Here is an 83,593-nt window from a genome sequence, read left to right on the forward strand (position 1 = left end):
AACCGCGGTACGCATCATACGAAATGCGTCAAGACTTTCCGGCGTAGTCAGGTCAGACTCAACATACGTATGACCGTCGAGACAGTTATCAACCGACGAAAACAGTGCGCATTTTCCGTCTGAATACGCGTTCAGTACGGCTTGCGTAAAGTAGGCAGTCGTGGTCTTACCTTTGGTACCAGTGATGCCGATTACGGTGAGGTTATCCTGCGGGCGGCCGAAAAACTCAGCAGACAGTAAACTCATCGCTTTACGCACGTCGTTGACGATCAAACCAGGAGCTTTCGTTGCAGACGAAAAGTCAGTTTCAGCAACGTATGCAGCAAGTCCGTGCGTATCAATGCCGTCAAGATACTCAGCTTTAAACCTGCCCTTGCAGCACAGTAGCGAGCCAGTATTCACCGTACGCGTGTCGTATGTAATATCAGCGAACGGTTTGTCAGCGTCGTCTACTTGACTCGCATCGAGCGTCCACAAGTCACCGGCGATAATCTCGCGCAACAGATGATGCTCGTCGAGCAGTCGTGCGGCTGATTGCAGCGTCAAAGACATATATTCTCCCTTGGTTCTGTTCAACCGAATATTCTACCGTGCGGCATGTGCACGTTCGGTGTCGGCCGATTCACACTATTGAACGTCTCGCCGAACAAGCGTGTCTTATGAGTCGACGTGGTCGTCTCGCTACAATGGTGAGTCGTGACGAACGAGCGGAACGAAGCGCGGAACGACGCGCGTGACGGCGAGGATGTGCGCGTGCCGGATCAGTTGACGCCGGCGCAGCGGATGGCGCACAAACGTGAGCAGTTTGAACGGCTTGCTATGCCAGCTGTGGATGCGTTGTATCGGCAGGCGATGAAACTGACGAATAATGCTGAAGATGCGCAAGATCTCGTACAAGACACGTTCGAGCGTGGGTTTAAAGCATTCGATTCATTCCAAGAAGGGTCGAATTTTGAAGCATGGATGACTACGATCGAACGCAACGCTTACTTCAATCAGTATGCAAAAGCGAAACGTCGCCCGCAGCGCGCCAATGATTCAACCGGTGAATACGATGACTGGGATATTTACTCAGCATCCGAGCATTCGTCTGAAGGGCTGAAATCGGCAGAAGATGAGTATCTCGACACGTTCGCACCAGCAGAGATTATGGCTGCTTTGAATCGGTTGTCGCCTGAGCGACGGCAAGTATTTATCGACACCGTAATTGACGGTAAAACATATCAGCAGGTGGCCGACGAGCAAGGCGTTAAAATCGGCACGGTAATGAGCCGACTCAACCGAGCGCGCACGCAACTCAAACGAGATCTCGCCTCATATGCGCGAGAGCGTGGATATGGCAAGAGCAAAACCGGTTATGGGTCCAATGACAAGCAAAATTCACTATCCGCGAATCGCAATGAATCCGGCGATAATGGAGACAGTGCGAGAAGCAGTGAAGGAAAGGAGCGGTCATGACCAGTTCGATTGAACGACATAGTCACCTTGTTGTGACTCGTCAGACCGAGGATGGTGCAATCGTGCACACTGACGTGCATGTGACCTCATCCATAACCACTACTATGTCTGCTGCTGTTCTACCGGTACATCCTGATCCAGCGCTTCAACCCGGGGTGCAGCCGGATGCGCTTGCTGGCGCGGCGTTACGAGCAGTGAGCGATGGTAACGAGGGTGTTCGTGGTAACGAAGACGCTGACGATAGTGCAGCAGATGTAACTGGCACATGTTTTGACCTAGACACATGCTGCGATGCACGCGAGCGCGCACTCATCATGGCGATGCGTGCGTATCTTCGCCCGGATGTAGCTCCAGCATGTCTGATGAAACGATTGCGAGCAACGCTGGATCATTGCTGCTGTGACCCCGACTTCTCTGATGCTGACGCGGACAAGTAAGTGAATGTAATGCTACATAGCGAGAACCCCGTTATCTCTATGTTGAGATAACGGGGTTCTCTAGCGTTATTCACGCAGCCTGAATCAGGCTAGATCAGGCGTTCGGGCGCTTGCCGTGATTGGCAGCCTTCTTACGACGATCCCTGCGCTTACGTCCGCGCATACCCATGATGGACTCCTTTGCTTGCAAGATTAATAAGCCTACGGGATTATCGCACATCCCGCAGACGTTTGCAACTTGCGGTGACCTATATGCTGCAACCTACGATCAATGTGAGCTGGTCAGAATCGTTGGCTCTCAGAGTTGCTCGGCTTTGATGAACAGCTTGGTTGTGCTTGTTTCACCGGGCTTGATCACGATCAGCTCGTTGCCAGTGTTGAACGCATTCGCATAAGCGGTCTGCGGTTCAACTGCCGTGCCGGCCGGATGCTGGAATGCGGGGAAACCGGTACCAGTGCACACTTGGAACGACGTAATCGTCTCATCGCCGCCGACCTTGATTTGCAAACCGTCCGGACGGGTGAACGTAGCGGTTGCAGTGCCGTCTGCATCATGATGCACGTCGGTCCATGCATCGTCGAACGGCTGACCGGTCAGCAACGGATTATCGCGCAGATCGTACTTTGTGCCATCCACAGGCTCAGTGCCGGTCGGAATCAGATTCTCATCCACGGTTACATGCGTGTCAGCAGGAACAGTGAGATGGCACTGCGCGTTGTGACCATCAATTTCGTCACCATAACCGTTGAAGCCGTTATCAAGCCACGGGTGAATAGCCAGTGCCCACGGAGCATTCGTGTCTCCATTGTTGTAGGCGCTTACGGTCACGTGCATGCCATCGGCGTCCAGCTCATGCTTGGCGGTTACGATAAGATCAAACGGGTAACCGAGCATATGCGGCACGCGCCACGATTGAGTGACGGAAGTCTCAGTCAACTCTTCGAGCGTCCAATATGAGCGATAGCCGTAGCCGTGAATAGCAGTGTTGCGATCATGCTCGTCAATCGGCAGCGTGTAGGTTTTGCCTTCAAACGTGTACGTGCCGGCCTCGATACGATTCGGGAACGGGATGAGCAGTTGACCGTGGCAGCAGGTGACCGGATCGTCGGGGCCAAGTGGAACGATGACGTTCTTACCTTGGTAGGTGATCTTGCGCATCGTCGCGCCAAGTTCAGTGATTACGGCCGCGTAATCGCCGTAATGAATTGAGTATTGCTGGCCGGTGCGTGGCGGGAAATGCTTTGTCATAAGTATCACTCCATAGTGAATTGAATAGTTGAGTGTTCGTTATGTTCAGTAACGGTATGTTACCGCTAACACAACAGTCTACCGCGTCAGTTGCGCTCTGCGTGGGTATGTCGTGTCTGATTACAGCTTTTTGTGTGTGTCGCGGGGCCTATGCGCGCATACTTACAGCTTTTTGTGCTCACTTACGGCCTGTTTGAAGTGGGAAAACGACCGTAATGTGTGGCTAAGGCAGCGAGTGTGCGTTGGCATTGTGGAGTGTGACCTCAGGTGCGTCCATTATCGGCAGGGAAACGGTAAGGTATGGACGGGTGATACGAGATGAAAGGCGGACTGATGACGACGGCAAAGCGAATCGTGTTGGCTGACCCGCGAGGCTTCTGCGCTGGTGTGGACCGGGCGATCCTGACAGTGCAGACGATTCTGAAAGCTGCGAAAACCACGCGCGACGATGGTTTGCCGCCGGTGTATGTGCGCCGTCAGATCGTACACAATCGGCATGTTGTCGAGGACTTGTCTGAGCAGGGTGCTGTGTTTGTGCAGGAACTCGCTGAAATCCCGGATGCTGCGGCTGAGGCTGGTATTCCGATCGTATTTTCTGCGCATGGCGTGTCGCCATCGGTGAAGGCTGAAGCGGCTGCGCGCGGTATGCATGTTGTGGACGCTACTTGCCCGCTAGTGAGCAAGGTTCACCGTGAAGTACTTCGTTTTGTGCGTGAAGGATATGAGATCGTCTACATCGGGCACCGTGGACACGATGAAGCAGTTGGTGTGGTGGGGGAGAGCCCCGAGCATGTGCATTTGATTGAGCATGCTGATGATGTGGAGTCGCTTGATTTTACGTCGCAGACAAAGCTTGTGTTGCTCAGTCAGACGACGTTGAGTATTGATGAGACGGCTGGCACGATCGCTGCGCTTAAAGCTCGTTTTCCGTGGATTCAAGAGCCGCCGAGCTCAGATATTTGTTATGCGACCTCGAACCGGCAAGCTGCTGTCAAGTTGATTGCTGAACAGTCTGATTGTGTGGTGATTGTTGGGTCCGCAAATTCCTCAAATTCGGTGCGACTAATGGAAGTTGCACAGGATGCGCTGGGTGGACGCGGTGATGCGCATCGCGTTGATGATGCGGAGGAGATGGACTCGACGTGGTTTGACGGGGTGACGGCGGTTGGTGTCTCGTCGGGTGCGTCTGTGCCTGACGAGCTTGTTGCCGGGGTGATCGAACGACTGCGTGATTTAGGATTTACTGATGTATCGACAGTAGAGACGATTAAGGAGAATATGCATTTTGTGCTGCCGTCTGAGCTTCGCAGCCGGCAGCCTTCGCGGGCGCAGTAGGCGCCCGCTCACTTCGCCTATGAAAAGCACACTGTGCTTTTCATTACGGCTCAGTCGTCTGAAATCCGCCGGCAGCCTTCGCAAGCGCGGTAGCGCTTGCTCACTTCGCCTATGAAAAGCACACTGTGCTTTTATTACGGCTCAGTCGTCTGAGCTTCGCAGCCGGCAGCCTTCGCGGGCGTAGTAGGCGTCGGCTTGGCGTACTACCACGTGCCGATGGGAGCGGCAACGGCATTGAGTACCTTAAGAAGGTCAGCTGGTGCAATGCCGATCGAGAAACCGCGCTTGCCACCAGAGAGTAGGATGCGATCATACTGCATTGCTGACTCGTCGAGTACGGTTTTGTGATGTACTTTCTGCCCGAGCGGAGAAATACCACCAACCACATAACCGGATTCACGCATAGCAACCTTTGGATCAGCCATCGCAGCCTTCTTTGCACCGACTGCCGCCGCCAAGGCTTTCAAATCCATATGTCCGCTCACCGGCACCACACCTACTACGCGTTCAGTACCAGTGTCAGCCATAAGTGTCTTAAACACTTGATGTTCGTCAAACCCGAGTTTAGTAGCTGCTTCTACGCCATAACCGTCATCCATATGGTCGTTGGAATGCTCATATTCGTACGTTTCAAACGGCACACCAGCCTGCTCAAGCTGCACCGTCGCCGGCGTCGAGCCTTTACCCTTGTCGTGCTTTGCTTTCTTACTCATAACGCCCCATCATAATAAGTCGCTATACAAAAAGTCTCCTTCCGCATTCAATGCGAAAGGAGACTTTTTGTTACTCACTGACGACTCGTCATGAATCTAGGCGGGCGAACCCGCGTGGATTCACTCGGAGATCTCGGCGAAGTACTCCAGCGTGCGAACCATGTTGGAGGTGAAGCCGTACTCGTTGTCGTAGAAGGACACGGTACGAGCCATCGTGATGCCGTCAACAGTGTTCACATCGGTCTGGGTCGGATCGAACACGCCACCGTGGGTGTCGCCGAGGATATCAGACGAAGTGATGCCATCCTCGTTGTAGCCGTAGTACGGGGTGTCAGAGAAGGCTTCCTTGAACGCCTCGTTGATCTCCTCAACGGTGGCTGGCTTCTCGAGCACGGAGGTCAGCTCGGTGATGGAGCCATCCGGGACCTGAACGCGCTGAGCGTGGCCCTGCAGCTTGCCGTTGACTTCCGGCACAACTTTGCCGATAGCCTTAGCAGCACCAGTGGTGTGAGGAATGGTGTTCAGGGTAGCAGCACGCAGAGCGCGGCCATCCTTCTTGCCACGCGGGCCATCGAGCAGCATCTCGGTGCCGGTGAACGCGTGAACGGTGGTCATGAAGCCAACCTTGATGCCGAACTTGTCGTTCAGCAGCTTGACCATAGCGGCCAGCGAGTTGGTGGTGCAGGAACCAGCGGAGACGATGTTGTCTTCCGGCTTGAGGATGGTGTGGTTCACACCGAACACAACGGTCGGAGTGGTGTCATCCTTGGCCGGAGCGGAGATCAGAACCTTCTTGGCGCCAGCGTTCAGGTGAGCCTGAGACTTGGCAGCGGAGGTGTAGAAGCCAGTGCACTCGAGCACGAACTCGACACCGTCGTTCTTAACCCACGGGATGTTGTTTGCATCCGGCTCAGCGTACACCGGGTACTCCTTGCCGTCCACAACGATGGCGGAGTCGGTGGCCTTGACGTCAACCGGGGTGCCGTCAGCGTGCTTGAAGGTGCCGTGAGTGGAGTCGTACTTCAGCAGGTAGGCGAGAGCGGACGGGGAAGTCAGATCGTTGATGGCGGTGACCTCGATGTCGGCAACTTCGCCACCCTTCTGCTGCAGATCGAAGATGCGGCGGAAAGCAAGACGACCGATACGACCGAAGCCGTTGATACCAATCTTAACTGTCATGTAATTCTCCCTTGTAGGGTGACCTCGCGCATGCCATTGCTTATGCCGTGGCACACACGCGGCCATTGTTTACCAACATGACCCACTGTAATGCGCCGTCTGTACTATTGGCAACGATATCCGGGCGTGTTTTTCGCTTATCGAGCAAACTTTACGTGAACGCTCACATCGTTGATTAGCTGTACGTTGACGTCAGTGCTGCGCACGTTCGTTTATTGAACAAGTAGAGACGACACATGCGTGTCAAGAGCGCCGAGATCGCCATGCAATGAACGGTATCGCGTTACTGTTGGCATTGGTACTTCGGCTGGGAAGGTGACGATAAGCGTGCCATCATGCACGTTGATTTCTGCAGGTGTATCAGGGCGAAACTCGTTACTTAATCCCAGCACAGTGTCATCGGTCAGGGTTCCGTCAAGCAACTCGTATTTCAATCCGGGTTCGTTGACTCCTTGCGCAGTACCGGAATGTGCGAATACAGAGACCATCCGTCCTGGCTTCGCATCGTGTGCAGCAAACGACAGTGCGCCGTCGCAGATTGCCGTGACGATAGTACCGTCGCCGTATAGAAAACCAATGCCACCGTGATGCGCAAGCAGCGTCATGAGTTGGATGCCGGAAATCGTGTGGTCAATACGACCGCCCAACGCACCATAAATATGAAATTCGCGACAACCGCGCGTCCAACCAACCTTGAGTGCTGAGAGCATATCGGGATCATCTTTTTCACTGGGCAGTGTGATCGTATGCGCTGTATCGGCAGGACGCGCTCCGTGCAATGAATCAAAATCGCCGATAACGATATCGGCATGAATACCGAATGCGCGGCTGTGGTCAAGTCCGCCGTCTGCGGCAATTACTAGCGCGCCATCTGGTACGACTGGCGGTTGTGCATAGTATTCACCGGCACCGAAAATCACACAGGTCTGGTTTGTCATGATGTTCACTGTACGCTTGCAGGTGCGCAAAACTGCGACATGATTACAAACTCACTTGTCTCATTAGTGTGTTCGATATATGGACGTGCGGTGCGATTACTGTTGCAAGCGAGGCTAGCGTAGCCAGCATGGTGCAATGGGATTCCGTACAATATCTACGATTCAAACGCGAGCGCACGCAGCCAGCGCGCGATCTGGCGATGCAACTGGCGGCTGACGATGGGACAGTCACACGTGTGCTGGATATCGGTTGTGGACCGGGCAACAGTACTGCTGTACTACGTGAGCGTTACCCGCATGCGACAATCTTGGGTGTTGACAATTCTCCTGAGATGATTACGGCTGCGCGCGATGCGCATGCTGATATTGATTTTGCGTTATGCGACGTTTCTCGCGAGCTTGACACACTTCCTAACGATTTCGATATCGTATTTTCGAACGCCTGCATTCAATGGGTGCCTGATCATGCAAAACTCATTCCGGCTCTGCTCGGACGGCTTAAGCCCGGCGGTACACTTGCTGTGCAAACGCCGATGAACTATGAGGAGCCGATTCATCGTATTATCGCGCAAGTAGTACGTTCTCCACGTTTTGCTGATCGGTTGTCACAGCGGCGTGAATTTTTCAATCTCACGCCGCCTGAATACTGGGAATTACTCCACGAGCACACGCAGCAATTTCGTATGTGGAAGACGACATATATGCATACGTTGCCTTCGCACGAGGCGATTATGGATTGGTATCGTGGCACTGGTATGCGGCCTTACTTACAAGCGCTTGACGATGCTGATCGTGCGGCGTTTGAAGCTGAAGTATTTGCTCGGGTATGCGAAGCATATCCCACACAATCTGACGGTAGTATTATCTTCCCGTTCCCGCGTTTCTTCTTTACTGCTGTTGCTGGTTCTCACTCTCAAGAGTGAGCGTGACACATACTTCAAAGCGAGAACCGACAACCGTCACAGTGCAGATAGTCCGGTGAACAGTCGTTTGAGTCCTTCGTGCATTTGTGCGCGTGGACAAGCCACGTTGATACGTAGGAACGTGCGACCGTTACCGCCGAACTGAGCGCCGGGGGAGAAGAGCACCTTGTATTCGCGGCGTAGCCAGTCGCACAGTTCGTCAGTATTCGAAAAACGTGGATTGACTGACGTGCTGGATACTGCCGTATCGTCAAACACTGGTTGCTGCGTTGTATTATTGCTGTCGTCAGTCACGCGAACAAATGCTGAGCAGTCCAACCACAGCAGATATGTAGCTGGCCCTTCAACCAACGTAACGTGACGATCAGCCAGTGCGGTGGCATTATAGTCGTCAACCATGTGTGCTGCTTCGTGCTTGTTCTTCGCCAAATATTCGCGCAACGCATCCAGCCAGTCACCGCCGTGTGTAAACGCGGCAATCGCAGCGTCAATGGCAAACGCATTCGGTTCAGCTACTTCATCAGTGTTCAGTCCCCGCCACACTTTGTGCCGCAACACTGGGTCAGGAACCATCACGGCTGCCGTATGCAATCCTGCGATATTAAACGCTTTCGTCGGTGCAAGACATGTTGCGGAAATTCGTGCGCAATCCTCGTTCACTGATGCGAACGGCACATACTTATACCCTGGGTCAGTCAAATCGCAATGAATCTCGTCACTAATTACCGTAACGTGATAGCGAACACACAGTGCACCAATACGAGCTAACGTATCGCGATCCCAGATCATGCCGGTTGGATTATGCGGGTTGCATAGAATCATCAGCGTGGTTTGTGGATCAGTGAGCTTCGCTTCGAGATCAGACCAGTTGATCGTATAACGTCCGGCCGCATGATCATAAGCAAGCGGCGACTGTAGCGCGTTGCGGCCGTTATTCAGAATCGAATTGAAGAAAATGTTGTACACCGGGGTCATAATGACAACGTTTTCAGCTGGCGTCGTTAACTTGCGCACCATGCTCGAAATAGCAGGAATCACACCGGTCGTAAAAATCAAAGACGATGGGTCAATCGCAAGGCCATGCCGCGAACTCCACCAATCAACGTACGCGCGATTCCACGCATCCGGCACAATTGAATATCCAAACACACCATGCTCAAGACGTCGCTGCAACGCATCCCGTACCGCAGGAACAGTTGGAAACTCCATATCCGCCACCCACATGGGCAGTGCGTCACCAGCCTCTTCCCACTTCAACGACCATGTGCCGGAACGGTCGACCGGCGTATCAAAATCAAACGTGTCGTTGCCGTCCGCACTGCTCACGTTACTCGCGCTGTTCGCACTGCTCACTTCGCACGCTCCCCGGTAATAATTGTCGTCTTCGATGGATCCACGCGATCTGCTTCCAACGTAAGCGTACCGATCGCGTCAGCGCGAATCACACCAGCTGAAGGATTCACGATACTATCAATCATGCCGTGTACATCTACATCCACCGTCGAATATTCAAACGCGCGCGTCGTATTGATCAGACGACAGTTTTTCATCACCAGATTGTCGATATAACACAAACCTTGCAGACTCTCGATCGTACAATTCACGAACGTAAGATTACGCGAATTCCAACCGAGATATTCGCCAGAAATATACGAGTCTTCAACTGTCACATTCTGCGTATTCCAGAACGCATCCTTCGAGATAAGACGCGAATTGCGCACAATAATGTCATGCGCGCCGTCGAACGGATAGTTACCAATCAAACGAAACTGATTTGCGGTCACGTTCGCGCAATTCATGCCAAAATAGTCACCGCGCGCAACAACATTATCGAGTGTTACCTCTGTACAATCCCAGAACGTTTCTTCAGCGTTCGTCAAATCAACACTGTGCAAGGTGATAGCATTCGCTCGACGGAAATTCTTCGGTGCTTCAATTGTCGAGTCTTCCACCAGCATTTGATTCGTATACCATACGCCAGCGCGACCCATTTCAAACCACGTTGAATTACGTACCGTGACATCGTTGGCATACCACAGCGGATACTTCCACTGAAATGAGCAATTATCGAGCGTAATATTGCGCGCATGCTTAAGCGGCGACTCACCATCCGCAAAAATCGTGTCAACATAAGTCATGTCGTGCGCGAAAAACTCCGCACGTTCGCCTGTTAAACGTGCCTGTTGGATGATTCGGACATCCTGATGAGTTGGACGCGTTTCGTTGGATGAGACTGCCATGTCTGCCACGTCGTTTGCTATGTCTGATGCGCCTAGTGGATCTGTCGTATATTGTGTTGCGTTCGTTGCACGCTCTGTGGATTCGCTCACGGCTCTTCTTACTCCCTCATCCCTATGGTAGTGCCGCTATCTGATTGTGGTGTCTTCAAGTGCTCGAAGTCAACTTTCGCTCGCAGAGCGAACACAGTAGCAAGCCGCAGCCTGACCAACGATAGTTGCTATAGGCTGACGTAACTCAATTGGACATACGTCGATATATATCGCGGTGAAGCTCATCATCTATCTGAGCAGGTGAGAGGTATCGATATACATTGGGAAGAGTCGTGTATCCAGCGTCTTGAAGATGAGCCACGATATTCGTTGTTGTTTCTGACTCGTATTCTTCTGGTGTTTTGACAACACGTGAGAACATGGTGATTAACGCTGTTTCATCAGCAGTTTGGCGAGCTATCTGCGATGCATTATCGTTCTCTTGCTTGGAGATTTGACTCCAATCCAATCTCCACCCAGCATCATGAGCGATAAGATCCCAAAACAAACGCTGTGCACGTCCATTGCCCTCGCGGAACGGATGCAAGATATTAAAGTTGTCATAGTTAGCACTAAGACGATGAATGAACGTGGTGCGGTCCATATTTTGTAGCAAGTGGTCTTCTGCAAGGGTCCGCTCACAATATTGGACGCCCATGTCGAATACTGCGAGCGGTTGAAAGACTTGGCTGTTTCCTTTGGCGATATCTACAGTACGGATATGTCCAGCCCAATCGTAAATATCCTGAAACAACTGGTGATGAATCCACTGTAATTGTTCAAGCGTTCCCTGTGCTTTTGGCGGAGCTGATTGCAGCTCTAAGATTCTAATAGACACGAAGTCGTTTTCGGCTGCTTCAAGTTCCTTCGCAGTTGTAGCGCCTACCAGATTGCGCAGAATATGAGTTCCTGGGATGAGATACGTGTCGAACGCGTTAGGAAGCTCGATCATACCGTACTCAGTCCATAACGTACGCGAGTGCGATTCAACAATTCATGAATGCTGATTTTCTCCTCGATATAGTCACGCGCATCAGTCAAAAATGCTGTAGTGACATCGCCTCCTTCAAGATGCGCAGAATGAATAGCTTCAGCCACGCTGATCGCACGTGATTCGCGCTCTGTCATGTGCACCTCCTCCTTACTCATGTAGCATCATGATATCTACTATGATATGAAAGATCGGTTGCAGTGGGAAATGGAAAAGTCCACACAGAAGACGCTGTGTGAACTCGTATAATATGGCTGCATCTGCTGCTAGCGCTCGGCTGGCGGCTTGTATTGATCGTTAGCGGTGAAGCAGGTGCGGTAGACCATTGCCATGATGAGACTGTCGGCCACGAGCGTGAGTGCGGCAATCGCTGCGAATACGACGAACTGGTATTTGGCAGCTTCCAACGGGTCACCGCCGGCGATAACCTGACCTGCCATCATACCGGGGATCGTCACAATGCCGCAGGATGCGAGCGTTGCGGTCGTCGGTAGCAACCCGAGCCGAATTGACGAGACAATTGACGGGCGCGCTGCCTCCCACGCGGTTGCGCCAAGCGCGAGCATCGTATCAATTTCATCACGTCTTTCGTCCATACTCTCGTAAAATCGGCTCAAGCCAACGGCTAATGCAGAAACCGTATTACCGAGGAGCATGCCAGTCAACGGCACCACGAGCTGTGGCGCATACCACGGGTGCGGGCGTACCACCAGTTCGGTGACGAGTGAAATCATCAGCAGCATGGTGATCGTCAGACTGAGCAGCACTGGCCCGGCCAATCCTTTCGGGACTCCTTTGGCGCGGGACAACGTAATCTGTACGGCAGCAATCAGCATGACGGCGATAACCGTGAACACAAGGAATACATTGTTCGCGCGGATCACAAATCCAACGATGTAACCCATCACGCATAACTGTATGAGCGCGCGGCAAGCCGACCATAGCAGTGTCTTACCGATGTTGATACGCATCAACTCGCTGATACCGGCTGCAACCGCCACCATCGTGAGCGCAACAACAAGCCCCCAGATATCAATATCGTATGCATTGCCGCTCATGCTCGGTCACCGTCCTTCCATGTAAGCTGACCATCCGACAACGTTGCGATACGTGAAGCACGGCCATCTGGCGGACGGTGTCGAATACGTACAATAGCCATACCTTGCGCAGCCGCACTCTCCATAATCGTCGCAACCTTATCCGCGTTCTCATCATCCAAGCCAGCATCCACCTCATCAGCGAGTAGTACGCGCGGGTTCGTCAGCAACGTGCGCGCCAACGATACACGGGCCGCCTGTCCGCCAGACAAATCATGCGGCGGCCGAGTCAGATCAATATCTTCGCAACCCATCGCATCCAGCGTCGCTCGAATACGATCATCCGGCAACAGATCTCGAGCCATCGCCTCGTTACTGCGAAACAGACGCGACAAACGAAACAAACCACGCCGCCGCGCACCAGTTACAGACCGAGTTTCGTTGTTCCCAAACGACGACGAAGCAGCGTCGCCAGCGTCACCGTCGTCATCGCTACGTACGGTCAGCATGAACGGCAGTCGAATCGCATCCGCCACCGTGGCGCCCGGCAGAATCGGCTTTTGCGGCAAATATGCGACTTCGCGACGCCATTGTTGCGGCGTAAACCCATTCGCGTCCCGGCCGTCCAATATCAGCACACCATTCGCGTGCGGATTGAGCTGTGCAAACGCAGTCAGCAAACTACTTTTGCCCGAACCAGACGGGCCAACGAGATCAACGATCTCACCGGCGGCTATCGAAAATGACAACCCCGTAAAAATCGTGCGCTCGCCATCCGGCGACGGCACCGTGCACCGCACATCGCGAGCTTCAAACAGCATCGGATTATCTCTCATAATCGCGTACGTTACCGCCACCGATAGCTTCGACCAATTTCCTAGCGTTTCTTAGCGTTCTCTTAGTGCGAGCGCCATCTGATATAACAAAAGAACACTAGTGAGCCACGAATAAGGATGATCGGTGATGGATAGTATACGCACGCACAGCGGCGAGCAAAATGGCAACGCAGGGGAGCGGTCTGCACAAGTGACACAGACAGTAACAGCACAGCAGTCCAGTCTCTCAGCGCAAACACGCCAGCTGTCGTTCGACCCGTCCCGCCTACTTTTGCCGGCGATCCTACTCATTGAAGATGATACTAATCTTGGCTCGATGCTTACCGAAATGTTAGGCGCGGATTACCGAATAACGTGGGCGCGTTCGCTGAGTGAAGCTCGCCGCACATTATCAAACGGCGGATACGATGCGCTCATTGTTGATCGACGACTACCAGACGGCGACGGCCTATCCTTAATTCGTCAGCTGCGCGGCAGTGGCGTGACAACGCCGACGCTCGTATTGACTGCGCTCGCTGACGTTGACGATATTGTTGGAGGATTGGACGCGGGTGCGAACGATTATGTGACCAAGCCCTTCCATATTGCTGAACTTGAGGCACGTTTGCGGGCGCTGTTGCGAGGATTCGTGGCACAAACTACGAGCGTGATAATTGGCGATTGGCTGCTTAAACCGCAGTCCAATAGTATTGAAGATCCTGATGGGCACACGGTAACGCTTACGGAAGCCGAGACAAAACTACTGGCAACGCTTGCCGCAGCGCCTGATCATGTATTTACTCGCGACGAACTACTCGCGAGCGTGTTTTCTACCGGCAGTGATATCGGTGCGGTTGACGTGTACGTGTCGTATGTGCGGGGCAAAACTACGCGCACGATCATCGACACGGTGCGCGGACGTGGCTATCGTATCGGCAATCCACAGGAATGAGAGTAGTCATGAACCGTATTGTTCGTTTCTTGTCGCGTATTGCTGGCCGTCGTGCGACTCGTGGAGATGAAAGTCGCAGCGTTGCTGGACTGATTAGTTTGCGTATGACGATCGCAATGGCCGCAGTTACTGTGATTGGTGGCGTGCTGTTTGCAGCTGGAGTTCTGCTTGGATCGCGTCATGAGTTTACCGAGCGAGGTTTTGACCCGAACAGTATGTCGGTTACGCAACAGTTCGGTTCGGGAATGATGGTGATTGATACGCGTAAAGCGATTGCGTTTACTGTGTTGTTTGTGGTTGGCGTGGTAGTCGCAGTTGCGTTGATTGGGCGATACTATTCGCACAAAGAAGTTGCACCGTTGGAGCATGCGTTCGCGTTGCAGAAACATTTCGTCGCCGACGCAAGCCACGAGTTAAAAACACCGCTCGCGGTGATTTCCACGCGTATTGACTTAATTGATTTCCGCCGCGCGCACGGCCAGCCGATCGACAGTGCGATTGCTGACTTGCGAGGCGATGTTGACCGCATGAACGCAATTCTCACCGATTTACTGGTTGCGGCGCGAGGCGCGGTCAATACGGAGCCGGTTGCGCTCGCGACGACTCTTCACCAGTCAGTTGATGCGGTTGCCCTGCTTGCTGATGAACGTGGCGTGACGATTACGACTCGTATTGACGGTGATCCGAAGCATTTCATTGTTGCTGGTAACGCGGTTGGTTTATCTCGATGCGTGGTTGCTGTATTGGATAATGCGATCGCGCATGCGCCGGATAGTTCCAACGTGACGGTGTCGCTTGGCTACTTACATCACGGTGATGCTGCGGCCATTCGCGTGAGCGATCATGGCAGTGGCATCGGTGACAATCCAGAACGGCTGTTCCGCCGTTTCGCGCGCGACGACGATGGAACTGCACATCAAGGCTATGGACTTGGGCTGGCGCTCGCACGCGATGTGGCGAACCGATACGGTGGCACGCTTGACGTTGAATCAACATCATCATCGGGCACGACCATGCTTATCACGTTGCCATTGGTGGATGCTGCGCACTAAAAACGCAATTGCTGTTGCCTTAGCTTCGCCTAAGCGAGTGTTTCGTATCGTAGCGGTATGATCACTACTGAATCATTTATCGTAATGACCGCCGCTTCCGCAGCTGCAACGAACATCGCAACTCCAACCGTTCTGGCGCAGCCATCTACACTTTCAACGATCACCTCGTGCCCAGTATCTACCGGTGGTTTCATCGGTACGATAACCGACTGGCTGGTCGGCCTTATGTCTGCTCTCGGCTGGCTTGGCACCGGTGCGGCAGTGTTTCTTGAAAACCTGTTCCCGCCGATTCCTAGCGAAGTGATTCTTCCTCTAGCGGGTTTCACCGCTGCGCAAGGCCGTATGACATTATTTGAAGCGATTGGCGGTGCGACTATTGGTTCGGTTGTCGGTGCACTGGTACTGTACGGTGTCGCTTACGCGATCGGTACTGAGCGTATGCGTCGACTGTTTGATGCGATGCCGTTGACTGACGCCAGTGATATTGACAAAGCGAACGATTGGTTCGCGCGTTACGGATACCTTTCCGTACTGATTGGTCGTGTTATTCCGATCGTGCGCAGCCTGATTTCCATTCCGGCCGGTATTGCACGGACGAATCTGCTGCGATTCACGCTGCTTACCGCGTTCGGCTCTCTGGTATGGAATGCCATTCTCGTAATGGCGGGTTTCCTGCTCGGCTCGCAATGGTGCGTGATTCTAGGATTCCTTGACCGATTCCAGTATGCAGTAGCTGCGGTGATTATTGCGCTGGCTGCGTGGTATGTGGTTGCTAAGATTCGCGCGCGCGTAGCGCGTCCGTAATTGCTGGTGCGTTGCCGCAAAGCTTTTTTATCGCGGCTCCCCTTGTCAGGGGAGCTGTCGACGAAGTCGACTGAGAGGTAGTAAGACCTCTAGAACGTTCCGAAAGTGTAACTACCCCTCAGTCAGCTACGCTGACAGCTCCCCTGACAAGGGGAGCTGTATACACGCTACTGACGCCAAGTGCGGCGACGGCGGTTGATGATACGCTTGCCGCCAACTCCGGCCTTGCCGCCTGGACCCCACGGACCGCGAGCTTCGGCCTTGAGCTGGGTGAGATGATGCTTCATAGCAAGCAGCATAATATGCGAATCTTCTAGACCAAGATGGCGTTCGGCATCATCCTCATGCAGCGCACCTTGCCGCTTTGCATACGCGTCAAGCGTATTATCACCGTCCGGGTGACCTTCGCATGGAATCGAACCTTCATCCCACAGTCGACTCATCGGTAGTGTATCAATAATCGTCACATGACCGTTGCGATACGCTTCCGCATAACCGGCCACGTTGAGCATGAAGAAGCTATGCTCGAACGTCGCCATATGCGCAACAAACGGCTGCGATGTCAAACGCTTGAGCAGATCAGCCTGTGCCGCTGGGTCCTCGTCAAACAACGGGTAATCCGCGCCCGTACGCTGGCTAATATCAATGCCGGTCAACTGAATAATAAACGCGTTGCCATGCCGTGCAGCTTCAGGAGTCACCCCGAACGAGTAGCGGTGCTGGTCATATGCATCGCCAGACTCGTAATAATCCTTGTCATACGAATAGTCAGCGCCAGTGTTTGTCGGACGCGGCGACTTCATATTCATATATTCAAAGCCGACATCAATAATGTACGCGCGGTATGGTTCGGTACCGTTCGTTTCCAAGTCAATGCCCATGACGTTGTCCACGTCGCGACCGGGCAGGTAGACTTCACGCCAGTAGTCTTTCGGGGCGGCTGCTTGACGTGCCGCTACGTGCTCGGCTGCTGCGTGACGGAATTGCTCGTACCGTTCTTCTGACACAGCAGTCTCGTTTTGATTGACCTGAGTAATATCCGGTACCGCTGGATTGTCGTCGTTAATAATCGGCTGCGCTTCAATAAGATAGTCAGGGCTTCCCGCATCCGAACTGGAATCAGACGGTGCGGACTCGTCCGGTCCTGCCTCCACAGAACCATACTGCTTCTCGTCGGCCTCAAACAATGCCATCTGCCGTTCGTGACGAGCCGCTTCGCGTTTTTCGCGATCGGCCTTACGTTGCTCAGCGCGAGCGTTCACGATCTCAGCTGTATGATCCTGCACGTCGTCAAGATCGGCGTCAGTCAATCCGCTGCCCTCTGCAGCATGCAGAACCGGCACTGTGACCCGCTGACGATCCTCATCGGTAACGGTCCACAATCCTTCCGCCACACCGCGATCGCGCAACAGTGCAATCTGATCAGTCAAACGACGATCAGCATACGCGAGCGCACGCGGCAGCTCGTACGTTTTAATATGACGGTCGAAATCGCGCATGAACGTCATGCTCATCTTCGCGAGAATTGCTTCGAGCTGGTCACGAATCGCAAGATCGGCCTTGAGTAAATCGTGCACGCTACTTGCTGCGCCCGCTTCAAGATCGGCCGGATGGGCTACGCCGATGCCATGTTCGAGATCGAGTGAATTTACCCAATCCCAGTCAATATCATGATCGTCAGCGTCTTTAAGCATAATGTACGACCACTGGCTGATCGTCTGCTTGGCGGCGGTGAGCCATGAGCGGTCAACGGTGGATGCGGTGTTTGTATTGGTCATATCATTCATATTGTTATCATTCGTTTCGTCATACTGTATGTCGTTATCGTTACTCATCATCATCTCATCATCATTCATATTCATTCATACGTATGGAATCAAACCCCACGGTGTCTATGGTAACGCTCGCAGCAGATGACCGGCGTTTATGCTCATACAGTTTCGTTCGCTGGGAACTGCTGATTCAGCATGGCAATGCGTTCAGCGAATGCGGCGACCTGCGCAACGGGGGAGCGCGGGTACATTAAGCCATACCACATGCCGACCGGTTCAGGCCAGTCAACTGGCACATTGACAAGTTGCGGATGTACGTCGCGCCACATTGGTTTGGAGATAAGCAAGTCACCGGTTTCAGAGCAGTCATTAAAGACATCGAGACTGTACTGCTCAATATTGACTAACGTTATAGATGGGTTGCGTTCGAGTAGATCGCGCGCGATGTCGTCGGTGCCATTACCGCGTGGCAAAATGCGAATGCGTGTACCTGCAAGATCGTCGATAGTCAGTGTCGCGCGGTGCGAGAGCGGATTGCTGCGTGGCACGGCCAGACATAACGGTTCGTATGACAGCGACAGCGTGTTGCATATGCCTTGCCAGTGGCCGGGAACGAATGCGGTGGCGATTACGTCAACGGATTCGCCGAGATGTGCGATGATATCGTCAATCGATGTACTGTCGTCCGGTAGTTGCACGAGTTCGAGCCGTATGGAGGGTTGACTACGGCATTGACTGCCATGCTGCCATAAATCGAGGATACGCTTGGCCGGGCGCAACATAGAAATGCCGAGTCGTACGGGAATTGATTCGGGATGGGAACGTTGCCGTGCCCTGCGTATGATTTCGTTCGACTGTCTAATTATTGATTGCGCATCGTCAACGAATTGTGATCCGGCTGCTGTGAGCGTAACGCCTGCGCGTGAACGATCGAAGAGAGTCAGCCCGTATTCGTGCTCAAATGTGGTGATTTGTTGGGCGATCGCTGGCGTAGATAGATGGAGTCTGCGTCCCGCTTGCGTAAAACTGCCAGTATTTGCTGTTTCGATGATTGCATCAAGTCGTCTGTCATACATAATCGGTATCGCTCTCGTGCCTATGTATAAACTTTTTATTTATATAGTATGAACTATAAACATTCATGATTCGCTGTTTTCAAGTACTGAGATGCCCTATTATATCTCACGTAGTAACTTAGTGACACATGTGAAACCAGCATCTTATGTGAAAATTCGTTTGCTATGTCTTACTTAGCTCTCCTTGCGCTCCCTTGTTGGAGAAGTTAGCTGATAGGTAGTGAATGTATAAACGAATTATTAATACTGGATGCCGGTCATATCGTGCATGGAAAAGGAAAGTCATCTTCGTGTCTGCATCATCGACAACTCAACATCAGGCGAATCAGAGTACGACATTGCATGACCAGCGTCATCAGTATTCCGCTTCGCTAACCACGGCTGCTGCGGCTATTGCATCGTTTCTCGTCGGCATGGACGTGCTCATTGTCAACGTTGCGCTGCCAGCCATCGCTGCTGATCTCGGTGGCGATATGGCCTCGCGACAATGGATGGTTGACGGTTACAGTCTGCTCTTCGCCGTATTGCTGCTTTTCGCTGGAAATCTTGCCGATCGGTGGGGTGCCAAACGTGTTTTTATTGCCGGTGCAATGTTGTTTGGTGCTGCGTCTGTATTCAGTACGTTTGCATGGTCAATGGCTGTGCTGATCGTCGGTCGCTGTCTGCTTGGCGTGGCTTCTGCACTCATTTTGCCAGCGTCAATGTCGCTGATTAACGAGTCAAATCCGGACCCACGTCGGCGTGCGTGGGCGCTTGCCATGTGGGGTGCGGGTGGTGCATCTGCCTCGGCAGTCGGCCCATTACTCGGCGGTTTGCTGACGCCAATCCATTGGAGTCTCGTTTTCGCAATCAACATACCGTTCTGTCTACTGATACTCGCGTTCGCCGCGCGCATTGCACCTTCGCCGCGCCGTGTGACACGGTTCGACGGTCTTGGTCAGACATTGGCATTGCTTGGCTTGACGATGTTCGTTGCTGGAGTTATCGAAGTTGGTTCGCTTGGTTTCTCGTCGCCGATAACAGTTGGGCTGCTAGTTGGCGGCGTTATCGTACTGGGATTATTTGTCTATTCGCAATCGCGCGTATCGGTGCCGATGATGCCGCTTGAACTGTTTCGCGTACGCGGTATGCAGGTCGCGTTGATGATCGGTTTCGTAATGATTTTCAACTGGTATGGCATGGTGTTTATTGCAACCATGTTCCTGCAGGATGGACTCGGCATGAGCGCGTTTACGGCTGGACTCGTATTTGTACCATCCGCGTTTGTCACAATGTTCGGCAACATGTATGGCGGCCGTCTCATTGCTGCGCGAGGTTCGAAATGGTCGATTACGCTGGGATTGTCGATTATGATCGTCGGATTTATGCTCGAGCTGCTTTGCCCTGCACCTATTCCGGTATGGGTGCTTGCCTGCGGGCTGAGCATCGTCGGATTCGGTGCAGCCATCACCACGCCTGCAGCCGCCGGTGTAGTACTGGCTAGTGTGGATGCGACGCAAGCTGGTATCGCATCCGCTATGTTCAACACGTTCCGTCAGGTTGGTGGCGCGCTTGGCGTAGCTGTTTTCGGTGTTATTGCCGCCTTCGTGCCTTCGCTCACGCTCGCCCTAAGCGTCGTGTTTTTGGCCTCTGCCGTACTGCTTGTATTGGTACTCGTTTACGAGCTCGTTCGATGGCGAGGATGATATTGCTTGGAATATGACATATGGGGCTTGCGGTATGCGTTGTGCACGCCGCAAGCCCCATTGTTCATACGAGTTTCACATGTCAGTTATGCGATTGTGCCATGTGATGTCATGACACGAGAACTACTGAGCGAGCAGCTCTTGATACTGCTTTGCTGCTTCAGCCAGTGCATCATCGCTGATGCCAAATGCGCCGAACGTGACGAACGGCTTGACCCACGTTGCGCTGATGTAGTTAGCCGTGCCTTGGAACGGGACCAGCACCTGATCGATGGTGAACTTGTTTGTGCCGTCGGGCTGGTAGTTCGCCTCAGGGGAACCGGTGGAAACGGCAACCGCGAACTCCTTGCCTTCGAACGCATGGCCTTCTGAACCATATGCCCAGCCGTGCTCGAGCACCGCATCCTCCCACGACTTGAGCAGTGCGGGGGAGGAGAACCACCACAGCGGGAACTGGAAGACCACGCGGTCGGCGGCTTCGATGGCCTCCTGCTCGGCCTTCACATCGATGTTGCCATCCGGGTAGAGCGCGTACTCGTCGCGTACGGTCACGTTGTCCAGTTCGCCAGCGGCCTTGGCCAATGCGGCGTTGACGTGCGACTGCTCGTTGAGGCTCGGGTGGAATACGAGTACCAGCGTTTTCTTTGCCATAGTAAGGGTCTCCTTAGGGTATGGGTATGTGTTGATTAATGGAATATACACTAGGTTACGTTGCGCGAATATCTTGGCCTATTCAGGTTCGCATATCGCGAAATGAGCGGTCATGTGACAGTCATTGTTTCGCGCTGCCAACGAAGTTTCCACTCGGCTGTACTAGTGAGTAAGTATGAAAAACGTCGTTCGCGGCGAACGATAGCATGATGCACATGAGCGAAATCGAAAAACGCGATGCCCGCGACGGCGTTCGAAAGAGAGGGAATATGGCCATTACATGGCTGTTGCTGTTCGTAACTATTGGCTGCGAGGTTGTCGCAACATTGTCGCTACGCGCATCCGAAGGCTTCTCTAAACCATTGTGGGCAATTCCCGTTATCGCTGGATACGTGGTGTGCTTCTGGTTACTGTCAATCGTGCTGGAACGTGGCATGCCGACAGCACTCGCATACGGCGTATGGTCGTGCGTGGGTATCATCTTGACGGCATTCGCCGCGCGCTTACTATTTCATGATCCGCTCAATGCGAAGATGCTGGCCGGCATGGCAATCATGATCATCGGCATCATCGTTATGCAATCAGGCGCGCACACTGTTGCCTGATTGCATAACTGACGCACGTTTCGTGTGATTTCAGTGGACTTGGGCAAAGCGTTACTTGACGACCTTGAAACCGCCGGTCCACGGGGTCTGCTCGGTCACGCCGAGAATGATCTGCAGCGCGCCGTAGCCTTCCAGATACTGTGCGCGCTTAAGAGCGCCAGCATCCACGGTCTTGAGTCCAGCACCTTCGATGAACGATGCGACGGCCTTCTTGGCGTTCTCGTCATCACCTGCCAGCTGCACGACGGTCGGAGCACCGTCGTTGACTCCGGTGGCTAGCGTTGCGGCAAAGGTGGTGTTGAACGCCTTGACTACAGCACTGTTCGGCAGTTTGCTGGCCACATATTCGGCTGCCGACGCGGCACCCTGCGGCAGGGCGAGATCGAAGGTGGTGAAGTCGATCGGGTTGGAAACATCGACAATGGTCTTTCCTGCGAGCTGGTCAGCATAGGCAGCGATTGCCTCATCGTAGGCGGGGAATGGCAACGCGAGTACGACGATGTCGCCGCTGATGGTCGCTTCGCCGAACTGTGCGCCGGTAACGCCCTCAGCTGCTGCAGCGGCCTTATCGGGGTTGCGATCGATGACCTGTACGCTTGCACCGGACCTAACAGCAATGCCTGCCACTGCAGAGCCGATGTTGCCTGCGCCGAAGATAGTGATGGTGCTCATGATGATGTCCTTTCGGTAGGGCGCGCGCTTTTGGGATTGCGCCTGTTTAGTTGTGGTTGTTTGCTTGTGCGATCTGGCGGAAGGTTTGTGGCCTCCTGCGTGATTGCGTTGATGCCAGTATGCATCTCATTGCGATATATTTCAAATCGAGATATATCAAAAAGATTTATGGAGGTTGCAAAATCTTTGCAATGACGCCGATTGTGTGGGGTTGTTGGTTCTCTGTGACTGGCGTGTCGTTCTGAGATATCTCAAATTGAGCTATCATGATGGATATGATGAATACGATTGAACTGATGACACTGGGCTTTTTGTCCGAAGAGCCATTGTGTGGCTACCGGCTGCGCAAAAAAATGGAGCAGCTGCAGGGTTACATGCAAGCCGTTTCCGATGGCACGTTGCATACGGTGACCAGCAGGTTTGTGAAAGCCGGATACATCGGCGAAACCTTCAACGTCGTCAACGGTCGGCGACTGCGTGAATTCCATCTCGAACCGGCCGGTCGTGCAGCACTCATTGACGAGCTCAAAAACACCAGCGGCTACATGCTCACCAACATCACCAAATGGGCGGTCGTCATGTCATTCCTGTCAGTCATTCCAGACGAGGAAGATCGACGTGTCGTATTGCGCCGACGTCTCGACCTGCTCGAATCCGACGTGCGGCGTCTCTACAGCGACGGCGAAGGCCCCATCGATAACGATGACGTCACCGACAAATATCGACGTGCCATCATCATGGTTCACGACGCTGAAATCGACGCCGAACGCTCGTGGCTCAAGCAGGAGCTTGGTATTGACAAGTGAGTTTGCTGCCCGTCGTGGTTCTCGATTGACTGTGCGTCGCCATCGTGTGCAACCCGAATCTGTGCCCTCGCCAGACGATATTGTGCGTCTCTACCGCACGATGATGGCAACGCCAAGGCCGGCTCTTTCCTCGCAGGCTGGCAACGGTAGTGGTTTCCTGGCATGTCACGCTGTAGGTGGGCGTCGGGCGACGGCTGTGTGGAGGCGTATCTTGCAGTTGTAGGGTGTCAGTGCGTTGGTGGTGCATTGGTTCGGGATTTGCATGACCGGGCGCGCTCCGATGGAATGGCTGTTTTCCGCCGTTTTCGGTAGTGCGACAGGTGGTGCCATAGTGCGGGCCGGGCGGTGTATGGCGTGGTCATGCCCTACGACTGCAAGATACCGGCCAGTGAACCGTTCGGCATTACTGAAGTGCGACCAAATCCGGGGTTGCCTGTTCGATCACGCCGTCCGCCAGCAGACGATAGCATCGCTTTGATGGGTGAAAATCATCACTCGCCCAAAACTGAGCATCCGTCAGGCCAGTGTCATAGTGCGTCATATCCACAAAACGCACCTGCTTGTCGGCACAGATTGCCTTGCTCATCGCGGTCTGTGCGTCGGTCATATCCAAAATCGCCTTACGCAAAGTCCGGCCGAGCGCCGGCGAACGATACACCTGACCGGAACTGAGCACCACAACATGCGGGCACAGTGCCTTGGCCTCATCGATAGCAGCGGTCAGATCAGCGCGCCATTCCTTCGCACTGCGACGAGCCATCACATCATTCGAACCGGCACACAGCACCAGCAAATCTGGCTGTTCCTTAACCTGCGGCAGTAAACGAAATCGTACGCGGCGCATCGTAGCCCCCAGTTTGCCATACGCCGCCCATCGCACTGGGCGATTAACGACATTGGTAAGTGTGCGAGCCATGTCGGGCACTAAACCATCTCTCTGATTGTCGACGCCGCATCCAACGGTCAGCGAATCACCAACGACAACCAACGTGAACGGTTTGTTCGACGACGGCGCATGATCGGCCGGTACTGGCACTAGTCCACGGCGCTCGCCGTCCGGCTCAGGCGCAAGTTGTACGGTATGCTGTGCCACCAACGCTTCGGTTAGCGCGATCGGTCGTTCCCACCACGACAATGCCATAGTTGTTCCCCTCCGTGTACGAGCATATCGACGTCAAATTGTAGCGGTGACGCGTGAAGATGAGACGAATATGTGATGTTGCTGATACGGATGTCTATTCACCGTGCTTTTTATGCCGAAGCTCTTCCGTTTTCGAGCGTAACTGCGCGCATTAGCGACGGCTGCGCGCACTTACGCTCGAAAATCAGGCTAAAAACAAGCATAACTGCGCGCAGGCTTCGTGAGTGCGCGCAGTTACGCTCGTTCTGTGATACGAATGTCTACTTTGTCGGGTTTCGTTAGGTACGGGGGAATTTTTGTCGTAAAGTGCGATTATGGTGAGCACCATGTGTTCAATGCGTTGCATGATGAGCGAGTTTTTCGCCAAGCCTGCCATTTAGCGGGATAGTGGGCTCGGCCCGGGCGGTCCGGGCGAGGTTGCCGTTATAGGCGGGCATACATTCAGGTATATGTTCTTCCGCTATATTTCGTTACGTGGCGACCTTACATCAATCCAATTGAACGTTCGCGTGCGAAATGAATCGTGCGTTTCACTGGAAAGTTATGAACACATATGTCGCAGAATACACATACTGCTCAATCAACTGTTGAATCGGCCCCTGAATCAACCGTGACCGAATCGGCTGCAATCGAATCAACCGTAGCTAGGTCCGCTGATTCGATTAAGTCTGATCAGAGTACTCCTGATCCGCGCGATGCTGGCTGGATGTCACGCGTTGCGTTGCTGCTCACTGGGCAAGCATTCTCCCTACTTGGCTCCAGCATCGTCCAATACGCCCTGTGGTGGTGGATTGTGCTGGAATCCAAAACCGGCATGGCTATGTTGTTAGCCACGCTTTTCGGCGTTGTACCGCAGGCTATTGTCTCCATGTTCGGCGGTCCGATGGCTGATCGTTACAACCGCAAACTGCTTATCATGCTGCCGGATCTCATCATTGCGGCCGTAACCGTGGCGCTGTCGTTCAGTTTTGCAATGGGATGGGCCAGCCTGTCGGTGATTTTCGTGGTACTGCTCATTCGCTCATCTGGCGGTGGCGTACAAATGCCTGCCGTGCAGTCGTTCATTCCCGATGTGACGCCGACGGGCAAGCTGCTGCGCGTGAACTCGATCTTCGGCGTGATCAACTCGGCGAATATGATCGTGGCTCCCGCCATCGCAGCCGTGCTCGTGAACATGGTGCCGTTGTGGTCGATTCTGCTTGTCGACGTGACGACCGCGGTAATCGGTGTCGGATTCGTTTCCATGATTCGAGTGCCGAAAAAGTCGAGCGCGACGGATACCGGTACGGCTCAGACAATCAGTATGCAGAACGCAACGGCTGACGAAGCCGTGAAAGCCGCGACCGATGGTACGCATCTGTTCGCTGCTACTCTTCGTCGTACGTTTGTCGATCTCAAGGATGGATTCAGGTATGCAATGGGCCATCCCCATCTCAAAGGGGTCATTCTAGGTGATGCACTCACTTGTTTTGTGGCCGTCGCGCCGATGAATCTGACTCTGCTGCTCATGACCCGCGAATACGAGGGAATCGACCTGAACCTTGGATTCGTGAACCTTACCACTGCCTCCGATAAGCTCGCGGCCAACGAACTCGGATGGAGCATTGGCATGTTGCTTGGCGGCGCGTTCATGTCGACAATCGGCGCGAAAATACTGCGCGACGGACGCGCTCAAATGCGTATGGTGGTGGTTGGCATTGCACTGGTCGGCATTACGGTCATCGGTCTTGGCGTGGCGCCGAATTTGTTGGCGTACCTGATTATCGATGTACTCAATGGTATTGCGTCGGCCGTATGCGTCGGCCCGATGCGCACGATCATGCAATCCGAGTCCGATGAATCGATGACCGGCCGTGTGTTTGGCCTTGAAACCACCATGGCGACGTTTGGTATGCCGTTGGGCATGCTGATATTCGCTCCGCTCGCCGACGTCATACCGATTTCGTGGGTGTTCATCGCTGGAGGAGTGCTCACGTTGCCGGTCGCATGGTATGTGCGATTGCTGTTTCGACGTGGTGTGTCAGACGCTGCGTGAGAGTTGCCGCACTCCCGTACTTTCAGCTAATTGACTTCGAGCGCTTGAAGCCTTTATCGTCGAGGGTATCGGCTGTTTGATAATGATCATATGACTAACCGAACAGCCGACGATTCCCATATGTCGTGGCAAGGAGCGAATCATGGATAATCCAAGTGCATTCCCAATGGGTGAACCGAATGATGCGTACGCCCAGTATTTCGAAGGACAAAGTTATCTGTCTGCTTTGGCTGGCGACGATACGGTAAGTGTTGCCAACGTCACCTTCGAGCCGGGCTGCACGAACCACTGGCATATTCATCACGGCATATGCCAGATTCTGCTGGCTGTGGGCGGCCGCGGATACTACCAGATCGATGGACATGACCCGGTTGAGCTCAAGCCCGGTGATGTGGCGTACATTCCGCCGGACACTAAGCATTGGCATGGTGCGGCTCCTACCAAGTCCTTCGCGCATGTGGCTGTCATGCCCAAGGCGGACGGCGCATCGACCGAATGGCTTGAGCCTGTCGATGAGGCTGCATATCACGCGCTCTCATAGCGTGGCGTCGCGTGCAGGGTGGTCTGAAGGCGACTGCAACCAGCACACTCGTACTGTTGATCATGTGTAGGTACGTGTAGGTGATGCGCGTCCATATGTATTGCGTGTTGCATCGCGCACGCAGCTTATGCCAACCGTCAATACCGAGCGCCGTCAATACCGAGAGTAAGTGCGCGCAATAACATGACCTGCGCGCACTTACGCTCGTTTTTTCGCCTAATTTCAAGCGTAACTGCGCGCGGGCCTCGATATTGCGCGCACTTACGCTTGAAATCGGCATATGATCAGTCATGCTAACCCTGTCATTCACCGTTCTCGGCCGCGAATATCAAGACAACGTTCATATTGCGGATTAGCGACCGTCATCGGCACGTCCGCATCGAGCAGTTTACGTTTCAACGGCGTACGCTGCACGACCTCGTCGTATGTCGTACGAATAATATCCGTTACTTTGGCTCGACGTAACGCATCCTCACGATCGCGCTCATCGCGGATCACATCCTGTATGCCACGTCGATGTGTCATTTTGGGATCTACATATTTACGTGTGCCATCATATTCGAGTACGATCACGCGACCATCATGCGTGTGCCAAACAAAATCGGCGCGATGCCGAACCCAGGGATTATCCGGGTCAATGAACACATGCTGCAGCTGCGGTACTGCGAATCCCTCGTCAATAATTGTGCCATAACACAGTGATTCGCCGCCGTTCTCGTTGAGTGGATTCGCATAATGCAGCAAGCGCAGTACACAACTGCAATCAATATGCACTTCATTGCATAGGTCAAGCACTTGCCCGCGTGTAACAAGATTATTGCGAAATGCGGAATCAAACATCGGTAATGCCTGCACGAATGGGTAACGTAATCCACAGTCGATGAGTGTTCGGGCTGGCGTTGTGATACGCACGATGTTAACGGTATCGGCAACATTGCTACCAGATGCAGCTGCAGATGCAAGTGTTTCGGGAATCACACTAGTAGCGAATTGTCCGTTACCGAAATGATCGACTAACGTGCAGGTTGGAGCTGTGCGCATGACAATATGATGTAAACGCGAGTACGTGCCGGTTGAACGGCCTCTCGGTGAGGCGATGAATACTGATTCGTCATGATGTAGTTTCCACGGATATTCAAGGTGCAACATTGCGGCTGCGCTAAGTCCGGCGAATACGCGGTTTGGATACTGATGCGACATTGCTCGGATGATGTGACGCGCCTGTTCTGGAGGAGGTAAGGCATGCCAATATTCTGAGCGTGCATACATATTCCGGTAAGGGCGGATGAATTGTCCGCCGTGTAGTCGGGCAGCGAGTGCTTGCTGCTGTAGGTGGTTATTCGGGTAGAAGCAGCGTCGGCCGCGCTCGCCTTCGATGCGGAGCTGCTCAATGTCATTGCGTAGTTTCATATGCCAATGGTGGCGGTGTGAGCGTGACAATGCAAGCTGAACAGGGGTATGTGGTCGAACGGTCGGGTGTTCGGCGTGTCTGTGGATAACTTAGGGATTGTGCTTGTGGCTTGTGCTGGCTGGGTTATGCGGTGCTCAGATCGAGCGTAACTGCGCGCATTAATGAGGCCTGCGCGCAGTTACGCTCGAAATTGGGCGAAAAAACGAGCGTAAGTGCGCGCAGGTCCTGTTATTGCGCGCAATTACGCTCGGTTCTGGGTGCAAAAAGGCGACGGCACACAATGGAAAACGCTTACCATCGAGAATGGTATCGAGTACAGTATCGATCAGTCAATGCCACTACAAGGAGGTATGAACCATGCTGGTTCAGCATAACAATCCAACTCGCGAAAACATGCTCGCGCACATGGGTAGCTTGCAGCAGGCCGCATATACGCGCCCGATCGAATATCAGGAGGGTCGCGCCCACGGACTTAAGGCCATCGAGGTCAAGAATGGTCCGCTGCGGTTTATGTCTATGGCTGATCGTGCGCTCGATATTGCCCAGATCGAATATCGCGGCGAGAACCTCACATTCCTCTCAAAGCCTGGCCTGAACGGCCGCAATCAGTTCGATACGAACGGTCTTGAAGCCCAACGTTCGATCATGGGCGGCCTGTTCTTCACCTGTGGCTTCGAGAACATCTGCGCGCCGTATGTCACGCCTAAAGGTTCGCAATATCCAGCCGGCAGTTATCCGATGCACGGTCGTATTCGTACCACTCCGGCCGAACACGTCAGCTCCGACGCATACTGGAATGAGAACGGTGATTACGTACTCGAAGTGTCTGGCGAAATGCGCGAAGCAGAACTGTTCGGCGAGAACATGGTGTTGCGTCGACGTATTACGAGCGTATATGGCACTGCGACGATCACTGTTGAGGACGAAGTGACGAACGAGTCTTTCCGCGAAGAACCGCTGATGTGGATGTATCACTGCAATGTTGGCTGGCCGCTGCTTGACTCGGGCGCTGAAGTCGTGATCCCAAGTCGCAAGGTCACACCGCGCGACGAGACGACTGCTGCCGACGATACCCCGTGGAGTCAGATCGGCGAGCCGGTTGCGAATAAGCCGGAAAGTGTGTATCTGCACGATCTTGCAGCCGATGAGCACGGCCGCAGTTTTGCAGGCGTGGTGAACCGCAAGCTTGGTCTTGGTCTTACGATCGAGTTTGATGCTGCTGACTTCCCGTATTTTATGGAGTGGAAGTCGATGGGTGCTGGCGACTATGTGGTCGGTCTTGAACCGTCTAATTCGAGCGTACTTGGTCGCGGCTGGCATGAGCAGCGTGGCGATTTGCATACGTTGGCACCGCAGGCTAGCGAACGTAAGACGATCACGTTCACGGTGATCGAAGGGAACGAGGCGATTGACGCATTCGTTGCCCGTCGTGATGCGCTGGTAAACATCTGAGGTGATCTAACTGTAGCGTGTGTAGCTTGATGTAGGAAGGCGGCATTGTCGGATGACGGTTGGTGTGATGGCCGTGGTGGCGATCGCCGCAGTGCTGTACGGATTGGATAAATCATTGGCACCGGGTGCGGGTATTCTCGCCGTGGCTACGCTCACCGCCGTCATGCCCGCCAAGGAGGCCACCGGCATCACTCTCATCATGGCGATCGTGGCTGACTGGAGTGCCATCTGGGCGTATCGGGGCAATGTGTCGCGTCGCACGCTGCTGCGACTGTTTCCGTTTGTTGCCATTGGCATCGTGGCGGGCGCTGGATTCCTGTTTGTGGCGGACAACACCGTCACCCGTCTGACCATCGGCGTGATCCTGGCGGTGTTCGTGGGCATGTACTTCCTCTCATTGGCGCGCAAAAGGATTGCCGAGCGTAGGACGGTCGGACGTTCTGGACAGGCCGAGGCGAAACCGTCGAAGACCGATGCATCGAATGCCATGATGACGGATGATACGACGACGGCGGATGATTCGGATGCACGGTCGTCTGCCGTGCCTCACGCCGTTGGTACGAAAACATTCGCACTGGTCAAGCGCGTGGTGTGCGGCGCGCTCGCCGGCTTCACCACGATGGTTGCCAACGCGGGCGGGCCGATTACCTCGATCTACTTCCTGTCCGAAAACCTGAGTGTTGTACGTTTCCTCGGTACTACCGCCTGGTTTTATCTGATCATCAACATGGTCAAACTGCCGTTTGCCATCGGCCTCAACATGATTACTTGGACGAACTTCACGGCGATGGCATGGACTATTCCGCTGGTTGTCATCGCTGTGTTGTGTGGCCGGTGGGTGGCTCGCCGTGTCAGCCAGTCCGCGTTCAGCGTGCTCGTCTATGCGCTATCCGTAGTGGCGGTCATTCGCCTGTTCCTGTGACGCCGAGCTATTGAAGCATCGTGCGGTGGAGGCGCCGAAATGTCGCGCGCCGATACGCCACGTCCGTTGCCTACTGTCCGTCGGAGATGGCGCGCAGTACGTTAATCATCTCAATGGCACCGAGCGCGCAGTCGAATCCCCTGTTGCCGGCCTTGGTGCCGGCGCGTTCGATGGCCTGTTCGATGTTCTCGGTGGTGATCACGCCGAAGAGCACCGGTACGTCGGAGCTCAGCGACACCTGTGCGATGCCCTTCGCGGTTTCGTTGCACACGAGGTCGTAGTGGGAGGTGGATCCACGGATGATTGCACCGAGGCAGATCACCGCGTCGTAGCGTCCGGTCGTCACCATGCACTTGGCGGCGATCGGAATCTCGAACGAGCCGGGCACCCACGCCACGTCGACGTTTTCGTCGGCCACGCCGTGCCGGCGCAGACCGTCCTGAGCGCCGGACAGCAGCTTCGAGGTGATGAACTCGTTGAAGCGGGCCGCAACGATGCCGATACGGATCGGTGCGTTCGCTTCGTTTCCGGTGCTAGTGGTGTTCGCGACCAGCTGGCCTTCGAATACGGTCATGTCAGTTCTCCTTGGTGATGGTGGTGGTTGTTGCGGTTGCAAGGACACCCAGCAGATGCCCCATGCGATGTTGCTTGGTGGACAGGTAGTTCGCGTCGTACATGTTCGGCGGGATGACGATTGGCACGCGGGATGCGACGGTGACGCCGGCATGTTCCAGCTGATCGATCTTGTCCGGATTGTTCGTCATCAGGTCGACGGAGGCGATTCCAAGATCGCGCAGCATGGCGGCAGCGGTGTTGTACTCGCGTGCGTCTGCGGGGAAACCGAGTTTGAGGTTCGCGTCGAGCGTGTCGAAGCCCTGCTCCTGCAGCTCGTAGGTACGTAGCTTGTTGAGAAGACCTATGCCGCGACCCTCCTGGCTGAGGTAGAGGATTACGCCGCGGCCGGCTGCCGCCACGCGACGTATCGCCTCATGCAGCTGCGGACCACAGTCACAGCGTTGCGAGCCGAACACGTCACCGGTCATGCACTGCGAATGGATACGGCATAGCACGGGCGGAAGCGCCGCCGTATCGGATACGCCGGAGACGTCTGTGCTGGCCTTCGCGGCGGGAATGTCATCGCCCATCACCAGCGTCACATGCTCGCTGCCGTTCTCGGATTCGTAGCCGATCATAATGAACCGGCCGTAGTTGGTGGGCAGCTCCACCTGCGCGACGCGTCGCACCCTGTGTGGGAAAGCGTGCGTGCGGCGGTACTCCTGCAGCTGGGCAATGGTGATGTACGTGAGCTCATGCTCAGCGGCGAACCGTTCGAGATCACCGCATCGCATCATCATGCCATCCTCTTTCATCATCTCGCAGCACAGGCCGCAAGGCTCCAGCCCGGCCAGTCTCGACAGGTCGACGGTTGCCTCGGTATGTCCGTTGCGCTCCAACACGCCGCCCGGTCTCGCCACCAACGGGAACATGTGGCCGGGGCGGCGGAAGTCCTCTGGACGCGACTTAGGATCGATGCAGGCCAGCGCGGTCAGCGAACGGTCGCGCGCGCTGATGCCGGTGGATGTGGCCACGTGGTCGATGGAAACGGTGAATGCCGTGTGATGGTTGTCCGTGTTCGTTGTGGCCATAGGCGCAAAGTCGAGTCGCTCCGCCAGTTCGACGCTTATCGGCATGCAGATGAGACCCCGGCCATGCGAGGCCATGAAGGCGATGTTGGTCGGGGAGGCGTGACGCGTGGCGCAGATGAGGTCGCCCTCATTCTCTCGTCCCTCGTCGTCCGCCACGACGACGATGCGACCCGCCTGGATGTCGCGTATCGCGCGTGCCACCACTGCGTCGGCGGTGCGACCGGTGTTCGGTGAAGTCATATGATGTCCTTCGATTGTGTATCTTTTTTATCCTTCGTGTGCATGTCAGAAGCCGTGTTCGATGAGGAATCGCTCGGTGATCGCCTCGGATGCGCGGCTGTCACTGTCGCCGCCGTGCGACGGCAGCGCGAGCAGCCGGTCTACGTATTTCGCAATCGGATCGGTTTCGATGTTGACGATGCTGCCGATCCCGCGCTCGGCAAGCACCGTATGCGACGCGGTGTGCGGGATGATGGATACGCCAAACGTGTCGTCAGTTACGGATGTCACCGTCAGGCTGATACCCTCGATGGTGATCGACCCCTTCTGCGCAATGAATCGCATGAGCTCATACGGCGCACGGATCGTATAGACCTTCGCGATGCCATCTGGTGTGATCGACTCGACCAGTCCCGTGCCATCGATGTGTCCGGAGACGATGTGTCCGGAGAACCGTCCGGCGGCAGGCATTGCGCGCTCCACATCGACATGGTCGCCGCGTCTGAGGAATCCGAGGGAGGAGCAGCGCAGCGTCTCGTGCATCATATCTGCGGTGAACGCCGTGCCTTGTACGGCTGTCACGGTCAGACATACGCCGTTGACGGCGATGCTCTCGCCGATGACCGTCCGATTGGTCACTGCCACTGGGGAGTCGACCGTCAGGCGCGCGAAATCAGTGCCGCGATCCAATCGCACGACCGTGCCCAGATCCTCAACGATTCCCGTGAACATACGCGACACCTCCCTCGATGACGATGTCGTCGCCTACCGTGATGACATTGCGATTGACGATGCGGAAGGCATCATCGGGAGTCGTGATGCCTTCTCCGCCCACCGGTCCGGGAGCGTTCCTTCCGCCGAACAGCTTAGGTGCGACGTAGGCGCTTACTTTGGACACCGCACGATCATGCAGAGCCGACCATGCCAGTGCGCCACCGCCCTCGATCATCACGCTATCCAATCCTCGATTGCCAAGCGCCTTTACGATTTCACCGACATGCACGCGGCCATTGCCATCGATATTCGCTTGGAGGATTTCACAGCCTGCCTTGCGGTAGGGGAGTGTACATTGCCCATCTTCGACCGCTGTGGCGATGATTGTCGGCGTCGTGCGTGCCGTGGTGACGAGGGCTGCGTCGATCGGAGTGCGCAGCCGGGTGTCGCATACCACGCGGACCGGATCGTGTCCGCCCGGGATACGGCAGGTGAGCTGTGGATCATCAGCCAGCACAGTGCCCACACCCACCATGACTGAAGCGAACCTACCGCGATCTTCATGTACGCGACGGCGCGCAGCTTCGCCGGTGATCCAACGGGAGAGCCCCGTGGAGGTGGCTATGCGTCCATCCAAGGTCATCGCGTATTTGAGCATGACGAACGGCGTATGCGTGGTGATGGCATGCAGGAAGATTTCGTTGAGCTGATTGCATTCGTTCCGCAGCACACCTTCGACGACCTCAATACCCGCTGCGCGCAGCTGACGCACACCTTTGCCGGCGACCAAAGGATTAGGGTCGGGAGAGCCGACCACCACGCGGGCCAGCCCCGCATCGATAAGCGCCTGCGAGCACGGTGGTTGCTTCCCGGTGTGGCAACATGGCTCCAACGTGACGTAGATGGTGGCGCCCCGCACGTCGACGCCTGCCTGTTTTGCGTCCTCGAGTGCAGCGCGTTCGGCGTGCCAGCCGCCGAAACGATCATGATGGCCGGTGGCGATGATTATTCCGTCGCGTACGATTACCGCGCCCACCACCGGATTCGGGTTGACCTTGCCCGCTCCGAGTCGTGCGTGACGCAGCGCCACGGACATGAAGTCCCTATCGTCCATGAAAAACTCCTTTCCTGCGATAGGGCATGTCCAGGGGATTCATGGAAAGGCATGCGAAAGCCATCCGCGATTCCACCGACCGAGAGCATCGTGTCGGTGACGAATACGGTTTCGACGCTATGCAGCCCGGAAAACGCAAAACCCTGGATTCCGAAAGGATTCCAGGGTACGTTCATTCGGGGCATGCAAGGCCGTCCGATCCGTATTCGCGCCAGAGACAAATGCATCGCCATACGGTCGGATAGACCGCATGGGACACCTCGCCCGGCTTGCATACGGAGGCATTCTCACCGCCGCAACTTCTTCCATCCAGACTATGACTGTCGGTACCGGAATCGCACCGGTTCAGCTCCTCGATTGCTCGTGGGGCTCGCGGACTGTACCGCCGATCGGGAATTTCACCCTGCCCTGAAGATGCTTGTTTAATTAGCGTATCCACAATGTACAGTGCCTGTAAGACATGAACACGTGACAATCTCGGGATGCTTGGAGTACTTGTGTGTAGGGTGCTTCAGGATACGGACTGTAACAATCGGTGGTTGTTTCCTGCTGGCGGCCGTGTGTCCGCAGACCGGTGGCGGTCGCACAAGACCCACGTGAGCACGGCTGGATGAGTGCGATCATGCAGTCCGAATCCGACGAGTCTATGACCGGACGCGATTAAGCTGAAAACCGATGAGTCGCCGATGCCAGGCATCGTGCGCAATCATGATGTCTGACATTTCCTACCGGCCACGGGAGGTCGGTAGACGACGGAACGAAGACATGCCGCCGATGTGGGCGGCACTTAATTGGAGGCCAAGGCATGGAAGCTGGATCGAATATGGATACGGGAACGCAGGAAAAGAATACTGCAGTGGGCGTCGACGATATCAGGACTGTCGCCAACGTGGGCACGGGCACAATGGGTCACGCCATCGCGCTGCAGTTCGCGCTCGCCGGGTATGCGACGCACCTCGTCGGGCGCAGCGAAGCCTCACTGGACCGCGCGATGACGAACATCCGCGCGGACGCCGGGACATTCGCGGACGCCGGCCTGCTACGTGACGGCGAGAGCGTGGACGACGTGCTCGCGCGCATCACGCCGGTCATCGGCTACGAACAGGGTGTCGCCGACGCCGACTTCGTCATCGAGGCGATTGCCGAGAACCTCGACGTCAAGCGTGAGGCTTGGCTCGAGATCGAGCAGTTCGCGCCCAAGGACGCGATTTTTGCCACGAGCACGTCCGGACTGAGCCCGACCGCCATCGCTTCCGTGCTTGAACGCCCGGAACGGTTCGTGGTCGCGTATTTCTGGAATCCTGCCCACCTCATGCCGCTGGTCGAAGTCGTGCCGGGTGAACGCACCGACCTGCAGGTACTCGACACGATCGTCGAGCTGATGCGCCGCATCGGCAAGAAACCGGCGAAGCTCAACAAGGAGGCGCTCGGCTTTATCGGCAACCGATTGCAGATGGCCGTGCTGCGCGAGGAGTTCCACATCATCCAGGAGGGCATCGCCGACGCCGCCACCGTCGATGACGTGATGAAGTACAGCCTCGGACGGCGTTGGAACCTCGTGGGACCGGTCGCCAGCATCGATCTGGGTGGCCTTGACGTGTTCTACAACATCAGTATCTACCTGTTCGACGTATGGACAACGGTACCGGCCCGAGCCCACTGCTCGCCGAGAAGGTCAAGGCCGGCGACCTTGACGCGAAAACCGGCCGAGGCTTCTTCTCCTGGCAGGGCGAGGCCGGCAAGCGCATTATCGAGCAGCGTGACGCGGCCTTGCTCCAGGCCTTGAAGGACGACACCGCTGTAGAGGAGTAAGCATGGGATTGGATGCGGTTGACAGAGTCTTTCCTCCACGTTCGGAGCTGAAGGGGAATCGTTCCTCCACCACTGGTTCATGCGGGTGAAGCCCACTGTGGATGGGCTCCGTGCCATTGATCGCGAATACGCCAATGCCTGAGATTTTCAGCTTCGCTGGCTATTTTCGCAAGCTCTAAATGATATTGCTGGATGGGATTCATCGCAGGAACCAACGCCATGCGGGAATCACCTCGATGGTTCCCGCCGGCACGGCGATCTCGCCTTCCTCGTCCAATGAGATGAGTGTGCCGTGATTTAGCCCCGTGTTGCCCATCGCTGCTGAAAGATTGCCGATTTCACTGCGGAACTTGTCGCTGAGGGACCGGTCGCCGAAATCGGTGACCACGGTGCGATCGATGCCGGTCTGCGCGGCGACCTGAATCAGCTGATACGGCTCTCTGGTCGCTTCATCCCCGACGATGAAATCTACTTCCGGACAATTAGCGGCTGAATACGAGGCGATGGTATTGGTTCTGTTGTCGCCGTAGCGTCGTTTGAGTTCGACGAACACGGCCGTCTCCAGTCGCTGTCCGAGGTCGAGATGATTGGCTGGGGCCACCGCGAGGGAGAGTCCGGGGTCCACGGAATACACCTTGTACGGGGTCTTGGGATTGTCCCGTATGGAAAGGGTGAAGTCGCCTACCTTAAACAGCAGGTGCGCATCTTCGAAATCATCCATCAAATCATACAGTTTGCCGCCGGAGACGGGTACCTGTATGCTTCGCATCGCCTTGACCTGCGCGTTGACGGAGAATTTGAGTCCGGTGGACCGTAACGCATTGCGGGAAAACCGCGTGGCGACCCTCAGGGATGTGGTGCCGAATCGTTCCAGAATATCCTTGGTGACGATCTCATCCGCGTACCCTTGCAGCATGCGCATGCGATCGAGCGTGCCCATGCGCTGTACTGCAGGGAATCCTCCGGTGTTGAGATAGCTGTTGCATGCGGACTGCAACGGCCTCCGCATGTTCGCTGGGTATTCGCCGGCGACGCTCGTTGTGGAAATGTCATGGAATAGGCAGTATTCCCTGAAGCTCAAAGGCCACATTTCCCTTGACAGTGAGCGCCCCCGAAGATTCGTGGGGATGTCCGAGGACAGCAGCTTCGATGAGGAGCCGGTGAGCACGATGGTGACGTTATGCTGTTCGGCTACGCGTCGGATGAAGTTCGTCCAATATGGAGCCTCTTGAATCTCGTCGAAAAGAAGATAGCAGCCATCCAAAGCGTCAGGCACCATACGGTAGTAGGTATTGAGAAGGTCGGCGAGCGTATGGTCAGTGAACGGCATGATGCGTTCGTCGTCGAATGAAAAGTGGAACAGCTTTGTACGCGGAACTCCAGCGGCGATAAGCCGGTCCATGAGCTGGTACATGGCGTAGGTTTTGCCGCACCGACGTACGCCCGTAATGGTGTAGATTACATTGTTGCGTGCCGGTTCGGGAACCTCGATGACCGCGCTGTCGCGTGCAATGTATTCGGGGACGCGAAAGTCGAGATACTCGGCGATAAGCGATGACAACGACATAATGCTCTCCATCTTCACTTGCTGACAGTAAAGATTATATCCTATCTTCACTCGCCAGAGATGAAGATTGATGCAAATCTTCTCTTGTGGAAAGTGAAGATTAGGTCTGGTCTTTTCGCTCCGGTTATGCGCGGGTGCTTTCGGCGCGCTCGTTGGGCTTGGATGTCTGGCTTTCGCCAGCGCCAGTACCGGCGCCAGTATCAGTGCTCGCGTCCTGCGGCACGATGCGGGGGAGAAGCTCCTCGGACATGAACCGGCCAATTTCGGTGGGATTGATGAGGTCGGGATTGTTGAGCGCCGCGCGGAACAGGCCGAGGATGCCTGAGAGGTAGAAACGCTTGAGCAGTTCCAGCCGCCGGCGCTCCTGCGGGTCGCTTATGTCATCGATGTCCGGTGTATCCGGGAAGAGGATCGGCTGGATGTACGGCCAGACGCTCTCCTCGGCGCGCTCCACGAACTTCGGGTCGCCATGCGGGCCGAGCAGCACCTTGCCGTAGCGGAACAACGTCATGGGCACATCCGTCAGTTCGGGGGTGATGGCAAGTTTGCCGTCGCGCATCGATTCGTTGAGCATCGCGTCGCGCTGGGCGATGAGGTCGTCCACGATCTGGTCGCGCACGTCGCGCACCGAGGAGAAGTACAGGTAGAACGTGGCCCGGTTGTAGCCTGCCAGGTCGGTGATCTGCTTAACGCTGATCTTCTCGATGGGCTTCTCCTCATAGAGCTTCCAGAACGCCTCCTTGATATTGCGGATGGTTTGCCCAGTCTGTTCCGGATTTTTCTTGGCCATGATTGAACTCCTTGGTGAACGCTGATTGGCGGTGCTCGCTGTATTCGTTGCGAATCACTCGATAGGTTCGCCGAAATTGTTGATTGATGATTGATGTTGGATTCATTATCTTGTTATCCGACGACATAGTGTCGAGTGATTAACGAGAGGAACCAATCACCATGTCATTCCTAGAATTCCATGACGTCGTGCGCCAATACGGCAGCGGAGAATCGGCCGTGCTGGCGCTCAACCACGCCACCTTCGACATCGAACAAGGCGAGCTCGCCGTCATCCTCGGCGCATCCGGCGCCGGCAAATCCACCACACTCAACATTCTCGGCGGGATGGACCGCGCGACTTCGGGCACCGTTACCATCGACGGCAAGGACATCGTTAAGGCCAGTGAGGCGGAACTCACCGACTACCGCCGATTCGACGTCGGGTTCGTCTTCCAGTTCTACAATCTCGTGCCCAACCTCACTGCCTTAGAAAACGTCGAACTTGCCTCGCAGATCTGCCCCGACGCGCTCGATGCCCGCGAGACCTTGGAGAAAGTCGGCCTTGGCGATCGACTCGGTAATTTCCCGGCGCAATTGTCCGGCGGCGAGCAGCAGCGCGTCGCCATCGCCCGCGCCTTGGCTAAAAACCCAAAGCTGCTGTTGTGCGATGAGCCGACCGGCGCGCTCGATTACAATACCGGCAAACAAATCCTCCAGCTTCTGCAGGATGCGTGCCGTGATCGTGGCATCACTGTGGCCCTCGTCACGCACAACTCCGCGCTTGCGCCGATGGGTGACCGTCTGATTCGCTTCCGCTCCGGCAAAGTCACCGAAATCACGACGAACGCTAACCCCACGCCCATCGCGGACATCGAATGGTAAAGGGGTGAACGCTATGGCACATGCACAACAGCGCCGCACCGTGCGTCAAACGCGAGTGAAACGCACCGCGCTCTACAAGGACGCCTGGCGGGCCGTCGCCTCCAACGGCAAGCGATTTGCGGCAATAGCAGTCATTGTCGCGGTCGGTGTGATGATGATGGGTGCGCTTTCGTCTATCAGCAACGATTTGCGCGGTGGCCTCGACGGTTTCTTTGACAAGACCGACATGCACGACTTGAGCATCGTCTCCACGTTCGGTTTCGATGATGACGATATCAAGGCCCTGTCTAGCGTGAATGGCGTGGGGGCGGTCGCCGGTCAGTGGTCGGCCAGTGCATACACCCGAATCGATGGCAAGCAGGCGTCCGCCACGGTGACCGCGCTGAACGATCAGGGTCTCGACCAGCCGTATCTGACCGATGGCCGTCTGCCGGAGAAGGCGCATGAGATCGCCGTCACCGAGCAGTATTTGACCGACAGCGGCAAGGCGTTGGGTGATACTCTCACGTTCACGCTGGACGACTCCACGTCCGTGACGCAATTGATTGCCAACGCAGGCGGTTCGTCCGACGATTCTGGCACGTTTGCGACCGGCGAGTACACCATAGTCGGCACCGTCATCGATCCGAACGATATCGTCAACCCGTCCGGTCCGATGGCATTGATCTCCGGCTCGAAAACCGTCTATCCATTGTTCGTCGCGCCTGAGGCTGTGGACAAGACGGACGCGCCGTACACGTCTGCGCTGATCAGCGTGGATGGTGCAGCGGAACTCAACACGTACGGTAATGATTATCTGACGAACGTAACGCAGACACAGTCGAATATCGAGAAAATCCAGTCGTCCCGTGAACAAGCTCGCACCGACGCTATCAAGGACGCCATTCGTGAACCGATCGAAAGCAAACTTAACGAGCAGAAGCAAGCTATTGTGGCCCTGCCTGACGGCAATCCGATGAAAACCGCTGCCGAACAGAAAATTGCCGACGCGCAATCGCAGCTGGAATCAAAGCTTGACGCGCTGCCGGACGCCACATGGATCATTCGCGACCGCAGTGCCCTGACTAGTTATGAGGACGTCAAGACCGAAGGCGAGATGATCTCCCGCCTCGGCAAGCTGTTCCCGATTCTGTTCCTCGTCATCGCGATTCTCGTCAGTTTGACCGCTGTGGCCCGCATGGTGGAAGAGGATCGCCAGCTTATCGGCACATACAAGGCACTCGGCTACACGCGCGGCGAAACGATGCTCAAGTATCTCATCTACTCGGCTTCGGCAGTGCTCGCAGGTGGTGTGATCGGCGATCTGATCGGACTGGCTGGTCTGCCGTTTGTGTTCACCAAACGCATGTTGCATATTCTGTACGTGATTCCCACGTACCCGCTCATCATTGACTGGCGTATCGGCATCGGTGGCATCCTGCTGTTCCTTGTGCTCATCTGCGGCAGTGCGATGGCTGTGTGTGCTGGTTCTTTGCGGCTTCAGCCGGCCGAATTGCTCCGTCCGAAAGCGCCGAAAGCTGGCAAAACCATCGTTCTGCAGCGCATCGGGTTTGTCTGGAATCATCTGAGCTTCCTCGGCAAGGTGACTGCGCGCAACCTGTTCCGATACAAGTCCCGTGCACTCATGGTGATTATCGGCGTGCTCGGATGTACTGCGCTGATGACCGCCGGTTTCGGTATGGCATCCTCCGCAATGACGATGATGCCACGACAGTTCAGTGAAATCGCCACTTACGATGTGATGGCCGTGACCAAGCCGACTGATCATGACGCGGCTCAGCAATCGTTGGATAACGATGATGCAGTGGAATCCTCGCTGCCGTTGTATGTGCAGAGCGCGACGTTGTCTGCGGATACTGGGAATAACACTGGGAATAGCGCGAATGATGATGCTGGTGATGGCGAATCCACTGAAGATGGCAAGCTGACCGTGCAGTTCATGGTCATTCCGAACGGTGAATCGCTTGACAGCTATCTTGATCTGCATACTGCGGACGGTCAAGCCATTGCGTTGGATGACAGTAGCAGTGAGGCGGCGGCAATCGTCACAGCCAACGCCGCCAAAACTTTTGGTCTGACTGCCGGCAGTACCGTTAAGCTCGCCGATGCGATGATGGACACCGCTACGGTGAAAGTCACCGGCGTGGCTCAGTATTACACGGGCAATATCGTGGTCATGTCCGAGGCAGCCTACCGTGCGGCGTTTGACGTGAGTGATGATACGGATCTGACGCTCAACGCCGACCTCATCAAGGTGAAGGGCGACGATGATGCGCAGATCGCGTTCGCTGACAGTCTGGCTGAACAGGACGAATACCTGACGGTGATGAGCACCGCCAAGCAGACGCGTGATTTCGGCAAGAGCTTCCTCATCTTCTTCGTGATGATCGGCTTCATCGTGGTCATGGCGGCGATTCTCGCGGTGGTAGTGCTCTATACGCTCGCATCCACGAACATTTCGGAACGGGAGCGCGAGCTGGCTACGATCAAGGTGCTGGGCTTCCGGCGTGGTGAAGTGCACGGTTACGTGAACAAGGAGATGCTACTGCTGGCCGGTATTGGCATTGTCATCGGCCTGCCGTGCGGTCGCGGCTTGCTCGGGTTCCTGTTGAGCCAGTTGAATCTGCCCGGTATGAGCATCGTGCCGCATGTGGCGTGGTACTGCTATGTACTTGCTGCATTGCTGGCATTCGGATTCACGGTGATTGTGGAACAGTCGACGAACAAGTCGCTCGATCGTATCGACATGGTTGGTGCGCTGAAGAGCCCCGAGTGATGTTGGGCGTGGGTTGGCGGTGACGGATGGATGGTGTGATGACGACACAATTGCAGTGACGCCGTCACTGTAACGCTACTGCTATTGTCAAGGCTCCCTACGGGGAGCCTTCGTCGCGTTGTTGGAAGATCGTATCCGTAGTTACTTGGGCTGTATTTGCAGCGAGTGAACGAGTTGGGATACTGTTCGTGGCACGGGAGATTGAGTAATCCAATCCGGGTTGAACTCCGTGTGCTCGAGCATGCCTTGTGTCACATTGAACATGCCGAGAATGCCGCTGGCGGCAAATTCTGCGGTGATGCGTTGCTCTGGAGAGAGTGATTCCCGTTTGACATTGATCGAGGACAGCCAGATGTCGATGACGAAATCCTTGAGCTGTCGCACTAACGCTGCTGAACCGTGTGAGCCTGCGATCAGCATGATTTTGCGAATACACGAGCGATACACGGGGTCGTCGATGCGTTTTCCGTAGTCGCTGATGGCTTCTGTGTCGTTCGGCTGCTGGATGAGATGGACGATGAAAGAGGCGACATTTGACTGCGCATACAGTGCGGCGATGGCATCGTCGGCCAGTTCTGGAATGGATGTGTAGTGATAGTAAAATGCGCTGCGATTGAGCCCGCTCGCGCGCGTGATATCGCTGATGGTGATTTGCGCATATGGCTTGGCTTCGAGCAGCATCCAGAATGCGCGTTGCATTTTTTCGGGTGCACTTTGCTCGTCTGCTTTTGGTCGTCCCATGTTTGGTCCTCCTTGCTGTGCTTGCCGTGTGGGATGCCCCGTATCGGCTGTCGTCACGGTACGCCTCTAACTCAACAGCATATCGAATTATGGGGATTTATATTCCACAATGTGTTGGGTATTCTCATCGTTTGGGCGGATTCGATATGAATTCGCAAATGAGAGGAACCCATGATGAATATGTTGAATATATTGAGAAAACATGCGAAATATGCTCTGCCATTAGTGGTAATTATCGCCATCTCCTGCTTGATGGCGCTCATATTCTACCCGATGATGAATGCGCAGGTTCGCCAGCTGCCTGTCGCAATCCTGTCGTTAGACGAAGGCGCATCCACCGCTCAAGGGGACGTCAATGTCGGTGACACAATGGTCAAGAAACTAACCGGAGCGTCGTCGGATGTTTCGTCTGATAATTCGTCGTCTGACAGTGCCGACGAACAACCGATGGTCTGGACCGAGGTCGCTTCGCAGGGCGATCTTGACAAGGGCTTCGCCGACCATGAGTATTATGCGGCAATCACCATCTCTAAGGACTTCACCGCCAAGCAGATGGCTGTAAAACAGGCGGCTGCCAAGGCTCAGATCGAGTCCGCCACAGCGCTTGCACAGACCTTAGCCAAGGCGCAGGCTGAAGCGGCAGCGCAGGGGCTTACCGGGGCAGTGGCGCAGCAGTATGTGCAGACTGCTATGCAGAAGGCTATCGCCGCACAGTCTGGCGATGCGGCCGGCGTTTCAGGCTCCACGTCTGCTTCGTCCGACGACGAGAACGCCCCGGTCATCACCCTCACTATCGACAACTCGAAGAGCCCACTTGTCGCCAGCCTGCTCAAGCAGAGCGTGCCGGCCATGCTTTCCCAGAGCGGTGCGAAGGTGGATGTCAAGACGATCAACGCCGGTGATGTCAAGTCCAACAGCAGTCTGCCCACAGCGGCGATGATGGGGCAGAACGTGCTCATCATGCCTACGTACATGATGTCCATGATCGTATCCGTGCTCATCGTGTCGCAGTTGGGTCGCAAGCAGTACGATTCCAAGTCGCAGCGTTGGGGGGCATTCGGTGCACAACTGGTTGCTGCACTGGGCTGGTCGCTATGTGTTGCACTTGGTGCATGCTGCATTTTCGCCATGCTTGGCTCCGGCTGGCCGCCGGTGGCGATGATTGGATTCCTGTGGCTTGCCAGCTTCTCTATCATGGCGGTGCTGTTGTCCCTGATGAACATTGCGCTGCCTTTTGGTGTGCTGTGCGGTGTTCTTGGATTGGGACTTGGCATGACCAGCGGCTTGTTCCCCTACGAGCTGTTGCCCGGATTCTGGCGCGATTGGGTGTATGGCTGGGTGCCGCAACGCTACATCGGCGATGGCGTGCGCGCGGTATTGTACAGCGGCGACGGATGGTGGAACGTTGCATCGGAGCCATTGATGGTGGTCATATGCGTCGGCCTGTTGGTCTTTGTTCTCGAAGGTGTTGCGCCGCTCGGCAAACGCAACAGCCGCTAGTATCGGTTGATTGAGTAACCTCTGATCGCTGCTTGCGAAGAAGCGATCAGAGGTTACTGGAGGTTATGGGAGCTTTATGCTGCTCCGACGGTTGATGCGTGGCGGATATTGCTCGCTGAGCGGTGTCTCAGCGAGCAATATCCGCCACGCACATGGGGTTGGCCCAGATTAATGGCCGGTCTTTATGTGAGATGGGAGTCTGCGCGTTCTGCTCGGCTGTTTTCAGGCGTCACTCCCACACGTCAAGTTTGCGCTGCTTGAAGTAGTACTCGCGATCCTTATCTCCGATGGGTCGGACCACTTGACAGGGCGCGCCGTATGCCACTGTATTCGCTGGAATATCGTGGGTGACAACCGATCCTGCGCCGATCACGCAGTTATCGCCGATCGTAACTCCCGGCAGAATCGTTACGTTTGCGCCAACCCACACGTTGCGGCCGATCGTTACTGGAATACAGTACACATAATGATGTTCGCGCAGTACTGGTAGCACAGGATGCCCGGCCGTCGCGATGACCACGTTCGGCCCGAACATGCACCAGTCACCGATGGTGATGTCTGCGTCATCTACGCATGTGAAGTTTACGTTGCAATAGACTCCTTTGCCCATGTGCACATGATGGAATCCCCAGTTTGCATGGGCTGGAGTTTCAACATGGCAACCGTCGCCGATCTCGGCGAACATCTCCTTGAGGAGTTTTTGCTTGCCGTCTGCGTCGGTGGGATGTGTGCGGTTGAACTCCCACAGTTTTTCTTGATATTCGAGCTGGCCGCCCATGATGGATGGGTCGTCATAATGATAGGGCAGTTGTTCAGTACGCCGCTTCGCGTTATCCATGATGGTCTCCTTTAGCGCCGAATGCTAGTGTTTGCAACTATGTTTGCGTTACCATCAAGTATAGCGGTATGTTTTGTATTCTGTGTCAATAATTCGTTAGTGAATTAATGACCTCCTAGTTAGAAAATGGCTCCCGTTGCCGGGATGTTACCGTGGAACAAACAGCAGAGCTGTTTGTGGGCAATATGTGAGCCGGCAGGCGAACCAATAAGCTGCGCGTGAAGCGCGTCTGTAATTGCAGGATGAGTTGTCAGCGTAGCTGACTGAGGGGTAGTCATGTCTTTGGAGCGTTCACAAGAGTGTCGACTACCCCTCAGTCGTTTTCGCTCGACAGCTCCCCTGACAAGGGGAGCTGCTATAAGATGCTGTTTGCTTAACGGCAACAAGCCAGTCGGCTTGAGCTAATTGCAGCGTTTACTCGCCGAAATCGAGTGGCTCGCCCTTGATCATGTGAGTGAGCTCATTGACCACGTTCTCGCCCATGCCTTGCAACTCGGTGCCTTCAGAGCCAGCGATATGCGGGGTAAGAATCACGTTTGGCATATCCCATAGTGGCGAATCAGCAGACAGCGGCTCATCTGGATCAGTTACGTCGAGAATCGCATTGATGCGGCCGGTCTTGAGCTCTGCGATCATCGCATCAGCATCTACAACAGCGCCGCGAGCAGAGTTGATGAACCACGCGCCATCCTTCATCATCTTGAAGTACTTTTCACCGATCATGCCCTGCGTGGCTGGCAAGCTTGGCGTGTGTACAGAAATCACATCAGACTCACGGAATAGCGTGTCTAGATTAACCTTGGTTGCACCATAAGATGCTGTTTCCTCGGCGTCCATCGAACGTGATTCAGCAAGTACGCGCATACGGTATGATTTGAGCAGTCCCAGCAAATGACGACCAATACGTGCAGATGCAGTCACCAAGCCAACAGTCTTGTGATAGTTGCCGGCGGTCGGGAATTCAACTTCACGGTTAATGTATTCGCGGCGTTCGCGATAGATGCGTTCGGCGCGGAAGAAGTCTTTGTTGGCCATGAGAATCATCGCCATGCAGTATTCGGCAACCGGAATACCGTTAACATAGCCAGAGTTAGACATGAGAATGCCGCGTGTTTTAACAGCGTCCAGAGCTTCAGGTGTGAGCAGACGCCATGTGTTGCCAGCGGCCGCTGCGATGCCCTTAATATTCGGCATCTTGGCAAGTGCATCAGCGTCAATGCGCGCGTCTGGACCCCAACCGGAGAAGATGTAGTCAGCTTGTGCAATCTGCTCGTCAACGCCATCTGCGTGGAAGTCGGTGATAACGTTGCGATCAACATTGGCGATGGTGTTGAGTCGTTCCCACTGTTCGGCGTTCATTAGTTTGTCCACGAGTTCCGGTGGACGCATAGTGAGAATGACGTGTTTGGTTTGGATGCAGTCATGACGGTGGTATTCCTTCTTTGGAAAACGGTTTCCATACGGCGAATACTATATTATGATTTCGTAGAAAATATTTATTTGTATAATAAGCTAGATGAACATTCGCGTGTTATGGTAAACCCTTACCGATCGACTCTTACGCATTGCACTGTGTTCTTCGCGGCTATCGTTACTAGCGAACGCCAATATCTACAGATTACACTTGAGCAATGCGTCGAATACCGTCGCGAACAACCGCCAGATCACTAGGCACGCCGCCAAGCGCGCGATGTAAAGTAACACCCTCGATCATTGCGTCGAGCAGCATCGCCGTTCTCGCATCGAAATACCGCTCAATTTGCGCGCGACTAGCCGCCATCCACCGCTCGGAGATGTCACGATAATCATGGTTACGTGCGGCAAGCGTATAAAATTCGAGATTAATATTGAGATCACGTTGTGAACTGAGTAAATCGTTTCCCGTGATGTGTTCGACGATCGCATCGCATGCCTCATCCGCAGTTGTCGCGTGGGCCATACGCTCGGCAAAACGGTCAATACATTGTTGTGCGTATTGGTCGAATGCTTGATGAAGTAAATCGCCTAATCCGGTGAAATAATAGGTCATCGAACCGAGCGGAACATCGGCTGCGGCTGCAATCACGCGATGGGATGCACCAGCCACGCCGCGTTCGGCGATCACGTCAAGACAAGCGTCAATAATGCGTTGTCTGCGGTTGGGATCAATGCGGCGTGGCTGTCTGATGATATCGTCCATGACATTGACCATACATGTCGAAGTGTACGATCGTACCATCGCGGTTACTGGTTACTGGTTACTGGTTACTGGTTGCTGGTTACTGGTTGCTGGTTACTGGTTGCTGGTTGCTGGTTACTTTGGCAAACTGGTAGCTCGCATCCTACTCAATGCGCAATCGTTCAGCATCCTTCGGGCGAATGTGTGCTGCTCACGCCATGTCATTCACGGACGTCGGATACCACATGGCGAACCATCCAGCATCGTTGTCTGCATGCGATAGCTGTTCGGCCATCCAATTGCGACATATGGTGAAATATTGGTCGAGCACGTTGTTCAATACGGCGGCTGCTCGTATTGCGATATTGTAGAAACTCAGCATGATCGTTCCTCCTTGAACTTACGTATCTGATGATGAAATCATTCAGACGTTATTGCATTAATTATCGTATGTTCTGTTCTGAGTTTTCGACTGGAACTTCTAATAAATCATATGATTATATGCTCCTGAAATAGCCGCTATCGATAGCAGGTATGATCGCGATAATATCAATATCGTACAGAATGACATTGTAACCAGTTATACGGTTTAGCGTCAGAAAGGTCGTCTGCTTATGTCAGAACGGGCTGTCAAACGTCCTATTGTGCTATCTGATCTTTCGGAGCGTGTGCCATACAATATCCCCGAACTGCCGATTTATGCGTTTCGTGATCCGTTGAGTTCGTACGCTGATTATCGTTGCGCCTGCCACTGGCATCGTGACTTGGAGTTTGTACACGTGATCAGTGGTGCAATGCAGTACTTCGTCAACGGCGTGGTGCATGAACTTCATGTTGGCGAAGGATTAGTAGTCAACTCAAGTCGATTGCATTATGGTTTCTCACCGCAGCGGCACGAATGCTGGTTTACTTGTGCAGTAATTAGTCCGGCGCTGATTGAGCGGCTCACATCTGATATTGCAGCGCGCTGTGATCGTGCGTTTGACCAGCATATGGATGATTGTCTGAGACTGTCTCCTGATGTTTTGTGGCAGCAAGAGATTCTGAAGAGCATTGATCAGTTGGTGATACAACTGCATGGCGAACGACTCGATCGAGTTTCGCAATCATCATCTGCTCAAGTCATCAATCCACTTCCGGCAGTTGCTACAGCGGTTAGTCTGCTCAATGCGGTGCTGGGTCGGTTCCAGTTGTCCACGGCGGCTGATGCAGATGTGTCCATTGAACAGCATCATCGTATCGACGTGTTGAATATGACTGGACTTATTCAACAGCGGTTTGCTGAGCCGCTCAGTGTAGAAGATATTGCGGTGGCTGGCAATGTCAGTCGTACGCAATGCTGCTTGTTGTTCCGGCAATATGTTGGACACACGCCGAATGAATATTTGACTGAGCGTCGGATTGAAGAAGCGAAACGATTGCTGAGTCAAACAGATGGGGCAATTGCGCAGATCGCACGTGCATGCGGATTTGCATCGGCAAGTTACTTTATTAGTGTGTTTCGTGCGCGGATGGGTGTCACGCCGGGTATGTATCGAGAACGGCAGCGCAATAACGGACTATAAGAGCGTGGCAGAAATCGCTCGCTGAGGCGCCGTTCAGCGAGCGATTTCTGCCACGCGTTTCTGTGAGTGGCGGTTTTCTCTCACTGACGACAGTCTAAGCGAGCGAAAACCGCCACTCACATCAATGGCGGCGGTTTTCTCACTGATACTGCGAATGATTATCGATGCGGCAGCGATTCGCGCAGGACGATATCAGGTGTGCTTTGCACGAAAATGAGCCGGTTAGCTGATTGCTGTGCGCTGACTGTCGTGCCGTTCGTACCAGCATCGTCCCGTTCGGTGAGCACACAGTCAACTGCCGCCTGTCCCATTTCGGTGAGCGGCAAATGAACGGTTGTCAGCGAAGGATGCACGTCAACTGAGTAAGGGATATCACCGAAGCCAGTTACGCCAATTTGTGTCCCGGGTTCAATGTCATTGGCGCGCAAAGCGGTCATTGCTCCAATTGCCATCACATCGTTCAGCGCAATAATCGAATCCACGCCAGCTCCGTCGTAGGCGGCACCAGCGCCAGCTATCAGCAGTCCGGATCGTGCCATTTGCATTACCGCCGCATATCCTTCTGTCCGACTGAACCGACCATTGACAATCGCACGCGGGTCAACGGCAATGCCTGCCTTGTTCAGCGCATCCGTCACTCCACCTAAACGTTCGCGCGACGAACGATGATTGTCATCCCCCTTGAGAATCGCAGGACGCCGGTATCCTGAATCCACTACCAACTTGGCGATCGCGCGAGCACCAACTTCATTAGCAACGTCTACGGCAGGAAATGGCAGGTTGCGGTTGAGAATAAACACTGCTCGCCCGCCCGCAGCTTCGTATTGACGCAACTCCGCTTCAAGAGCGGTTCGTTCCGGCGCGTCAATATATTCACTTTCTGAAATGATGATGCCGCGTGGTCGAGTGGCAGTTGCCTTGCATACGGCTTCGAGTTCTTCTTTGGGCCCCGCCGCAACTCCGATAGTTACTGCAATGCCGTGTTCCCCGGCTGCTTTTACCACGCCTTGCGAGACGGACGCGAAGTACGGGTCGGAAATGTCGGAGACAAGCAACACAATGCTTGGTGCTGCGCCTTTGGCTACCGCTTGAGCATACGCGTTCGGTCGGTAGTTGAGTTTTTTGGCGGCTTCCATGACCTTGACGTATGAATCGTTGCGTACTTTGCGTGCGCTACCGTTGAGCGCGCGAGACGCAGTGGCAATGGATACGCCGGCTTTTTTGGCAACGTCCATTAAAGTTGCGGGGGAGACTGACTTGTCGTTCTGCTCTGCCACGTTTTCTACTTATCCTGCACTTCTTGGAAAAACTATCTTAAGCGTTTTCCAGTATAGCGTGTTGCGATGAAGTACTTGCGGGTGCTTCGTACATAGGTGAGATTAACGAATTATGTGGGTTGCCAGTTGGCATTGGTGATTTGCGTGAAAATTAAAACGGTGCATGTGAATTTTTGTCGCAGTGTAGTGGGACTCATTCCATGGGCTCATTTCAGTGAATGATATGCAAATGCTGAGCGAAGCTTCGCGTAATTTACCTCTTTTCTCTCACTCTCTATCTCAGACGGTAAGCGCTTTCCATTTCGGCGTGTCGTGCGGTAGGCTGGTAGACATGACGCGATATGTATGCGCCCCTGACTCCTTTAAGGAGAGCCTGACCGCCATGCAAGCGGCACAGGCGATGGCGCGGGGGATACGACAGGCTCAGCCGGATGCTGAGATTCGATTGCTACCGATGGCTGACGGCGGTGAAGGTACCGCGCAAGCATTGGCTGATGCAACAGGCGGCACGATGCACACGGTCACAGCACATGATCCGCTCGGCCGATCAATCACGACTTGTTATGCTATGCTCGGCGACGGCGTGACTGCTGTTGTAGAGACTGCTGCAGCAAGTGGACTGGGCTTGCTGAGTCGCGAGGAACGCAATCCGCGCATTACCAGTTCATACGGCACTGGCGAGCTTATCGAAGCTGCTCTTGATGCTGGAGCCACGACGATTATCGTCGGTCTTGGCGGCAGCGCAACCAATGATGCAGGCGCTGGTATTCTTGAAGCTCTCGGTGTGCGACTACTTGACGCAAATAACCGTGAATTAGCTCATGGCGGCGCGGCCTTGACTGATTTGGCTCACATTGACACGAATAATCTCGACCCGAGACTTGCCGCAGTGACCATCATCGCCGCTTGCGATGTGACCAATCCTCTGACTGGTCCAAGTGGTGCAAGCGCCGTATTCGGCCCGCAGAAAGGCGCGTGCGCCGAAGATGTTGCCGTACTCGACCATGCGCTCGCTCATTTCGCTGCTGTTGCCGAACGTCAGCTCGGCATAACGCTCGCGAATCGTCAAGGTGGAGGCGCTGCCGGCGGTATTGGTGCAACATTACTTGCATTCCTACACGCCGAGTTCAAGCCCGGCATTGATTTAGTCATCGAACGATCAGGACTGAACGAAGCGACGCAATGGGCAGATGTAGTCTTCACGGGTGAAGGATCAATTGACTTCCAAACCAAGTTTGGCAAGACTCCAGCCGGCGTTGCTAAAACTGCCAAACACTACGGCAAACCAGTCGTAGCAATTGCTGGACATATCGGCGAAGGCATCGGCGAACTGTATGACTGCGGCATCGATGCAGTATTCGGCATCGCTCCCGGTGCAGCTAGCTTGCCCGACCTACTGCGCAACGCATCTGCCAACGTCGAACGTACCGCAGAGCAAGTCACACGCTTGCTGAACGTGTGTTGCTGAATTGGTCGAATTGCTGTTCATCCAATTCAGCAGATAGGTAGTCCGACTTCTCAGTCCGTGTCATTGTGGAATCATTCGATAAAGGATATTGATCATGCGCCCTGCACAAGTAGTAGCCGATTGCAGTGGCGTGGTGACAGTTCATTGCTGTAAAAGTGAGTTCGGCTCAGCAATTGGCTGCTGTTCACATATTGCGATCAAGTTAACGAGTCAACTCTTCTGATAGCGCAAACATCGTCGGCATTGTCTGCGGCATCATCGGCATCATCGACCATCACAAAGGAGCAGTAATGACCACGATGATCACTAACCCAATCCTGCCGGGCTTCCATCCCGACTCGAGTGCGCTACGTGTCGGTGACGACTACTACATCGCCGTATCCACATTCGAATGGTGGCCAGGCATCGACATCTACCATTCGCGCGATCTCGTCAACTGGGAGTGGATCGTCGCACCCGTCAACCGCGAATCACAGGTCGATTTGCGCGGCAACTACGATTCCGGCTCACTGTGGGCACCGCACTTAAGCTATGCAGACGGCAAATTCTGGCTCGTCTACACTGATGTGAAAACCTACGCGCCGTTCAAAGACACGCTCAACTACGTCATCACCGCGCCGACCATTACCGGTCCGTGGAGCGAGCCGAGCTTCCTGACTGCATCCGGTTTCGACCCAGCCATCTTCCACGATGACGACGGTCGCAAATGGTTCCTTAACATGCTCTACGACTACCGTCCGGGCCATCAGAGGTTCGCTGGCACAGTCATTCAGGAATTCGATCCCGTGACCATGCGACTGATCGGTGAACGCAAGCATTTCTACAAAGGCACCAAACTCGGCGTATGCGAAGGTCCACAAATCCTCAAGAAAGACGGCTGGTACTACCTGCTGTGCGCGGCCGGCGGCACAGGCTACATGCACGCCGCAACCGTCGCACGCGCCCGCACACTCGAAGGACCATTCGAAGATTCGCCGTACACGCCACTCATGACCACGAGTGATGAGCCAAGCAATCCGTTACAAAAATCTGGACACTGTTGCTTCCTGCAAATCGGTGACGAATGGTACGTCACGCAAATTTGCGGTCGTCCCCTGACTGAACGCGGCAATTGCACGCTCGGCCGCGAAACCGCCATCCAGAAAATCTATTGGACTGAAGATGGTTGGCCAAGACTGATCAACAACACGATCAGCCCTGATCTGCGCGTACCTGCGCCAGCTGTTTCACAAGGTATTGCGCAGGAAACTGACCATTCTGAACGCATCGAATTTGAGTATGATTCCGCTGCACAAGCTGCCGCTCCGCTCAACTCCGCAACCGACCCGGCCATTCCGTCGAGCTTTAAGACTCTGCGTGGAGCTTTGCGTGCAGAGCGTGATTACTCGCTTACCGCACGTCCGGGCTGGCTGAGACTGTATGGAGACCAGTCGTTGCGCTCGCAGCACCATCAGACGTTGTTTGCTCGACGTTGGGAATCGTACGATTTCGACGCTGAGACTGTGCTCGATTTTGAGCCGGAAAACTATCAGCAAGTGGCTGGTCTAATCCTGTATTACGATACGCAAAACTGGGTTTACGCGTATGTATCGTTTGATTCAGAAGGCACTGATCGGCGCATTATTCAAGTGTTGCGCTGCGATCATGGTGCACTCGACTATGGTTCCGACGCGCTTGCTTTGGACGAGGAGCCGGTGCGGTTGAAAGTTGAAGTGAGGCATGACACTGCTCACTTCCGATTCGCGCAAGGCCCGAACATGCGCGGTGACAACGCTCTGTGGAAGGCAATCGGCGGCGCGCAACCGGCGGACCATATTAGCGATGACTACGTGGAACGCACGATTCAAGGCTGCGCGTTTACTGGTGGCATGGTTGGCATCTGCTCGCAAGATATGGATGCCAAGCGTTCGCATGCAGACTTCCAGTATTTCGACTATCGCGAACAGCACTGATATGGGCTGATTGCCTAGCATTTTTCGGTTTTCTAACTTCCAAGTATGCACTTCCAAATATGCAACGAAAGGAATAAATTATGACATGGGAACTAGCAGCGTCCACTTTGGGCGCACCGTACGATTCAATGGATGAGCTTGCTCGTACGTTCAAGGCGACAGGTGTTCATCAGATCGAAGTCGCCGTCGGCGATGAGATGAAGTTCACGATGACCTCCACCGACGACGAACTCAAAGCGATGCGCGATGAGCTGGCCGAGAAGGCCGGTGTGTCCATCTTCTCCGTCGACTCGCGTGTGCAGGTGTGCAACACCGCCCGCGAAGAGGATGAGCTGGTTGAAAGTCTTGAGCACTGCCTGCATATGGCGTCCGTGCTCGGTGCACGTTATGTGCGCGTATTCCCCTCTGCACCGCTTGAGCCCTCCTGTGACCCGGACCGTCTGCCGGGCATGGTGCTGCCGAAGGGTATGAATCTCGCTGGAGTGTCCAAACGCGGTGCCCAGATCATCGCCCGAGCGCTGCCGACTGCCGACAAGCTCGGCGTCCAACCGTTGATTGAAACGCACGACAGCCACACCAATGGCGAGCGTAACGCGATCATCCACTACTATCTCGATAAGCTCGCCCCGGGCAATCAGGTCGGTTCCATCTGGGATCTGGCCCATCCGTGGCGTGTCGGCGAAGCACCAGCGGTGACCTTCGATTACCTGAAGCCGTATCTGGTTGGCGGTCGTGGCGTCGTGCAGATCAAGGATTGTGCGTTCCCCGGCGACCAGACCCCGGTATTGCAAGGCACTGGTCGTGTGCCGCTGGCCGAATGCTGCAAGCTGCTCAAGGACGGTGGCTACACGGGTCCGCTCTCCCTCGAATGGGAGCGTCGCTGGTATCCGCATGCTGAGCCGCTTGAGGAAGCGTTGATCGCCGCCCGCAAGGCCATTGAAGCACTGCCTGCCGAATCGCAGCTGTGATGAACTGGCGTCGGCCATTGTGATCGTCGTCCGTTCAATCAGACGGCCGTAACTCAGCAGGATCGGCATCCTTTCCTTGAGTTACGGCCTTCTCAGACCCCTTTGGAGGCCGTAACTCAGCAGTATCGCAATCTTCTCCTTGAGTTACGGCCGTCTGAAGGGCTTTTGGAGGCCGTAACTCAAGGTGAGGGTGGAGATACTGCTCAGTCACGGCCTGTATGGCGAATCCGATCTCACGGACGAGTCGGTGTACCCTCGACGAGCGACTCCGCAGGCAGTAGATCGTACGGCATCTGCTTTTTCACCCAGTAGAAGATGAGCAGTGCGAATGTGAATATGCTGGCCCTAGGAATCAGCTGCGCGAACACGACAATCATGAATACCGCCGTCCGCAATGCATAGAACAGCGCGCGACGCCAGCCGGAACGTGGTCGCGTCTCGCACGTCATATGCGTGAACCCGCCACCGAGCGTTTGTCCGTTGCGCAGCAACGGCACCAACAGTTCGAAGATGAGCAGCGAGATCAACATCGTCACATCGTAGATCGTGACATCATTGCCGAATATGTGACCGACAGCCGGAATCGTCTGCCATGTTGCGATGTCACGCACCACCGTCATGTCGTAGACGATCGTGATCAGCATGGCCGCCGGCATTGCAACGACCGTGACGACTGTCAGATCGATCACATACGCGATGCAGCGTCGCAAGAATCCCGGCCGAGTCACCGTTGTCAGATCGTGCGTGCGTGGCGGCACAAGCCGGTCGAACAATTTGGCTGCGACGTAACCGAGTACCGCTCCCAGCGTGTTTGTGATCAGATCATCCACGTCGAACAGTCGGTACGAGCACGGGTAGAGTCCAAGGAATCCGGTCAACTGCAATGTTTCGATCATCAGACTCGTCGCGAAGCCGAACGGCAGTGCCGCGGCGATCGGCCAGCGGAATACGCGACCCATGATGAAGCCGAGTGGTAGGAAGAATAGGACGTTCAAAGCGAGCTGCATAATCGCTGACAGACCGTCGGCGCGGATGTCGCCGATGAACTGCAGTGGGTTGAGTTGCGGGGTGAGATGATGCGCGGCACAGTATGCGGCTGGATCTGCTGGCATCGGATACAGCGTGAAGCAGAGTAGTCCGATGGCGTACAGTACCGTGCCATACGCAACGAGAGCCTGCGCGAAGCGGATGCGATTATAACGGTGGTACAGCAGCGCGAGCACCGGCACCGTAAGCACCGCTGACATGAACGGCCACAGTGCGACCGCCAGCATGAACGGACGGCTGAAATATGCGATGTATCCCATGATGTTCCTCTCTCTGCATGCCTGCTGTGGGTACGGATACCGAACTCACTCCGGCCCTGTCATGCGCCGACAATCGTATGCCACTGTAGCGGCCGATCCCGTCGTTTGGCATCGGCTGATGGGATGATGTGTGCGATTGACCGTCATCTTTGTGGCTATGACCGTAACTGAGCGGTATCGTGTTCCTCTCCTTGAGTTACGGCCGTCTGGAAGGCTTTTGGAGGCCGTAACTGAGCGCTAACCTCACTCCTTCATTGAGTTACGGCCTTTTGACGGCTCCACAGAGGCCGTAACTCAATGAAAAGGTATGGATAATGCTCAGTTACGGCCTTGAAACGGCATGAGAACGGCCGTAAGCCGTGGAAGACTTGCGGTAGTGCACGTCCTCGCAGACTGATCCTATCGTTCGTCATCGGAAAGCGTAGAAGCCTGCGTCAAGACTGGATTTGCCCGCATGCAAAAGTTATCCACATACTGTTGGCGGCATGCACTACCCGCATATTACAAGGCGACACGCCGTATGAACCACCGTTCGACCACATACCTCGTTTTTGCTTGCGCAGACGGCAGTCACTCGGCATGATCGGTTCATGGATACGCATAAGGATATTGAACGACTCTCAACGCAGGCAGAACGTTATCGGCGCTGCTTTTTCCCTACGACTAACGCGGAGCGCAAGGCTACGTATGTCAGGTTGAAACATGGTGAATTGGTGCGGCCTCACCGCAATGTCTACGCGCGTTCGGACTATTGGACCGCTTTGGATGTCGTGGAACAGGCCCGTCATGTCATTCGCACGCTTGCGGAGCAGTTTCCGCATCGAATTTTCGCTGGTCTGAGCGCCGCGTCCATGCTGCATTTGGATCACGGCTGGCATTTGCATGCTGGGGACCCGGTGTTTATCACCACGACCGGTTCTGCGCATCTGCGCAATGCCTATCATAAGTTGCATCGGATATACATGTATGATCCCGATGTTCGTGAGATCAGGTCTATATTGCGCGACGATGGCACGATCAGTATGCGCTTGACTGATGTTGATGCCGTGCTGGATTCGGGATTGATCGGTATGGTGCGTATTACCTCGCCGGCTCGAACGCTGGTCGATTGCGCATTGCGGTACTCGTTCGTGGATGTGTTACCGATGTTCGACGCGGCATTGCGTCGTGGCTTGACGCGGTTAGAGGATGTTCTCGATATCTGCGATGGATTGCGTGTGGATTGTGGTCCGGTGATGAGAGCGTTGCATTATGCAGATTCTGCGAGCGAGAACGGCGGTGAATCGGCGTGTCGAGCGGTGATCCTTGATGGCGGGTTCGTCAAACCGAAATTGCAGCAGGTGTTTGTTGATCCGCGGAACGAGATGGTCCAGTATCGTGTGGATTTCCTATGGCAGCTGGCTGATGGCAAGAGCGTCGTGCTGGAATATGACGGTATGCGCAAGTATGTCGATCTGTCGATGACCAAGGGAAGAGACATACGTCAGGTGGTGCAGGATGAGCGCGCTCGTGAGAGTGTTCTACGTGACGCTGGCGTGACGACGATACTGCGTACCGATTATGAAGAGGTGAAACAGCGGCATCCGTTGTATTGCAAGCTGGAGGAGGCTGGTGTGCTGAAAACCGGTATGCGACTGCTGGTGTGATTCGGTAGTCAACGTCGTATGCCGAGGCACAGATGGAGCGCATGCTGTTGACGGTAATCCGAGGATGTTGTTCTGTGGGCGTCCCATTGCAGACCGTAACTGAGCGCTATCGTAATGCTGTTATTGACTTACGGCCTTCGCAACCCCTAAAGAAGGCCGTAAGTCAATGGGAGGATGAGGTTCCTGCTCAGTTACGGTCGTCCTGATGCCTTTTGGAGGCCGTAAGTCAGCACTAACGGTATTCTTTCGTTGGCTTACGGTCGTTTGGAGGGACTGAGGAGGCCGTAACTCAATGAGAAGGTGCGGTGTGAGGTGAGACGGATGGATGAGACGGATGGACATTCACCGACCAAAGACCGAATAATCTCCCAACGTTACGGATGGTTTCAGCATTACGATATTGTCATAGTCTACGCACTCTTTCATGTATGCCTTATGCTTGTCGTCAATCGTATGCGCACTGTGTTTGAATTGCTTCTGTTGGACTTCCACGTCATCTACGATCGTGTACGTATACATCCATAGCCCTTCCGGTTCCTCGCTTAGGAACCATGTCTCGATATACACACCTTCGTCCGGCAATGTGGCGTTGCCTTCCTCCAGATGATCGGCTAGGAAGTGCATCCATTCGTGGGCCAATGCTTCTTTACCTGGCTTGATGCGACATTTCGTCAATATGGTTTGCATTATCGTCCTTTTCTGGAATGCCTTGATTGTTGTTTGCCTTTACTGTACAACTTGTGCTGTGTGCGCTCCGATAATATTCTCGCTCGTGGCTTGTTCTGGTGGAGGGTAGTGAGGGGATTACCCGAGTCTGCGAGCGTCTGACCGATAGCGCCAGCAACGGTACACGAGATGGACTCCTGCTGAAAGTCGCCAAGCGCGGATGGTACCGGCAAATTCGCATCTTCCGCTAGATCGTGCTACCGCTGTTGCCTACCTCCGACCGCTACCATCTTTCACCTTTGTCACAATAACTTCTACCTGCCGATTACAATGTTGCGTGGCTCACGATCGCTCGCACCGGGCTGTCTGGACATCATCCCGCTCGCCGCGTCGGAAGAGGAGGTTGCTGGGCAATCGGCGATGCTCGACAATCTCAGGCGGGACGCTTACGCCAGCATCGAATGGTTTCCCTTGACAAGGGGAGCCACTATTGGCGAAGCTGACTTGAGAAGCAATGAATTCGTTAACGTATTTATGACGCAGGATACTAGGGAAACCATGCACATCGTAACCGAGCTTCTCATGCAGTACCTATTGCGTATGCATGCGTGTCGCGGGATTCTGGACCTACCGGTACACTAGTTGCACTTGGCCGACGTTCATATATCACCGGTCGTCGGCTTTGCAATGACAAAAAGACATACGGGAGGCGGAACTGTACGATGACCGATGCCCATGATGTAGCTGGCACGATCAATGCCAACAACAATTCCACGAATAATGTACAGGGGCAGAAGCCTCGCTCTACTCAGCCGGCAACGTTGCTTGCCATTGCGCTAGTCACCCTACTGTTCTTCACGTGGGGTCTCACCATGAATATGGTGAATGCGCTGAATACTCCGTTCGGTAACTATCTGCAACTCAACAGTGCGCAGTCGTCACTGCTGCAGGTGGCGTATTACAGCGCTTACTTCATCATGGCTATTCCTGCTGGTCTGATCGCACGTCGATTCGGCTATAAGGGCGGCATTATTTGCGGTTTGTTGCTGTTTGTGATCGGCTCGTTTACGGTTGCGCCGGCTACTGGCATGGCAAGCTACCCGCTGTTTTTGCTCGCTATGTTTGTGATCGCGCTTGGTGCGGCATCGTTGGAAGCGAACTGCAACCCCTATATCACTAAGCTAGGTGATGAGCAAGGTGAATCGTTCCGTTTGAATCTTGTGCAGAGTTTTAACGGTGTTGGCACAGTGGTTGGTCCGTTGATTCTCGGTCAGATTGTGTCGCAGACGGTTGCTCCTGGCCAGCCTGGATTTGAAGCAGCGAAAACGAAGTTCCTCTCGGACACGCGTGGCGTGTACATGGCGATTGGCATTGCTCTGGCAGTGCTGCTTGTGATATTCGTTCTTGTAAAGCTGCCTACTCCGCCTGACGATGATGCTGAGGTTGTTTCGGATGCTGCGCAAAGTAACGTATTCCGCGATCTGCTGCATCGCCCGTATTTTGTTCTCGGTGTGTTCGCACAGTTCTTGTTCCTTGGCATTCAAACCGGTGGTATGGCTATGTTCCCGGCTTATGCGCTAAAGCATTGGGGTGAGGGCACTACGGCTGGTTTTGCGACGGCGTTGTTATCAGTGATGGCCTTACTGTTTACGCTCGGTCGATTTTTGACGACGCCTCTGATGGCGCGGTTAGATCCGGCGAAGATTCTCGGCTGGTACATGTTGATCGGTGCGGCACTGATGGTCGTAGTTTTCCTTGGGCTGGGCCGTGTATCTGTGATTGCGTTGCTCGTGTCGTTCTTGTTTGTTTCGATTGGTTATCCGACGATTTTCTCGTTGTCGTTGCGTGGCTTGAGTGGCGTGCAAGCTAAGACTGGTTCGTCAATTATCGTGATGAGCATTGTCGGCGGTGCGGTGATTATGTTCATCCTTGGCGTGATTCAGGATGCGGCTGGTATTGAAGTGGCAATGCTTGCGATGGTGCCGTTGTTCTTGTTTGACGCGTGGTATGCGTTCTTCGGTTCGCGTATCGGTCGCTAGTTAGCTTTGTTCAATACATGAGTTTCCAGCATCGAACAATGAGCATATAACACGGCGGGAAATGGGACTGCATTGTCCTGTTTCCCGCCGTTGACGTGTATAAGTATCATGCCATCGTCTAACGGATGACATGACAGGGGGCAGTCCGGTTGGTAGCGCAACAAGTGCCTACGCTAGCCGAACTATAACGATTCAGCGGGCAGTCTTGCCGTTAGCAAGATTGACGAGATCGGAGAGCACCTTGGTGTTAGAGAAGCTGCTCTGAGCCATCGAGCTCATGCCGTACATGGCCAGACCACGCAGCATGGAATCCTTGAATGACATGATATGTTCCTTTCCTTGGACGCCGTCGGTTTGACTGACGTTGCTGTGTCTGAAACCGGTTTCTTTTTGAAACCGGTTTCATAATACAGCACACACACGATGCTGGCAAGAGCAATATCGTCGCATCGGCGTTTCGCAATAGGTACAATGGTTTTCGCGATGTCGTACACAGTCTTTACTGGCCTATGCAACGATAACGCAACCGAACCGTAACGCAGTCAATTTCAGAAGGGGCGCGCAACACATGGCAAGAAGTACAGGGCATACGAGGCCAGTAATTACAGATGTCGCTAAACTCGCCGGCGTATCTGCCCCCACGGTGTCACGCTATCTCAACGGTACTGCTAACGTTACGGAAGACAAGCGTGTCCGTATTGCCGCCGCGATTAAACAACTCGGATATGAGCCGAGCATTGTCGCCCGTGCACTGTCAAACCGTGAAATGGATTCTGTAGTGGTGTTTGCTGCCAATCCATCAGCGTTTTCGACTTCCGCTACAAATCATGGTGCGGAAGCTGCCGCTCGCCGTCTCGGTTTTCTACTTACGATCGTCTCACTTGATGAATCTGATATGTCCTCAGTTGAGGCGCGCGTACGCATGGGGTTGTCTGTTCGTCCGGCTGGAGCGATCGTCTATGAATATGATCGATCGGGACTTGAGGCATTGCAATACATGCCAAAAGATTTGCCAGTTGTTGTAGTGGGCGGCAGTTTTGGCGACGGAGACTACCAAATCATTAATGCTGAACGTGACGGTGGTCGTTGGATGACCCTGCACTTGCTTGATCTTGGGCATCACACTGTTATGTATGTGGGTGGAGGCGAAGGTCCGAGCGATAACACTCGGCTCAATGGCTGGCGTGACGCACTTGAAGAGCGTGGCATAGAGGTGCCTGAGCCAATTATTATCAATGATGATCGCAATGAATTAGTACGTGTTGGTCGTGAGCTTGGCCCGCTTAAAGATGTGACTGCGATTTTTGCTGGCAGTGATGAGACTGCGATTGCTGTGATGAAAGGGCTACGTGAAGCAGGTCGCCATGTTCCAGATGATGTGAGTGTTGTTGGTTTTGACGATCGTGGATTTGCTGCGATGTGGGAGCCTGCATTGACGAGCTATACGCAGAATTTCCATGAGATGGGGGAGAGGGCATTTCGTATGCTGCATGAACAAGTGTATGCGCGCCGCACAGGAACGGCGATGCCACAGCCTCGTGTTGAAGTGGTACAGGGGCGTCCGTGTTTGCGTGATTCGGAAGCATGTGTTGCTTGGTAAGTAAACTGTCATCGTGACAGTCGGTAAACGCTTACTGTTATTTGCATCACAATATATAAAAATAACGAATTCTCTAATGTAGATATATGGTAACCGCTTTCCGTACTATGGTATAGTAATCAACGGCTGTATGGATTACGTGTAAGCCGCATACTTCTCGTGATTATTCAATAAAACAGTCACAAGAAGAAGATTGCTATTGAGATACGTAAGGACGGATAAAAATGCCATATATTGTCAAGAGAATCATCTGTTTTCTTGCCGGCATTGCCATTGAATCATTCGGTATCGCGCTTATCACGAAAAGCAATCTTGGTACTTCACCGATTTCCAGTCTTGCATGGGTGACTACGCTACGATTCCCACAAATCAGTTTCGGTGTAACCACGTTTGTGATGAATGTCCTATTCGTTGTTGTTGAACTGATGTTATTGCGTCGTGATTTTCAACCCATTCAGTATCTTCAACTTGCTGTCACCTTTTGGTTTGCTTCCACGCTCGATGTCAGTATGAATCTACTTGTCTGGTTCTCTCCTGATACATGGTGGGAGCAAGGTATTGGTCTGTTGCTCGGCTGTACGATTCTCGCACTCGGTATCTGCATGGAAGTTGCTCCGGGGCTCATCATGGTGCCCGGTGAAGGCGTAGTGAACGCACTCGTCATCGTGACGAAGGCACGTTTTGGAACGCTTAAAGTATGTTTCGATGTATTGTTGATCATCATCGCTGGCATACTGTCGTTTGTATTCTTCGGTGGTATTCGCGGACTCGGTATCGGTACGATCGTCGCCGCAATTATCACGGGGCAAATCGTCAATGTCATCAATCGGTATTGTCGTTTCGTTCCTGCGAAAGAACCAGTCGCGGCATGTGCCTGATCATGTGATTATATGGTCATGTGGAATCGTGTGCCATTAATAACGAATCCACTGCCACTCGCCCCGTCTACGACGACAGCTGAGGGGGCAAGAATGTTGTCAACAAACTTCTGATTCAAGCTGCTTATCTGCTCTGGCAACGTATGGCAACCTGTGGCCGTGACTATAGGCGGTGCGTAAGATCGATTATGTGTGCCCGTTTTGGGTAATTTCGATTGAAGGAGCATCGCATGTCACAGCAGACCGCACCATCCGCGAAGTCATTTGTCATATTCTCGTTCCGCCCGACTGATCTCGTCGACAAAATTATGGGAGATGATGCGTGGCGCACTCTTGAACATGTTGCTGACTGGGACCGTGATGAGAACGGTAATCCGATTGTCGTGGAGAATTTCCATGACTCAGCGAACGCAGAACGTATCGCAAAAGCTGACTACATCATCACCGGTTGGGGAGCGGAGCACCTTATCGATACAACTGTGCTAGATGCGATGCCGAACTTGAAAGGTATCGTTGCTGCCAGTGGTGCCGCTGACCGTATTTTTGCCGATGCTGACGCCAAATCAGCTGCACAATCGCGAGGTATTGCGTTATCGAACTCTGGCTATCTCAACGGTTTGCCAGTTGCTGAGTACTGCTTTGCGAACATTTTGCTTGCGAACAAGCAGTTCTTCCGTGCTGAACGCATGTATCACGAGCAGCGAGGCTGGGGCGCATGGGTGGATGTGCAGAGCATTTTCGCGAACGTTGGTAACTATGAGAAAACGGTTGGCTTAGTATGCGCATCGTCGCGTATTGGCCGCAGGCTCATGACGATGCTGCAAATGACCAGACTTGATGTGCTGGCGTATGCGATTGATATGTCTGCTGATGAAACTGCTTCGTACGGTGCAATCAAGGCTGATCTTGACACAGTGATGAGTCAGTCGGACATTGTGTCGCTTCATGCTCCTGACATTCCGCCGCTGCGTGGCATGATTGGTGCACATGAGTTATCTGAAATGAAAGATGGGGCGACGTTACTCAATTCTGCGCGCGGTCGCGTGGTTGACCATAACGCGCTGATTGCTGAATTGAAGACTGGCCGTATTAACGCGATTCTCGATGTGACGTGGCCGGAGCCGTTGCCGTCTGATTCACCGCTGTGGGATATGCCTAATGTGATACTAACGCCGCATATTGCGGGTTCGACTGGTACCGAGTTGCATGCAATGGGACTCAATGTGGCGCAAGAAGTGGCTCGTCATGCCGCAGGTAAGCCGTTACGTTTCCGTGAGGAGTACTAAAAAGTATTAGAGGGGTATCTACTATTCTGCATCAGAAGTTCGCTTACGATGCTTGTAACTCCCCTTGTCAGGGGAGGTGCCAGGGTAACTGACTGAGGGGTAGCACACCTTTGGAACGTTCAGTCCGTGTGATTACCCCTCAGGCCGCTTCGCGACCAGTTCACCCTGCAATGGGCCGGTGTGCGCGGTACAGTATCACTCAGTGTTATATCTGTCATAGCAGAGGAGTTATTCATGGCGAATCGTGCGGAACGTCGTAAGGCCGCTAAAGACCAGCGTAGGGGAATCCCGTCTCAGTACGATCAAACGCAAGGCCGCGGCCGCGCGAACATGATCGACGAATACGCGTTGCAAGAGAAGTCCCGCCGTATTCAAGAAGGCACTGACGGCCCGTGGAAGCCCACCGCGCATTTTGACGTTGATGACGTGGAATCCGCGTTTGTCGCTGATCCGAACTATCGCGATCCGAAGGCACTCAAGGCACCGCATTCGCTCCATCAATGGTTCCGCGTAGTCAGCTGGACACTGATTATTCTCGCTGCAATCGCGTTCTGCGTGGTCATGTGGTTGCCACAGCATCCCATGTGGTTGATCGCGACGGTTGCAATAGTATTTATCATCGGCGTGCTCAGCCTATTCTTCACTGCCGGCAACTCCAAAGACAATCCTAATCTTGATGCCAACGGTACTGCTGTGTGAATCTGTTCTTACATGTTCAGTAGTTCAGTGCTGACTGAACCACGGACTGAACGCAACGCACAATCATCGCAACACAACACGCGATGGTTGTGCGTTTTTTGTTACCAGATGGCCTAGAGTGGACTGTGATGGCAATAGGCTATCTACACAGATTGGAGCGTTGAACCGATGAAGGTCGATCTACTTACCCGCGAATACCCGCCGCATGTCTACGGTGGAGCTGGCGTACATGCTGAAGAATTGTCTAAGGTCTTAGCCGAGCGTATTGACGTAACCGTACGAGCGTTCGACGGTCCACGTACGGCAGCAGATGTGCCTACGATCCCGAACGCGGCAGAAGCTAAGGGCAGTCTCAATGTTGTCGGCTATGGTGTGCCGTCTGAACTAGCACAAGCGAATCCGGCGCTTAAGACATTCGGCGTTGACTTGCAGATTGCCAGCGATGTGGACGCGGATATTGTTCACGCGCATACGTGGTACTCCTGCCTTGCTGGTTACTTGGCCAAGATGTTGCATGGCACGCCGCTGGTGATTACCGCGCACAGCCTTGAACCGTTCCGTCCGTGGAAGCGCGAACAGCTCGGTGGCGGATACAATCTGAGCTCGTGGGCAGAAAAAGATGCGTATGAGCATGCCGACCGTATTATCGCTGTTTCTGGCGGCATGCGCAAGGATATTCTTGCCGCATACCCGAATCTTGATCCGGATAAGGTTGTTGTTGTTTACAACGGCATCACTATGTCTGAGTTCGCTACCCCGGCTGCAGACGACCCAGCGTGGGGTGTATTTGACCGATACCACATCGATCGCAGCAAGCCGACACTGCTTTTCGTGGGACGCATCACCCGTCAGAAGGGTCTGCCGTATCTGCTCAAGGCGTTGCACTTCGTCAATAAGGATGTACAGGTGGTGCTGTGCGCCGGCGCGCCCGACACCCCAGAAATCATGGAGGAAGTCAAGAATTCCTTCGCCGAGCTCGACAAGGAGCGCGGCAACATCATCTGGATTGAAGAAATGCTGCCCAAGAAGGAGCTGAGCGCTCTGGAACACGGTTGCGACGCGTTCATCTGCCCGAGCATTTATGAGCCGCTCGGTATCGTCAACCTTGAAGCAATGGCATGTGGTTTGCCGGTTGTTGCTTCCGCTACTGGTGGTATTCCAGAAGTTGTGGTCGATGGTGAGACTGGCTATCTTGTGCCGATTGATCAACTGCACGATGGTACAGGCACGCCGACTAACCCGGACAAGTTCGTGCACGACATGGCCGACGCGATCAACAAGATCATGGCTGATCCCGAACTGCGCAAGAAGATGGGGCAAGCTGGTTACGAACGTGCCCGCGACGTGTTCAGCTGGGAGTCGATCGCCGACGAAACCGTCAAGGTCTATCAGTCGGTACTTGACGAACAGAAGTAATCTGGGCGTTGTTGCCTATGTCAGAAGTTCGTTGACGATGTTCTTGGCTCCCCTTGTCAGGGGAGCCCTATTGGCGAAGCTGACTTGAGAAGCAGTGAATTCGTTAACGGATTAATGATGCAGGACACTAACTGTCCAACCGCCACAGAATCAAATCATCACAATCACCAAAGGAATCGTTCATGCCTACCGAAGTCCTCAAACTCGAGAACGTCGAATTTCGCCGCAACCGTCGCGTCATCATCACAGACGTCAACCTTACGATCAACGCTGGCGAACGTTGGATTCTCTTCGGACCAAACGGCATCGGCAAATCCACTGCGGTAGGCATGCTCGCTACACGCACCTTCCCGTCAGAAGGACGTGTATTCGTTCTCGGTCATCAACTCGGTACTTACGACGTTTTCAAACTTCGCACGCGCATCGGTTTGGCTTCCGCTGATCTCGCACGACAATTTCCGCCGTTTGAAGACCCACTCGATGCAGTCGTCACCGGACTATCTGCGGTCACCGGCCGTTGGCAAGACACGTATACAGACGCAGAATATGCGCGCGCACGCCAGCTGCTCAAGGATTTTCGTGTCAGTTATCTCGAAGGCAAGCAAATGTGGCGTCTGTCTGAAGGAGAGCGTACACGTGTGCTCATTGCTCGCGCACTTATGGGCGATCCTGAACTACTGATTATGGACGAGCCGACTACGGGGCTTGACTTGGGTGGACGTGAACAAGTGATGCGTACGCTGAGTCGTATCGGCGAAGAAAGTTCGTCGCGTGCTGTAGTGCTTGTTACGCATCGGCTTGAAGAGATCCCAGCTGGATTCGATCATATCGCTATTATGGGTCGCAAGCCGGTGTCTGCTGAGGACGCGACCGAAGACGGTATTGATGCGATGGGCAACCCTTCAGCTGGCACGATCGTGTACACAGGTTCGCTCGAAGATGGACTTACTAATGAGCGGCTTACAGACCTGTTCGGTATGCCTATCGCAGTTGAACACACGCATAACCGCTGGTCTGCCTTTGCTGTGTGAGTTGGCGCAGTGAGTTGGCGCGCTGTGCTGGTGCGGTGCGCTGGCGTTATGCCATGATTGAAGTAATACCATTGGTTGAACTGATGTGCGTATGGTGAGAGGAGAGCCACAGTGACAACGCGCAAACTAGTGTTTATTGATATTGATGGCACACTGGCGGACGAGCATCACGAAGTGCCAGTTTCGGCTCGAGAAGCATGCCAGCAAGCGCAGCGTAACGGGCATCTGCTGTTTATTTGCACCGGTCGTTCTATGCCGAAGATTGAACGAAGCATTCTCGATCTTGGTTTCGATGGCGTGGTTTCGGTAGCTGGTGCGCAGGCGAATATGGGGGACCGGCTCCTGTTCCAGCACGAGGTATCTCCTGAAGCAATTGACGCTGCAATGGAGTATTTCCGCGCGCATCATATTGACAATTATCAATGGCAAGGTGCAAACGGTATGTATATTTCCGAAGGCTATCGTCGCCATCTTGAACGCAAAGGCAACATGTGGAATAAAGGCGAGTTTGCCCGATTCTGGCATCCAATTGACGAGGTTGAGATTCCTGAAGGTTCTACGCTGGGCCACGTTATTCATACGAGTAAAGGTTCGTATTTCACTGGTCCTGATCCGGACGTGACATTTGAACAGACGAAGCAGGATTTGAGCCCGTGGTTTGAGACAGTGCACGGCTCGTACGACAAGATTTCCCCCAATAATGGCGAACTACTGATCAACGGTGTTGACAAAGGCACTGCGGTACGCGACGTAGCTGCAATACTGGGTTATGACATCACTGATACGATCGCAATCGGCGACAGTGACAACGATACTGCCATGTTGAAAGCTGCCGGCACTTCCGTAGCTATGGGCAACGCTGTTCACGGTATCGAGCGTTTCTGTGATATCCAAACCACCGATATTCACGACAACGGTCTAGCCAACGCATTCCATACGCTTGGATTGGTGTGATAGGCAGTGACGAATGATATGGACGAGCGTTGGATGAAGGTATTACAGGCCAAGGGTATTGCCGTTGCTGGGATGCAGAAGAATGAAAAGCGTAACGGCAATGATCGACATAATGAGCGGACAACGGGTGCGTACAGTATCTCGAAGATACCGATGTATCGTGCACAGCCGTTCAAAGCTACTGGTCACAAAGGCGGAATCAGTCGGCAAGGCAACTGACCATGTTCTGTGATGCTGTTGAACCGCTCACCCGCAGTCAGGTCATCGATATTATGAAGGCTAAGGCTCGGGATGCCGAGAATCACGAGCTTAAGGGAACTTTTGGAAGCCAACGGCCGCACTTCTGCCACTTCAATACTGTTGTGACGACATCGCCGGTCGAGTTGACTGAGCCGGTGTCAAACGAACCGGCGAAGCACGACGAATCCGAACAATCTGTCACTCCGGCACCGAAGCATGTTCCAACGAATGAGTTCGCGCCGACTGAAACGGAATCGGTCAACCACACGATTCGTGTCACGTCGCCTCATCTCAAGCCGATATTGCTGACAGAGACTGACGTGGACGACTTCCTCGATGCTTACCGTCGCAAGCTCATGGACGCTATCGAAGAAGGAAAACGTATTTTACTTTGAAAAAGATTGGTTAATGGATTAAAAATAGATTTTAAATACTTTGATATAATTGCAGTATTGTAAATCTATTTTAATCTTAGAAGGAAGGTGTTGTCGGTGATCGACAGGCCACAATACTTGCGCAAACTTGACGCATGGAAAGACCATGATGTGGTCAAAGTGATCACCGGCGTGCGCCGATGCGGTAAATCAACGCTGATGACGCTCTGGAAGCAACGGCTGATTGAACGGTATGGCGTCGCACCTGAAGCCATCATCCACATCAACCTTGAACTACTGCAAAACGAACAGTTCCTCGAATATCACAAGCTCCACGAGGAAATTCTTCGTCGCTGCGCGCTCGCGAACTCTACGACGAGCGATCGCCGTTATGTGTTGATCGATGAAATTCAGAATGTGCCGGACTTTCAGAAAACTCTCGACAGTTTGCAAGCTAGAGGCGATCTCGATCTGTACATCACCGATTCGAACGCCATGCTGCTCTCCGGTACGTTGGCCACCCTGATATCCGGTCGGTATGTGGAGATCTCCATGATGCCGCTTTCCTTCGCTGAATACTGGAATGCGCGTTCCGACGAAGGATTGACTATGCAGCGCGCATGGTCGGAGTACCTGCATGATGGCGCGCTTCCGGCGACAGTGGGATTCCCCGGCGATGCGACCATGTTGCACGATTATCTTGACGGCATTCTTAACACGGTGCTATTCAAGGATGTGGCGGCACGTCTTGGCGTATCCAACATCGCTTCGTTGGATACGGTGACCCGATATCTGTTCGACAACATCGGTAATCTCGTCAATCCCAAATCCATTGCGGATACCATGACCTCGATGGGTACAAAGATATCACCGCCCACAGTATCCAATTACGTGGAAGGTCTTACGGCGGCATTTATCTTCTACCCGGTGCAGCGGTTCGATATCAAGGGCAAACGTGCGCTGCGTCAGGAGCGCAAGTATTACGCTGTGGACCTCGGCATTCGTCGTATCCTGTGCTCCAACAACGTGCGCGATACTGGTCGTCTCTTGGAGAACGTGGTGTTTCTCGAGCTGATGCGCAGGGAAGGGGACGTGTTCGTCGGCCAAGGTTCGGGCGGTGAGATCGACTTCATCACCAACGGCGTCAACGGACGCCGATACTACCAAGTGAGCGAATCCGTGCGCGATCCGAATACCTTGGAACGTGAGCTATCGTCGCTGCGCGCAGTCAAAGACAATTATCCGAAGATCCTGATTACGTTGGACGACGAACGCCCGACCTCGCACGAGGGCATTGAACAAGTGTATGCGCTGGATTGGCTACTCAACGAGGAGAACATATGACCGGTAAAATAACGAGTGATGATTACGACGAGACCGCAGATATCGTATTTGGCGGTGACATTTCGCTAGATATCGGTGCGGCGAACTATGACGCTGCTATGCGCGAGAAAGATCCCGGTGAACGAGCCCGTTTGTTCCAACAAGCAGCGCGATGGTATGAGCGTAGTGCGAACATGGGTAATGCGCAGGCTGCCACAAACCTTGGTTACGTGTATTTATATGGCCGTATTGGCTCAGTGGATGACGCGCAGGCTTTCCACTGGTTTACTCTCGGTGCTCAGATGGATAATCCGGAAAGTTGCTACAAGCTCGGCGACCTGTATCGGTCCGGACGAGGATGCGCTAGTAATCCGGATAAAGCTATCGCGTTATACCGTAAAGCAGCAGATATTGCATATGATTGCTGCGATCCTAGTTTTCCACAGGATGCGGCAGTGTTGGCTAGCATCGAATTGCGTTTGGCACAGTGGTATGAGCATGCTGAAGAAACTGCCGAGAACGGTGGTAACAAGGCGCTTGCACACGATCATTATTCCCAGTCGGCTCGTTTCTTTGAAATTGCGACGGCTGGCGGGCTTAGCTGGTATGAGAAGGCATTGGAAAGTGCACGTGCTGGATACGCGCGTACGAATGATTGCTTGATTGATTAATGTGGGGCCGAAAAGAAACCCACAATAAAATCCTCAAGCGCGAAGGAACAGACAATGCCGCTAACTTATGCTATAGCTGTCCTCACCGCTTGGAATTTCTTGTCACAGGTTTTCATCGCTGCACTTTATCAAGTTTCGCCGGTGAGGGGCACCAATTTGACCATTGGTTTGTATGCCTTTCCATGTTCCCCACATCGTAACTCCGTCACGGGTTCCACGGTTATGCTTGAGTCGGCTCAGCAGCAACTGCGCAAAGTCAAGGAATTCACCGTCATCTACCAACGCGACCGGTCCGAACACTGACCTTGACGGTCGGCGGTGGTCTACAGCGGCCGGTTTTCCGCTGGCGAGATTGCATGCATTACACTTGTACCGTTTGATGTGATATTGACGTGCATGCGCGAAAGTGTGTGAGGAGGAACCCCATGAATCCAAGGCGAGGACCGCTGAACGCCGGCGAGAAGGTGCAGTTTACTGATCGTAAGGGCAAGAGGATCACCGACCAGCTGGTCGCCGGCGGTTCCACGCAAACCGAGCATGGGCTTATCCTGCACGATGATGTGATCGGCCGCACGGAAGGCATCGTCGTCACCACGGTCACCGCAAAACGCGAAGCGCAAATTAACCAAGTGCATCCGGAACGCGATGCGAACAAACCGTGGAAGGCAGTGCGCGCGATCGGCGGTTGGGATTATGCGGTCATGCGTCCGCGGCTCGCCGACTACGTACTGTCTATGCCACGCGGTGCGCAGATCATGTATCCGAAAGACATCGCGCAAGTCATCCAGCTCGGCGACATTCGCCAAGGACTTACCGTGCTCGAATCCGGTGCCGGCTCGGGTGCGATGAGCGTCAACCTGCTCGACGCGGTGGGGGAGAACGGTCACTTGACCACAATCGAGCTGCGCCCTGATTTCGCGCGTGTGGCAGAAGCAAACGCAACCCTGTACTACGGCGAAAAACCGACCTGGTGGGATCTGAAAACCGGTGACTTCGACTCAGTCGCGGCAACCTTGCCGGAACATGCATACGATCGCATCATGCTCGACATGCTCGACCCGTGGAACCGTCTCGAACAGGCGTACCGAGTGATCGCACCCGGCGGCGTGCTCATCTGCTACATCACCACGACCACGCAGATGTCGCGGCTTGTTGAAGCCTTGCGTGATGCCGGATGCTGGACCGAGCCGGACATTCAGGAGACATTGGAACGTAGTTGGAAAGCACAAGGGTTGGCCGTGCGACCCGACCATCAGATGATCGGCCACACCGGTTTTCTTGTGGTGTCGCGCGCAATGGCTGAGGGATTCACAGCGCTCAAAAAACGCGACCGCGTCACCAAGGATACGACCACTGATATTGATTCGCTGACTGATGATGAACGTGCCGCGCAGCTCGAAGACCTTGAATTGCGTGATATTTCGGATCGTAAACTGCGCAAAGTGTTGCGAGATCTCGACGCGCAAGTTGCACAATTGGGCTGAGCATTGATTAAATCTTGGGCTGAGACTGAGCCAAAAACGGATCGAGTTGGCGAGTGAGCTGAACTGTCAGCATAACTGCGATGATCGAGTGAGCCAAACGGCAACCGAGCGACAACACGCGGGCAGAAAGTTCACTTTCATCGTCCATAATAGGGGCAGTTGCGATCTGCTGACCGAAGGGGAGTCATGGCTGTCAAGCTGGGCAAAGTCGAGAAAAAAGCGAAATCGTATGAGCATGTGCTCATCATCATGCGTCATGCAAAAGCTGAACCGTTCGGCGAGCATGGCGACCGTGATCGTCCACTAGCTGACAAAGGCTTGAAACAAGCAAAAGCTGTCGGTAAAGGATTGCTTGATCTTGACCTTGTACCAAACCGTATCGCATGCTCTGGCGCTCTTCGCACGCAACAGACTTGCGCTCGCATGCTCAAAACATTCGGTGACATACCGAAAGTCGACTATCGGCAAAGTTTGTATGACGGCGGTGTGCAAGCCGTACTTGACGAACTTGCGCAGACCAAAGATAAGCATCGTGTGCTCATGATCCTAGGCCACGAGCCGACCATGTCGATCGCCAGTCAATGGCTCGCTTCCCCGCAATCCGATCATGCAACATTGGACCAGCTTAACCTTGGCCTGTCTACTGCGTCCGTAGCAATTTTTGGCTCGAACGAACCATTTAGCCAGTGGAAACTGCACGAAGCTGATCTTCTCGCGGTGATTACTCCTAACGATTTTAACTGAATTATTGAATCCTTGTGCCTAGTCCTGCGCGCGTTTCTCGAGTATTCGTCGAAATGCCTGTCGCGGGACGCTCACTACCTATGTAAGAATACCGATATGATTTCGATCGGCATAGTGGACAATGACCGGTTTGCTCTGGCCATGCTTGCGCAGACTGTAGGGCGGGCGCTAGTAGGAGCCCGAGTGGTCTGGACTGTTGAATCGGGCGTGCAGGCGCTGCATCGCTGCTTGTATGACAGGATGATACCTGACGTGCTGCTGCTGGACATGTCGCTCACTGACGTCGACGGTGCTGAAGTGTGCCGACGCATCCGTATGGCGTCAGATCGGCCGTCGATACTATGCATTACTTCGTACGCGCTCGATCATTACCGGCAGGCTGCAATCGATGCAGGGGCGCAGGGCCTCATTGCGAAGAGTTCGACGCCGCGAGAGCTAGCCGAATTCATAGGTGCCGTCGCTGATGGCAATGCCATCGGAACGGGATTCATGAACGCGACTGTGGCACATCGATCCGTCATCACTGCAACACAATCGGCTGTGGTGTTGTCGGAACGAGAACGGCAGGTGCTGGACCGATATGCAGCGAACCGCTCCACCGTTGAAATCGCTCAAGAACTCGGTATCAAGGCATCCACCGTATTCGTGGTCGTCGGCCATGCCAAAACCAAACTTGGTGCAACCACTCGCGCAGAGGCGATTCGTATCTATTTGGCTGCAAAACGCGCTGACAGCACCCACTGACCATCTTCGACGCGAGTGGTCATGTCAACGCCCATGCGGCGGTATCGTTCCAATCCACTGCCCAGTCCCTCAGTCGCATCATACTGCCGGGGAATATTCGTTGCTGTAATGATGATGGCAGGATTCGTTTCATCACGGCAGCTTACCAATGAGTGTTCATTTGTGGCGATCGACACCACATATCCGTGAGTTGGATCGCCATGTTTGGCAATATTTGTGTAAATTTCCGACAGTAGTCCAGACAGTTCGTCGAAACTGCGGTCGCTGAGACTTGGCAAGGTGTTCGATAGCGTCGTTTGCCCGCCGAAACCGATCGTACGCAACCGATCCTCCTGTTCATCAACGTATGCAGCGATGCGTTCGACCGTGGCCTTCGTAGACGGAAGCATCGATGATGACAATGGTGTCGTCGTGCCGTCGAGTGTTGTGATGACTTGGTGCGTGCTACACAGCGCATGATCGATGATTGCACGCAGTTCGTGTAGCTCAGCTGTGGTATCGAACGACGTCATATTAACGTGCGCTCCACATTCGACGTGATTGTCCTGCTCATCGTTGTGTTCGACTGACGTGAGATTGCGGTCGATACGCATGATTGCGTATGCCAGATCGTTGGAGATACGATCGTGCAGTACCCTAGCGATATGCTCCCGTTCCGTCTGCCGACGCACTTGTTCGGCCAGTCGTGCATGATCTACGTGCCAGCGCGACGCGACGCCGATCGTCAGCGCAAACACACAGTACGCGAACGATATCACTACCGAGTCGGACAGACCAAGACCGAACAACAGCTTGCGATCGATCATCAGTGCGATGACGCTGAGTGTGGCCGCGAGGCCGGATGCCAGTCGACTGTCTGTCCAAATCACCGTTACTGCTATCAGCATTGCTAACGAATACGAATATGACATTGGGAATGGCGACACCAGACCGACACAATACAGTGTGACTACTAGCCACGCACCGGACTGTGAAACGAACAGGAGTACGATCAGCGACGCCAACGCCAGCACTGGAATCAGTAAATATGAGAGCAGATGATTGCTGGGCCAACGCATGAGAGTCTCAACGATGATGCAACAGGCAACGGACCCGCACGCATATATCATGGAACGCCGAACGGATGTTAAGCGTTGTTGTGCTGATACCCCAAGAGCGGAACCGACGTGAGGGCTTTTGAACTTACGGATGGCCATAACTACATTGTCCTAACATCCTCTGATGCGTCTGTATGAATGTGCAACTCGTTACAGAAGAGGGATACAGGTTTTCTTTATTGACCTATGCAGACTTGCAGATAGATCAATAGAATCCATGATATCGGCATCGAGGCCGGTATTGAACTAAAGGAGAAACTATGAAACGGATACTTAAGCAAAGGCACATGGATGCTCATGACCGTAGGACTATCGATGGAATCGGAACATACTACCGTGTAAGGAGATAGAGCATGGGAAAACATTCGTGTTCCTGGTTCATCGGATGGGGTTGTACGTCTGTGGTGATGGCACTCGTAAATGTTGTTGAATGGATCATTAAGCCGCAAGAGGATTTCCTGATGATCGGAATATGGAATATCGTCGATGCCACGCCGATCCTGACCATCGTCATTTTGCCGGTGGTATCCGTACAGTTGTTGGTTCGTTATGCAGATGAGTACTCTGTCAAAAGTAGAATGAGCATAGCGCTGGTGTTTATGGTTCTTATGGCGGCCTGCCTCGAGGGGTATCATCTTGCTCCGGATTGGTTCATGCTGCCGGACCTTGCTCCTGAGCATGTTTACAATCATCCATATGCGAACTATGCTTTAGCGTGGGGAGCGCTATGTGCAGTCGTGACTGCATTGTGCTGCTTTGCATGTGCATATGCTGGGGCGCGGGATAACCCCGGGATGACCCCATCTCACCAACAAATGCGGGTTAATCGTTCTGTTGATCGTCTATGGAGATCTCCCCGATAACTCTAAAGGGTGTCGCCATAACCTTGGTTTATGGCGACACCTAAGTTTACCTGATGTCTTATGCAGGGCTGATCTGTGATAGGTTGGCCGGGTTGCATTCGTAAGATTCGGGAGGAACCATGTCCGCACTGACTTCCGTTTCCGGTTTTCCGCGCATCGGCCAAAACCGAGAACTGAAGAAGATTATCGAAGCCTACTGGAAGAGTGCTGCGTCGCTTGACGATGTACGCGCAACCGCCAAGGAGCTGAGAGCCCGGCACTGGAAGTTACAGGCTGCCGCTGGCGTCAACCTGATCCCTAGCAACGATTTCAGCTACTACGATCAGATGCTTGATACGGCGATCCTGCTCAACGTTATTCCGCAGCGTTACCGTCGTCTCGCGTTCGAGAATCCAGAAGAAACACTGTTCGCGATGGCTCGCGGCTATCAGGGTGAACGCGGTGACGTAACCGCTCTGCCGATGAAGAAATGGTTCACCACAAACTATCACTATCTCGTGCCAGAAATTGAGCCGTCCACCGAAATCAAGCTCAACGGTACCAAGCCGTTCGACGAGTTCAACGAAGCCAAGGCACTCGGCATTGACACTAAGCCGGTACTCATCGGCCCGTACACGTTCCTGAAGCTCGCTCGCAATGACGATGCTGAAGAGATCACGATCGACAAGGGACTCGTTAACGCAATCGCCGCCGTGTACGCACAGATCATTACCAAGTTTGCTGAACTCGGTGCGGCATGGGTACAGATTGACGAGCCATACCTCGTGCTCGACAAAGAGCCGGGGGACGTTGAACTGTTCAAGACGCTGTATACGAAGATTCTGCCAGCGCGCGATGGCAAGGTCAAAGTACTGCTGAACACGTACTTCGGCCACATTGCCGATGTGTACGATACGGTTAATCTGCTCGGTTTCGACGGTATCGGTCTTGACCTCAATGAAGGCAAAGATGAAAACCTTGCAGCCGTCCAGCAGTATGGTGTGAACTCGGCTACGACGATTTTTGCAGGCGTGGTTAACGGTCGTAACATTTGGCGCAACAACTATGCGGTCAGCCTCGGTCTAATCGATGCGCTCAAGCAGGTTACGGATAATGTTGCGGTATCCACTGCCAGCTCTCTGCTGCATGTGCCGTTCAGCACCGAAGGCGAAACTGCACTCGATCCGGCTGTGCTTAAGCATTTCGCATTCGCCGTCGAAAAGGTCGGCGAACTCGTTGAAATCGCTGAACTCGCTAACACAGATGACGATCAGCGCAAGGCGTCGGCTGCTCTCGCTGCAAACCAAGCACTCTTCGATGGCACACGTGTAACCGCTGATCCGAAGGTTGCCGAGCGTATTGCCGCCCTCAAGCCCGAGGATTTCGTTCGCCAGCCAGCTCGCGCCGAACGCCAGAAGCAGCAGCGCGAAGCACTCGGTCTGCCACTTCTGCCGACCACCACGATCGGTTCCTTCCCACAGACCAAGGAAATTCGTGCCGAACGCGCTCGCCTGCGCAAGGGCGAAATCACCCGCGACGAGTATGACACATTCATCAAGGCGCAAATCGACGCATGCATCAAGCATCAGGAAGAGATCGGCCTCGACGTGCTCGTCCACGGCGAGTTTGAACGCAACGACATGGTCGAATACTTTGGCCAGAACCTCAACGGCTTCCTGTTCACGAAGAACGCGTGGGTACAGTCCTACGGTACTCGTTGTGTCAAGCCGCCGATCGTGTGGGGCGACGTTTCCCGCGCTAAGCCGATCACCGTGGAATGGTCGAGCTACGCACAGAGCCGCACCGATCATGTGATGAAAGGCATGCTCACCGGTCCGGTTACGATCCTCAACTGGTCGTGGCCGCGCGAGGACATCACGCACGAACAGCAGACCGAGCAGCTTGCGCTCGCCATCCGCGACGAAGTGCTCGATCTTGAGGCTGCTGGTATTCGCGTCATTCAGATCGATGAAGCTGCATTGCGCGAGAAGCTGCCGCTGCGTAAGTCCGACTGGCACAAGAAGTACCTTGACTGGGCAATTCCCGCATTCCGTCTCGTGCATTCCGCAGTCAAGCCAACTACGCAGATTCACACGCACATGTGCTACTCGGAGTTCAACGACATTATTCGTGACATCGATGCGATGGACGCGGATGTGATCTCCTTCGAGGCATCTCGTGGCGATCTCGTTGTGCTCGATGCGATTCACGATGCGCACTTCGAGACGGAAGCTGGTCCGGGTGTCTACGATATTCACTCGCCGCGTATTCCGTCCGAAGCTGAGATTGAGGATCGTATTTATCAGATTCTCGACAAGATGGATGCTGCGAAGGTGTGGATTAACCCTGATTGCGGTCTGAAGACTCGTGGCAATGCGGAAACGTGGCCGAGCCTTGAACATTTGGTGGCGGCTGCTAAGGCTGTGCGCGCCAAGCTCGCTGAGTAGTTGAGTCGGCTGAAGTTTTGACTACATAGTTGAGTTTTGCGGCTGTACTCATGAACGGATAAACGTGTGGGCTCCCATTGCTAGGGAGCCCACACGCGAATAAGGGCTGAATAAGTTCTCTACATAAGGATTCTTGATGACTACTCCTATGTTTTCTCTGGAAGTTTTTCCTCCTAAACGTAACGCGCCAGTCGGTACTATTTACGACACGCTTGACGGACTTGAAGGGCTTAAACCGGACTTTATTTCAGTTACGTACGGTCATGGTACTGCCTCTGATCGCACTGCCACCGCGCGCATTGCGCACACGATTCGTTCGGAATACGGCATTCCTACGGTGGCGCATTTAACCGCGTTATATGCAGATCACGAGATCGTCGATCATGCGCTCGAAATGTTTGATGAAGCTGGAGTCACGGCTGTACTTGCGCTTCGCGGTGACTATTTGCCTGATCGTGAAACGGTTAGTGTGTTTCCGCATGCCAGTGATCTGGTCGCGTACATTCGTGAGCAGCGCCCCAATCTTAAGATTTTCGGTGCCTGCTATCCGGAAGGTCACTATGAATCATCGTCGCTTGACGAAGACATTGCCAATTTGAAAATCAAAGTAGACGCCGGTGCAAGTCATTTGATCTCCCAACTGTTCTACGATAACGATGATTTTTACCGCTTCCTTGACAAGGCGCGGGCAGCTGGTATTACCGTGCCGATCGAAGCAGGTATCATGCCGGTGCGCGGACCCAAATCGGTACGAAGCATGGCTGAACGTAATGCTTCTCGTATCCCAGAAAAACTCGACCGTATGCTCGACAAGTGGGCTGACAATCCCGCGGCGTTGCGCGCAGCCGGTATCAACTATGCGTCTGAACAAATCACTGATCTTGTGGCGCACGGTGTGGACGGCATCCACCTGTATACCATGAATCATCCTGCTGGTACGCGGCGTATTTGGTCGAACGTGGAGTCCCTGTTCGCTAAGTGATTACGTAGGCAGTACTTGAGCAATGCTGAGTACTACTTGAGTACGCAACGTCACGAAAGTGTCAAAAAACAGGCAGCAGATGCGCAAATATCATGCTGCTATGTCTCAGTCGTGGATGTCCGCGCACGGCTTGACCAATCTTGCGCTACATTGGGACAGTATGGACGCAACCCGAGAATTCAAGGCAAGCGCACGCGAACTTATTCACGCTGGCCTACAGGATCTGGATATCGCACGGACACAGTTTGACAAGCTCGTCGCCGATGGTGTCGACGAGCCGAGACTACGTATGCTTTTGACTGATTTGGAAAAAGCATGCGATCCAGACATGGCACTGGGTAATTTGGTTGACATTATTAACGCGTTACAAAGTCAAGGCAGAACACTTGATGAAATCCTGCCTGACGAGCAATCGTTCGCACGACTTGTAGCGGTTCTTGGCGTGTCTGATGCAATGGGCAAGCTCATGCGTTTCCGGCTTGATCTTGTAGAAGCGGCCGCTAGTGACGCTTGTAATTCGCACTTATTTAACCATGATCAGCGTCGAGCTCACGTACTCGAAGCGGTTGGTGCTGACCCGAACGAACGCAATATGCCAGTCGCCACGTTGGATTTGGCGGAAGCGACTACTGCGTTACGTCGCACCTATCGTAAGCAACTCGCGTCGATCATCGCGCAAGATACGCTTGCCGACGACCCGATCGCTTTGCAACCGCGTATTAGCGAGGAACTTTCCGACCTTGCTGATGCTGCGCTTGAAGGAGCGTTAGCAATCGCTCGGCATGAAGTGGACGGTAGTGAGCATGTGCGATTCACGATTATCGGCATGGGCAAGCTCGGCGCGCGCGAACTCAACTACGTATCCGATGTGGATTTGATTTACGTAGTCGAACCAGTTGATCATCAGATTGATCATCAGTTGCTGGTACGTATCGGTACCAAAATGGGTACTCTGCTACAACGCGTGTGCCAATCGGTCATCATGGGTGTTGCTGAACCGACCTTGTGGCAAATCGACGGTGGATTACGGCCTGAAGGTAAGGATGGTCCGCTCGTGCGTACGCTCGATTCACATCGCGGCTATTACGAGCAATGGGCGGAAAACTGGGAGTTTCAAGCACTGTTGAAAGCGCGCCCGGTTGCTGGAGACAAGGATCTTGGCCAAGCATACATGGATATGACTCGTCCATTCGTGTGGAGTGCGTCGAAGCGCGACAATTTCGTGTACGACTGCCAAAAAATGCGCAAACGTGTGGAAGACCTTATCCCGGCGCCATTGAAGGATCGCGAGATCAAGCTCGGTCGCGGTGGCTTGCGCGATGTGGAGTTTACTGTGCAAATGCTCCAACTCGTGCATGGCCGTGCGGATGAGAATTTGCGTACTGCGTCAACGCTTGAATCGTTACAACGACTTGCTGACGGTGGTTATGTGTCGCGTAAACAAGCGGTGAAACTGTCGTGGGATTACCGGTTTGAGCGCGTGATGGAGCACCGTCAGCAAATGTGGGCACTCAAACGCACGCACTTGTTCCCTGATCTTGGGGCGGGTAGTATCGGTGGCCTTGATCGCAAACGTGATGTGAGCGATGAGGACCTTAACCGTAATCCTGAGTTACGTAGGCTTGCTCGCGCGTTCGGCATGCATCCAGAAGAACTGGTGAACAAGTACGACGAGACACGTCGTGAAGTACGCCGCCTGCATATGGATATTTACTATCGGCCTATGTTGCCAATTGCTGCGTCGACAGACGGTGACGGGGTTACATTATCTGAGCAGGCGGCGCAGGAGCGATTCGCATCAATCGGTTTTGCGGATACGGATGCGGCTATCCGTCATGTTCACGCGTTGACTGCTGGTGTCTCACGCGCGGCAAAGATCAACCGTATTATTCTGCCAGCGGTACTACAGTGGCTTGGCCAAGGTCAAAATCCTGATATGGGATTGTTGAATTGGCGCAAACTTGAAGAGAATTTCGGCACAGATAGCGAATATCTTGGGTTCTTGCGCGATTCAACTTCCGCTGCGCAGCGACTGTGCCATATTTTGTCCAATTCGCGATTCCTCGGTGATGCGTTAAACAAATCCGTTGTTTCAGTAACATGGCTCGGCGACGATACGCGGTTGCGCGCCCGAACTCGGGAAAGTCTTGACGTGCAGTGTGCATCATCATTAGCTCGTAATGCTGACAATATCAACGATTTCGCAACATCAATGCGAGCAATGCGACGTCACGAAATTGAACGCATTGGCTTGGCATGGATGAGTGGCGTCATGGATGACGCCGACTCATTGAACGGCATGACTGACGTGTACGATGCGATTATCGACGCGTCATTAACATGGGCGATGCGCTGGCAATGCCGTGAACTTGGCCTTGACGAGTCACGACCGCCGATCGCAATGTCTGTTATTGCGATGGGTCGGTACGGTGGTCGGGAAGTCAATTTCAGCTCTGACGCGGACGTGATCATGATGTATCGGCCGGTTGATAACCGCGGCGAGAGTGAGTCTGAAATTACAGATGATACTCCAGCAACTCCAGTAGCTCCTGTATTCGACGAGCAGCAGGCCAATCAATTCGCGCGCAAAGTATGCGAGTCCATGCGCCAGATTTTGCAAGGACCGACAACACTTGAGCCAAAAATCGAACTTGATATGGATTTGCGGCCTGAAGGTAAGAACGGTCCGCTAGTGCGGTCTTATGCGTCCTGCCGTGAATATTACACAGCTTGGGCAAGTACGTGGGAGCATCAAGCGTTGCTGCGCGCACGATATGCGGCTGGTGATCGGGCGCTCGCTGAAGACTTTTTGCATGAGATTGCGGACCCGTTGCGTTATCCGGTGAACGAGCTGACTGAGTCTGAAGTAGCGCAGATTCGCAAGCTCAAGGCGCGTATGGAAGCTGAACGTTTGCCTCGCGGCGTGCGCCGTGATCGTCACCTGAAGCTCGGCAAAGGCGGATTGTCGGATATTGAATGGACTGTGCAATTGCTGCAGTTACGTCACGCTGGTGACCATGCTGCGTTGCGGTTGAACTCTACGCTCGGTGCGCTCGACGAGTTGGAACGCATGACATATATCAGTACTGCTGATGCGATGGTGTTGCGTAAGGCGTGGCGTATGTGTACGGCAGCGCGTAACGGCAACTATCTGTGGAGTGGACGCGTTTCGCAAGCTGATATTTTGCCGGACGATATTTATTCGTTGGGCGGTATTGCAGTGTATCTCGGTTACGATGCACATCGCGGTCAGCATTTTGAGAATGATTTGCTATCTGCAATGCGCAAAGCGCGCGACGTAACAGAACGACTGTTCTACGGTCGCTGATGTGTTGGTTGTGTGGTTGGGTTGGGTGTCGTTGGGGTGAATTGTGTGGGTCGTGTGGGTGGATTTGTGGTTTTTGGTGTGGTTGTGGTGGTGTTTTGGGCGTATTGTGAGAGTGTGAGCGTGTTGGAGGCGTGTTTTCGACACGCCGTGGGAACGTTGTTGTTGCAACGTTTTGGGTGTTGTTTTGTGATGCTGGTTTGCGCTTGTGTGTGGTGTCGTGTATGTTTATCTCTTGCTGCCGCTGAGCGGTCTGGTTCCTTCCGGTTGGTTGGTTTCTGGGTTTGCTTGGAGTGTGGTGGTGGTTTGAGAACTCAAGAGCGTGTTTGTACTACTTCTTTATGTTTGTGATTGCCAGTCCAATTCCCGCCTTTGACCTGTTTGTTGGTTGGGGGTCTGCGAGAGTGGTTAATGGGGGTTGGGGTTTTTGTGCGAACGTCCTTCCTTATAGGACGATTGTCGATTTTTTGTTTTTGAGAGTCATTTTTGTGTCTTTCTGCAAGTTTTTTGTGGAGGGTTCGATTCTGGCTCAGGATGAACGCTGGCGGCGTGCTTAACACATGCAAGTCGAACGGGATCCTAGACTTCGGTTTGGGTGAGAGTGGCGAACGGGTGAGTAATGCGTGACTGACCTGCCCTGTACTTTGGGATAGCTCCTGGAAACGGGTGGTAATACTGAATGTTCCACATGATCGCATGTGATTGTGGGAAAGCTTTTTTGCGGTATGGGATGGGGTCGCGTCCTATCAGCTTGACGGTGGGGTGATGGCCTACCGTGGCTTTGACGGGTAGCCGGCCTGAGAGGGCGACCGGCCACATTGGGACTGAGATACGGCCCAGACTCCTACGGGAGGCAGCAGTGGGGAATATTGCACAATGGGCGCAAGCCTGATGCAGCGACGCCGCGT

75 protein-coding genes, 1 rRNA gene, 2 pseudogenes and 1 riboswitch (1 of these 79 only partly in view) are annotated in these 83,593 nt (G+C 54.0%); of the genes and pseudogenes, 44 read left to right on the forward strand and 34 right to left on the reverse strand.

Annotated elements, in window-relative coordinates; translation table 11 throughout:
- Positions 1–552, reverse strand: partial view of a UDP-N-acetylmuramoyl-L-alanyl-D-glutamate--2,6-diaminopimelate ligase gene (locus tag BHAP_RS01325; protein WP_094728865.1) — the beginning only. It extends 1,017 nt beyond the left edge of the window; only the first 552 of its 1,569 coding nucleotides appear in the window; its start codon is at positions 550–552; its stop codon lies off the left edge, out of view.
- A gap of 231 nt (positions 553–783) precedes the next feature.
- Between BHAP_RS01325 and BHAP_RS01330 the strand changes: the two genes are divergently transcribed.
- Together BHAP_RS01330 and BHAP_RS11400 are read left to right on the forward strand one after the other, a co-directional pair.
- The gene (locus tag BHAP_RS01330; RefSeq protein ID WP_094729016.1) at positions 784–1,458 is read left to right on the forward strand and encodes a sigma-70 family RNA polymerase sigma factor; all 675 of its coding nucleotides are present in this window, start codon (positions 784–786) and stop codon (positions 1,456–1,458) included.
- Positions 1,455–1,895, forward strand: coding sequence for a hypothetical protein (locus BHAP_RS11400; protein ID WP_143248699.1), 441 nt, complete (start codon positions 1,455–1,457; stop codon positions 1,893–1,895). Before BHAP_RS01330 ends, BHAP_RS11400 begins: the two co-directional genes overlap by 4 nt.
- 94 nt (positions 1,896–1,989) lie before the next feature.
- On the opposite strand, the gene BHAP_RS12070 is transcribed toward BHAP_RS11400, so the two are convergent.
- Positions 1,990–2,064 (reverse strand): 50S ribosomal protein bL37, encoded by a 75-nt coding sequence (locus BHAP_RS12070; protein WP_370696044.1) that lies wholly within the window; start codon positions 2,062–2,064, stop codon positions 1,990–1,992.
- A 129-nt stretch (positions 2,065–2,193) separates the two neighbouring features.
- Positions 2,194–3,144 carry an aldose 1-epimerase family protein gene (locus tag BHAP_RS01340; protein WP_094728867.1) on the reverse strand — a complete coding sequence of 317 codons (951 nt, stop codon included), beginning with the start codon at positions 3,142–3,144 and terminating at the stop codon, positions 2,194–2,196.
- A 333-nt stretch (positions 3,145–3,477) separates the two neighbouring features.
- Between BHAP_RS01340 and BHAP_RS01345 the strand changes: the two genes are divergently transcribed.
- A complete protein-coding gene (locus BHAP_RS01345; protein ID WP_094729018.1) occupies positions 3,478–4,479 on the forward strand; it encodes a 4-hydroxy-3-methylbut-2-enyl diphosphate reductase in 1,002 nt (333 codons plus the stop codon).
- Positions 4,480–4,682: 203 nt separating this feature from the next.
- Here the strand turns inward: BHAP_RS01345 and ybaK are convergent, their stop codons facing one another.
- The 3 genes from ybaK to BHAP_RS01360 all read right to left on the reverse strand — a co-directional run bounded on the left by ybaK (position 4,683) and on the right by BHAP_RS01360 (position 7,309).
- Positions 4,683–5,192 (reverse strand): Cys-tRNA(Pro) deacylase, encoded by a 510-nt coding sequence (gene ybaK / locus BHAP_RS01350; protein ID WP_094728868.1) that lies wholly within the window; start codon positions 5,190–5,192, stop codon positions 4,683–4,685.
- Between the two features lie 120 nt (positions 5,193–5,312).
- Positions 5,313–6,371 (reverse strand): type I glyceraldehyde-3-phosphate dehydrogenase, encoded by a 1,059-nt coding sequence (gene gap, locus BHAP_RS01355; protein ID WP_094728870.1) that lies wholly within the window; start codon positions 6,369–6,371, stop codon positions 5,313–5,315.
- A 212-nt stretch (positions 6,372–6,583) separates the two neighbouring features.
- Positions 6,584–7,309 carry a thiamine diphosphokinase gene (locus BHAP_RS01360; RefSeq protein ID WP_094729020.1) on the reverse strand — a complete coding sequence of 242 codons (726 nt, stop codon included), beginning with the start codon at positions 7,307–7,309 and terminating at the stop codon, positions 6,584–6,586.
- Between the two features lie 128 nt (positions 7,310–7,437).
- Between BHAP_RS01360 and BHAP_RS01365 the strand changes: the two genes are divergently transcribed.
- Positions 7,438–8,232, forward strand: coding sequence for a methyltransferase domain-containing protein (locus BHAP_RS01365; RefSeq protein ID WP_094728872.1), 795 nt, complete (start codon positions 7,438–7,440; stop codon positions 8,230–8,232).
- A gap of 36 nt (positions 8,233–8,268) precedes the next feature.
- Here the strand turns inward: BHAP_RS01365 and BHAP_RS01370 are convergent, their stop codons facing one another.
- The 6 genes from BHAP_RS01370 to BHAP_RS01395 form a co-directional block, all read right to left on the reverse strand.
- Positions 8,269–9,585 carry a MalY/PatB family protein gene (locus tag BHAP_RS01370; RefSeq protein WP_244569214.1) on the reverse strand — a complete coding sequence of 439 codons (1,317 nt, stop codon included), beginning with the start codon at positions 9,583–9,585 and terminating at the stop codon, positions 8,269–8,271.
- Positions 9,582–10,472, reverse strand: coding sequence for a DUF3737 family protein (locus BHAP_RS01375; RefSeq protein WP_094729024.1), 891 nt, complete (start codon positions 10,470–10,472; stop codon positions 9,582–9,584). Before BHAP_RS01375 ends, BHAP_RS01370 begins: the two co-directional genes overlap by 4 nt.
- 235 nt (positions 10,473–10,707) lie before the next feature.
- On the reverse strand, positions 10,708–11,454 hold the full coding sequence (locus tag BHAP_RS01380; RefSeq protein WP_094728874.1) for a Fic/DOC family protein: 747 nt from the start codon (positions 11,452–11,454) through the stop codon (positions 10,708–10,710).
- A complete protein-coding gene (locus BHAP_RS01385; protein WP_094728876.1) occupies positions 11,451–11,630 on the reverse strand; it encodes an antitoxin VbhA family protein in 180 nt (59 codons plus the stop codon). Before BHAP_RS01385 ends, BHAP_RS01380 begins: the two co-directional genes overlap by 4 nt.
- 129 nt (positions 11,631–11,759) lie before the next feature.
- Entirely contained in the window at positions 11,760–12,551 is a 792-nt protein-coding gene (locus tag BHAP_RS01390) for an ABC transporter permease (RefSeq protein ID WP_094728878.1), read from the reverse strand.
- The gene (locus tag BHAP_RS01395) at positions 12,548–13,366 is read right to left on the reverse strand and encodes an ABC transporter ATP-binding protein (RefSeq protein WP_420807698.1); all 819 of its coding nucleotides are present in this window, start codon (positions 13,364–13,366) and stop codon (positions 12,548–12,550) included. Before BHAP_RS01395 ends, BHAP_RS01390 begins: the two co-directional genes overlap by 4 nt.
- Positions 13,367–13,493: 127 nt before the next feature.
- Between BHAP_RS01395 and BHAP_RS01400 the strand changes: the two genes are divergently transcribed.
- The 3 genes from BHAP_RS01400 (at position 13,494) to BHAP_RS01410 (ending at position 16,153) form a co-directional block, all read left to right on the forward strand.
- A complete protein-coding gene (locus BHAP_RS01400) occupies positions 13,494–14,297 on the forward strand; it encodes a response regulator transcription factor (protein ID WP_094728880.1) in 804 nt (267 codons plus the stop codon).
- A gap of 8 nt (positions 14,298–14,305) precedes the next feature.
- On the forward strand, positions 14,306–15,349 hold the full coding sequence (locus tag BHAP_RS01405; protein WP_158216398.1) for a sensor histidine kinase: 1,044 nt from the start codon (positions 14,306–14,308) through the stop codon (positions 15,347–15,349).
- Between the two features lie 114 nt (positions 15,350–15,463).
- Positions 15,464–16,153 (forward strand): DedA family protein, encoded by a 690-nt coding sequence (locus tag BHAP_RS01410; RefSeq protein ID WP_420807699.1) that lies wholly within the window; start codon positions 15,464–15,466, stop codon positions 16,151–16,153.
- Positions 16,154–16,320: 167 nt separating this feature from the next.
- Here BHAP_RS01410 and BHAP_RS01415 read toward each other — a convergent pair whose 3' ends face one another.
- Together BHAP_RS01415 and BHAP_RS01420 are read right to left on the reverse strand one after the other, a co-directional pair.
- A complete protein-coding gene (locus BHAP_RS01415) occupies positions 16,321–17,931 on the reverse strand; it encodes a hypothetical protein (protein WP_094729029.1) in 1,611 nt (536 codons plus the stop codon).
- A 152-nt stretch (positions 17,932–18,083) separates the two neighbouring features.
- A complete protein-coding gene (locus tag BHAP_RS01420) occupies positions 18,084–19,001 on the reverse strand; it encodes a LysR family transcriptional regulator (protein WP_094728882.1) in 918 nt (305 codons plus the stop codon).
- Between the two features lie 290 nt (positions 19,002–19,291).
- Here BHAP_RS01420 and BHAP_RS01425 point away from each other — a divergent pair, with 290 nt between their 5' ends.
- Positions 19,292–20,686, forward strand: coding sequence for an MFS transporter (locus BHAP_RS01425; RefSeq protein ID WP_244569221.1), 1,395 nt, complete (start codon positions 19,292–19,294; stop codon positions 20,684–20,686).
- Positions 20,687–20,809: 123 nt separating this feature from the next.
- Here the strand turns inward: BHAP_RS01425 and BHAP_RS01430 are convergent, their stop codons facing one another.
- Positions 20,810–21,337 (reverse strand): NAD(P)H-dependent oxidoreductase, encoded by a 528-nt coding sequence (locus tag BHAP_RS01430; protein ID WP_094728886.1) that lies wholly within the window; start codon positions 21,335–21,337, stop codon positions 20,810–20,812.
- Between the two features lie 215 nt (positions 21,338–21,552).
- On the opposite strand from BHAP_RS01430, the gene BHAP_RS01435 reads away from it, so the two are divergent.
- The gene (locus BHAP_RS01435; protein WP_244569223.1) at positions 21,553–21,942 is read left to right on the forward strand and encodes a DMT family transporter; all 390 of its coding nucleotides are present in this window, start codon (positions 21,553–21,555) and stop codon (positions 21,940–21,942) included.
- Between the two features lie 51 nt (positions 21,943–21,993).
- Here the strand turns inward: BHAP_RS01435 and BHAP_RS01440 are convergent.
- Positions 21,994–22,659: pseudogene (locus BHAP_RS01440) on the reverse strand (NADPH-dependent F420 reductase); the annotation flags it as partial.
- Positions 22,660–22,889: 230 nt separating this feature from the next.
- Between BHAP_RS01440 and BHAP_RS01445 the strand changes: the two are divergent.
- Complete coding sequence (locus tag BHAP_RS01445; RefSeq protein WP_244569227.1) at positions 22,890–23,420, forward strand: PadR family transcriptional regulator; 531 nt, start codon at positions 22,890–22,892, stop codon at positions 23,418–23,420.
- A gap of 403 nt (positions 23,421–23,823) precedes the next feature.
- Here BHAP_RS01445 and BHAP_RS01450 read toward each other — a convergent pair whose 3' ends face one another.
- A complete protein-coding gene (locus tag BHAP_RS01450) occupies positions 23,824–24,561 on the reverse strand; it encodes an SGNH/GDSL hydrolase family protein (protein ID WP_094728892.1) in 738 nt (245 codons plus the stop codon).
- A 706-nt stretch (positions 24,562–25,267) separates the two neighbouring features.
- Here BHAP_RS01450 and BHAP_RS01455 point away from each other — a divergent pair.
- Both BHAP_RS01455 and BHAP_RS01460 read left to right on the forward strand, forming a co-directional pair.
- Entirely contained in the window at positions 25,268–26,596 is a 1,329-nt protein-coding gene (locus BHAP_RS01455; RefSeq protein WP_244569240.1) for an MFS transporter, read from the forward strand.
- Positions 26,597–26,738: 142 nt separating this feature from the next.
- Positions 26,739–27,137, forward strand: a complete 399-nt coding sequence (locus tag BHAP_RS01460) for a cupin domain-containing protein (protein ID WP_094728896.1) — start codon at positions 26,739–26,741, stop codon at positions 27,135–27,137.
- A gap of 306 nt (positions 27,138–27,443) precedes the next feature.
- Here the strand turns inward: BHAP_RS01460 and BHAP_RS01465 are convergent, their stop codons facing one another.
- On the reverse strand, positions 27,444–28,337 hold the full coding sequence (locus BHAP_RS01465; RefSeq protein WP_211279654.1) for a CTP synthase: 894 nt from the start codon (positions 28,335–28,337) through the stop codon (positions 27,444–27,446).
- A gap of 423 nt (positions 28,338–28,760) precedes the next feature.
- Between BHAP_RS01465 and BHAP_RS11580 the strand changes: the two genes are divergently transcribed.
- The 3 genes from BHAP_RS11580 to BHAP_RS01475 are packed head-to-tail and all read left to right on the forward strand — an operon-like array spanning position 28,761 to position 30,922.
- Entirely contained in the window at positions 28,761–28,922 is a 162-nt protein-coding gene (locus BHAP_RS11580; protein ID WP_158216399.1) for a hypothetical protein, read from the forward strand.
- A complete protein-coding gene (locus tag BHAP_RS01470; protein ID WP_094728900.1) occupies positions 28,906–30,000 on the forward strand; it encodes an aldose 1-epimerase family protein in 1,095 nt (364 codons plus the stop codon). Before BHAP_RS11580 ends, BHAP_RS01470 begins: the two co-directional genes overlap by 17 nt.
- A 52-nt stretch (positions 30,001–30,052) precedes the next feature.
- Positions 30,053–30,922, forward strand: a complete 870-nt coding sequence (locus BHAP_RS01475) for a sulfite exporter TauE/SafE family protein (protein WP_094728902.1) — start codon at positions 30,053–30,055, stop codon at positions 30,920–30,922.
- A gap of 70 nt (positions 30,923–30,992) precedes the next feature.
- Here BHAP_RS01475 and ribH read toward each other — a convergent pair whose 3' ends face one another.
- The 4 genes from ribH to ribD are packed head-to-tail and all read right to left on the reverse strand — an operon-like array spanning position 30,993 to position 34,615.
- Complete coding sequence (gene ribH / locus BHAP_RS01480; protein WP_094728904.1) at positions 30,993–31,496, reverse strand: 6,7-dimethyl-8-ribityllumazine synthase; 504 nt, start codon at positions 31,494–31,496, stop codon at positions 30,993–30,995.
- Position 31,497: 1 nt separating this feature from the next.
- Complete coding sequence (ribB, locus tag BHAP_RS01485; protein WP_094728906.1) at positions 31,498–32,808, reverse strand: 3,4-dihydroxy-2-butanone-4-phosphate synthase; 1,311 nt, start codon at positions 32,806–32,808, stop codon at positions 31,498–31,500.
- A gap of 45 nt (positions 32,809–32,853) precedes the next feature.
- On the reverse strand, positions 32,854–33,519 hold the full coding sequence (locus tag BHAP_RS01490; RefSeq protein ID WP_094728908.1) for a riboflavin synthase: 666 nt from the start codon (positions 33,517–33,519) through the stop codon (positions 32,854–32,856).
- A complete protein-coding gene (gene ribD, locus BHAP_RS01495) occupies positions 33,500–34,615 on the reverse strand; it encodes a bifunctional diaminohydroxyphosphoribosylaminopyrimidine deaminase/5-amino-6-(5-phosphoribosylamino)uracil reductase RibD (RefSeq protein ID WP_094728910.1) in 1,116 nt (371 codons plus the stop codon). Before ribD ends, BHAP_RS01490 begins: the two co-directional genes overlap by 20 nt.
- Positions 34,616–34,908: 293 nt before the next feature.
- Positions 34,909–35,035, reverse strand: a riboswitch (FMN riboswitch).
- A gap of 403 nt (positions 35,036–35,438) precedes the next feature.
- Here ribD and BHAP_RS01500 point away from each other — a divergent pair.
- A pseudogene (locus BHAP_RS01500) lies at positions 35,439–36,427 on the forward strand (3-hydroxyacyl-CoA dehydrogenase family protein).
- 199 nt (positions 36,428–36,626) lie between these two features.
- Here the strand turns inward: BHAP_RS01500 and BHAP_RS01505 are convergent.
- Positions 36,627–37,994, reverse strand: a complete 1,368-nt coding sequence (locus BHAP_RS01505) for an ATP-binding protein (protein ID WP_158216400.1) — start codon at positions 37,992–37,994, stop codon at positions 36,627–36,629.
- A gap of 124 nt (positions 37,995–38,118) precedes the next feature.
- Positions 38,119–38,784 carry a TetR/AcrR family transcriptional regulator gene (locus BHAP_RS01510; protein WP_094728916.1) on the reverse strand — a complete coding sequence of 222 codons (666 nt, stop codon included), beginning with the start codon at positions 38,782–38,784 and terminating at the stop codon, positions 38,119–38,121.
- A gap of 161 nt (positions 38,785–38,945) precedes the next feature.
- Between BHAP_RS01510 and BHAP_RS01515 the strand changes: the two genes are divergently transcribed.
- Positions 38,946–39,647, forward strand: a complete 702-nt coding sequence (locus tag BHAP_RS01515) for an ABC transporter ATP-binding protein (protein WP_094728918.1) — start codon at positions 38,946–38,948, stop codon at positions 39,645–39,647.
- Between the two features lie 13 nt (positions 39,648–39,660).
- Positions 39,661–42,423, forward strand: coding sequence for an ABC transporter permease (locus BHAP_RS01520; RefSeq protein ID WP_094728920.1), 2,763 nt, complete (start codon positions 39,661–39,663; stop codon positions 42,421–42,423).
- 141 nt (positions 42,424–42,564) lie between these two features.
- Here BHAP_RS01520 and BHAP_RS01525 read toward each other — a convergent pair whose 3' ends face one another.
- A complete protein-coding gene (locus BHAP_RS01525) occupies positions 42,565–43,164 on the reverse strand; it encodes a TetR/AcrR family transcriptional regulator (protein ID WP_094728922.1) in 600 nt (199 codons plus the stop codon).
- Positions 43,165–43,335: 171 nt separating this feature from the next.
- Between BHAP_RS01525 and BHAP_RS01530 the strand changes: the two genes are divergently transcribed.
- On the forward strand, positions 43,336–44,664 hold the full coding sequence (locus BHAP_RS01530) for a YhgE/Pip domain-containing protein (protein WP_094728924.1): 1,329 nt from the start codon (positions 43,336–43,338) through the stop codon (positions 44,662–44,664).
- A 229-nt stretch (positions 44,665–44,893) separates the two neighbouring features.
- Here the strand turns inward: BHAP_RS01530 and BHAP_RS01535 are convergent, their stop codons facing one another.
- The 4 genes from BHAP_RS01535 to BHAP_RS11585 all read right to left on the reverse strand — a co-directional run bounded on the left by BHAP_RS01535 (position 44,894) and on the right by BHAP_RS11585 (position 48,042).
- Positions 44,894–45,502, reverse strand: coding sequence for a sugar O-acetyltransferase (locus tag BHAP_RS01535; RefSeq protein WP_094728926.1), 609 nt, complete (start codon positions 45,500–45,502; stop codon positions 44,894–44,896).
- Positions 45,503–45,916: 414 nt separating this feature from the next.
- Positions 45,917–46,861, reverse strand: coding sequence for a hydroxyacid dehydrogenase (locus BHAP_RS01540; RefSeq protein ID WP_158216401.1), 945 nt, complete (start codon positions 46,859–46,861; stop codon positions 45,917–45,919).
- A 259-nt stretch (positions 46,862–47,120) separates the two neighbouring features.
- Positions 47,121–47,681 (reverse strand): TetR/AcrR family transcriptional regulator, encoded by a 561-nt coding sequence (locus BHAP_RS01545; RefSeq protein ID WP_244569231.1) that lies wholly within the window; start codon positions 47,679–47,681, stop codon positions 47,121–47,123.
- Between the two features lie 190 nt (positions 47,682–47,871).
- Positions 47,872–48,042 carry a hypothetical protein gene (locus BHAP_RS11585; RefSeq protein ID WP_158216402.1) on the reverse strand — a complete coding sequence of 57 codons (171 nt, stop codon included), beginning with the start codon at positions 48,040–48,042 and terminating at the stop codon, positions 47,872–47,874.
- A gap of 232 nt (positions 48,043–48,274) precedes the next feature.
- On the opposite strand from BHAP_RS11585, the gene BHAP_RS01550 reads away from it, so the two are divergent.
- Entirely contained in the window at positions 48,275–49,225 is a 951-nt protein-coding gene (locus tag BHAP_RS01550; RefSeq protein WP_094728932.1) for an AraC family transcriptional regulator, read from the forward strand.
- Positions 49,226–49,383: 158 nt separating this feature from the next.
- Here the strand turns inward: BHAP_RS01550 and BHAP_RS01555 are convergent, their stop codons facing one another.
- On the reverse strand, positions 49,384–50,502 hold the full coding sequence (locus BHAP_RS01555; RefSeq protein ID WP_094728934.1) for a LacI family DNA-binding transcriptional regulator: 1,119 nt from the start codon (positions 50,500–50,502) through the stop codon (positions 49,384–49,386).
- 331 nt (positions 50,503–50,833) lie between these two features.
- Between BHAP_RS01555 and BHAP_RS01560 the strand changes: the two genes are divergently transcribed.
- The 3 genes from BHAP_RS01560 to BHAP_RS01570 all read left to right on the forward strand — a co-directional run bounded on the left by BHAP_RS01560 (position 50,834) and on the right by BHAP_RS01570 (position 54,890).
- Positions 50,834–51,970: a glycerate kinase gene (locus BHAP_RS01560; RefSeq protein ID WP_094728936.1), complete on the forward strand. Its 1,137-nt coding sequence runs from the start codon at positions 50,834–50,836 to the stop codon at positions 51,968–51,970.
- A 290-nt stretch (positions 51,971–52,260) separates the two neighbouring features.
- Entirely contained in the window at positions 52,261–53,922 is a 1,662-nt protein-coding gene (locus tag BHAP_RS01565) for a glycoside hydrolase family 43 protein (protein ID WP_211279655.1), read from the forward strand.
- A gap of 80 nt (positions 53,923–54,002) precedes the next feature.
- Positions 54,003–54,890 carry a sugar phosphate isomerase/epimerase family protein gene (locus tag BHAP_RS01570; RefSeq protein WP_094728938.1) on the forward strand — a complete coding sequence of 296 codons (888 nt, stop codon included), beginning with the start codon at positions 54,003–54,005 and terminating at the stop codon, positions 54,888–54,890.
- 233 nt (positions 54,891–55,123) lie between these two features.
- Here the strand turns inward: BHAP_RS01570 and BHAP_RS01575 are convergent, their stop codons facing one another.
- Positions 55,124–56,197: a VanZ family protein gene (locus BHAP_RS01575; protein ID WP_094728940.1), complete on the reverse strand. Its 1,074-nt coding sequence runs from the start codon at positions 56,195–56,197 to the stop codon at positions 55,124–55,126.
- Positions 56,198–56,787: 590 nt separating this feature from the next.
- Here BHAP_RS01575 and BHAP_RS01580 point away from each other — a divergent pair.
- Positions 56,788–57,843 (forward strand): CTP synthase, encoded by a 1,056-nt coding sequence (locus tag BHAP_RS01580; protein WP_244569233.1) that lies wholly within the window; start codon positions 56,788–56,790, stop codon positions 57,841–57,843.
- 342 nt (positions 57,844–58,185) lie between these two features.
- Here the strand turns inward: BHAP_RS01580 and BHAP_RS01585 are convergent, their stop codons facing one another.
- Positions 58,186–58,530, reverse strand: coding sequence for a DUF6176 family protein (locus BHAP_RS01585; protein ID WP_094728942.1), 345 nt, complete (start codon positions 58,528–58,530; stop codon positions 58,186–58,188).
- 701 nt (positions 58,531–59,231) lie between these two features.
- On the opposite strand from BHAP_RS01585, the gene BHAP_RS01595 reads away from it, so the two are divergent.
- A complete protein-coding gene (locus BHAP_RS01595) occupies positions 59,232–60,548 on the forward strand; it encodes an MFS transporter (RefSeq protein WP_094728945.1) in 1,317 nt (438 codons plus the stop codon).
- A gap of 192 nt (positions 60,549–60,740) precedes the next feature.
- Here the strand turns inward: BHAP_RS01595 and BHAP_RS11975 are convergent, their stop codons facing one another.
- Entirely contained in the window at positions 60,741–60,872 is a 132-nt protein-coding gene (locus BHAP_RS11975; RefSeq protein WP_275542091.1) for a hypothetical protein, read from the reverse strand.
- A gap of 244 nt (positions 60,873–61,116) precedes the next feature.
- On the opposite strand from BHAP_RS11975, the gene BHAP_RS01600 reads away from it, so the two are divergent.
- The 14 genes from BHAP_RS01600 to BHAP_RS01670 all read left to right on the forward strand — a co-directional run bounded on the left by BHAP_RS01600 (position 61,117) and on the right by BHAP_RS01670 (position 73,992).
- Entirely contained in the window at positions 61,117–62,148 is a 1,032-nt protein-coding gene (locus BHAP_RS01600; protein WP_094728947.1) for a LacI family DNA-binding transcriptional regulator, read from the forward strand.
- A gap of 224 nt (positions 62,149–62,372) precedes the next feature.
- Positions 62,373–63,026, forward strand: a complete 654-nt coding sequence (locus BHAP_RS01605) for a YczE/YyaS/YitT family protein (RefSeq protein ID WP_094728949.1) — start codon at positions 62,373–62,375, stop codon at positions 63,024–63,026.
- Between the two features lie 230 nt (positions 63,027–63,256).
- The gene (locus BHAP_RS01610) at positions 63,257–64,312 is read left to right on the forward strand and encodes a hydroxyacid dehydrogenase (RefSeq protein WP_094728951.1); all 1,056 of its coding nucleotides are present in this window, start codon (positions 63,257–63,259) and stop codon (positions 64,310–64,312) included.
- A 234-nt stretch (positions 64,313–64,546) separates the two neighbouring features.
- The gene (locus BHAP_RS01615) at positions 64,547–65,011 is read left to right on the forward strand and encodes a hypothetical protein (protein WP_094728953.1); all 465 of its coding nucleotides are present in this window, start codon (positions 64,547–64,549) and stop codon (positions 65,009–65,011) included.
- Between the two features lie 168 nt (positions 65,012–65,179).
- On the forward strand, positions 65,180–66,427 hold the full coding sequence (gene glgA, locus BHAP_RS01620) for a glycogen synthase (RefSeq protein ID WP_094728955.1): 1,248 nt from the start codon (positions 65,180–65,182) through the stop codon (positions 66,425–66,427).
- A gap of 182 nt (positions 66,428–66,609) precedes the next feature.
- Positions 66,610–67,458, forward strand: a complete 849-nt coding sequence (locus BHAP_RS01625; RefSeq protein ID WP_094728957.1) for an ABC transporter ATP-binding protein — start codon at positions 66,610–66,612, stop codon at positions 67,456–67,458.
- A 111-nt stretch (positions 67,459–67,569) separates the two neighbouring features.
- A complete protein-coding gene (locus BHAP_RS01630; RefSeq protein WP_094728959.1) occupies positions 67,570–68,412 on the forward strand; it encodes an HAD family hydrolase in 843 nt (280 codons plus the stop codon).
- A 6-nt stretch (positions 68,413–68,418) separates the two neighbouring features.
- A complete protein-coding gene (locus BHAP_RS01635) occupies positions 68,419–68,631 on the forward strand; it encodes a hypothetical protein (protein WP_244569235.1) in 213 nt (70 codons plus the stop codon).
- 2 nt (positions 68,632–68,633) lie between these two features.
- Positions 68,634–69,047, forward strand: a complete 414-nt coding sequence (locus BHAP_RS01640; RefSeq protein WP_094728963.1) for a hypothetical protein — start codon at positions 68,634–68,636, stop codon at positions 69,045–69,047.
- A gap of 96 nt (positions 69,048–69,143) precedes the next feature.
- Positions 69,144–70,370: an ATP-binding protein gene (locus BHAP_RS01645; RefSeq protein ID WP_143248701.1), complete on the forward strand. Its 1,227-nt coding sequence runs from the start codon at positions 69,144–69,146 to the stop codon at positions 70,368–70,370.
- A complete protein-coding gene (locus tag BHAP_RS01650; RefSeq protein ID WP_094728967.1) occupies positions 70,367–71,020 on the forward strand; it encodes a tetratricopeptide repeat protein in 654 nt (217 codons plus the stop codon). Before BHAP_RS01645 ends, BHAP_RS01650 begins: the two co-directional genes overlap by 4 nt.
- Before the next feature lie 425 nt (positions 71,021–71,445).
- Positions 71,446–72,504 (forward strand): tRNA (adenine-N1)-methyltransferase, encoded by a 1,059-nt coding sequence (locus tag BHAP_RS01660; RefSeq protein WP_094728971.1) that lies wholly within the window; start codon positions 71,446–71,448, stop codon positions 72,502–72,504.
- A 186-nt stretch (positions 72,505–72,690) separates the two neighbouring features.
- The gene (locus BHAP_RS01665; RefSeq protein WP_094728973.1) at positions 72,691–73,248 is read left to right on the forward strand and encodes a SixA phosphatase family protein; all 558 of its coding nucleotides are present in this window, start codon (positions 72,691–72,693) and stop codon (positions 73,246–73,248) included.
- A gap of 96 nt (positions 73,249–73,344) precedes the next feature.
- On the forward strand, positions 73,345–73,992 hold the full coding sequence (locus BHAP_RS01670; RefSeq protein ID WP_094728975.1) for a response regulator transcription factor: 648 nt from the start codon (positions 73,345–73,347) through the stop codon (positions 73,990–73,992).
- Here the strand turns inward: BHAP_RS01670 and BHAP_RS01675 are convergent.
- A complete protein-coding gene (locus tag BHAP_RS01675) occupies positions 73,956–75,050 on the reverse strand; it encodes a sensor histidine kinase (RefSeq protein WP_158216403.1) in 1,095 nt (364 codons plus the stop codon). The genes BHAP_RS01670 and BHAP_RS01675 overlap by 37 nt on opposite strands.
- Before the next feature lie 392 nt (positions 75,051–75,442).
- Between BHAP_RS01675 and BHAP_RS01685 the strand changes: the two genes are divergently transcribed.
- The 5 genes from BHAP_RS01685 to BHAP_RS01705 all read left to right on the forward strand — a co-directional run.
- Positions 75,443–75,952: a hypothetical protein gene (locus BHAP_RS01685; RefSeq protein WP_094728981.1), complete on the forward strand. Its 510-nt coding sequence runs from the start codon at positions 75,443–75,445 to the stop codon at positions 75,950–75,952.
- A 119-nt stretch (positions 75,953–76,071) separates the two neighbouring features.
- Complete coding sequence (metE, locus tag BHAP_RS01690) at positions 76,072–78,378, forward strand: 5-methyltetrahydropteroyltriglutamate--homocysteine S-methyltransferase (protein WP_094728983.1); 2,307 nt, start codon at positions 76,072–76,074, stop codon at positions 78,376–78,378.
- A gap of 136 nt (positions 78,379–78,514) precedes the next feature.
- Positions 78,515–79,360, forward strand: coding sequence for a methylenetetrahydrofolate reductase [NAD(P)H] (gene metF, locus BHAP_RS01695; RefSeq protein WP_094728985.1), 846 nt, complete (start codon positions 78,515–78,517; stop codon positions 79,358–79,360).
- Positions 79,361–79,520: 160 nt separating this feature from the next.
- Entirely contained in the window at positions 79,521–82,688 is a 3,168-nt protein-coding gene (locus BHAP_RS01700; protein ID WP_094729037.1) for a bifunctional [glutamine synthetase] adenylyltransferase/[glutamine synthetase]-adenylyl-L-tyrosine phosphorylase, read from the forward strand.
- A 503-nt stretch (positions 82,689–83,191) separates the two neighbouring features.
- A 16S ribosomal RNA gene (locus tag BHAP_RS01705) occupies positions 83,192–83,593 on the forward strand; the annotation flags it as partial.

Source organism: Bifidobacterium hapali, assembly GCF_002259755.1.
In the GTDB taxonomy this organism is placed as follows: Bacteria; Actinomycetota; Actinomycetes; order Actinomycetales; family Bifidobacteriaceae; genus Bifidobacterium; species Bifidobacterium hapali.

Bases quoted from the DNA above. Each gene is read 5' to 3' on its own strand.
- BHAP_RS01330 (WP_094729016.1), top strand. From the start codon at position 784: ATGGCGCACAAACGTGAGCAGTTTGAACGGCTTGCTATGCCAGCTGTG.
- ribB (WP_094728906.1), bottom strand. From the start codon at position 32,808: ATGACTTCACCGAACACCGGTCGCACCGCCGACGCAGTGGTGGCACGC.
- BHAP_RS01375 (WP_094729024.1), bottom strand. From the start codon at position 10,472: ATGGCAGTCTCATCCAACGAAACGCGTCCAACTCATCAGGATGTCCGA.
- BHAP_RS01665 (WP_094728973.1), top strand. From the start codon at position 72,691: ATGGCTGTCAAGCTGGGCAAAGTCGAGAAAAAAGCGAAATCGTATGAG.
- BHAP_RS01390 (WP_094728878.1), bottom strand. From the start codon at position 12,551: ATGAGCGGCAATGCATACGATATTGATATCTGGGGGCTTGTTGTTGCG.
- BHAP_RS01660 (WP_094728971.1), top strand. From the start codon at position 71,446: ATGAATCCAAGGCGAGGACCGCTGAACGCCGGCGAGAAGGTGCAGTTT.
- ribD (WP_094728910.1), bottom strand. From the start codon at position 34,615: ATGGACGATAGGGACTTCATGTCCGTGGCGCTGCGTCACGCACGACTC.
- BHAP_RS01610 (WP_094728951.1), top strand. From the start codon at position 63,257: ATGTCACAGCAGACCGCACCATCCGCGAAGTCATTTGTCATATTCTCG.
- BHAP_RS01535 (WP_094728926.1), bottom strand. From the start codon at position 45,502: ATGGATAACGCGAAGCGGCGTACTGAACAACTGCCCTATCATTATGAC.
- BHAP_RS01600 (WP_094728947.1), top strand. From the start codon at position 61,117: ATGGCAAGAAGTACAGGGCATACGAGGCCAGTAATTACAGATGTCGCT.
- BHAP_RS01435 (WP_244569223.1), top strand. From the start codon at position 21,553: ATGAGCGAAATCGAAAAACGCGATGCCCGCGACGGCGTTCGAAAGAGA.
- BHAP_RS01650 (WP_094728967.1), top strand. From the start codon at position 70,367: ATGACCGGTAAAATAACGAGTGATGATTACGACGAGACCGCAGATATC.
- BHAP_RS01565 (WP_211279655.1), top strand. From the start codon at position 52,261: ATGACCACGATGATCACTAACCCAATCCTGCCGGGCTTCCATCCCGAC.
- BHAP_RS01360 (WP_094729020.1), bottom strand. From the start codon at position 7,309: ATGACAAACCAGACCTGTGTGATTTTCGGTGCCGGTGAATACTATGCA.
- ribH (WP_094728904.1), bottom strand. From the start codon at position 31,496: ATGACCGTATTCGAAGGCCAGCTGGTCGCGAACACCACTAGCACCGGA.
- BHAP_RS01475 (WP_094728902.1), top strand. From the start codon at position 30,053: ATGACGGTTGGTGTGATGGCCGTGGTGGCGATCGCCGCAGTGCTGTAC.
- BHAP_RS01515 (WP_094728918.1), top strand. From the start codon at position 38,946: ATGTCATTCCTAGAATTCCATGACGTCGTGCGCCAATACGGCAGCGGA.
- BHAP_RS01570 (WP_094728938.1), top strand. From the start codon at position 54,003: ATGACATGGGAACTAGCAGCGTCCACTTTGGGCGCACCGTACGATTCA.
- BHAP_RS11585 (WP_158216402.1), bottom strand. From the start codon at position 48,042: ATGCTGAGTTTCTACAATATCGCAATACGAGCAGCCGCCGTATTGAAC.
- BHAP_RS01530 (WP_094728924.1), top strand. From the start codon at position 43,336: ATGATGAATATGTTGAATATATTGAGAAAACATGCGAAATATGCTCTG.
- BHAP_RS01595 (WP_094728945.1), top strand. From the start codon at position 59,232: ATGACCGATGCCCATGATGTAGCTGGCACGATCAATGCCAACAACAAT.
- BHAP_RS01550 (WP_094728932.1), top strand. From the start codon at position 48,275: ATGTCAGAACGGGCTGTCAAACGTCCTATTGTGCTATCTGATCTTTCG.
- BHAP_RS01465 (WP_211279654.1), bottom strand. From the start codon at position 28,337: ATGTCGCATCAGTATCCAAACCGCGTATTCGCCGGACTTAGCGCAGCC.
- BHAP_RS01365 (WP_094728872.1), top strand. From the start codon at position 7,438: ATGGTGCAATGGGATTCCGTACAATATCTACGATTCAAACGCGAGCGC.
- BHAP_RS01420 (WP_094728882.1), bottom strand. From the start codon at position 19,001: ATGTATGACAGACGACTTGATGCAATCATCGAAACAGCAAATACTGGC.
- BHAP_RS11400 (WP_143248699.1), top strand. From the start codon at position 1,455: ATGACCAGTTCGATTGAACGACATAGTCACCTTGTTGTGACTCGTCAG.
- BHAP_RS01670 (WP_094728975.1), top strand. From the start codon at position 73,345: ATGATTTCGATCGGCATAGTGGACAATGACCGGTTTGCTCTGGCCATG.
- glgA (WP_094728955.1), top strand. From the start codon at position 65,180: ATGAAGGTCGATCTACTTACCCGCGAATACCCGCCGCATGTCTACGGT.
- BHAP_RS01445 (WP_244569227.1), top strand. From the start codon at position 22,890: ATGATGAATACGATTGAACTGATGACACTGGGCTTTTTGTCCGAAGAG.
- BHAP_RS01625 (WP_094728957.1), top strand. From the start codon at position 66,610: ATGCCTACCGAAGTCCTCAAACTCGAGAACGTCGAATTTCGCCGCAAC.
- BHAP_RS01700 (WP_094729037.1), top strand. From the start codon at position 79,521: ATGGACGCAACCCGAGAATTCAAGGCAAGCGCACGCGAACTTATTCAC.
- BHAP_RS01415 (WP_094729029.1), bottom strand. From the start codon at position 17,931: ATGACCAATACAAACACCGCATCCACCGTTGACCGCTCATGGCTCACC.
- BHAP_RS01575 (WP_094728940.1), bottom strand. From the start codon at position 56,197: ATGGGATACATCGCATATTTCAGCCGTCCGTTCATGCTGGCGGTCGCA.
- BHAP_RS01380 (WP_094728874.1), bottom strand. From the start codon at position 11,454: ATGATCGAGCTTCCTAACGCGTTCGACACGTATCTCATCCCAGGAACT.
- BHAP_RS01490 (WP_094728908.1), bottom strand. From the start codon at position 33,519: ATGTTCACGGGAATCGTTGAGGATCTGGGCACGGTCGTGCGATTGGAT.
- BHAP_RS01345 (WP_094729018.1), top strand. From the start codon at position 3,478: ATGACGACGGCAAAGCGAATCGTGTTGGCTGACCCGCGAGGCTTCTGC.
- BHAP_RS01640 (WP_094728963.1), top strand. From the start codon at position 68,634: ATGTTCTGTGATGCTGTTGAACCGCTCACCCGCAGTCAGGTCATCGAT.
- BHAP_RS01505 (WP_158216400.1), bottom strand. From the start codon at position 37,994: ATGTCGTTGTCATCGCTTATCGCCGAGTATCTCGACTTTCGCGTCCCC.
- BHAP_RS01395 (WP_420807698.1), bottom strand. From the start codon at position 13,366: ATGAGAGATAATCCGATGCTGTTTGAAGCTCGCGATGTGCGGTGCACG.
- metF (WP_094728985.1), top strand. From the start codon at position 78,515: ATGACTACTCCTATGTTTTCTCTGGAAGTTTTTCCTCCTAAACGTAAC.
- BHAP_RS01560 (WP_094728936.1), top strand. From the start codon at position 50,834: ATGACGCGATATGTATGCGCCCCTGACTCCTTTAAGGAGAGCCTGACC.
- BHAP_RS01605 (WP_094728949.1), top strand. From the start codon at position 62,373: ATGCCATATATTGTCAAGAGAATCATCTGTTTTCTTGCCGGCATTGCC.
- BHAP_RS01340 (WP_094728867.1), bottom strand. From the start codon at position 3,144: ATGACAAAGCATTTCCCGCCACGCACCGGCCAGCAATACTCAATTCAT.
- metE (WP_094728983.1), top strand. From the start codon at position 76,072: ATGTCCGCACTGACTTCCGTTTCCGGTTTTCCGCGCATCGGCCAAAAC.
- BHAP_RS01400 (WP_094728880.1), top strand. From the start codon at position 13,494: ATGGATAGTATACGCACGCACAGCGGCGAGCAAAATGGCAACGCAGGG.
- BHAP_RS01545 (WP_244569231.1), bottom strand. From the start codon at position 47,681: ATGGACGATATCATCAGACAGCCACGCCGCATTGATCCCAACCGCAGA.
- BHAP_RS01520 (WP_094728920.1), top strand. From the start codon at position 39,661: ATGGCACATGCACAACAGCGCCGCACCGTGCGTCAAACGCGAGTGAAA.
- BHAP_RS01615 (WP_094728953.1), top strand. From the start codon at position 64,547: ATGGCGAATCGTGCGGAACGTCGTAAGGCCGCTAAAGACCAGCGTAGG.
- BHAP_RS01430 (WP_094728886.1), bottom strand. From the start codon at position 21,337: ATGGCAAAGAAAACGCTGGTACTCGTATTCCACCCGAGCCTCAACGAG.
- ybaK (WP_094728868.1), bottom strand. From the start codon at position 5,192: ATGAGTAAGAAAGCAAAGCACGACAAGGGTAAAGGCTCGACGCCGGCG.
- BHAP_RS01460 (WP_094728896.1), top strand. From the start codon at position 26,739: ATGGATAATCCAAGTGCATTCCCAATGGGTGAACCGAATGATGCGTAC.
- BHAP_RS01580 (WP_244569233.1), top strand. From the start codon at position 56,788: ATGGATACGCATAAGGATATTGAACGACTCTCAACGCAGGCAGAACGT.
- BHAP_RS01525 (WP_094728922.1), bottom strand. From the start codon at position 43,164: ATGGGACGACCAAAAGCAGACGAGCAAAGTGCACCCGAAAAAATGCAA.
- BHAP_RS11975 (WP_275542091.1), bottom strand. From the start codon at position 60,872: ATGTCATTCAAGGATTCCATGCTGCGTGGTCTGGCCATGTACGGCATG.
- BHAP_RS01685 (WP_094728981.1), top strand. From the start codon at position 75,443: ATGGGAAAACATTCGTGTTCCTGGTTCATCGGATGGGGTTGTACGTCT.
- BHAP_RS01470 (WP_094728900.1), top strand. From the start codon at position 28,906: ATGCTGGTTCAGCATAACAATCCAACTCGCGAAAACATGCTCGCGCAC.
- gap (WP_094728870.1), bottom strand. From the start codon at position 6,371: ATGACAGTTAAGATTGGTATCAACGGCTTCGGTCGTATCGGTCGTCTT.
- BHAP_RS01450 (WP_094728892.1), bottom strand. From the start codon at position 24,561: ATGGCATTGTCGTGGTGGGAACGACCGATCGCGCTAACCGAAGCGTTG.
- BHAP_RS01585 (WP_094728942.1), bottom strand. From the start codon at position 58,530: ATGCAAACCATATTGACGAAATGTCGCATCAAGCCAGGTAAAGAAGCA.
- BHAP_RS01385 (WP_094728876.1), bottom strand. From the start codon at position 11,630: ATGACAGAGCGCGAATCACGTGCGATCAGCGTGGCTGAAGCTATTCAT.
- BHAP_RS01455 (WP_244569240.1), top strand. From the start codon at position 25,268: ATGTCACGCGTTGCGTTGCTGCTCACTGGGCAAGCATTCTCCCTACTT.
- BHAP_RS01405 (WP_158216398.1), top strand. From the start codon at position 14,306: ATGAACCGTATTGTTCGTTTCTTGTCGCGTATTGCTGGCCGTCGTGCG.
- BHAP_RS01675 (WP_158216403.1), bottom strand. From the start codon at position 75,050: ATGCGTTGGCCCAGCAATCATCTGCTCTCATATTTACTGATTCCAGTG.
- BHAP_RS01510 (WP_094728916.1), bottom strand. From the start codon at position 38,784: ATGGCCAAGAAAAATCCGGAACAGACTGGGCAAACCATCCGCAATATC.
- BHAP_RS01540 (WP_158216401.1), bottom strand. From the start codon at position 46,861: ATGAACGCCGAACAGTGGGAACGACTCAACACCATCGCCAATGTTGAT.